The 113553-nt window shown below is 60.3% G+C and carries 117 protein-coding genes, 1 tRNA gene and 1 pseudogene; 45 read left to right on the forward strand and 74 right to left on the reverse strand.

Annotated elements, in window-relative coordinates; all coding sequences use genetic code 11:
* Positions 1-145 precede the first annotated feature (145 nt).
* Positions 146-286 (forward strand): annotated as a pseudogene (locus tag LG31_RS20590) (gamma carbonic anhydrase family protein); the annotation flags it as partial.
* Positions 287-476: 190 nt separating this feature from the next.
* Here LG31_RS20590 and rplQ read toward each other — a convergent pair.
* The 28 genes from rplQ to rpsJ all read right to left on the reverse strand — a co-directional run bounded on the left by rplQ (position 477) and on the right by rpsJ (position 14100).
* Entirely contained in the window at positions 477-860 is a 384-nt protein-coding gene (gene rplQ, locus LG31_RS0116780) for a 50S ribosomal protein L17 (RefSeq protein ID WP_005307999.1), read from the reverse strand.
* A 43-nt stretch (positions 861-903) separates the two neighbouring features.
* Positions 904-1893 carry a DNA-directed RNA polymerase subunit alpha gene (locus tag LG31_RS0116785; protein ID WP_005307997.1) on the reverse strand — a complete coding sequence of 330 codons (990 nt, stop codon included), beginning with the start codon at positions 1891-1893 and terminating at the stop codon, positions 904-906.
* Between the two features lie 25 nt (positions 1894-1918).
* Positions 1919-2539 carry a 30S ribosomal protein S4 gene (rpsD, locus tag LG31_RS0116790; protein ID WP_005342696.1) on the reverse strand — a complete coding sequence of 207 codons (621 nt, stop codon included), beginning with the start codon at positions 2537-2539 and terminating at the stop codon, positions 1919-1921.
* Between the two features lie 40 nt (positions 2540-2579).
* Entirely contained in the window at positions 2580-2969 is a 390-nt protein-coding gene (rpsK, locus tag LG31_RS0116795) for a 30S ribosomal protein S11 (protein ID WP_005307993.1), read from the reverse strand.
* A 14-nt stretch (positions 2970-2983) separates the two neighbouring features.
* Positions 2984-3340: a 30S ribosomal protein S13 gene (gene rpsM / locus LG31_RS0116800; protein ID WP_005307991.1), complete on the reverse strand. Its 357-nt coding sequence runs from the start codon at positions 3338-3340 to the stop codon at positions 2984-2986.
* 139 nt (positions 3341-3479) lie between these two features.
* Positions 3480-3593, reverse strand: coding sequence for a 50S ribosomal protein L36 (rpmJ, locus tag LG31_RS20595; protein WP_005319705.1), 114 nt, complete (start codon positions 3591-3593; stop codon positions 3480-3482).
* A 27-nt stretch (positions 3594-3620) separates the two neighbouring features.
* On the reverse strand, positions 3621-4949 hold the full coding sequence (secY, locus tag LG31_RS0116805) for a preprotein translocase subunit SecY (protein ID WP_005340602.1): 1329 nt from the start codon (positions 4947-4949) through the stop codon (positions 3621-3623).
* A gap of 8 nt (positions 4950-4957) precedes the next feature.
* On the reverse strand, positions 4958-5395 hold the full coding sequence (gene rplO, locus LG31_RS0116810; protein WP_033115582.1) for a 50S ribosomal protein L15: 438 nt from the start codon (positions 5393-5395) through the stop codon (positions 4958-4960).
* Positions 5396-5397: 2 nt separating this feature from the next.
* Positions 5398-5577, reverse strand: a complete 180-nt coding sequence (rpmD, locus tag LG31_RS0116815) for a 50S ribosomal protein L30 (protein WP_005307985.1) — start codon at positions 5575-5577, stop codon at positions 5398-5400.
* Between the two features lie 6 nt (positions 5578-5583).
* Complete coding sequence (rpsE, locus tag LG31_RS0116820; RefSeq protein WP_005342686.1) at positions 5584-6084, reverse strand: 30S ribosomal protein S5; 501 nt, start codon at positions 6082-6084, stop codon at positions 5584-5586.
* 14 nt (positions 6085-6098) lie between these two features.
* Positions 6099-6452, reverse strand: coding sequence for a 50S ribosomal protein L18 (gene rplR / locus LG31_RS0116825; RefSeq protein WP_005340606.1), 354 nt, complete (start codon positions 6450-6452; stop codon positions 6099-6101).
* A gap of 9 nt (positions 6453-6461) precedes the next feature.
* Entirely contained in the window at positions 6462-6995 is a 534-nt protein-coding gene (rplF, locus tag LG31_RS0116830; RefSeq protein WP_033115583.1) for a 50S ribosomal protein L6, read from the reverse strand.
* A gap of 13 nt (positions 6996-7008) precedes the next feature.
* The gene (gene rpsH / locus LG31_RS0116835; protein WP_033115584.1) at positions 7009-7401 is read right to left on the reverse strand and encodes a 30S ribosomal protein S8; all 393 of its coding nucleotides are present in this window, start codon (positions 7399-7401) and stop codon (positions 7009-7011) included.
* Between the two features lie 20 nt (positions 7402-7421).
* On the reverse strand, positions 7422-7727 hold the full coding sequence (gene rpsN / locus LG31_RS0116840; RefSeq protein ID WP_005340609.1) for a 30S ribosomal protein S14: 306 nt from the start codon (positions 7725-7727) through the stop codon (positions 7422-7424).
* 10 nt (positions 7728-7737) lie between these two features.
* Entirely contained in the window at positions 7738-8277 is a 540-nt protein-coding gene (gene rplE / locus LG31_RS0116845) for a 50S ribosomal protein L5 (RefSeq protein WP_033115585.1), read from the reverse strand.
* Between the two features lie 13 nt (positions 8278-8290).
* Positions 8291-8608, reverse strand: coding sequence for a 50S ribosomal protein L24 (gene rplX / locus LG31_RS0116850; protein WP_005307977.1), 318 nt, complete (start codon positions 8606-8608; stop codon positions 8291-8293).
* Positions 8609-8619: 11 nt separating this feature from the next.
* A complete protein-coding gene (gene rplN, locus LG31_RS0116855) occupies positions 8620-8988 on the reverse strand; it encodes a 50S ribosomal protein L14 (RefSeq protein ID WP_005307975.1) in 369 nt (122 codons plus the stop codon).
* A 147-nt stretch (positions 8989-9135) separates the two neighbouring features.
* Positions 9136-9384, reverse strand: coding sequence for a 30S ribosomal protein S17 (rpsQ, locus tag LG31_RS0116860; protein ID WP_005307966.1), 249 nt, complete (start codon positions 9382-9384; stop codon positions 9136-9138).
* Complete coding sequence (rpmC, locus tag LG31_RS0116865; protein WP_005307965.1) at positions 9384-9575, reverse strand: 50S ribosomal protein L29; 192 nt, start codon at positions 9573-9575, stop codon at positions 9384-9386. Before rpmC ends, rpsQ begins: the two co-directional genes overlap by 1 nt.
* Entirely contained in the window at positions 9575-9988 is a 414-nt protein-coding gene (gene rplP, locus LG31_RS0116870) for a 50S ribosomal protein L16 (RefSeq protein ID WP_005340612.1), read from the reverse strand. The genes rpmC and rplP overlap by 1 nt, the downstream gene beginning before the upstream one ends.
* Positions 9989-10001: 13 nt before the next feature.
* Entirely contained in the window at positions 10002-10715 is a 714-nt protein-coding gene (rpsC, locus tag LG31_RS0116875; protein WP_005307962.1) for a 30S ribosomal protein S3, read from the reverse strand.
* Between the two features lie 3 nt (positions 10716-10718).
* On the reverse strand, positions 10719-11063 hold the full coding sequence (gene rplV / locus LG31_RS0116880; protein ID WP_005319741.1) for a 50S ribosomal protein L22: 345 nt from the start codon (positions 11061-11063) through the stop codon (positions 10719-10721).
* Between the two features lie 10 nt (positions 11064-11073).
* On the reverse strand, positions 11074-11352 hold the full coding sequence (rpsS, locus tag LG31_RS0116885; protein WP_005307960.1) for a 30S ribosomal protein S19: 279 nt from the start codon (positions 11350-11352) through the stop codon (positions 11074-11076).
* A gap of 22 nt (positions 11353-11374) precedes the next feature.
* Positions 11375-12196: a 50S ribosomal protein L2 gene (rplB, locus tag LG31_RS0116890; RefSeq protein WP_033115586.1), complete on the reverse strand. Its 822-nt coding sequence runs from the start codon at positions 12194-12196 to the stop codon at positions 11375-11377.
* Positions 12197-12211: 15 nt separating this feature from the next.
* Complete coding sequence (rplW, locus tag LG31_RS0116895) at positions 12212-12514, reverse strand: 50S ribosomal protein L23 (RefSeq protein ID WP_005307955.1); 303 nt, start codon at positions 12512-12514, stop codon at positions 12212-12214.
* Positions 12511-13116: a 50S ribosomal protein L4 gene (gene rplD / locus LG31_RS0116900; RefSeq protein ID WP_005340616.1), complete on the reverse strand. Its 606-nt coding sequence runs from the start codon at positions 13114-13116 to the stop codon at positions 12511-12513. The genes rplW and rplD overlap by 4 nt, the downstream gene beginning before the upstream one ends.
* Before the next feature lie 17 nt (positions 13117-13133).
* Positions 13134-13766, reverse strand: coding sequence for a 50S ribosomal protein L3 (gene rplC, locus LG31_RS0116905; RefSeq protein ID WP_005307947.1), 633 nt, complete (start codon positions 13764-13766; stop codon positions 13134-13136).
* Between the two features lie 22 nt (positions 13767-13788).
* Positions 13789-14100, reverse strand: coding sequence for a 30S ribosomal protein S10 (gene rpsJ, locus LG31_RS0116910; protein WP_005307944.1), 312 nt, complete (start codon positions 14098-14100; stop codon positions 13789-13791).
* 357 nt (positions 14101-14457) lie between these two features.
* On the opposite strand from rpsJ, the gene LG31_RS0116915 reads away from it, so the two are divergent.
* Positions 14458-15372: a DMT family transporter gene (locus LG31_RS0116915; RefSeq protein WP_033115587.1), complete on the forward strand. Its 915-nt coding sequence runs from the start codon at positions 14458-14460 to the stop codon at positions 15370-15372.
* 39 nt (positions 15373-15411) lie between these two features.
* Here the strand turns inward: LG31_RS0116915 and envZ are convergent, their stop codons facing one another.
* Both envZ and ompR read right to left on the reverse strand, forming a co-directional pair.
* Entirely contained in the window at positions 15412-16722 is a 1311-nt protein-coding gene (gene envZ / locus LG31_RS0116920) for a two-component system sensor histidine kinase EnvZ (RefSeq protein WP_033115588.1), read from the reverse strand.
* A complete protein-coding gene (gene ompR, locus LG31_RS0116925) occupies positions 16719-17441 on the reverse strand; it encodes an osmolarity response regulator transcription factor OmpR (RefSeq protein ID WP_033115589.1) in 723 nt (240 codons plus the stop codon). Before ompR ends, envZ begins: the two co-directional genes overlap by 4 nt.
* Positions 17442-17690: 249 nt before the next feature.
* On the opposite strand from ompR, the gene greB reads away from it, so the two are divergent.
* The gene (gene greB, locus LG31_RS0116930; RefSeq protein ID WP_033115590.1) at positions 17691-18164 is read left to right on the forward strand and encodes a transcription elongation factor GreB; all 474 of its coding nucleotides are present in this window, start codon (positions 17691-17693) and stop codon (positions 18162-18164) included.
* A gap of 110 nt (positions 18165-18274) precedes the next feature.
* The gene (locus tag LG31_RS0116935; protein ID WP_033115591.1) at positions 18275-20578 is read left to right on the forward strand and encodes a Tex family protein; all 2304 of its coding nucleotides are present in this window, start codon (positions 18275-18277) and stop codon (positions 20576-20578) included.
* A 57-nt stretch (positions 20579-20635) separates the two neighbouring features.
* On the opposite strand, the gene LG31_RS0116940 is transcribed toward LG31_RS0116935, so the two are convergent.
* The 4 genes from LG31_RS0116940 to bioH all read right to left on the reverse strand — a co-directional run bounded on the left by LG31_RS0116940 (position 20636) and on the right by bioH (position 22844).
* Positions 20636-20914: a hypothetical protein gene (locus LG31_RS0116940; protein WP_033115592.1), complete on the reverse strand. Its 279-nt coding sequence runs from the start codon at positions 20912-20914 to the stop codon at positions 20636-20638.
* 85 nt (positions 20915-20999) lie between these two features.
* Entirely contained in the window at positions 21000-21773 is a 774-nt protein-coding gene (locus LG31_RS0116945) for a putative metalloprotease CJM1_0395 family protein (RefSeq protein ID WP_033115593.1), read from the reverse strand.
* 1 nt (position 21774) lies between these two features.
* Positions 21775-22008 (reverse strand): flagellar hook protein FlgE, encoded by a 234-nt coding sequence (locus LG31_RS0116950; RefSeq protein ID WP_033115594.1) that lies wholly within the window; start codon positions 22006-22008, stop codon positions 21775-21777.
* Between the two features lie 71 nt (positions 22009-22079).
* Entirely contained in the window at positions 22080-22844 is a 765-nt protein-coding gene (gene bioH / locus LG31_RS0116955) for a pimeloyl-ACP methyl ester esterase BioH (RefSeq protein WP_033115595.1), read from the reverse strand.
* 38 nt (positions 22845-22882) lie between these two features.
* Here bioH and LG31_RS0116960 point away from each other — a divergent pair, with 38 nt between their 5' ends.
* Both LG31_RS0116960 and nfuA read left to right on the forward strand, forming a co-directional pair.
* Complete coding sequence (locus tag LG31_RS0116960; RefSeq protein ID WP_033115596.1) at positions 22883-23608, forward strand: ComF family protein; 726 nt, start codon at positions 22883-22885, stop codon at positions 23606-23608.
* Between the two features lie 80 nt (positions 23609-23688).
* Positions 23689-24267 (forward strand): Fe-S biogenesis protein NfuA, encoded by a 579-nt coding sequence (gene nfuA, locus LG31_RS0116965; RefSeq protein WP_033115597.1) that lies wholly within the window; start codon positions 23689-23691, stop codon positions 24265-24267.
* A 71-nt stretch (positions 24268-24338) separates the two neighbouring features.
* Here nfuA and gpsA read toward each other — a convergent pair whose 3' ends face one another.
* From gpsA to LG31_RS0116980, 3 genes are read right to left on the reverse strand one after another with little or no spacing between them, the layout of a single operon-like run.
* A complete protein-coding gene (gene gpsA, locus LG31_RS0116970; RefSeq protein ID WP_033115598.1) occupies positions 24339-25343 on the reverse strand; it encodes an NAD(P)H-dependent glycerol-3-phosphate dehydrogenase in 1005 nt (334 codons plus the stop codon).
* 2 nt (positions 25344-25345) lie between these two features.
* On the reverse strand, positions 25346-25816 hold the full coding sequence (secB, locus tag LG31_RS0116975; RefSeq protein WP_033115599.1) for a protein-export chaperone SecB: 471 nt from the start codon (positions 25814-25816) through the stop codon (positions 25346-25348).
* 59 nt (positions 25817-25875) lie between these two features.
* A complete protein-coding gene (locus LG31_RS0116980; RefSeq protein WP_033115600.1) occupies positions 25876-26307 on the reverse strand; it encodes a rhodanese-like domain-containing protein in 432 nt (143 codons plus the stop codon).
* A gap of 244 nt (positions 26308-26551) precedes the next feature.
* Between LG31_RS0116980 and gpmM the strand changes: the two genes are divergently transcribed.
* Positions 26552-28081, forward strand: a complete 1530-nt coding sequence (gene gpmM, locus LG31_RS0116985; protein ID WP_033115601.1) for a 2,3-bisphosphoglycerate-independent phosphoglycerate mutase — start codon at positions 26552-26554, stop codon at positions 28079-28081.
* 9 nt (positions 28082-28090) lie between these two features.
* Positions 28091-29419 carry a murein hydrolase activator EnvC gene (gene envC / locus LG31_RS0116990; protein ID WP_033115602.1) on the forward strand — a complete coding sequence of 443 codons (1329 nt, stop codon included), beginning with the start codon at positions 28091-28093 and terminating at the stop codon, positions 29417-29419.
* Between the two features lie 118 nt (positions 29420-29537).
* Here the strand turns inward: envC and LG31_RS0116995 are convergent, their stop codons facing one another.
* A complete protein-coding gene (locus tag LG31_RS0116995; protein ID WP_033115603.1) occupies positions 29538-30188 on the reverse strand; it encodes a Qnr family pentapeptide repeat protein in 651 nt (216 codons plus the stop codon).
* An 88-nt stretch (positions 30189-30276) separates the two neighbouring features.
* On the opposite strand from LG31_RS0116995, the gene LG31_RS0117000 reads away from it, so the two are divergent.
* A complete protein-coding gene (locus LG31_RS0117000) occupies positions 30277-31284 on the forward strand; it encodes a substrate-binding domain-containing protein (protein ID WP_033115604.1) in 1008 nt (335 codons plus the stop codon).
* 143 nt (positions 31285-31427) lie between these two features.
* Here LG31_RS0117000 and LG31_RS0117005 read toward each other — a convergent pair whose 3' ends face one another.
* Genes LG31_RS0117005 through LG31_RS0117015 form a run of 3 tightly spaced genes read right to left on the reverse strand, consistent with a single transcriptional unit; the run spans position 31428 to position 34381 of the window.
* Complete coding sequence (locus LG31_RS0117005) at positions 31428-32069, reverse strand: bifunctional 4-hydroxy-2-oxoglutarate aldolase/2-dehydro-3-deoxy-phosphogluconate aldolase (protein ID WP_033115605.1); 642 nt, start codon at positions 32067-32069, stop codon at positions 31428-31430.
* A gap of 9 nt (positions 32070-32078) precedes the next feature.
* Complete coding sequence (edd, locus tag LG31_RS0117010) at positions 32079-33875, reverse strand: phosphogluconate dehydratase (protein WP_033115606.1); 1797 nt, start codon at positions 33873-33875, stop codon at positions 32079-32081.
* Positions 33872-34381, reverse strand: coding sequence for a gluconokinase (locus LG31_RS0117015; RefSeq protein WP_033115607.1), 510 nt, complete (start codon positions 34379-34381; stop codon positions 33872-33874). Before LG31_RS0117015 ends, edd begins: the two co-directional genes overlap by 4 nt.
* 245 nt (positions 34382-34626) lie before the next feature.
* Here LG31_RS0117015 and gntU point away from each other — a divergent pair, with 245 nt between their 5' ends.
* The 4 genes from gntU (at position 34627) to LG31_RS0117035 (ending at position 41831) form a co-directional block, all read left to right on the forward strand.
* Positions 34627-35967 (forward strand): gluconate transporter, encoded by a 1341-nt coding sequence (gntU, locus tag LG31_RS0117020; protein WP_019445052.1) that lies wholly within the window; start codon positions 34627-34629, stop codon positions 35965-35967.
* Positions 35968-36117: 150 nt separating this feature from the next.
* Entirely contained in the window at positions 36118-37467 is a 1350-nt protein-coding gene (pssA, locus tag LG31_RS0117025) for a CDP-diacylglycerol--serine O-phosphatidyltransferase (RefSeq protein WP_033115608.1), read from the forward strand.
* Between the two features lie 188 nt (positions 37468-37655).
* Positions 37656-39725, forward strand: a complete 2070-nt coding sequence (gene recG / locus LG31_RS0117030; protein WP_033115609.1) for an ATP-dependent DNA helicase RecG — start codon at positions 37656-37658, stop codon at positions 39723-39725.
* Between the two features lie 30 nt (positions 39726-39755).
* Positions 39756-41831, forward strand: a complete 2076-nt coding sequence (locus LG31_RS0117035) for an AsmA family protein (RefSeq protein WP_033115610.1) — start codon at positions 39756-39758, stop codon at positions 41829-41831.
* Between the two features lie 63 nt (positions 41832-41894).
* On the opposite strand, the gene LG31_RS0117040 is transcribed toward LG31_RS0117035, so the two are convergent.
* Positions 41895-42803, reverse strand: a complete 909-nt coding sequence (locus LG31_RS0117040) for a bifunctional GNAT family N-acetyltransferase/hotdog fold thioesterase (RefSeq protein ID WP_033115611.1) — start codon at positions 42801-42803, stop codon at positions 41895-41897.
* Positions 42804-42854: 51 nt separating this feature from the next.
* On the opposite strand from LG31_RS0117040, the gene LG31_RS0117045 reads away from it, so the two are divergent.
* Complete coding sequence (locus LG31_RS0117045; protein ID WP_033115612.1) at positions 42855-43535, forward strand: spermidine synthase; 681 nt, start codon at positions 42855-42857, stop codon at positions 43533-43535.
* Here the strand turns inward: LG31_RS0117045 and dtd are convergent.
* The 5 genes from dtd to LG31_RS0117070 form a co-directional block, all read right to left on the reverse strand.
* Positions 43524-43961, reverse strand: coding sequence for a D-aminoacyl-tRNA deacylase (dtd, locus tag LG31_RS0117050; RefSeq protein WP_033115613.1), 438 nt, complete (start codon positions 43959-43961; stop codon positions 43524-43526). The genes LG31_RS0117045 and dtd overlap by 12 nt on opposite strands.
* A gap of 86 nt (positions 43962-44047) precedes the next feature.
* Positions 44048-44920, reverse strand: a complete 873-nt coding sequence (locus tag LG31_RS0117055) for a virulence factor BrkB family protein (protein ID WP_033115614.1) — start codon at positions 44918-44920, stop codon at positions 44048-44050.
* Between the two features lie 176 nt (positions 44921-45096).
* On the reverse strand, positions 45097-46338 hold the full coding sequence (locus LG31_RS0117060; RefSeq protein WP_033115615.1) for a malic enzyme-like NAD(P)-binding protein: 1242 nt from the start codon (positions 46336-46338) through the stop codon (positions 45097-45099).
* Positions 46339-46578: 240 nt separating this feature from the next.
* Positions 46579-47805 carry an aromatic amino acid transporter gene (locus tag LG31_RS0117065; protein ID WP_033115616.1) on the reverse strand — a complete coding sequence of 409 codons (1227 nt, stop codon included), beginning with the start codon at positions 47803-47805 and terminating at the stop codon, positions 46579-46581.
* Between the two features lie 157 nt (positions 47806-47962).
* Positions 47963-49396, reverse strand: a complete 1434-nt coding sequence (locus tag LG31_RS0117070) for a DUF2867 domain-containing protein (protein WP_033115617.1) — start codon at positions 49394-49396, stop codon at positions 47963-47965.
* A gap of 176 nt (positions 49397-49572) precedes the next feature.
* Here LG31_RS0117070 and LG31_RS0117075 point away from each other — a divergent pair, with 176 nt between their 5' ends.
* Positions 49573-50655, forward strand: coding sequence for a hypothetical protein (locus tag LG31_RS0117075; protein WP_033115618.1), 1083 nt, complete (start codon positions 49573-49575; stop codon positions 50653-50655).
* Between the two features lie 79 nt (positions 50656-50734).
* Here the strand turns inward: LG31_RS0117075 and priA are convergent, their stop codons facing one another.
* A complete protein-coding gene (gene priA / locus LG31_RS0117080) occupies positions 50735-52942 on the reverse strand; it encodes a primosomal protein N' (RefSeq protein WP_033115619.1) in 2208 nt (735 codons plus the stop codon).
* 148 nt (positions 52943-53090) lie between these two features.
* Here priA and rpmE point away from each other — a divergent pair, with 148 nt between their 5' ends.
* Positions 53091-53306 (forward strand): 50S ribosomal protein L31, encoded by a 216-nt coding sequence (gene rpmE, locus LG31_RS0117085; protein WP_033115620.1) that lies wholly within the window; start codon positions 53091-53093, stop codon positions 53304-53306.
* Between the two features lie 93 nt (positions 53307-53399).
* Here the strand turns inward: rpmE and LG31_RS0117090 are convergent, their stop codons facing one another.
* Entirely contained in the window at positions 53400-54044 is a 645-nt protein-coding gene (locus tag LG31_RS0117090) for a chromophore lyase CpcT/CpeT (protein WP_033115621.1), read from the reverse strand.
* A 122-nt stretch (positions 54045-54166) separates the two neighbouring features.
* The gene (locus tag LG31_RS0117095) at positions 54167-56020 is read right to left on the reverse strand and encodes a methyl-accepting chemotaxis protein (protein WP_033115678.1); all 1854 of its coding nucleotides are present in this window, start codon (positions 56018-56020) and stop codon (positions 54167-54169) included.
* Positions 56021-56164: 144 nt separating this feature from the next.
* Here LG31_RS0117095 and rraA point away from each other — a divergent pair, with 144 nt between their 5' ends.
* The gene (gene rraA / locus LG31_RS0117100) at positions 56165-56650 is read left to right on the forward strand and encodes a ribonuclease E activity regulator RraA (RefSeq protein WP_021138460.1); all 486 of its coding nucleotides are present in this window, start codon (positions 56165-56167) and stop codon (positions 56648-56650) included.
* Positions 56651-56919: 269 nt separating this feature from the next.
* Here the strand turns inward: rraA and LG31_RS0117105 are convergent, their stop codons facing one another.
* The 3 genes from LG31_RS0117105 to LG31_RS0117115 all read right to left on the reverse strand — a co-directional run bounded on the left by LG31_RS0117105 (position 56920) and on the right by LG31_RS0117115 (position 59414).
* Positions 56920-57594, reverse strand: coding sequence for a 7-cyano-7-deazaguanine/7-aminomethyl-7-deazaguanine transporter (locus LG31_RS0117105; RefSeq protein WP_033115622.1), 675 nt, complete (start codon positions 57592-57594; stop codon positions 56920-56922).
* 94 nt (positions 57595-57688) lie between these two features.
* Positions 57689-57976, reverse strand: coding sequence for a DUF3630 family protein (locus LG31_RS0117110; RefSeq protein ID WP_033115623.1), 288 nt, complete (start codon positions 57974-57976; stop codon positions 57689-57691).
* A 10-nt stretch (positions 57977-57986) separates the two neighbouring features.
* Positions 57987-59414 carry a protein adenylyltransferase SelO gene (locus tag LG31_RS0117115; protein WP_033115679.1) on the reverse strand — a complete coding sequence of 476 codons (1428 nt, stop codon included), beginning with the start codon at positions 59412-59414 and terminating at the stop codon, positions 57987-57989.
* A 106-nt stretch (positions 59415-59520) separates the two neighbouring features.
* On the opposite strand from LG31_RS0117115, the gene LG31_RS0117120 reads away from it, so the two are divergent.
* The gene (locus LG31_RS0117120) at positions 59521-59823 is read left to right on the forward strand and encodes a c-type cytochrome (protein WP_033115624.1); all 303 of its coding nucleotides are present in this window, start codon (positions 59521-59523) and stop codon (positions 59821-59823) included.
* Between the two features lie 72 nt (positions 59824-59895).
* Here the strand turns inward: LG31_RS0117120 and recQ are convergent, their stop codons facing one another.
* Positions 59896-61731 (reverse strand): ATP-dependent DNA helicase RecQ, encoded by a 1836-nt coding sequence (gene recQ / locus LG31_RS0117125; protein ID WP_033115625.1) that lies wholly within the window; start codon positions 61729-61731, stop codon positions 59896-59898.
* A gap of 133 nt (positions 61732-61864) precedes the next feature.
* On the opposite strand from recQ, the gene LG31_RS0117130 reads away from it, so the two are divergent.
* Complete coding sequence (locus tag LG31_RS0117130; protein WP_033115626.1) at positions 61865-62329, forward strand: thioesterase family protein; 465 nt, start codon at positions 61865-61867, stop codon at positions 62327-62329.
* Positions 62330-62453: 124 nt separating this feature from the next.
* Entirely contained in the window at positions 62454-62981 is a 528-nt protein-coding gene (locus tag LG31_RS0117135) for an AbiTii domain-containing protein (RefSeq protein WP_033115627.1), read from the forward strand.
* A 267-nt stretch (positions 62982-63248) separates the two neighbouring features.
* On the opposite strand, the gene LG31_RS0117140 is transcribed toward LG31_RS0117135, so the two are convergent.
* The 9 genes from LG31_RS0117140 to LG31_RS0117180 all read right to left on the reverse strand — a co-directional run bounded on the left by LG31_RS0117140 (position 63249) and on the right by LG31_RS0117180 (position 72552).
* Positions 63249-63325 (reverse strand) — tRNA-Pro (locus LG31_RS0117140).
* 155 nt (positions 63326-63480) lie between these two features.
* Positions 63481-64185, reverse strand: a complete 705-nt coding sequence (locus LG31_RS0117145; RefSeq protein WP_033115628.1) for an MOSC domain-containing protein — start codon at positions 64183-64185, stop codon at positions 63481-63483.
* 45 nt (positions 64186-64230) lie between these two features.
* On the reverse strand, positions 64231-65076 hold the full coding sequence (locus LG31_RS0117150) for an ABC transporter permease subunit (RefSeq protein ID WP_374759803.1): 846 nt from the start codon (positions 65074-65076) through the stop codon (positions 64231-64233).
* Positions 65073-65978 (reverse strand): ABC transporter permease subunit, encoded by a 906-nt coding sequence (locus LG31_RS0117155; protein WP_033115629.1) that lies wholly within the window; start codon positions 65976-65978, stop codon positions 65073-65075. Before LG31_RS0117155 ends, LG31_RS0117150 begins: the two co-directional genes overlap by 4 nt.
* Entirely contained in the window at positions 65975-67129 is a 1155-nt protein-coding gene (gene potA, locus LG31_RS0117160) for a polyamine ABC transporter ATP-binding protein (RefSeq protein ID WP_033115630.1), read from the reverse strand. The genes LG31_RS0117155 and potA overlap by 4 nt, the downstream gene beginning before the upstream one ends.
* A 78-nt stretch (positions 67130-67207) precedes the next feature.
* Positions 67208-68293: a polyamine ABC transporter substrate-binding protein gene (locus tag LG31_RS0117165; RefSeq protein WP_033115631.1), complete on the reverse strand. Its 1086-nt coding sequence runs from the start codon at positions 68291-68293 to the stop codon at positions 67208-67210.
* 120 nt (positions 68294-68413) lie between these two features.
* On the reverse strand, positions 68414-69511 hold the full coding sequence (locus tag LG31_RS0117170) for a polyamine ABC transporter substrate-binding protein (protein WP_081849363.1): 1098 nt from the start codon (positions 69509-69511) through the stop codon (positions 68414-68416).
* Between the two features lie 54 nt (positions 69512-69565).
* Complete coding sequence (locus LG31_RS0117175) at positions 69566-70927, reverse strand: aspartate aminotransferase family protein (RefSeq protein ID WP_033115633.1); 1362 nt, start codon at positions 70925-70927, stop codon at positions 69566-69568.
* Between the two features lie 293 nt (positions 70928-71220).
* On the reverse strand, positions 71221-72552 hold the full coding sequence (locus LG31_RS0117180) for a glutamine synthetase family protein (protein WP_033115634.1): 1332 nt from the start codon (positions 72550-72552) through the stop codon (positions 71221-71223).
* 467 nt (positions 72553-73019) lie between these two features.
* On the opposite strand from LG31_RS0117180, the gene LG31_RS0117185 reads away from it, so the two are divergent.
* From LG31_RS0117185 to malZ, 9 genes are all read left to right on the forward strand, one after another.
* Positions 73020-73406: a TraR/DksA family transcriptional regulator gene (locus LG31_RS0117185; RefSeq protein WP_033115635.1), complete on the forward strand. Its 387-nt coding sequence runs from the start codon at positions 73020-73022 to the stop codon at positions 73404-73406.
* A 150-nt stretch (positions 73407-73556) separates the two neighbouring features.
* Positions 73557-74414, forward strand: a complete 858-nt coding sequence (locus LG31_RS0117190; RefSeq protein WP_033115636.1) for a type 2 periplasmic-binding domain-containing protein — start codon at positions 73557-73559, stop codon at positions 74412-74414.
* Between the two features lie 433 nt (positions 74415-74847).
* Positions 74848-75294 (forward strand): Mpo1 family 2-hydroxy fatty acid dioxygenase, encoded by a 447-nt coding sequence (locus LG31_RS0117195; RefSeq protein ID WP_033115637.1) that lies wholly within the window; start codon positions 74848-74850, stop codon positions 75292-75294.
* A gap of 26 nt (positions 75295-75320) precedes the next feature.
* Positions 75321-75815 carry a CreA family protein gene (locus LG31_RS0117200; RefSeq protein ID WP_033115638.1) on the forward strand — a complete coding sequence of 165 codons (495 nt, stop codon included), beginning with the start codon at positions 75321-75323 and terminating at the stop codon, positions 75813-75815.
* 74 nt (positions 75816-75889) lie between these two features.
* Positions 75890-76879, forward strand: a complete 990-nt coding sequence (locus LG31_RS0117205) for a 2-hydroxyacid dehydrogenase (RefSeq protein WP_033115639.1) — start codon at positions 75890-75892, stop codon at positions 76877-76879.
* Between the two features lie 103 nt (positions 76880-76982).
* On the forward strand, positions 76983-78350 hold the full coding sequence (gene yegD, locus LG31_RS0117210; protein WP_033115640.1) for a molecular chaperone: 1368 nt from the start codon (positions 76983-76985) through the stop codon (positions 78348-78350).
* Positions 78351-78496: 146 nt separating this feature from the next.
* Positions 78497-78913, forward strand: coding sequence for an META domain-containing protein (locus LG31_RS0117215; RefSeq protein ID WP_033115681.1), 417 nt, complete (start codon positions 78497-78499; stop codon positions 78911-78913).
* Positions 78914-78983: 70 nt separating this feature from the next.
* On the forward strand, positions 78984-79832 hold the full coding sequence (locus LG31_RS0117220) for an HDOD domain-containing protein (RefSeq protein ID WP_033115641.1): 849 nt from the start codon (positions 78984-78986) through the stop codon (positions 79830-79832).
* 5 nt (positions 79833-79837) lie between these two features.
* A complete protein-coding gene (gene malZ, locus LG31_RS0117225) occupies positions 79838-81667 on the forward strand; it encodes a maltodextrin glucosidase (RefSeq protein ID WP_033115642.1) in 1830 nt (609 codons plus the stop codon).
* Between the two features lie 109 nt (positions 81668-81776).
* Here malZ and LG31_RS0117230 read toward each other — a convergent pair whose 3' ends face one another.
* Both LG31_RS0117230 and LG31_RS0117235 read right to left on the reverse strand, forming a co-directional pair.
* On the reverse strand, positions 81777-82310 hold the full coding sequence (locus LG31_RS0117230) for an ATP--cob(I)alamin adenosyltransferase (protein WP_033115643.1): 534 nt from the start codon (positions 82308-82310) through the stop codon (positions 81777-81779).
* Between the two features lie 94 nt (positions 82311-82404).
* Complete coding sequence (locus LG31_RS0117235; protein WP_033115644.1) at positions 82405-83553, reverse strand: DUF5610 domain-containing protein; 1149 nt, start codon at positions 83551-83553, stop codon at positions 82405-82407.
* A gap of 170 nt (positions 83554-83723) precedes the next feature.
* On the opposite strand from LG31_RS0117235, the gene trmA reads away from it, so the two are divergent.
* Entirely contained in the window at positions 83724-84857 is a 1134-nt protein-coding gene (gene trmA / locus LG31_RS0117240; RefSeq protein ID WP_033115645.1) for a tRNA (uridine(54)-C5)-methyltransferase TrmA, read from the forward strand.
* Between the two features lie 59 nt (positions 84858-84916).
* Here trmA and LG31_RS0117245 read toward each other — a convergent pair whose 3' ends face one another.
* The 6 genes from LG31_RS0117245 to LG31_RS0117270 all read right to left on the reverse strand — a co-directional run bounded on the left by LG31_RS0117245 (position 84917) and on the right by LG31_RS0117270 (position 94783).
* The gene (locus tag LG31_RS0117245; protein WP_033115646.1) at positions 84917-86650 is read right to left on the reverse strand and encodes a methyl-accepting chemotaxis protein; all 1734 of its coding nucleotides are present in this window, start codon (positions 86648-86650) and stop codon (positions 84917-84919) included.
* A 51-nt stretch (positions 86651-86701) separates the two neighbouring features.
* Positions 86702-87712 (reverse strand): galactose/methyl galactoside ABC transporter permease MglC, encoded by a 1011-nt coding sequence (gene mglC / locus LG31_RS0117250; protein WP_033115647.1) that lies wholly within the window; start codon positions 87710-87712, stop codon positions 86702-86704.
* Between the two features lie 16 nt (positions 87713-87728).
* Positions 87729-89249, reverse strand: a complete 1521-nt coding sequence (gene mglA, locus LG31_RS0117255; protein ID WP_033115648.1) for a galactose/methyl galactoside ABC transporter ATP-binding protein MglA — start codon at positions 89247-89249, stop codon at positions 87729-87731.
* Between the two features lie 53 nt (positions 89250-89302).
* Complete coding sequence (gene mglB, locus LG31_RS0117260) at positions 89303-90292, reverse strand: galactose/glucose ABC transporter substrate-binding protein MglB (protein ID WP_033115649.1); 990 nt, start codon at positions 90290-90292, stop codon at positions 89303-89305.
* 244 nt (positions 90293-90536) lie between these two features.
* Entirely contained in the window at positions 90537-93596 is a 3060-nt protein-coding gene (locus LG31_RS0117265) for a beta-galactosidase (protein ID WP_033115650.1), read from the reverse strand.
* 179 nt (positions 93597-93775) lie between these two features.
* Positions 93776-94783, reverse strand: a complete 1008-nt coding sequence (locus LG31_RS0117270; RefSeq protein WP_033115651.1) for a substrate-binding domain-containing protein — start codon at positions 94781-94783, stop codon at positions 93776-93778.
* Positions 94784-94986: 203 nt separating this feature from the next.
* Between LG31_RS0117270 and galE the strand changes: the two genes are divergently transcribed.
* The 5 genes from galE (at position 94987) to bacA (ending at position 100178) form a co-directional block, all read left to right on the forward strand.
* Positions 94987-96000: a UDP-glucose 4-epimerase GalE gene (galE, locus tag LG31_RS0117275; RefSeq protein ID WP_033115652.1), complete on the forward strand. Its 1014-nt coding sequence runs from the start codon at positions 94987-94989 to the stop codon at positions 95998-96000.
* A 60-nt stretch (positions 96001-96060) separates the two neighbouring features.
* A complete protein-coding gene (locus LG31_RS0117280) occupies positions 96061-97119 on the forward strand; it encodes a UDP-glucose--hexose-1-phosphate uridylyltransferase (RefSeq protein ID WP_033115653.1) in 1059 nt (352 codons plus the stop codon).
* Positions 97116-98264 carry a galactokinase gene (gene galK, locus LG31_RS0117285; RefSeq protein WP_033115654.1) on the forward strand — a complete coding sequence of 383 codons (1149 nt, stop codon included), beginning with the start codon at positions 97116-97118 and terminating at the stop codon, positions 98262-98264. The genes LG31_RS0117280 and galK overlap by 4 nt, the downstream gene beginning before the upstream one ends.
* Positions 98261-99250: a galactose-1-epimerase gene (galM, locus tag LG31_RS0117290; RefSeq protein ID WP_033115655.1), complete on the forward strand. Its 990-nt coding sequence runs from the start codon at positions 98261-98263 to the stop codon at positions 99248-99250. Before galK ends, galM begins: the two co-directional genes overlap by 4 nt.
* A gap of 112 nt (positions 99251-99362) precedes the next feature.
* A complete protein-coding gene (gene bacA, locus LG31_RS0117295) occupies positions 99363-100178 on the forward strand; it encodes an undecaprenyl-diphosphate phosphatase (protein WP_033115656.1) in 816 nt (271 codons plus the stop codon).
* Positions 100179-100241: 63 nt separating this feature from the next.
* Here the strand turns inward: bacA and LG31_RS0117300 are convergent, their stop codons facing one another.
* The 3 genes from LG31_RS0117300 to LG31_RS0117310 form a co-directional block, all read right to left on the reverse strand.
* Positions 100242-100937 carry a ChrR family anti-sigma-E factor gene (locus LG31_RS0117300; RefSeq protein ID WP_033115657.1) on the reverse strand — a complete coding sequence of 232 codons (696 nt, stop codon included), beginning with the start codon at positions 100935-100937 and terminating at the stop codon, positions 100242-100244.
* Complete coding sequence (locus tag LG31_RS0117305) at positions 100930-101499, reverse strand: sigma-70 family RNA polymerase sigma factor (RefSeq protein WP_005355542.1); 570 nt, start codon at positions 101497-101499, stop codon at positions 100930-100932. The genes LG31_RS0117300 and LG31_RS0117305 overlap by 8 nt, the downstream gene beginning before the upstream one ends.
* Positions 101500-101640: 141 nt before the next feature.
* A complete protein-coding gene (locus tag LG31_RS0117310; protein WP_033115658.1) occupies positions 101641-102207 on the reverse strand; it encodes an LON peptidase substrate-binding domain-containing protein in 567 nt (188 codons plus the stop codon).
* A 299-nt stretch (positions 102208-102506) separates the two neighbouring features.
* Here LG31_RS0117310 and argS point away from each other — a divergent pair, with 299 nt between their 5' ends.
* The 10 genes from argS to LG31_RS0117360 all read left to right on the forward strand — a co-directional run bounded on the left by argS (position 102507) and on the right by LG31_RS0117360 (position 113411).
* Positions 102507-104252 carry an arginine--tRNA ligase gene (gene argS / locus LG31_RS0117315; protein ID WP_033115659.1) on the forward strand — a complete coding sequence of 582 codons (1746 nt, stop codon included), beginning with the start codon at positions 102507-102509 and terminating at the stop codon, positions 104250-104252.
* Between the two features lie 3 nt (positions 104253-104255).
* Entirely contained in the window at positions 104256-105101 is an 846-nt protein-coding gene (locus LG31_RS0117320; RefSeq protein WP_033115660.1) for an SPOR domain-containing protein, read from the forward strand.
* Positions 105102-105287: 186 nt separating this feature from the next.
* Positions 105288-105821, forward strand: a complete 534-nt coding sequence (gene hslV, locus LG31_RS0117325; protein ID WP_033115661.1) for an ATP-dependent protease subunit HslV — start codon at positions 105288-105290, stop codon at positions 105819-105821.
* A gap of 67 nt (positions 105822-105888) precedes the next feature.
* A complete protein-coding gene (gene hslU / locus LG31_RS0117330) occupies positions 105889-107217 on the forward strand; it encodes an HslU--HslV peptidase ATPase subunit (protein ID WP_033115662.1) in 1329 nt (442 codons plus the stop codon).
* Positions 107218-107343: 126 nt separating this feature from the next.
* Positions 107344-107691: a hypothetical protein gene (locus tag LG31_RS0117335; protein ID WP_033115663.1), complete on the forward strand. Its 348-nt coding sequence runs from the start codon at positions 107344-107346 to the stop codon at positions 107689-107691.
* A gap of 149 nt (positions 107692-107840) precedes the next feature.
* Positions 107841-108482: a TetR/AcrR family transcriptional regulator gene (locus LG31_RS0117340; RefSeq protein ID WP_033115664.1), complete on the forward strand. Its 642-nt coding sequence runs from the start codon at positions 107841-107843 to the stop codon at positions 108480-108482.
* Entirely contained in the window at positions 108479-109447 is a 969-nt protein-coding gene (gene hlyD / locus LG31_RS0117345; protein WP_033115665.1) for a secretion protein HlyD, read from the forward strand. Before LG31_RS0117340 ends, hlyD begins: the two co-directional genes overlap by 4 nt.
* On the forward strand, positions 109444-111213 hold the full coding sequence (locus tag LG31_RS0117350) for an ATP-binding cassette domain-containing protein (protein WP_033115666.1): 1770 nt from the start codon (positions 109444-109446) through the stop codon (positions 111211-111213). The genes hlyD and LG31_RS0117350 overlap by 4 nt, the downstream gene beginning before the upstream one ends.
* Complete coding sequence (locus tag LG31_RS0117355) at positions 111210-112319, forward strand: ABC transporter permease (RefSeq protein WP_033115667.1); 1110 nt, start codon at positions 111210-111212, stop codon at positions 112317-112319. The genes LG31_RS0117350 and LG31_RS0117355 overlap by 4 nt, the downstream gene beginning before the upstream one ends.
* 3 nt (positions 112320-112322) lie before the next feature.
* Positions 112323-113411 carry an ABC transporter permease gene (locus tag LG31_RS0117360; RefSeq protein ID WP_033115668.1) on the forward strand — a complete coding sequence of 363 codons (1089 nt, stop codon included), beginning with the start codon at positions 112323-112325 and terminating at the stop codon, positions 113409-113411.
* Positions 113412-113553: the final 142 nt, after the last annotated feature.

Below are 113553 nucleotides of genomic sequence, written 5' to 3' on the forward strand. Positions count from 1 at the left end.
TGGAGGCGCATTATAGGGAACAGATTCTTTCTGGCAACCCCTCACCGGCAATAAAATTGCAAAAAACTGCTCTTTTTTAGTTATTCATCTCCAGCCACAGCTTTTATACAAACTTATCCACAGAAATAGCCTTCAGATTGTTAGAATGGCTGAAAACAAGGAGGCCAAGATGGACTTGCGACTGAGACCCTACAAGGGAAAACGCCCGCAATTGGACAAACGGGCATATGTAGATCCCTGCGCAACACTGGTGGGCGATATCGAGCTGGCCGACAATGCTCAAATGAACTGAGCAAGCCATTCACCATTTTGCCAGACTCGGGAACAACTCTTACTCCTTATATAGAAGAAGTTGAATCATGAGATATGGCAGCTGAGGCAGCTGAGGCAGTTGAGGCAGTTGAGGCAGTTGAGGCAGTTGAGGCAGTATCAGATTTATTAAAAGAAAAGCCGGGACAAGCCCGGCTTTTTCTTTATCACTCAGCAGCTGCTTCAGCAGCGGCCGGGCGGTCTACCAGCTCAATATAAGCCATAGGGGCGTTGTCGCCTGCACGGAAACCGCATTTCAGAATGCGAGTATAACCGCCGGCGCGCTCCAGGTAGCGCGGGCCCAGTTCATTGAACAACTTAGCCACGATCGCGTTATCGCGAGTACGGGCAAATGCCAGGCGACGATTAGCAACGCTATCAGTCTTGGCAAGGGTGATCAGCGGTTCAACTACACGACGCAGCTCTTTTGCCTTAGGCAGAGTCGTCTTGATGATCTCATGACGAACCAGGGAGCTGGCCATGTTGCGGAACATTGCCTGACGATGGCTGCTGTTCCGGTTCAGTTGACGACCACTCAAACGATGGCGCATGACCTTATCCTTCTAACTAAATCTGTGAAACCCGTAATCTGGATTACTCGTCAGCGATGCTGGCGGGCGGCCAGTTCTCAAGGCGCATGCCAAGAGACAGACCACGGGAGGCCAACACGTCCTTGATCTCAGTCAGGGACTTCTTACCGAGGTTAGGAGTTTTAAGCAACTCAACTTCGGTACGCTGTACCAGATCACCAATATAGTGGATAGCTTCTGCCTTCAGACAGTTCGCAGAACGAACTGTCAGCTCCAAATCATCGACAGGACGTAGCAGAATCGGATCAAACTCGGGTTTCTCTTCTTTCTTCTCGGGCACGCTGACATCGCGCAGATCCACGAAGGCTTCCAGTTGCTCAGCCAAAATAGTGGCAGAACGACGGATGGCTTCTTCAGGATCCAGAGTACCATTGGTCTCCATGTCGATGACCAGCTTGTCCAAGTCGGTACGCTGTTCCACACGTGCTGCCTCAACATTGTAGGCAATACGAACGATGGGGCTGAACGCGGAGTCCAGCAGCAGGCGACCGATAGGACGCTCTTCATCATCGTTGTGAACACGAGCAGAAGCAGGCACATAACCACGACCGCGCTGAACTTTCAGGCGCATGCTGATTTCAGCATTGGCACCAGTCAGGTGGCAGATTACGTGCTCCGGGTTTACGATCTCGACTTCATCACCGTGAGTGATATCACCTGCGGTAACGGGGCCTGTTCCAGACTTGGTCAGGGACAGAGTTACCTCGTCCTTGCCTTCCAGCTTCACAGCGATACCTTTCAGGTTGAGCAGGATTTCAAGAATGTCTTCCTGTACACCTTCTTTGCTGCTGTACTCATGCAGTACACCGTCAATTTCGACTTCAGTAACTGCACAACCGGGCATAGAAGACAGCAAAATACGACGCAGGGCGTTACCCAGCGTGTGACCAAAGCCACGCTCAAGTGGCTCAAGAGTCACTTTTGCATGAGTCGGGCTAACTTGCTCGATGTCAACTAGCCGCGGTTTAAGAAAATCTGTTACAGAACCCAGCATTGTGTCCTCTCTTTAGAAGCTAGCTTTACTTGGAGTAAAGCTCGACGATCAGCTGTTCGTTAATGTCGGCAGACAGGTCGGAACGCTCCGGCAGGCGCTTGAAGGCACCTTCCATTTTAGCGGCATCAACCTCTACCCAAGTCGGCTTCTCGCGCTGACCAGCAACCTCGAGGGCAGCTTTGATACGCGCTTGCTTCTTAGCCTTCTCACGAACGCAGATCACGTCCTCAGGGGAAACCTGGAAAGAAGGAATGTTCACAACGCGGCCGTTTACCATGATGGCCTTGTGGCTCACCAGCTGACGAGATTCAGCGCGGGTAGCACCGAAGCCCATGCGGTATACGACGTTGTCCAGACGACCTTCCAGCAGCTGCAACAGGTTTTCACCGGTGTTACCCTTTTGACGGGCAGCGTCGCGGTAGTAGTTGCGGAACTGTTTTTCCAATACGCCGTAGATACGACGAACTTTTTGTTTCTCGCGCAGTTGCACACCGTAGTCGGACAGACGCGGCTTACGGGCGCCGTGCTGACCAGGAGCGGTGTCAATCTTGCACTTAGAATCAATCGCGCGAACACCAGACTTCAGGAAGAGGTCTGTGCCCTCACGACGGCTAAGCTTAAGCTTAGGACCGATATATCTTGCCATCTTCTTTCTCCAACAATCCTAGACCAAGTAGCTACCAGCGTTACACGCGGCGCTTCTTGGGAGGACGACAACCGTTGTGCGGGATCGGAGTCACATCAGTAATGTTAGTGATGCGGAAACCAGCCGCGTTCAGGGCGCGGATGGAAGACTCACGACCGGGACCCGGACCTTTGACCATGACTTCCAGGTTCTTGACGCCATATTCTTTGGCCATCTCACCAGCGCGTTCAGCAGCTACCTGAGCAGCGAACGGGGTGGACTTACGAGAACCACGGAAACCGGAACCACCAGAAGTAGCCCAAGACAGAGCATTGCCCTGACGGTCAGTAATGGTCACGATTGTGTTGTTGAAAGATGCATGAACGTGCGCAATACCGTCGCTCACTTGCTTTTTAACGCGCTTGCGAGCACGAGTCGGAGTTTTAGCCATTTTCTACCTTCCCGTTACTTCTTGATAGCCTTGCGCGGACCCTTACGGGTACGAGCGTTGGTCTTGGTACGTTGACCACGAACAGGCAGGCTACGACGGTGACGCAAACCACGGTAGCAACCCAGATCCATCAAACGCTTGATGTTCATGGAAATCTGACGACGCAGGTCACCTTCAACGGTGAATTTACCTACTTGTTCACGCAGACTCTCGATCTGAGCTTCGTCCAGGTCTTTAATTTTCACATTCTCAGCGATACCGGCTGCGGCACAGATGGCCTTGGAGCGGGTACGACCGACGCCATAAATAGCAGTCAAAGCGATGACTGCATGCTTATGGTCAGGAATGTTAATGCCAGCGATACGGGCCACTATTCACTCCTACATAAAGTAGATTACGACCACCACAAAGCCCGTGAGCGGATACGTGGCGGTCAACCAATACACAACAAAAGTTGGCTGGCTATATTAGCCAGCACAACTATTTGTTGCAAGTACTAACCGTAAAAAATTAGCCTTGACGCTGTTTATGCTTAGGCTCGCTGCAAATCACACGCACCACACCGTGACGCTTGATGATTTTGCAGTTACGGCAGATTGCCTTAACGGAAGCACGAACTTTCATTGCTTAACTCCGTAACTACGCCGACCTTTAGCGGCCGTAGCCCTTCAGGTTGGCCTTCCTCAGGACATCACCATATTGATGAGACATCATATGGGTCTGAACCTGAGCCATGAAGTCCATGATAACCACCACGATAATCAGCAGCGAGGTGCCACCGAAGTAGAACTGTACGTTCCAGGCAGTCATCAAGAACTGGGGTACCAGACAGATAAAGGTTATATAGAGTGCACCTGCCAATGTCAGGCGAGTCATAACCTTATCGATATAACGTGCTGTCTGCTCGCCCGGGCGAATCCCCGGGATAAAGGCTCCACTCTTCTTCAGGTTATCTGCTGTCTCGCGGGGGTTGAACACCAGCGCGGTATAGAAGAAGCAGAAGAAGATAATGGCTGCTGCATAGAGCATCTCGTAAAGCGGCTGACCCGGCTGCAGGACCATAGAGACCTGTTGCAGGATATCGGCTACTTTACCCTCGCCCTGACCAAACCAAGAGGTAATGGTCCCCGGGAAAAGGATGATGCTGGATGCGAAAATCGCAGGAATCACACCAGCCATGTTGACTTTCAACGGCAGGTGCGTGCTTTGCGCGGCGAATACCTGGCGGCCTTGTTGACGCTTGGCATAGTTGACGACGATACGACGCTGACCACGCTCCACGAACACCACAAAGTAAGTCACTGCGAAAACAATCAAGCCCAGCAACAACAACAGCAGGATGTGCAATTCCCCTTGACGTGCCTGTTCGGCCGTAGCGCCAATGGCATGCGGCAGACCGGCAACGATACCTGTGAAAATAATCAACGAGATACCATTACCAATCCCACGCTCGGTAATCTGCTCACCCAACCACATCAAGAACATGGTACCGGTGACCAGACTCACAACCGCTGTGAAATAGAAGCCCAGACCCGGATTAGTCACGAGTCCATGCATCATATTCGGCAGACCGGTTGCAATACCAATGGCCTGGAAAGTTCCCAAAACCAGCGTGCCCCAACGGGTATATTGGCTAATCTTGCGACGGCCGGATTCACCCTCTTTCTTGAGTTCAGCAAGAGCGGGATGAACCACAGTCAGCAGCTGGATAATGATCGACGCCGAAATGTACGGCATGATCCCCAACGCAAGAATAGAAGCACGCGAGAGTGCACCACCACTGAACATGTTGAACATCTCAATGATGGTGCCCTTCTGTTGCTGGAACAACTCGGCCAGTACGGCGGCGTCAATACCAGGAATCGGCACATAAGAGCCTGCACGGAAAACGATAATCGCCCCGAGAACGAAGAGCAGACGGCTCTTCAGTTCACTCAGACCACCCTGTGCTTTAACATCCAATCCTGGTTTCTTAGCCATTGTACTGATTATTCCTCGATTTTACCGCCAGCGGCCTCGATGGCTGCGCGTGCACCTTTGGTGACGGACAGACCACGAACGGTCACAGCACGGTCAATGTTGCCAGACAGAACAACTTTAGCGAACACGATGTTTTTAGTAATAACACCGGCTTGCTTCAGAGTGCTCACGTCGACCACATCACCTTCTACCAGGGCGATTTCGTTCAGGCGCACTTCGGCAGAAACCAAAGATTTGCGAGAGAAGAAACCGAACTTCGGCAGACGGATTTTCAAAGGCATCTGGCCGCCTTCGAAACCGTTGCGAACTTTGCCGCCACCGGAACGAGAGGTTTGGCCTTTAACACCACGACCACCAGTCTTGCCCAGGCCGGAGCCGATACCACGGCCACGACGATGTTTTTCAGGCTTGGAACCAGCGGCCGGAGACAGAGTGTTCAGACGCATGCTTAGCCCTCCACCTTAACCATGTAATAAACCTGGTTGATCATACCGCGTACGCAGGGAGTATCTTCCAGCTCAACGGTGTGACCAATGCGACGCAGACCCAGACCACGCAGAGTCGCCTTGTGCTTGGGCAGACGGCCGATAGAGCTGCGAGTTTGAGTTACTTTTACAGTGTTAGCCATGTCGCATTACCCCAGAATTTCTTCAACGCGCAGACCACGCTTGGCAGCGATCTGTTCCGGTGATTGACCGTGAACCAGAGCGTCTACAGTTGCGCGAACAACGTTGATTGGGTTGGTGGAACCGTAGGTCTTAGCCAGCACGTTGTGGATACCAGCAACTTCCAGAACAGCACGCATAGCGCCGCCTGCGATGATACCAGTACCTTGAGAGGCCGGCTTCATGAACACGGTGGAACCGGAGTGAACACCTTTCACCGGGTGGTGCAGGGTGCCGTTGTTCAGCTCAACCTTGTTCAGGTTACGCTTGGCCTGTTCCATTGCTTTTTGAATAGCAGCCGGAACTTCACGGGCTTTACCGTAACCGTAACCTACACGGCCGTTACCATCACCCACCACGGTCAACGCGGTGAAGGACATGATACGACCACCTTTAACAGTTTTCGAAACACGGTTTACTGCAATCAGCTTTTCTTGCAGTTCGCCGGCTTGAGATTCGACTTTAGCCATCTTCGACTCCTAGCTTAGAACTGAAGACCAGCGTCACGTGCAGCAGCTGCCAGAGCAGCGATACGGCCGTGATACTTGAAACCGGAACGATCGAAAGATACGTTCTGAACGCCTTTGGCAATAGCACGCTCAGCGATAGCTTTACCTACAGCGGTAGCAGCATCTGCGTTACCGGTGTATTTCAGAGCTTCACTGATGGCTTTCTCTACTGTGGAAGCAGAGGCCAGAACTTCGGAACCGTTGGCTGCAATAACCTGCGCATAGATATGACGCGGGGTACGGTGAACAACCAGACGGGTAGCTCCCAGTTCCTGCATCTTTTTCCGAGCACGAGTAGCACGACGGAGACGAGCTGCTTTCTTGTCCATAGTGTTACCTTACTTCTTCTTAGCTTCTTTAGTACGCACTTGCTCGTTGGCATAGCGTACACCCTTGCCCTTGTAGGGCTCCGGAGCGCGGTAAGCACGGATATCGGCGGCGACTTGGCCAACCAGCTGCTTGTCAACGCCACGCAGAACGATTTCGGTCTGGGACGGGCACTCAGCGGTTACACCAGCCGGCAGCTCATGCTCTACCGGGTGAGAGAAGCCCAGAGCCAGAGCGACAGCATTGCCCTTGATGGAGGCTTTGTAACCTACACCAACCAGCTGCAGCTTGCGCTCGAAGCCTTGGGTAACACCGATTACCATGTTGTTGACCAATGCACGGGCAGTACCGGCCTGAGCGTCAGCACCAGCGATGCCGTCGCGCGGGGCGAACTTGAGTACATTGTCTTCTTTGGTCACTTCTACACCGGCGTGAATAGAACGAACCAGGGAACCTTTACCACCTTTGATGGACAGTTCCTGACCGTTCAGAGTCACTTCTACGCCAGCAGGAATAGTGACGGGTGCCTTAGCAACGCGAGACATTTCCGACCTCCTATTAAGCGACGTAGCAGATGATCTCACCACCCATGCTTGCTTTGCGAGCAGCACGGTCGGTCATCACACCTTTAGACGTGGACACGATAGCAACACCGAGACCGCCCATAACTTTCGGCAGATCAGTAGTGCGCTTGTAAATACGCAGGCCGGGACGGCTCACGCGTTGGATCAGTTCTACAACCGGCTTGCCCTGGAAATATTTCAGTTCAATTTCCAGTTCCGGCTTCACGTCACCAGCTACGGTGTAGCCAGCGATGTAACCTTCTTCTTTCAGCACTTTGGCAATAGCCACTTTCAGCTTGGAAGAAGGCATGGAAACCGCAACTTTGCTCGCCGCCTGACCGTTACGGATGCGGGTCAGCATATCCGCGATCGGATCTTGCATGCTCATAGTCTAACTCCCGAGATTCTTTACCAAGAGGCCTTTTTCAGGCCCGGAATTTCGCCCTTCATGGCATGCTCACGCACCTTGATGCGAGACAGGCCAAACTTGCGCAGGAAACCGTGCGGACGACCAGTAATGTTGCAACGGTTACGCTGACGGGACGGACTGGAATCACGGGGCAGCTGTTGCAGTTGCAGAACAGCATCCCAACGCGCTTCTTCAGAAGCGTTCATATCAACGATGATAGCTTTGAGCTCGGCACGCTTGGTCGCGTACTTGGCTACCAGCTTGGCACGCTTTGCTTCGCGCGCTTTCATGGATGTTTTAGCCATAACCCTAACCTTACTTGCGGAATGGGAAGTTAAAGGCAGCCAGCAGAGCACGGCCTTCTTCATCGGTATTCGCGGAAGTGGTGATGGTGATATCCAAACCACGGACGCGATCGACTTTGTCATAGTCGATTTCCGGGAAGATGATCTGCTCACGCACGCCCATGGAGTAGTTACCACGACCGTCGAACGCTTTAGCGTTCAGGCCACGGAAGTCACGGATACGCGGTACGGAGATGCAGATCAGCCGTTCCAGGAACTCCCACATACGCTCGCCACGCAGGGTTACTTTACAACCTATCGGGTAGCCTTCACGAATCTTGAAGCCCGCAACAGATTTGCGAGCTTTGGTGATCAGCGGCTTCTGACCGGAAATGGCGGCCATATCGGCAGCAGCATTTTCCAGCAACTTCTTGTCAGAGATCGCTTCACCAACACCCATGTTCAGGGTGATTTTCTCGATCCGAGGGACTTGCATGATAGTCTTGTAACCGAACTGCTTGGTCAGTTCACTTACTACATCGGATTTGTAGTAATCATGCAGTTTCGCCATCGTTAAACTCCAATTACTTCACAAGTTCGCCGGTGGATTTGAAGAAACGAACTTTTTTGCCGTCTTCAATCCGGAAACCAACGCGGTCAGCTTTGCCAGTGGCAGAGTTGAACAGCGCTACGTTAGATACATCGATGGGGGCTTCTTTGGTGACGATACCGCCAGCCTGACCCAGTGCGGGTACCGGCTTCTGGTGTTTCTTCACCTGGTTGATGCCTTCCACGATTACCTTACCTTTAGCAATCAGAACTTGAGTGACTTTGCCACGCTTGCCCTTGTCTTTGCCGGTAAGAACAATCACTTCGTCTTCGCGACGGATTTTAGCTGCCATCGTTCGACTCCTTACAGTACTTCGGGTGCCAGGGACACAATCTTCATGAACTTCTCATTACGCAGTTCACGGGTCACCGGGCCAAAAATACGAGTACCGATCGGCTGTTGGTTGTTGTTAAGCAACACAGCCGCATTGTTGTCGAAACGGATGACTGAGCCGTCCGGACGACGAACGCCTTTACGGGTGCGTACGACCACCGCGTTATACACATCACCTTTCTTCACTTTACCGCGAGGAATAGCTTCCTTGATGGAAACTTTGATGATGTCGCCGATGCCGGCGTAACGGCGGTGCGAACCACCCAGAACCTTAATACACATTACACTGCGAGCGCCGGAGTTGTCGGCAACACCCAGCATACTTTGCATCTGGATCATCTTAGTGCTCCGCTTTGTTTACTTCTTATCCCTTTCGGGATCTGGCTGCCTTCAAAAGGCGCGAAACTATAACACAGGATTTTTAGAAAAGGTAGCCTAAAAAACAAACGGCCCCTGAAAGGGGCCGTTTGGGCTAAAAAGTACCGATTAGGCCTTTTCTACAACGGCAACCAGGGTCCAGGACTTGGTCTTGGACAGCGGGCGGCATTCGCGGATTTCCACGAGGTCACCAGCTTTGCACTCGTTGTTTTCATCATGTACGTGCAGCTTGGTAGTGCGCTTGATGATCTTACCGTAGATCGGGTGCTTTACCTTGCGCTCGATGGCAACAGTGATGGACTTGTCCATCTTGTCGCTGATTACACGACCCTGCAGAGTACGGATTTTGTCAGTCATTACGCACCTGCCTTCTCAGTCAGTACAGTCTTGATACGTGCGACGTCACGACGCACTTGTTTCAGAGTGTGAGTCTGAGCCAGTTGGCCGGTGGAAGCTTGCATGCGCATGTTGAATTGCTCACGCAGCAGGCCCAGCAGCTCCTGGTTCAGTTCTTCGACGCTCTTTTGACGCAGATCTTGGGCTTTCATCACATCACCGTCTTAATTACGAAAGTGGTCTGAACAGACAGCTTGGCTGCGGCCAGGGCGAACGCTTCACGCGCCAGAGCCTCAGGTACACCGTCCATCTCGTACAGAACCTTGCCAGGCTGGATCGGGCAAACCCAGTATTCCACGTTACCCTTACCTTTACCCATACGAACTTCGAGGGGCTTTTCGGTAATCGGCTTGTCCGGGAACACACGGATCCAGATCTTACCCTGACGCTTAACGTGACGGGTCATGGCACGACGGGCTGCTTCGATTTGACGAGCAGTCAGCTGACCACGAGATGTCGCCTTCAGGCCAAAGGTACCGAAGGATACTTCGTTACCAGAGGTGGCCAGACCGCGGTTACGACCTTTGTGGGTCTTGCGGAATTTAGTACGCTTTGGTTGCAACATTTACCGAATCTCCTTACTTGGCAGCGCGGCGCTTGTTGTCACGCTTGGGCTTCGCAGGAGCTTGCTCTTGAGCAGCGGCAGCGTTGACAGCAGCCAGACCGCCCAGAACTTCGCCCTTGAAGATCCAAACTTTAACGCCGATCACACCGTAAGTGGTGTGGGCTTCAGAAGTTGCGTAGTCGATGTCGGCACGCAGGGTGTGCAACGGCACACGACCTTCACGGTACCATTCGGTACGCGCGATTTCAGCGCCGCCCAGACGACCGGAAACTTCCACTTTGATGCCCTTGGCACCCAGGCGCATTGCGTTCTGTACGGCGCGCTTCATAGCACGACGGAACATTACACGACGCTCCAGCTGGGAAGTGATGCTGTCGGCAACCAGTTTGCCATCCAGCTCCGGCTTGCGGACTTCGGAAATGTTGATCTGAGCAGGCACGCCAGCAATAGTGGCTACAGCTTTGCGCAGCTTCTCAACGTCTTCGCCTTTCTTACCGATCACAACACCCGGACGAGCGGTGTGAATGGTCACACGGATGCTCTTGGCCGGACGCTCGATGGTGATCTTGGACAAGGACGCGTTTTTCAGTTCCTTGGTCAGGAACTGGCGTACTTGAAAATCGCTGTACAGGTTGTCAGCGAAGTCTTTGGTGTTCGCGAACCAGGTAGAATTCCAAGGCTTGGTAATACCCAGGCGAATGCCATTAGGATGTACTTTCTGACCCATTGCTTATCTCCCAGCCTTAGCGTCGGATACCACTACGGTGATGTGAGCGGTACGCTTGAGGATACGATCCGCGCGACCTTTGGCACGAGGACGGATGCGCTTCATGGAGGGACCTTCGTCGACCATGATAGTAGCAACACGCAGGGCGTCGATGTCGGCGCCTTCGTTGTGCTCAGCGTTTGCAATGGCAGATTCCAGCACTTTCTTCACCAGAACAGCAGCCTTTTTCGGGCTGAAGGTCAGGATGTTCAGAGCCTTGTCTACGGACAGACCACGTACTTGATCGGCTACCAGACGAGCTTTCTGGGCAGAAGTACGGGCATAACGGTGTTTAGCGATAGCTTCCATCATTTATCCCTTAGCGCTTCTTAGCCTTCTTATCAGCAGCATGGCCGCGATAAGTACGAGTCGGTGCGAATTCACCCAGTTTGTGACCGATCATTTCTTCGGTAACGAAAACCGGAACGTGCTGACGACCATTATGGACAGCGATGGTCAAACCGATCATGTTCGGGATGATCATTGAACGACGGGACCAGGTTTTAACCGGCTTTTTATCCCCGCTTTCCACCGCTTTCTCTACCTTCTTCAGCAAGTGCAGGTCGATAAATGGACCCTTCTTGAGAGAACGTGGCATGGTGATTCCTCTATGTTAACAATTACTTGTTACGACGACGTACGATGTACTTGTCGGTACGCTTGTTCTTACGGGTCTTGAAGCCTTTAGCCTTCTGGCCCCATGGGGACACAGGCTGCATGCCCTTGTTACGACCCTCACCACCACCGTGCGGGTGGTCAACCGGGTTCATCGCCATACCGCGAACGGTCGGACGAATACCACGCCAGCGGTTTGCACCGGCTTTACCCAGTTGACGCAGCATGTGCTCGGAGTTACCGACTTCGCCGATGGTAGCGCGGCACTCGGCCAGAACTTTACGTACTTCGCCGGAACGCAGACGCAGAGTTACATAGTTACCTTCACGAGCCAGGATCTGGATGAAAGTACCAGCGGAACGAGCCAGCTGGGCACCTTTACCAGGCTTCATCTCAACAGCGTGAACGGTAGAACCGACCGGGATGTTGCGCATCGGCAGGGTGTTACCTACCTTGATTGCGGCATCAGCACCAGAAGCGATTGCATCACCAGCTTTCAGGCCTTTCGGAGCCAGGATGTAACGACGCTCACCGTCTGCATACAGCACCAGGGCGATGTTTGCGGTACGGTTCGGATCGTATTCCAGGCGCTCAACTTTAGCCGGGATACCGTCTTTGTCGCGCTTGAAGTCGACCAGACGGTAGTGCTGCTTGTGACCACCGCCGATGTGGCGAGTGGTGATGCGGCCGTTGTTGTTACGACCACCGGTTTTGTCTTTCTTGTCCAGCAGAGCTGCAAAGGGCTTACCCTTGTACAGTTCCTGGTTGACGATCTTGACGACGTGGCGGCGGCCCGGAGAAGTAGGCTTGCACTTAACGATTGCCATTTTTCAGAACTCCTCTTACTCGGCTGCGCCCATGAAGTCGATGTCCTGACCAGCTTTCAGGGTCACATAAGCCTTTTTCCAATCGGAACGACGGCCTACGCGTGCACCTGCGCGCTTGGTCTTACCCTTCATGTTCAGGGTACGGACGGTCTCAACTTCGACCTCGAACAGTTTCGCAACTGCAGCTTTGACTTCCGCCTTGGTGGCATCAACAGCAACTTTGAACACGATAGTGTTCTGCTTTTCTGCAACCATGGTGCTCTTTTCAGAGATGTGCGGAGCCTTCAGAACTTTCAGCAGACGCTCTTCACGGATCATGCCAGCATCTCCTCGATTTGCTTAACTGCGTCAGCAGTCATCAGAACCTTGTCGAAAGCGATCAGGCTGACCGGGTCGATACCGGCAACGTCACGCACGTCAACTTTGTACAGGTTGCGAGCAGCCAGGAACAGGTTCTCATCGACTTCAGCAGTCACGATCAGAACGTCAGTCAGTTCCATTTCTTTCAGCTTGGCGATCAGTTCTTTGGTCTTCGGAGCTTCGATGCCGAACTTCTCAACAACGATCAGGCGCTCTTGACGTACCAGCTCGGACAGGATGCTACGGATAGCGCCGCGGTACATCTTCTTGTTTACTTTCTGGCTGTGATCTTGCGGCTTAGCTGCAAAAGTCACACCACCGGAACGCCAAATGGGCGAACGGATGGAGCCAGCACGGGCACGACCAGTACCCTTCTGACGCCACGGCTTTTTGCCGCCACCAGACACTTCAGAGCGAGTCAGCTGCGCACGAGTACCCTGACGGGCACCAGCGGCATAAGCAACGACAACCTGGTGAACCAGAGCTTCGTTGAATTCGCGCCCGAAGGTAGTCTCGGAAACTTCAAGAGCGCTCTTGGCGTCTTTCATTACCAATTCCATTACTATCTCCTCAGACGTTACGCTTTGACGGCAGGTTTAACGATCACGTTGCCGTTGGTTGCACCCGGTACTGCACCTTTGATGAGCAGCAGGTTGCGTTCAGCGTCAACACGAACCAGTTCCAGGTTCTGAGTCGTTACACGCTCAGCACCCATGTGACCAGCCATCTTTTTGCCCTTGAATACACGGCCCGGGGTCTGGTTTTGACCGATGGAGCCAGGTACACGGTGGGACAGAGAGTTACCGTGGGTCATATCCTGGGTACGGAAGTTCCAGCGCTTAACAGTACCGGCAAAACCTTTACCCTTGGATGTGCCGGTAACGTCTACCAGCTTAACGTCAGCGAGAAGATCTACTTTCAGCTCGCTACCAACAGTGAAAGTTTCACCGTTGTTCAGGCGGAATTCCCACAGACCGCGACCGGCTTCTACACCAGCTTTGGCGAAGTGGCCAGCTTCCGGCTTGGTTACGCGGCTAGCTTTCTTGGAGCCAGTGGTAACCTGAATAGCGTTGTAGCCGTCGGTTTCTACAGATTTGACCTGAGTTACACGGTTAGCTTCAACTTCGATAACAGTCACCGGGATAGAAACGCCATCTTCAGTGAAGATGCGAGTCATACCCACTTTGCGACCTACAAGACCGATTGTCATTGTTATCAACCTCTTTCCGTAATTAACCCAGGCTGATCTGGACGTCTACACCAGCTGCCAGATCCAGACGCATCAGGGCGTCTACGGTCTTGTCAGTCGGCTCGACGATGTCTACCAGACGCTTGTGAGTGCGGATCTCGTACTGATCACGCGCGTCTTTGTTGACGTGCGGGGAGATCAGAACGGTGAAACGCTCTTTGCGAGTCGGCAGCGGGATAGGACCGCGAACCTGCGCGCCAGTGCGCTTAGCAGTTTCAACGATTTCCGCAGTGGACTGATCAATCAGGCGATGATCAAAAGCCTTCAGGCGGATACGGATTCTTTGGTTCTGCATTGACAGAGCTCCAATAGATAAAAGAACATAAATCAACACCGCCCGACCGAGATTTATCCCGCCAGAGGTGTGATTTTTCACGTTTCTCCCCATATCGGGGAGACTGTATGGCTGGTTCCCACAAAGGGGATACTCAGCAAGCAGACATATCGTCTGGCTAGCCTCATGGGCAAGCGGAGGGGATTATACGGATTTTTCAAATTTGCGCAAGTGAAGGCGAACAGATTGTGCGCAATTTTATGTGACAGATGGATCTCGCACTCACCGCCTCTGCTCCCCCTGCCGGCAGCACTGACGACAAGCCGGCAAGCAGACTGGTAGACTGGGCTCCGCCTTCGTCAATGGAACGACTCCCACATGATCAAAGATCAAAAGAAAGCCTATCAATATGGCCTCTGTGCCGTTGCGCTCTGGTCGACGGTCGCCAGTGCCTTCAAGATATCGCTCACCTACTTTGAACCGGTGCAACTGCTACTGGTCGCGGCGTTTACCTCGACGCTGACGCTGACCGCCATCGTGGCCAAACAGGGTAAACTGGGTCTGCTGCGCAACTACCTCAAAGCTCGTCCGCTCTACTATCTGGCGCTGGGCGTGCTCAATCCCTTTCTCTATTACCTGCTGCTGTTCAAGGCCTATGATCTGCTGCCTGCCCAGCAGGCGCAAACCCTCAACTACACCTGGGCCATCACCCTCAGTCTGCTGGCCGTTCCCTTCCTCGGTCAGAAACTGCGTCGCCGCGATGGCGTCGCCATCGTGCTTGGCTACTTTGGCGCGCTGGTGATCGCCACCAAGGGGGATGTATTCGGCCTGCAGTTCGACAGCCCGCTCGGCGTAACGCTGGCGCTGGTGTCGACTCTGATCTGGGCCAGCTACTGGATCCTCAATACCCGCAATCAGGGGGATCCCGTTGTCAGCTTGCTGCTTGGCTTCATCATCAGCCTGCCCTTTATCGTCGTTGCGACCTGGCTGCTTTCCGATTTTGCCATGACCGCCTGGCAGGGATGGGCAGGCGCCATCTATGTAGGGCTGTTCGAGATGGGTTTCGGTTTCGTGCTCTGGTTGATGGCGCTACGCCACGCTACCAACACTGCCCCCATCAGCAACCTTATCTTCATCTCGCCGTTTGCCTCGCTGGTGCTGCTCAACCTGCTCATCGGCGAAACCATTCACCCCGCCACCCCTATCGGGCTGGCCCTGATCGTTGCGGCCCTGCTCATCCAGCAGCTGAAATATGGCAAGCGCTACCGCAATACCGCCAAGCCACAAGCCTGACTAAGCAGAAGGGGCGTATCTCTCGATACGCCCCTTCTCTCAATCCATCCACTCCTGCGGCTGGTTCTTGGGTAACCGCAGCTCGACCAGCAAGCCACCCAGCTCGGATCGCCCCAGCCTGATAGTGCCGTGATGCTGAGCCATGATCTTGGCGACGATGGCCAGTCCCAGCCCACTCCCTCCCACGGTGCGAGCCACATTCCCCTGAGTAAACGGCTTGAGTACCCGGGTGTAGTCCTGCTCGGGGATACCCGGGCCATCATCGGACAAACGCAGGCGAACCCAGTGACCATCGTCTTTCAGCTCGGCATGCAGAGTACCTGCCCCATAGCGTAACGAGTTGCCCGCCAAGTTGGTCAGCACCCGCCGCATGCTGACCGGGTTGCAGATGACTCGCACCGCGTCCTTCGGCAGGGCGAGATCAACCTCCAGTCCCTGCTCGGCATGCATCAGCAAGGTGTCGTGTACCAGCTGGGTCAAATCGGCCGGTGAAAACTGCTGGCCTTCATCGGGACGGATGTAGTCGATGAACTGGTCGATGATAGCGTTGGATTCATCGATATCGGAGTTGATGCTCTCCTTGAGGTACTCGTCCCCCGACGACATCATCTCGGTCGCGAGGCGAATGCGGGTCAGCGGGGTGCGCAGATCGTGGGAAACCCCCGCCATCATCATGTTGCGCTCCTCGATCAGGCTCTTGATGGAGTGCGACATATGGTTGAAGGTGCGGGTCAGACGGCGTACTTCACGGGACCCCTGCTCGCCCAGCGCCTCGGGGAACTCCCCTTTGGCCACCGCAACGGCCCCCTCCTCCAGATCCTCCAGCGGGCGAACCAGCTGACGGGCAAAACGCCAGGCGGCGAAGAGCGTAATGACCAGCAGCACGCTCATATAGAGTATAAGCGGCTCGATATCGTCATCTTCAATCTCGGTCAGCGGGATCCTGACCCAGGTCTTGTTGGCTTGGGGAGGCTGGATCCAGATGATGTAGTGATCCTGGATCTCGACCCGCACCTTGGTCTTGCCGCCAAGCTCGCGGCTGATGTTCTCTTCCAGATAGGCATAGGGCTTGGAGTCGTTGAGTCCATGCTGCTCCGCTTCGCTCTGGGTGTAGATATCGCTGCCGGTCGCCACATAGACCAGCGCCTCGGCGTCATCGCTCAGCGCTAGCTGATTACTCTCGACCGGGAAGATGAGTTTGACCTGATTGGCCAGCAGGTGACTGATCTGCTTGACCGTCGGGGCCAGCAGATAGTTGTAGAAGGTAACGTAGGAGACAGCTTGATAGACGATCAGCACGGCCGCCAAAAACCAGAGCATGCGTGAAAACATGCTCCCGACTTTTTTCATGCTCTTTCACCATCAGGCACAAAGACGTAGCCCAGACCCCAGACAGTCTGCAGATAACGGGGCTGGGTCGGATCCTGCTCCAGCAGGCGGCGCAGGCGCGACACCTGCACGTCGATGCTGCGCTCGGTGGCGGTGTATTCGCGGCCCCGAGCCAGATTCATCAGCTTGTCGCGGGAGAGCGGCTCGCGCGGGTGGCTCACCAGCACCTTGAGCACGGCAAATTCACCGCTGGTCAGCGCCATGGGCTCACCATCGCGGCTCAGCTCGCGGGTCGCGAGATTAAGTTGATAAACCCCGAAGTTGACCACCTTCTCGGCGGCCGAAGGGGCGCCGGGCAACTCGACGGTATGACGGCGCAGCACGGCACGGATCCTGGCCAGCAGCTCGCGCGGATTGAACGGCTTGGGCAGGTAATCATCCGCCCCCATCTCGAGTCCAACGATGCGATCGACATCATCACCCTTGGCAGTCAGCATCAAGACCGGGATCTGGTTGCCTCCCTCGCGCAAACGGCGGCAGATGGAGAGACCATCCTCGCCGGGCAGCATCAGGTCGAGCACCATCAGGCTGAAGTTTTCACGGGTCAGCAGACGATCGGCCTGCTCGCCATTGGCAACGCCACGCACCACGAACCCCTGTTCGGTGAGGTAGCGCTCCAGAAGGGAGCGTAATTTCAGATCGTCGTCCACCACCAGGACCTTGTATTGCTGCTGACTCATTGGATTGCCTCGTCGCCTTAATCTGCCTCCAATACTAGGGCGGGGCACTGCGGGAGCAAAGCATAAATATGTTACCGGTTATTGCTTGATGGTTGCGGAAGCGGAAGTCAATCGAACGAAAATCGTATTGGCCATATCTTGTCGCAGCCACCCGGAGACCATGATTTCACTCGACAGCAGAGGGACAAAAGCTAATATTCCCGTGCAGTTAGCACCACCTCTCTCTATCAGACCAGGTCAGAGATCATCATGAAGACAAAGCTGATCACCCGCGAAGGTTACAACAAACTGAAGGAAGAGCTCGATTTCCTGTGGCGTCAGGAGCGACCCGAGACCACCCGCAAGGTGGCTTGGGCGGCCAGCCTCGGTGATCGCAGCGAGAATGCCGACTACCAGTACAACAAGAAACGGCTGCGGGAGATCGACCGGAGGGTTCGTTACCTGCGCAAGTGTCTGGAAGAGCTGGGGATTGTCGATTACGCCCCCGCTCAGGAGGGCAAGGTCTTCTTCGGTGCCTGGGTCGAGGTGGAGAACGACGAGGGCGAGACCAAGCGCTTTCGCATCGTCGGCTATGACGAGATCTTCGAGCGCAAGGATTACATCTCCATCGACTCCCCCATGGCCCGCGCCCTGCTCAAGAAAGAGGTGGGCGACGAAGCCATCGTGCGTACGCCAGTCGGTGACGTCTGCTGGTATGTCAACGACATCAGCTACCCGCGCTAGCCCGTCCCCGATGCCGGCCATGTGGTTGGCATCCCCTCCTGCGCGCCCTATAGTGCTGGCACTTGGCGCCATTGAGCCAGACCCGACCACAGAGGTTCTTAACAGAAACCATGACACAGACCATCGAACATCTGATCGCCGCCGAGCTCAATGCTCGTCCGCAACAAGTCGAAGCCGCTGTACGCCTGCTGGATGAAGGCGCGACCGTGCCCTTCATCGCCCGTTACCGCAAAGAGGTGACCGGCGGTCTGGACGACAGCCAGCTGCGTACCCTGGAGAGCCGCCTCGGCTACCTGCGCGAACTGGCGGATCGCCGCCAGGTGATCCTGCGCTCCATCGAGGAGCAGGGCAAGCTGACCCCTGAGCTGGCCCGCGAGCTGAACGAAGCCGACAGCAAGACCCGGCTGGAAGACCTCTATCTCCCCTACAAACCCAAACGCCGCACCAAGGGGCAGATGGCCATCGAGGCGGGGCTGGAACCGCTGGCAGACCTGCTGCTGAGCGACCCGATGAAAGAGCCCGAACAGGAGGCGGTTCGCTTCCTCAACGCCGAGCAGGGGATCACCGACAGCAAAACAGCTCTCGATGGCGCCCGCTACATCCTGATGGAGCGCTTTGCCGAGCAGGCCGACCTGCTGGAGAAGCTGCGCGACTACCTGTGGCAAAACGCTACCCTGCGCGCTCGCGTGGTGGCTGGCAAGGAGCAGGAAGGGGCCAAGTTCAAGGACTACTTCGAGCACGATGAACCGCTGCACAAGGCCCCCTCCCACCGGGTGCTGGCCATGCTGCGCGGTCGCAACGAGGGTGTGCTCAATCTGGCGCTGGTAGCGGGTGACGATGAGGATGCCAGCCCTTGCGAGGGGATTATTGCCCATCACCTCAAGCTCAACCTGCAAAATCGCCCGGCCGACAAGTGGCTGCAAGGGGTGGTGAGCTGGACCTGGAAGATCAAGCTGTCGCTTCAAATGGAGACCGAACTGATCGGTCGCATCCGCGAGTCAGCAGAGGACGAGGCGATCAAGGTATTTGCCATGAACCTCAAGGATCTGCTGATGGCGGCTCCGGCCGGCATGCGTTGCACCATGGGGCTGGATCCCGGCATCCGTACCGGCGTCAAGGTGGCCGTGGTCGATGCTACCGGCAAGCTGGTCGATCACGCCACCATCTATCCGTTCGAACCCAAGCGCCAGATTGACCAGAGCCTCAAGACCCTGAGCGAGCTGTGCCAGAAGCACAAGGTCGAACTCATCAGCATTGGCAACGGCACCGCCTCGCGGGAGACCGACCGCCTGGTGAGCGATCTGTTCGAACGCTATCCGGCCGCCAAGGCGCAGAAGATAGTCGTGAGCGAAGCGGGGGCTTCGGTCTACTCCGCCTCCGAGCTCGCCTCTCAGGAGTTCCCGGATCTCGATGTCTCCATCCGGGGGGCCGTCTCCATCGCCCGCCGCCTGCAAGATCCGCTGGCCGAGCTGGTGAAGATCGACCCCAAGAGCATCGGCGTGGGTCAGTATCAGCACGACGTCGGCCAGAGCCAGCTGGCCCGCCGACTGGACGCCGTGGTCGAGGATTGCGTAAACGCGGTCGGGGTGGATGTGAACACCGCTTCGGTCGCCCTGCTCAACCGGGTATCCGGCCTCTCCCAGACCCTGGCCCAGAACATCGTCGCCTACCGCGACGAACACGGCGCCTTTCAGAATCGTCAGCAACTGCTGAAAGTGAGCCGGCTCGGCCCCAAGGCATTCGAGCAGTGTGCCGGTTTCCTGCGCATTCGCGGCGGCAGCAACCCGCTGGACGGCTCGGCGGTACACCCGGAATCCTACCCTGTGGTAGAGCGGATCCTCGCCAGGCTGGAACAGACAGTGGATAGCCTGCTCGGTAACAGCAGCCTGCTGCGTACCCTCAAGCCTGCTGACTACACGGACGAGCAGTTTGGTGTGCCCACCGTCACCGACATCATCGGCGAGCTGGACAAGCCGGGCCGCGACCCGCGCCCCGAGTTCAAAACCGCGACCTTCAAGGAAGGGGTGGAGAAAATCAGCGATCTGGTGCCCGAGATGGTGCTGGAGGGGGTGGTCACCAACGTCACCAACTTTGGCGCTTTCGTCGATATCGGCGTCCATCAGGATGGTTTGGTGCACATCTCCTCTCTCACCGACCGCTTCGTCAAGGATCCCCGCGAGGTGGTCAAGGCGGGTGACATCGTCCGGGTGAAGGTGCTGGAAGTGGACGTGCCGCGCAAGCGGATCAGCCTGACCATGCGTCTTGACGAGAAAGCTGGCCAGCCGGCACGCAAACCGGCCGAGCCGCGCCACTCCGGCAACGCCAAGCCGAAACCGGCACCTCGGCAGAATGCTCCGACCGAGGGCGCCATGGGCAACGCCTTCGCGGCGGCACTCTCCAAGCTAAAGAAATAAGCGCCCCAGAAATGCAAAAAGCCCCGCGAGGGGCTTTTTTGTCACAGTTACTCAGCGTTATTGGGCCAGTGCGGCCAGAATGGCGTCAGCCTCCTGATGGGCTGCCAATACTTCCCGCAGCCGGTTGAAGGCCTTGCAGGCCTCCTGCGGGTATTTGCCGTAGGAGACCACCCCTGTGTGGCTCCAGCCTGCAGCAAGCATCACTTTCTTCTTGAAACTGGTGCCCTCGGTGCCACCACCACCCAGCTGCATCAGAAATTGCTCCATCTGCAGATGGGCCGGCGGTACACGGGAGAAGGTAGTGAAATCTTCCGGTTTGACTTCATCGAAATGCATGACAGCTCCTGTAAAAATAGGATGGGCCTGATCTTCAGGTTAGTTGCAAAAATGGGGTGTGCTGCCGAAAGTTGCTGGCACTGCGTCAGATGCGCAGACTAAGTGACTGGTTTGCAGCCGGGCTCACAGACTGCTGATAGCGGTTGGCGATCACCTGATTGCGCTTGTCCATATAGGCACTCAGCACCCCATCCGCAGCACTATTGCTGCGTTCGGCTATCAGCTCTTTGCGCGCTTTGGCTTCATTAGCAGCGGCACTGCGCGCGACCGATAGGTCCTGCGCTGATGGCTCGGCAGGGGCCAGCGCTGCCGAACGGATTTGCTGCATCTTGGTGATGGTGGCAGCAGGATCACCGGGCACTGCGCTGGTATCTATCTGAACTTCACCACCGGTCGCATAGCGCTTGCCATCCGGCCCCTGTGTAAACTGGTAGGTCGGCATTCCCGCATAGCTACCGCCGGCAGAGTGGTGCGCCTGTTCGTGGGTGCGCACCTCCTGATCCCTATCAGCCAGATCCTGGACCTGCTGCTCGTGCCGCTGTTGCTGCTCCTTATTATTCGGGTCTTGTTGCTTGCGCTGACTATCCTCCCCCGTCGCTTCGACAAAACGATGGTCGAGGGGATTCTGCACGGTGGATTGGTTGCCTTCCCGGCTGCTCTGAGTGGCGGGGTTGGTGTTGGTCGCCTGACCGGCTTTGGATTTCTCTTTCTGCGAACCGACTTCAGATTCGGCAACGGAAGCCTGGCTCGAGCGCGCCTGCGGGATCAGTTCTGCCCGGCGATTATCCGTCCGAGCCGCTTCCACCTGAGGTTGCAGCTGAGTCGGAATAAGGGGTGGCAGACTGACATTGATGTTCATCTCACACCCGGATGTCGATCAGGGTTCCCATCATGTCGCTGGCAGTCTTCATCACCTTGGCGGAGGCTCCGGCTTGCAGCTCGGCAGACTTGAGGTTGATGAGCTCGTCCGGCACTTGCACCTGATCCCCGCTTGGCGCGTTGAGACGGGCAAGCTGGCCGGATGCCCGATCGGCAACCTGCTCGGCTCGCTGGAATCCCTGCAGGCCACTGTTAAAGGCGGATTCAATACGCATGGCGTTACTCCTCTGATCACAGCTTAATTATCCGCCAGACCAGAGGATTAATGAAGCTTTGCGGCTATTTTTTAGCCAACAAAATCTCGAAGGATTTCAATGAATTCGTCAGGGTGGGAAATAAAAGGTGCATGTGAGGCCTTGCTGAAGGTGACGCTTCGACTAGCGGGATAGAGTTCATCCAGCAGAGGAATGGCCGCTTTGGGCACCAGTGAATCCAGCCGACCATAGATGCGCAGCCAGGGCAACGCCAGGGATACCAGGTCATCGCGCAGATCAATATCAGCCAGCAAACCGAGCCCCGCTTCCAGTGCTGCGAACTGGGGAGCAGGTCGTTCCGCAAGCCAGTGGCGCAGCTGGCGGATATCGTCCCGGGCATGCTCGCTGCCCATCGCCTGGATCGCCAGAAAGCGCTCTATGGTCTGGCGAAAATCCCCCGCCAGCATCTGGTTGAAACCGGTCAGCACCTTGGGGACAATTCCGGGCCACTCGTCCCGTGCCATAAAGCAGGGAGAGCTGGCTACAGTGATCAGGGAGTGCAGCCGCTCGGGATGAGTCAGCGCCAGCCGGCTTGCCACCAGACCTCCAAGTGACCACCCCACCAGATGACACTTCTCTGGCAACACGGTGGCGACCTGCTCCGCCAGCCATGGCAGGGTATAGTCGACCCCCTCGGCCAACGGGCTGTTGCCAAAGCCGGGCAGATCCACCAGATGAACCCGGTAATGTACCGCCAGCTGCTGGGCGATGCCGTGCCACACTGCGCCGTTCATACCCCATCCGTGCAACAGCACCAGATCGGGTCCCTGACCAAACTGCTCTACCGATACGCTCATCTAGACTCAAGATCCCTGTTCATGCTCTTGGGGTCAGCATGTTAAAGCGCCTGCTTGCCAAAGCAAGTCCACTGTTCGGCAGCCACGCCGACTGGCAGGGGAGCTGCTTGCTCTGTCGGCAGCCTTGTGATGAGGAACCTTTGCTATGCAGCTGGTGTCGGCAGTCCCTGCATCAGCCACAGCAGCGCTGTCGACTCTGCGCTGCGCCGCTGCCGGAAGAGATACAGACCGAGCTAGTATGCGGCCGCTGCCAGCGCAGGCCACCGCCGTGGGAGCGACTCCAGGTGATCGGTGACTATCAGCCACCCTACCCGGCCCTGATCCCGCGCCTGAAGTATTCGGGGCAAATCCTGCTGGCCCCCCTGTTGGCCCGCTTGCTGGCAGATCATCTCGATTGCGATGACCTGCCGGAGGCGATTATTCCCGTCCCCCTGCACTGGTGGCGTCAGTGGTGGCGCGGCTTCAACCAGGCGGAGGAGCTCGCCTGTCATCTGAGCCAGCTAACCGGAATTCCTTGCGATAACCGGCTGCTGCTCAGGATCAGAGCGACGCCACAGCAGACCAAACTCAGCGCAGGCCAGCGGCGGCGCAATCTGCGCGGCGCATTTCATATCGCGCCACACCACTATCGTCATATCGCTCTGCTCGATGATGTGGTTACTACCGGCGCTACCGCCGGCCAGCTCACCCGCCTGCTTCATGAGAGCGGGGTCACAAAGGTGGAGGTCTGGGCCATCTGCCGCACCCAGAGGCATCTCAAGTAGCCATCGGCATGCTACCCAAGCCTTGCTAACCGCGTTATCATGAATACCCTAGTCGTACACTCAGGTTTATGAGGATAGTGATGATCAGCATTTCCGACGCCGCCCAGGCCCATTTCCGTAAACTGCTGGAAAAACAGCCTGATGGCACCAATATCCGGGTGTTTGTGGTCAATCCGGGAACCCAGAATGCCGAGTGTGGCGTATCGTATTGCCCACCCGATGCCGTGGATCCGGAAGATCAGCACCTGCCTTTCAGCGGTTTCGACTGCATGGTCGATCCCCTGAGCGCCCCCTTCCTGGTGGATGCCACCATCGACTTTGTCACCGATCAGATGGGCTCCCAGCTCACCCTGAAGGCGCCAAACGCCAAGATGCGCAAGGTTGCCGACGATGCTCCGCTGATCGAGCGCATCGAGTACACCCTCATCTCCGAGGTAAACCCCATGCTGGCCGGTCACGGCGGCAAGGTGACCCTGACCGAGCTGACCGAAGATGGCTACGCCATCCTGCAGTTTGGCGGCGGTTGCAACGGCTGCTCCATGGTCGATTACACCCTGAAAGAGGGGATCGAGAAGCAGTTGCTGGAGAAATTCCCGGGCGAGCTCAAGGGTGTCAAAGACGCCACCGAGCACCAGCGCGGCGACCACTCCTACTACTGATTTGTTGCCCTTGCGGCGCAAAGAAAAGGCCCCGCCATCCGGCGGGGCCTTTTGCATGGGCAATCGGCAGATTACTCGTCCTTCTTGTCTCGCGACAGCAGGGCGATGGCGGCCTCTTTCGGGTTTTTCCCCTCGTAGAGCACCTTGAAGATCTGTTCGCAGATGGGCATCTCGACGCCGCAGCGCGCCGCCAGCAGATGCACCTCCTTGGTGTTGCGATACCCTTCAACCACCTGACCGATCTCGGTCATGGCGGTATCGACATCTTTACCGGCGCCGAGCGCTAAGCCGAAGCGACGGTTGCGCGACTGGTTGTCGGTACAGGTGAGCACCAGATCCCCGAGTCCAGCCATCCCCATAAAGGTTTTGGCATCGGCTCCGAGCGCAGCGCCCAAACGCTGCATCTCCACCAGACCCCGGGTGATGAGCGCGGTTCTGGCATTGGCGCCAAAACCCAGCCCGTCGGAGAGACCGGCACCGATGGCGATGACGTTCTTCACCGCACCCCCCAGTTGCAGACCGACAAAGTCCGGATTGGTATAGACCCGGAACGAGCGGCCACAGTGCAACAGATGGGAGAGATCGTCGGCGAAATCATCGTGAGTCGAGGCGACCGAGATGGCGGTCGGCATGCCTGCAGCCAGCTCCCTGGCGAAGGTCGGGCCGGAGATGACCGCCAGCGGCATCTCGTCACCCAGCACCTCGCGGGCCACATCCTGCAGCAGGCGGCCGCTGTCAGGCTCCAGCCCCTTGGTGGCCCAGGCGATACGGGTATCGGGGCGCAGGAAGGGTTTGACCTGAGTCAGCACCTGGCCGAATACGTGGCTCGGCACAACCAGCAGCAGTACGGGGGCAGCCTGTACCGCCCGTTGCAGATCCGCAGTCAGTTGCAGGTCGGCGGGGAAAGGGACATCCGGCAAAAATGCCTTGTTGCAGCGATCCTGTTCCAGCTCGGCGACATGGGCAGGGTCGTGACCCCACAGCAGGGTCGGATGACCGTTGCGCGCCAGAGAAATGGCAAGGGCGGAGCCGTAAGACCCCGCCCCCAGGACCGAGATAGCGATCTGGTCAGCCATTATCAGGCTTCCGCAGTCGCCTGCTGGGCCTGAGCTTGCGCCATGTGCTGGGCAAACAGGGCATCGAAGTTGACCGGTGCCAGGTTCAGCTGCGGGAAGGAACCCTTGCTCACCATGTTGGCCACAGCTTCGCGGGCATACGGGAACAGGATGTTCGGGCAGAAGGCAGCCAGGCAGTGGGCCAGTTGCGGCTCAGGCAGGTTGCCGATGGTGAAGATACCGGCTTGCTGAACTTCGCACAGGAAGGCAGTTTCGGTTTCCAGCTTGCAGGTGACGGTCAGGGTCAGCACCACTTCGTAGACGCTGTCAGCCAGGATGTTGGTCTTGGTGTCCATGTCCAGCTTGACGTCCGGCTGCCACTCTTTCTGGAAGATGTGCGGGGTGTTGGGCGCTTCGAAAGAGACATCCTTGGTGTAGACACGCTGGATGTGGAATTCCGGTTGTACTTCCTGGTTGTTGATCTCGTCAGCCATTTCGTTTGCTTCCTTTTATATGGATAAGTGGGCACAGGCCCTGCTTGAATCAGCGTTAATCAGCGCTTCTTGGTGACCGGCAGATTTTCTGCACGCCACTGGGCCATGCCACCGCCGAGCACATATACCTGCTGGAATCCGGCCTTGCTCAGTTGACGACCTGCGCCGCCCGCAGTCATTCCCGACTCGCACACCACTATGATGGGGGCATCTTTATGCTTTTCAACCGGGCCCAGGTTGTTGCTCTGGATCTGGGTGAGGGGCAGGTGCTGGGCACCTGCCAGATGGCCCTTGGCGTACTCTTCCTGACTGCGAATATCCACCACGGTGGCGTTTTCACGGTTGATCAGCAGGGTCGCGGTGTGGTTGTTGACGGTTTTTACCGGAGAAAAACGGGCACGCACGGTGGTGTAAACCAAGGTGCCTGCCAGGCCGAACCAGGCTGCAGTCAGCAGCGGGTTGCGAGCCGCGAAATCCAAATACTCTTGCATCTTCTACTATCCAGGGATCAAGACAAGGGCCCGAGTATACATGGGGGAATAGCCAAGATCAGCCATCTTGGCGGGAAAGCGCGAGCAGGCTCCCATCACGATTCGGTATGTTGCGCCCCTGAAACGGCGCTGTGCGGAGCCGAGGGGGTCGCCCTTGGCTATCAGGTGACTATTTCGGCAGATGTAGTAATATTACGCTAGTTTCATTTCCCGCGTTTTTTCCAATCCGAGAGGACATAGTCTTATGTCAACAGCTAAGAAACCTTTGGTTCTGGTCATCATGGACGGTTGGGGCTACAGCACCAAGCAGGAGTTCAACGCCGTCGCTGCCGCCAAGACTCCCAACCTCGATCGTCTGGCCCATGATTACACCAGCACCCTGATCTCCGGCTCCGGCCTGGACGTCGGTCTGCCGGATGGCCAGATGGGCAACTCCGAAGTGGGCCACGTCAACATCGGTGCCGGTCGCATCGTCTATCAGGAGCTGACCCGCATCTCCAAAGACATTCAGGACGGCCCCTTCTTCGAGAACGTGGAGATTGCCAAGGCTGTTGACACTGCCGTGAGCAACGGCAAAGCCGTTCACATCATGGGTCTGATGTCTCCGGGTGGCGTACACAGTCACGAAGAGCACATCATGGGCATGATCGAGATGGCCGCCAAGCGTGGCGCCGAGAAGATCTACTTCCACGCCTTCCTGGATGGCCGCGACGTACCGCCGCGCTCCGCCCAGTCCTCCATCGAGCTGTTCGACGCTCTGTTTGCCAAGCTGGGCAAGGGCCGTTTCGCCTCCATGATCGGCCGTTACTACGCCATGGACCGCGACAACCGCTGGGATCGCGTGCAGCAAGCCTATGACCTGATGACCCAGGGCAAGGGCGAGTTCACCGCCGAAAGCGCCACCGAAGCGCTGGCTGCCGCCTATGCTCGCGACGAGAACGACGAGTTCGTCAAGGCAACCCGCATCAGTGAAGCTGCTCCGATGGTTGACGGCGATGCGCTGATTTTCATGAACTTCCGTGCCGACCGTGCCCGTGAAATCACCCGTGCCTTCGTTGACACCGACTTCACCGGTTTCGTCCGTGCTGCCCAGCCGAAGCTGAACTTCGTGATGCTGACCGAATACGCGGCCGACATCAAAACCGCCTGTGCCTACCCGCCGACCGCTCTGGTCAACACCCTGGGTGAGTGGCTGGCCAAGCAGGGCAAGACCCAGCTGCGCATCTCCGAAACCGAGAAGTACGCTCACGTCACCTTCTTCTTCAACGGTGGCGAAGAGGCCTGCTTCACTGGCGAAGATCGCGAAATCGTCGCCAGCCCGAAAGTGGCTACCTATGACCTGCAGCCGGAGATGAGCTCCGAAGAGCTGACCGACAAGCTGGTTGCAGCCATCAAGAGCGGCAAGTACGACGTCATCATCTGTAACTACCCGAATGGCGACATGGTTGGTCACACCGGTGTGTTCGATGCCGCAGTCAAAGCCTGTGAAGCCGTTGACCACTGCATCGGTCGCGTCACCGACGCCCTGGCCGAAGTGGGTGGCGAGTGCCTGATCACTGCCGACCACGGCAACGCCGAGAAGATGATGGACGAAGAGACTGGTCAGGCTCACACCGCCCACACCAATCTGCCGGTTCCGCTCATCTACTTCGGTCGTAAAGCCGAGGTTGCCGAGGGTGGCAAACTGTCCGATCTGGCCCCCACCATGCTGACCCTGATGGGTCTGCCGGTGCCGCCGGAAATGACTGGCAAGCCCCTGATGATTCTGAAATAATCCTTCCCCATGCGGGGATGCGAAGTTATTTCACCAAAAACCAGTCGCGTCGGCCTGTTGGCCGGCGCGCTGTTTTTTTGCCTGTCGTTTGGCGCCAGCAAACCGGTTTTGGCCGCCAATCAGCAGCTGGGCGCCATGCAGTCCCAGATCAAGGAACAACAGCAGACCATCAAGCTCAGCAAGCAGGAGCTGGCCAAGCTCAACGCCCAGCTCAAAGCTGACGAGCAGGCCATCTCGGCCGCTGCCGCCAAGCTCGATGAAACCAGACAGCAACTCAAGCAGAACCAGCAGAAGCTGGCCAATCTGCAAAAAGACAAGCTGGCGCTGGAGCAACAAGCCAAACATCAGAAGCAACTGCTGGCCAAGCAGGCGGAGAGCGCCTTCACCGCCGGCAGTCACGATTACCTCAAACTGCTGCTCAATCAGCAGGATCCGGCCAAACTAAGCCGCTCCCTCGACTACTACGACTACCTCAACAAGGCGCGCATCGAAGCCATCGAGGCGCTGCGTGCCACCCGCGACAAGCTGGCGAAAAACCAGCAAGCCACCAAAGAGACCGAAAGCAAGCTGCAGGCCCTGCTGAGTGAACAGCAGGAGCACCACCAGACCCTGCTGGCCAGCCAGCAGAGCCGGGCCAAGGTGCGCAACCAGCTGCAACAGTCGGTCGAGGATGACGAACAGAAGCTGACCCAGCTGGTCAAGGCGGAGAAAGCACTGAAGGCCCGACTGGAAGAGCTGCGTCGCAAACGGGAAGAGCAGGAGCGCCGCGAACGGGCCGAGCGGGAGCGGCTGGCCAAGCTGAAGGCGGAGCAGGAGCGTCAGCGCCGTCTGGCAGAACAGCGCCGTGCCGAGCAGCAGCGTCAGGATCAGGCGAGCCAGCAGGAGGTCGCCAGCACCAAGCCGGAGCGCGGTTCCGGCATCAGCAGCGCCGGCCACTACACCGGGCTCAAAACCAACGGCAGCCTGCGCTGGCCGGTACAGGGGCCGATCCTCATCGCCTACGGCTCGCCGCGCACCGCCGAACTGAAGTGGAAAGGCACCCTGATCGGCGCCAGCGAAGGAACCCAGGTCAAGGCGGTCGCCCCGGGCCAGGTGGTTTACGCCGACTGGCTCGACGGCTTCGGTATGCTGCTGGTGATCGACCACGGCAGCGGCTACATGAGCCTCTACGGTCACAACCAGTCGCTGCTGCGTCAGGTGGGGCAAAATGTGGAACAGGGCGAACCGGTGGCGCTGGTCGGCGACAGCGGCAGACAGGACAGGCCCGGTCTCTACTTCGAGATCCGCTATCAGGGCGAGGCGATCAACCCGACCAAGTGGCTGGGCAAGCGCTCGTAACGTCGCGCACCAGCCCACATCAGAATCAGACAAAAGCCTGCTCCGCGCAGGCTTTTGTCATTCAAGGGGAAGAGGCTCCTCCCCTCTTTGGTGAAAAATTACATATTTTTCAGTCAGCTCAGGGGAAGACGATCAAACCGACCTGCTCCAGCAGTGTCTGCTGCTGATCCTCGTTAATCATCACCCCCTGCAGATCGATCCGGCGCAGATCCAGCCCCGGCAGATCGCACTGGCGCAGGTCGCAACCCTGCAGGCTGAAGCTGCTCCAGTCGATCTGGCCAAACTCGGAACCACTGAGGTCAGACCCCGCCAGCGAGGCGCCGAACAGGTTGGCCCCCTGCCAGCGGTTGCCACTGAGCTCACACTTCTCCAGCAGGCAGCCTTCGAAGCTGGCATAGCTGAAGTTGTTGCCGGTCAGGTGCGCCTCGCAGAAGTAGCTTTTGGCGGTGATCCGGTTGGCAAAGCTGGCATGGGCAAAGTTGATGCCTACCGCCTGACAGTCGCGCAGCTCCAGCCCCAGACACTGGCTGCGACTGCAATCGACCATGGTGAGATCGCAGCGCAGAAAGCTCGCCTCACGCAGATCGCAGCCCTGCATCAGACAGCTCTGCTCGCTCTCCCGATCGTAGAAGCTGCAATCGACGAAGCGGCTCTCGCCAAGATCGAGCCAGGAGAAGTCACAGCCGATAAAACGGCACTCCGAGAAGTGCTCCCCCTCCACCTCATCCTGTGTGAAACGCTCCTGTGCGAACTGCTTGCCTTTTACCATCGGAAATCTGCCTCTTTACGGTTTCATATGCTGACTTTCGCCGCCAAAAACGGTAATGTTACAAGTAACATTCATCTTGGATACCGTCATGAGCCCCACTCGCAAGCGCCGCCCCACCCTGCAGGATATCGCCGACCTGACCGGGGTCACCAAGATGACCGTCAGCCGCTATCTGCGCGATCCGCAGACCGTGGCCGAGGGCACCCGCGAGCGGATCGCCGCAGCGGTGGAGGAGCTGGGCTATATCCCCAACCGGGCGCCGGACATTCTCTCCAACGCGACCAGCAGGGCGATCGGCATCCTGATCCCCTCTCTCTCCAACCAGGTCTTCTCGGCGGTGATCCACGGCATCGAAGCGGTGACCCGACCGGCCGGCTACCAGACCCTGCTCGCCCACTACGGCTATAGCCCGGAGAGGGAGGAGGAGCAGATCGCCTCGCTGCTCTCCTACAACGTGGATGGCCTGATCCTCTCCGACAGCCGCCACACCGAGCGCACCCGCAAGATGATCGCCACTGCCGGCATTCCGGTGGTGGAGACCATGGATCTCCCCCCCGACCCCATCGACATGGTGGTCGGCATGGATCACAAGGCGGCCGCCCGGGCCATGGTATCAGAGATGCTGCGCCGGGGCCGACGTCAGGTGGTCTATCTCGGCGCCCGTCTCGACGTGCGGACCCAGCTGCGGATGGAGGGCTACTATCAGGCGATGCAGGACTTCGGCCTCACCGGCCAGCACCTGCTGACCGAACAATCCTCCACCTTTACCCTCGGCGGCGAGCTGCTTGATCAGGCGCTGGCGCGCTACCCCGACCTCGACGGCATCTTTTGCACCAACGATGACCTGGCCGTCGGCGCCCTGCTGCAGTGTCAGAGCCGCTGGATCCCGGTGCCGCAGCAGATTGCCATCGCCGGCAGCAACGCCCTCGACATTGGCCACGCCATGACTCCCAAGCTGGCCAGTATCGTCACTCCCCGCGAAGAGATCGGCCGCGAAGCCGCCACCATGCTGCTCGCCCGCCTCGGCGGCAAACCGCCAGCCGAGAGCCGCAAGGATATGGGCTTCACCCTCTATGAGGGGGAAAGCCTCGGCTGATCACCCACAACAACAGATCGGGTAGGGTCGATTAGCGAAGCGTAATCGGCCGCGCGAGCATATTTGACCCCACCGAGGGAGAAACGAAAAAACAAACAGGCCACCCGAGGGTGGCCTGTTCGATTTATCTACACAACTTGCGCTTAGCGTTTAACCAATTCAACCGCTTCGCGGGAGAGGCGAGTCACCTCTTCCCAGTTGCCGCTCTTGACCGCATCGGCTGGCAGCATCCAGGAGCCGCCGACGGTGGCCACGCACTTGAGCGCCAGATAGTCAGCCACGTTTTTTGGGCCGATACCGCCGGTCGGGCAGAACTTCACCTGGGGCAGCGGCGCGGCAATGGCGGAGAGCGCCTTGGTGCCGCCGTTCGCTTCGGCCGGGAAGAACTTCAGATGGTCGTAGCCCGCTTCCAGCGCCTGCATCACTTCAGACGGGGTAGCCACACCCGGGATCAGCGGCGCAGTGCTCTTGGCCGCGTGGGCCAGCAGGGCCGGCGTCATCCCCGGGGAGATGACGAAGCGGGCACCAGCTGCAACGGCGGCGTCAAACTGCGCGCAGTTGAGCACGGTACCGGCACCGACCATGGCATCCGGCATCGCCTTGGCGATGAGGGCGATGGCATCGAGCGCCACCGGAGTGCGCAGGGTGATTTCGAAGACAGAGATGCCGCCATCGAGCAGCGCCTTGGCCATCGGCAGGGCCTGATCCAGCTCGTTGATAACCATCACGGGTACCAGCGGGGAGGCGGCAAACACCTCGGCCGGGGTCACTTTCCAGTTCTGCATAGCTCTTCCTTAGTCAAAGATGGTGGCGCCGCACTCGGCGCTCGATACCGCGCGACGCATCACGCTGAACAGTTCACGGCCCCACCCCTCTTGTTCCGGAGTGAGGTCAATCTCGGCCTGGGTACGGCCACTCAAATCGGTCAGGCAGTCGAGGCTACCGTTTACCGCGTCAACCCGCAGCAGGTCGCCGTCGGCAAGCAGGCCGATGGCCCCGCCGTGCAGCGCTTCCGGGGTGACGTGGATAGCGGCCGGGATCTTGCCGGAGGCGCCGGAGAGACGGCCATCGGTGACCAGCGCCACCTTGTAACCCGCCTTCTGCAAGTTGCCGAGCACCGGCATCAGCTTGTGCAGCTCCGGCATGCCGTTGGCGGCCGGGCCATTGTGGCGCACCACGATCACGGCGTCCTGATTGAGATCGCCCGCCTTGTAGGCCGCTTCCACCGCATGTTGGGAGGAGAAGACCCGCGCCGGTGCTTCAATCACCCGATACTCGGGAGCCACGGCGGAGACCTTGACCACGGCGCGGCCCAGATTGCCTGCCAGCAGCTTGGTGCCGCCGGTGGCCTGGAATACGCTGCCGGAAGGCGACAACACGCTCGCATCGCCGCTCTCACCCACCGGCTGCCATACCAGCTGGCCATCGACCAGTGCCGGACGGCTGAGGTAATCCTGCATCTCGCCAAAGACCGGGGTGGCATCCATGTGGATCAGCCCCTCTTGCGCCAGACGGCGCATCAGGCCGGGTACGCCCCCCGCCTGTTCGAAGGCGTTCACATCGGCCGGGCCGTTCGGGTACATGCGAACCAAGAGCGGCACCACGTCGGAGAGATCGCTGATGTCATCCCAGGTCAGTACCAGACCGGCCGCGCGGGCCAGCGCCACCATGTGGATGCTGTGGTTGGTGCTGCCGCCGGAGGCGAGCAGGGCCACCAGACCGTTGACCAGCGAGCGCTCATCCAGCACCTCGCTCAGCGGGCGATAGGCGGGGGAGCCCGGGATCATGGCGCTGATGCGGCGGGCCGCCTCAATGGTCAGGGCATGGCGCAGCTCGCTGTGCGGGTGGACGAAGGCAGAGCCCGGCAGCATCAGGCCCATGGCCTCGAACACCAGCTGGTTAGTGTTGGCGGTGCCGTAGAAGGTGCAGGTGCCCGCCGCATGGTAGGCGCCGCACTCCATCTCCAGCAGGGTGTCGCGGCCCACTTCACCGGCGGCGTACTGCTGGCGAACCTTCACCTTCTCGTCGTTGCTGATACCGCTCGCCATCGGGCCGGCAGGAACAAATGCCGTCGGCAGATGGGCGTGGGAGAGGGCCCCCATGATCTGGCCCGGAGCGATCTTGTCGCAGATACCGAGCAGCAGGGTAGCGTCAAAGGTGTTGTGAGAGAGCGACAGCGCAGTCGCTTGGGCGATCAGGTCGCGGGAGAAAAGGGACATGTCCATCCCCGGCTGCCCCTGGGTCACGCCGTCGCACATGGCGGGCACGCCGCCAGCAACCTGAGCGCTGTGGCCCAGCTCGGCCAAGGCACCCTTGATGATGTCCGGATAACCCTGATAGGGCTGATGGGCGCTCAGCATGTCGTTGTAGGCGGTGACGATGCCGACGTTGGCACGGGTCATGTCGAGGATGCGCCCCTTCTCGTCACTGCTGCAGGCGGCCACGGCGTGGGCCAGGTTGCCACAGGCCAGTGCGGCACGGGTTTTGCCCTGCTCGGCCTGACGCTGGATGCGGGCCATAAAGGCCTGACGACGGGCGGCACTGCGCTCGCGGATGCGGGCAGTGACGTCGGAAATTACCTTATGAATCATTGGGCTTGCTCCAATGCTGTGACGGCGCGGTCAACCACCTGTTCGAAGGTGCCGTCGATATCGATGTGGAATACACCGGCTTCGCCATCCGGGCGCTCCAGAGTATCGAACTGACTTTGTACCATGCTTTCGCGCATGAAGTGGCCCTTGCGGGCACGCATCCGCTCGAGGATCAGCGGCTGGCTGCCATCGAGGAAGATGAAGCTGACCGACTCGTTGCCTTCGCGGATCTGGTCGCGGTACTGCTTTTTGAGGGCGGAACAGACAATGATGCCGGTCTCGTTCTTCTGCTCGAGACTGTAGGCGGCGTCGCGGATCCGCTCCAGCCAGGGGGCGCGATCCTCATCGTTGAGGGGGTTGCCGCCAGCCATCTTCTGGATGTTGGCCTTGGGGTGGAGATCATCACCATCGATGAACTTGGCGCCCAACGCTTCTGCCACTTTGAGGCCCACGCTGGATTTACCGCTGCCACATACACCCATCACGATAATGCACTTACCCGCCATAATTTGACCTCTGTCCCACTTTTCAAAAAACCAGCTGTTGATGGGTTCTAATCTAGCACGTTACCGGTAACATGTTACCGGTAACGATTAAAAATGTGAAGTCTGCCACAGACTGAGCAAACCCATAGTCACCTGGGCATATGATGTTGAGCCCTTGCCATAAATCTAAATAAATCATAAAGATATGGTTTGTCGACGGATCGACAGGGTGTCACTACCGAACTTGGATTAAGGAACGCATAACAATGTCTGACCTCTCCCTGATCATGACGGCCGCCGGCTCGATCGTGCTGCTGCTCTTCCTGGTGATGAAGGCTCGTCTGCACGCCGTCGTCTCCCTCATTCTGGTCTCCATGGTGGCCGGTCTTGCCGCCGGCATGAACCCGGCCGACATCGCCGCCACCATCCAGAAAGGGATGGGCGGCACCCTCGGCTTCGTTGCCGTGGTGGTGGCGCTGGGTGCCATGTTTGGCAAGGTGATGGAAGTGACCGGTGCCCTCGACCGGGTGGCTCACACCCTGCTCGGCAAGTTCGGCGTCAAGCGCGCCAACTGGGCCATGGCCCTGACCGGCTTTGTCTGCGCCCTGCCGCTCTTCTTCGATGTGGCCGTGGTGCTGCTGATCGGTGTCGCCTTCGCCATCGTCCGTCGCGGCGGCGGCAGTGTGGTGAAGATCGGTATCGCCCTGCTGGCCGGTATCGCCACCTGTCAGGCCTTCCTTATTCCGGCTCCGGGCCCGATCCTCGTGGCTTCCCAGCTGGGTGCCGACTTCGGCTACATGATCCTGTTCGGTCTGATCGCCGCCGTACCGGCACTGATCCTGGCTGGCCCGCTGTTCGGTGACTTCATCAGCAAGATCGTCGATGTGCCGCTGCCTGCCGATGCCCAGAACAGCGTTCACGATGACAGCAAATCCCTGCCCTCCTTCGGGCTGGCGATGGGTCTGATCGGCCTGCCGCTGCTGATGATCGGCCTCAAGACCATCGTCGGCCGCTTCGTCGAGGCGGGCTCTACCCTGCACAACTGGCTGGAGTTCATCGGCCACCCCTTCACCGCCATCATGGTCGCCTGTCTGGCCGCCTTCTATCTGCTGGGTATTCGCCGCGGCATGTCCCGTGACGAGGTGATGAGCGTCTGCAACAGCGCCATCCAGCCGGCGGGCGTCATCATTCTGGTTACCGGTGCCGGTGGCGTATTCAAGCAGGTTCTGGTTGATTCCGGCGTGGGTGCCGCCCTTGGCAACATGCTGGCCGACTCCGGTCTGCCCATCGTCGCGCTGGCCTTCATTCTGGCCGCCGCGGTACGGGTGATTCAGGGTTCAGCCACCGTCGCCATGCTGACCGCCTGTGGTCTGGTACTGCCGATGCTGGAGCCGCTCGGCCTGAACGGTGCCCAGCTGGCTGCCGTCACCATTGCCATCGGCGGCGGTGCCATCGTGCTCTCCCACGTCAACGACTCCGGTTTCTGGCTGGCCAACCGCTACCTCGGCCTCTCCGAGAAGCAGACCCTGCAGACCTGGACCGTGATGGAGACCATCATCGGCACCACCGGCGGCGTGATGGCGATGATCATTTACAGCTTCCTCTGATCACTGCCAACGTGCACAAAAAAGGCCTCACTTGTGAGGCCTTTTTCATCTTTCTGACGATTCTTTCTTTGGCTGAGAGGGCGAGATTGCTAGAATCGCCTATTCATCGCTCCGAGTGGAACGCTTAACCCCGTGATTTCAGGTCTCTCTATGCATTCATCGGCCCATTATCGACAACTGCTGACACGCCTGCCCCAGATCGCCGTCGCGGCAGACCAGTTTGAAGTGCTCTACAGCGCCAAAGATTTCAAGCGCCGCATTCTTGCACTCATCGCCAGTGCTACCCAACGCATCTATCTGGTCGCGCTCTATCTGCAGGATGATGACGCGGGTCGCGAGATCCTCACCGCCCTCTACGAGGCCAAGCAGCGCAATCCGGCTCTCGACGTCAAGCTGTTCGTCGACTTCCACCGTGCCCAGCGCGGCCTGATCGGCAAGGGCAAGCAAGGCGGCAACCACCTGATGTATCAGGAGATGGCCGCCCGCTACGAGCACAAGATCGAAATCTACGGCGTGCCGGTGAAGGGGCGCGAGCTGCTCGGCGTGTTGCACCTCAAGGGCTTCATCTTTGACGATGTGGTACTCTACTCCGGTGCCAGCCTCAACGATATCTACCTGCACCAGCAGGAGCGCTACCGCTTCGACCGCTATCACCAGATCACCAGCCCGGAGCTGGCCCGCAGCATGGTCAACTACGTGGATGACCTGTTCGTGAAGAGCGATGCCGTGCAGCGGCTGGATCGCAGCGACGTGCCCAGCGCCAAACAGCTGAAGGGGCCGATCCGCCGCTTCAAGCTGAGCCTGCGTCAGGGGCAGTACCGCTTCGCCACCATGCCGGTCAACACCCAGGAGGTGGCCATCACCCCGATGGCGGGTCTGGGCAAGCGCAACAACCAGCTCAACCAGATGATCCGCAATCTGGTGCGCTCCACCGAGCGGGAGATCTTCATCTGTACCCCTTATTTCAACCCCCCCAAGGAGTTGAGCAAGGATATCGAGGATCTGCTGCAGCGTGGCTGCAAGGTAACGATCGTGGTGGGCGACAAGACCGCCAACGACTTCTTCATCCCGCCGGAGGAGAAGTTCTCCACCATCGGCGGCCTGCCCTATCTCTACGAGACCAACCTGCGCAAGTTTGCCGAGCGCAACCAGCATCACATCGATGATGGTCGCCTCAACCTGATGCTCTGGTGCTGCGAGCGCAACTCCTACCATCTCAAGGGGATCTTCGTGGATGACGAGTGGGCCCTGCTCACCGGCAACAACCTCAACCCGCGCGCCTGGGCGCTGGATCTGGAGAACGGCCTGCTGGTGCATGATCGTCGCCACCACCTGCGTCCCCAGTTCAATGCCGAGCGGGAGAACATTCTGGCCAACACCAAGCGCATCAGCCACTTCGATCAGGTAGAGCAGATCCACGACTACCCGGAGCAGGTGCGCAAGCTGCTGGGACGGATCCACCGGGTCAAGGCCCATCTGCTACTCAAGCGGATCATCTGACCCCGTGGCGCACCGCGCCCCCCTGCCCAACGACAATCAGACCAAGGCCTCCCGTTTTCGGCAGGCCTTTGTTATATCCTCCGTTTCCCACGCTTTGGCTGCCCTGCCAGCAGCAACTCGGCTTGCATCGGCCCCTCAACAACCCCTATCATCTGGACATATTTACAGTGTTTTCGGGCATCTAATTGATGAAATTGGATAAAATTCCTCTCGATAGCCTCAAGGGTGTCGGCAGCAAGATGCAGGAGAAGCTCGAGCGGCTGGGACTGGCCACGGTACAGGACCTGCTGTTCCACCTCCCCCTGCGCTACGAGGACCGCACCCAGGTGTGGCCCATCGGCGATCTGCCGCCCGGCCTGCACGGCGCCGTCGAGGGGGAGATCCAGGACACTCAGCTGGTGATGGGGCGTCGTCGCATGCTGGTCTGCCGTATCAGCGACGGCACCGGCACCCTCACCCTGCGCTTCTTCAACTTCACCGCCGCCCAGAAGAACAGTCTGGCGACAGGCCGCCTGATCCGCTGCTTTGGCGAGGTGCGCCCCGGCAAATACGGGCTGGAGATGGCCCACCCCGAGTACAAGCTGCTCGGCGAGGAGCAGGCCGGTCAGACCGAGGAGGCGCTCACCCCCGTCTACCCGACTACCGAGGGACTGCGCCAGCTCACCCTGCGCAACCTCACCGATCAGGCGCTGGCCCAGCTCGACCTCTATGGCGTTGAGGAGCTGCTGCCCGCCGGCCTCTATCCCCACCAGATTGAACTGGCCGCCGCCCTGAAATTGCTGCACCGTCCGCCCCCCTCGGTGGCGCTGCCGCTGCTCGAAAGCGGCCAACATCCGGCCCAGCAGCGACTGGTTCTGGAGGAGCTGCTGGCTCACAACCTCTCGGTACTCAAGGTGCGCGCTCAGGCACAAACCCAGCTGGCCCGCGCCCTCAAACCGGCGCCTGCGCTGGTCGAACAGCTGCTCGGCGCCCTGCCGTTCAAGCCGACCGGTGCCCAGAGCCGGGTGGTGGCCGAGATAAGTAAGGATCTGCAACAGAGCCACCCCATGATGCGGCTGGTGCAGGGGGATGTGGGATCCGGCAAGACCCTGGTCGCGGCGCTGGCCGCCCTGCAGGCTATCGGCAACGGCTGTCAGGTGGGCTTGATGGCGCCGACCGAACTGCTGGCGGAACAGCACGCCATCAACTTCGCCAAGTGGCTGGAGCCGCTCGGCATCGGAGTCGGCTGGCTGGCCGGCAAACAGAAAGGCAAGGCGCGGGAAGAGGCGCTGGCCGCCATCGCTGATGGCAGCGTCAAGATGGTGGTGGGTACTCACGCCATCTTTCAGGAGCAGGTGGTGTTCCAGCATCTGGCGCTGGTCATCATCGACGAACAACACCGATTCGGGGTACATCAGCGCCTCGCCCTGCGCGAGAAAGGGGAGCGGGAAGGGGTACATCCTCATCAGCTCATCATGACCGCCACCCCCATCCCCCGCACCCTGGCGATGACCGCCTATGCCGACCTCGATACCTCGGTCATCGACGAACTGCCGCCGGGCCGAACCCCCATCACCACGGTGGCGCTGCCCGACAGCCGTCGTGGCGACGTGATCGAGCGGGTCAAGCTCGCCTGCACCGAAGGCAAGCAGGCCTACTGGGTCTGCACCCTGATCGAGGAGTCGGAGGTGCTGGAGTGTCAGGCCGCCGAGGATACCGCCGCCGAGCTGCAGAACCTGCTGCCGGGGCTGCATATCGGGCTGGTACACGGCCGGATGCGGCCGGTCGAGAAACAGCGGGTGATGGAGGAGTTCAAGGCAGGCATACTGCAACTGCTGGTCGCCACCACCGTCATCGAGGTGGGGGTGGATGTGCCCAACGCCAGCCTGATGATCATCGAGAACCCGGAACGGCTTGGGCTGGCGCAGCTGCACCAGTTGCGCGGTCGGGTCGGACGCGGAGCGGTGGCCTCGCACTGCGTGCTGCTCTATCATGCCCCCTTGTCCAAAACGGCCCAGAGCCGGCTCGGGGTGTTGCGTGAAACCAACGATGGCTTCCTCATCGCCCAGCGCGATCTGGAACTACGCGGCCCGGGGGAACTGCTCGGCACCCGCCAGACCGGTCTGGCCGATCTCAAGATCGCCGATCTGGTGCGAGATCAGCCGCTTATTCCGCAGGTGCAAAAAATGGCGCGCTTCCTTATGGATAGGCACCCTAGCCACGTCGAACCACTGATCCGTCGCTGGCTCGGCCTGCGAGATCACTACTCCAACGCCTGACCACATAACAGAAACAGGAGGAAAGCACTTATGAATTCCTGGCTACGCGGCCTGCTCTACACCTTTGCCTTCCTGCTGCTCTTTGTCTGGGTTGCCCTCGGTCTGTTCGACGCCGAGCGCGCCAAAGGCCCCATCGCCAGCTGGATCAGCCAGCAGACTGGCGTACCGGTCACCATAGGGCGGCTGGTATTCAACCCGCTCCACCCCTACACCCTGCTGGCGGAGCAGGTGCGCTACGGCGATGCGGTCTCCCTCGACAAGATCTATCTGGAGATCGAGAGCATCGACTGGCTGAACCGCGATGCGCGCATCGCCCATCTCGATCTGATCCGCCCCGCCATCAAGCTGCCGCTGCCCAACCAGCTGCCCAGCCTGCCGGTGCACTCCCTCTCCATCGGTGACAGCACCATAGACCGGCTGAGCCTTGAGAGCGATGGGCTGACCCTGCGCGGCCTCAACGCAACCCTGAGCGATTGGGATCTGATCGATCCGAAACGCCAGCCACAGGCCAACCTGACCCTCAACATCGGCCAGCTGGAAACACCACAGTTCACCTTCGCCCGTCTCAGCCTGCAAGGGCGGCTGGAGGGGGAAGTGCTGCGCAGCGACAAGCTGGTGACCAACCTGTTTGACGGCCTGCTGGAGAGCGGCATGGTGCTCGACTGGCCGGCTCGTACCCTCGAACTGCACGATCTCAAGGCGCGCGGCATGCGGGTCGAGCTGGGGGATCTGGCACAGCACCAATTCCCGCTGCGGCAGGTATCGCTGGATCGCGGCCAGTTCGACCAGATGAGCATCAACTCCATCGAGCAGGAGCTCTCCTTCAACAACTTCAGTGGCCAGCTCACCGCCTTCAACTGGCAGGCTGGCAGCCAGCCGAGCGGCTATCTGGCGGGCACGCTGGGCGACATGGGGCGCGGCCTGTTCCAGCTGGAGGGGATCAAGGGCAAGCTCGCCTTCTCGCCACAGCAGCTCGACGGCGAACTGCAGGGCAAAGCCTATGAAGGGGAGTTCAATGTCGAGCTATCCCTCGACACCCAGCAGCAAAAGCTGACCCTTAAAGACCTGGCGCTGAGCGGCATGGATATCAGCCTGCCGCAGGGTTGGTGGCAGGATTGGCAGGGCTGGCGCCCGCAGCAGATCGATATCCGCAAGCTCGCCTTCGATCGGCTCAAGGTGCTCTCCTTCGACGATTCCATCCCTCTGTCGCTGACCGGCTGGCAGCTCTACCTGAGCGATCTCGCCCTGCGTGGCAATCAGCCCGGCCCGCTGCTTGGCCGTGCCCGTATCGAGAGCAAGTGGTTCGAGCTGGTGTGGGATGGCCTCAGCGCCCGCAACGGTGAACTGGATGGCGAGCTGACCCCCAGCTCCTGGCAACTGGGTAAGCTCAACAGCTCGTTGCCGGATGAGGGCAGCCTCAGCATGAGCGGCCAGTGGGCTCGCGAACCGGGCCAGAGCAGCACCCTGCAATTGAAGGCGACCAAGATCGATCTGGAGCAGTGGGGCAAGATGTTCGGCTCTCCCGTCTCCTTCTCCGGCAAGGCAGACCTGAGTGCCGACCTGCAGGCGGAGCACGGCATCGCACCGGGTGAGTGGCGCAGCACCCTGCAGGGCAGCTTCGCCCTCGATGCCAACGAACCCTTCTGGGACAAGGTGAAGATAGACCCGCTGCTGGATCAGTGGTTCAAACAGGCAACGGCGCCGGCGCTCAATCCAGATCAGCTGTGGCAGGCGATGCAGGGTGGCGATACCCCCTTCTACCGCGTCAGGCTGCAGGGCAAGATCGACAAGGGACAGCTGCAGCTCGAACAGGCTGGCGCCTCCACCATCACTCACCTGCTGGGTGCGCAGGGCGGTATCGATCTGGTCAAGGAGCAGTGGCAACTCGATCTGGGAGTGCTCAACGGCAACCGCTGCGCCGAGCTGATCGGCCAGTGGCGCGGCCCGCTCACCGCGCCCACTCTGAACTGGGATTTCAAGCAGAAGCCGGATGGCTGCGGCTGGGAGACCGGGGTGCGCTACCCGCCGCAGGGCAACAGCGCGCCGCTCTGGCGACCGGCTCCTGCGCCAAAAGCCCAAGCCCAGCAGGCTACCAACAGCCAATAAGAGTAAAAACAAACAAGGCCTCATGATGAGGCCTTGTTTGTTTTGTGGCGAAGCGCGCTGCCGTTAATGGCCCGGCCGCTTGACCGGCTGCACCACGTAGTGACCGAGGAACTCCGCCGCCAGCTTGCTGCCGCTGAACAGCTGGATCTTGAGGCTGAAGGTGGCAGGCTCGCCCCGTTTGAGCGGCTGCAGCACGGCGGGCATCCCCTCACGGGCCACCCGCGCCTCCGGCTCCTCATCGACCGGGCCATGATATTTGATGGAGCTCTCGGCCAGCACCGGTTCGCCCACCAGCCCCTCCTCTTTAAGTTGCAGCCAGATCAGCCCCCAACCCGCCAGCACACACTGGCTGTAGACACTGCCGGCAAACATGCTGCCATGCACGTTGAGGTTGGCCGCCAGATTGGCCTTGAGGTGGAAAGTCTGACCATCGTAGTGGCTGATGTGCATCCCCATCTTCTCGCTGATGGGCACCCCGCGCGACCAGCGGGTGGTGAGATCCTGACACCACTCCGGGCGGTACTGGATGGTCTGCAACGGGCTCAGGGATTTGATCATCTGGCGATGGGGAATGCGGCCAAAGGAGACGGGGCCGCCCCCCACTTCGAGAAAACCACACTTGCGATAGAACTCCACCGCCTCCTGACGGGCGTTCATCACTAGCCGTTTCACCTTCTCGCTACGGGCCAGCTGCTCGAGATCCTCCACCATCTTGGCACCCAGCCCCTGGCCGCGATATTCGGGACGCAGCGCCATAAAGCGGATCTGCGCCTCGTCGCCGCCGATAAAGAGGCGCCCCACCGCGATGGGGGTACCATCGGGGGCCAGCATCAGCCGGTGAATGGCAACAGTGTCGTATTCGTCCCGCTCGGAACCGACGGGCAAATTGAAGGGTTTACGCAGAAGTTCCCAGCGCAACTGGTAATAGGCATCCAGCTCGGCGGCTGTCTGAGGGGTGACCACCCGGTACATAGATCGATCCTTGAGTTACACTGGTCGGAAACCATCTTGCCGTGCAAATTCATGGACTTCAATCTGCAAGCGTACCAAGCCGATCACTTGTTGCACCTCAGCGTCAAACCCCAGCGCCGCCTCACCGTACAGGAAAATGACCAGCACCGCTGGCTGGAAATAGACGGCGTGGTGCAATCCGCCATGTCGCTCGCCGACCCCGCTGCCCTCTGTCTGCCCCATCAGCGGGTCATCGCCTGCCTGCTGCCGGAGCAGGCCACCCGAATCCTCGAACTTGGGTTGGGTGGCGGCGATCTCACCCGCCATCTGAGTCAGCGCTGGCCCTCGGCCCGCCACGAGTGCGTTGACCTCGACGAAGAGGTACTGACCGTTTATCAGCAGTTTTTCCAACATCAGGAGAACGATAAACGCGCCGCTCCGGCACTCCATCAGGCCGATGCCCTCGCCTTTCTGGAGCAGAGTGGGCAACAGTACGACCTCATCCTGCTCGATCTCTTCAGTCAGGATGGCAACCCGCTGCTGCTGTTTCAGGAGCGGCTCTACCGGGCGCTGGCACCCCGGCTGAACGGCACCCTGGTCATCAACCTGCTGCCGCGCACCGAGCTGGAGCTAACCCACGCCCTGACACTGATAGAACAGTGGATTGGCCCGGCCACCCCCTATCCGGTCGCGGGGCTCATCAACGTGATCGTCCACGTCATACCGCGGGATCAGGCATCCTCAGACCTGTAGCCAGAAGGTGACCGGGCCGTCATTGACCAGCGCCACCTTCATGTCGGCGGCAAAGCGGCCGGTTTCGGTCGGGATGCCGCTGGCGGCAGCCTTGGCCACAAAGTAGTCATAGAGCCGCTCGGCCTCGCTCGGGTGAGCGCCGCAGGAGAAACTGGGGCGCATCCCGCTCTTGGTATCGGCCGCCAGGGTAAACTGGGAGACCACCAGCAGACTGCCGCCGATCTGGCTGACATTGAGGTTCATCTTGCCATTCTCGTCACTGAAGACCCGGTAGCCGCTCACCTTGTGCAGCAGCTTGTCGGCCTTGGCCTCGTCATCCCCTTGCTCCACCCCGAGCAGCACCAGCAGCCCCTGACCGATGGCACCGGTCACTTCGCCCTCGACGGTCACGCTGGCCTCGCTGACCCGCTGAATCAATGCAATCACATCCCTCTCCTCTGAAAACAGAACGACCGCCCCCTCACAGGGGCGGTCGTCGATGCTACCAATAAACCGGTGGCCAAGGCGATGGCTCAGCCCAGCTCTTCGCTGGTCGGTTTCTCGTACTCACCGAGGCAGGCGGTCGCTTCTGCACCGAACAACACCACCAGCCAGCTGAGATAGACCCAGACAAACAGGATCGGGATAGTGGCCAGCGCGCCATAGATGGCCTGATAGGAGGGGAAGTTGGTGATGTAGATGGCGAAGCCGCGCTTGGCCAGTTCAAACAGGGTGGCCGCCAGCAACGCGCCGATAAAGGCGTGGATCAGCCGCACCTTGCAGTTGGGCACCACGGTATAGACCAGTAGAAAGGTGAGCACCGAGAAGAGGAATGGCAAGCCGCGCAGCAGCAGATAACCGATACCGAACAGGCTCTCGGCGCCAAACAGCCGCAACGAGAAGATGTAGGAGGAGATGGCGATACTGGCCCCGATGAGCACAGGCCCTAGGGTCAGGATCATCCAGTACATGGCGAACGCCTGCGCCAGCGGGCGACTCTGGGTCGAGCGCCAGATGTAGTTGAGGTTCTTGTCGATGGCGGAGATCAGCATCAAGGCCACCACCACCAGCGCCCCGATCCCCACCGCAGTGGTATTGGTGGCGTTGGCGACGAAGCCGTCGATGTACTCCTTGAGCATGTCCCCGGCAGTCGGCACGAAGTTGTGGTAGACGAACTGCTCCATCGCCTGCTTGAGGCTCTGGAACACCGGGAAGGCGGACATCATGCCAAAGACCACGGCGATCATCGGCACCAGCGAAAGCAGGGTGACATAGGCCAGATAACCGGCGGTGACCGTCAATCTGTCCTGCTGGAAACGGCCCCAGACAAACTGGGCAAAGTGGCGACCATCATGGCGCAAAAATGAGAGGGCGTGGGCCAAACGGCCGCTGACTGGCTGCTGCATCTTGATTCTCGTTAGCGTCATAGTGGCAATATTGTGTCAGAGGAGAGCGCTGTTTAGCCACCTTTGAACCCGATTTGCCCCCATATGCCCCAACCTGTCACCCGGCTGGCGTCTCTGGCTATCGCCAGAAACAGAAATAAAAACGGCCCCGCTATGGGGCCGTTTGCAATGCCGGATTACAGCATGTAGTCCGCGGGCAGCTCGATGCGGGCAACGCCGGAGGCCACCGCCGCCAGCGCTACGGCGCGGGCAACCCGCGGCAGTAGACGGGCATCCATCGGCTTGGGAATGACGTAATCCTTGCCGAAGGCGAGATCGCTGACCCCGGCGGCGGTCAGCACCTCGGCCGGCACCGGCTCCTTGGCCAGCGCGCGGATCGCCTCGACCGCGGCAATCTTCATGGCATCGTTGATGCGGCTGGCACGGGCATCGAGGGCGCCGCGGAAGATGAAGGGGAAGCAGAGCACGTTGTTGATCTGGTTCGGGTAATCGGAGCGACCGGTCCCCATGATGAGGTCACTGCGTACCCCGTGGGCCAGTGCCGGTTTGATCTCGGGGTCAGGGTTGGAGCAGGCGAAGATCACCGGATTGGGCGCCATCAGAGCGACCGCTTCGGCGGGCAGCACATCGGGGCCTGAAACACCAACAAACACATCCGCTCCTTCGATGACATCCATCAGGGTGCGCAGCGGGGTCTCGTTGGCGAAACGCTGCTTGTACTTGTTGAGATCGCTGCGGCCGGTATGGATGACACCCTGACGATCCAGCATGAAGATGTTGTGCGCCCTGGCGCCGCACTTGATCAGCAGATCCATGCAGGCAGTAGCCGCAGCCCCCGCCCCCATGCAAACGATGCGGCTGTCGCTGATGAGCTTGCCCTGGATCTCCAGCGCGTTGAGCAGACCGGCGGCGGTGACGATGGCGGTACCGTGCTGGTCATCGTGGAACACCGGAATATCGCAGCGCTCGATCAGCGCCTGCTCGATCTCGAAACACTCCGGTGCCTTGATATCTTCCAGATTGATGCCGCCGAAGGTATCCGCGATGGCGGCGACCGTGTCGATGAACTGCTGGCTGGTCTCGTGCTTCACCTCGATGTCGATGGCGTCGATGCCGGCGAAGCGCTTGAACAGCAGGGCCTTGCCTTCCATCACCGGCTTGGAGGCCAGCGGCCCCAGATTGCCCAGCCCCAGAATGGCGGTGCCGTTGGAGATGACGGCCACCAGATTGCCCTTGCCGGTATAGCGGTAGGCATCGGCCGGGTTGGCGGCGATCTCGCGCACCGGCTCGGCGACACCCGGGCTGTAGGCCAGCGCCAGATCGCGGGCGGTTTCGGCAGGCTTGGTCAGGGCGATGGCAATTTTGCCCGGTACGGGCTGGGCGTGGTAATCGAGTGCTTCTTGACGCAGATCGGACATGGGGGACCCCGATGTGGTTGGTGCAAATGAGGTGCCGGCAGGGGGCACGCAGAAGGGCGGGAATCATAAAAGAAAGCGGTGGGCATGCCCAGCAGATCATGCTGCCATTAGCCAGATCAGACCAGTTTGTTTAGCACCATCCCCCAGCCACAGATACCACTTTAGTTATAGATCCTGCGCTACAGGTGCAAAAAATGGCGGTAAGTTGCCCTGCCGCCATCATTTGACCCTGCGTGACGATTACTGACCCGAGTAGACCGGCAGCAGGTTCGCCATCGCGAGGAAGTGGAACAGTGCGGTCGCCAATCCGAACAGGATCAGCAGCCAGGCCACCAGCTTGCCACCCGGGGTGACAAAATGCGGGGCTGCGCTACCGCCGGCAGCCCGGGCGCGGAACTTCAGCACCAGCAACGCCGGAATGAGACAGGTCCACACTGTGGCTACCGCGCCGGCATAACCGATGGCCAGCAGGAAGCCAAACGGGAAGAGCAGCGAGAGCAGCAGCGGTGGCAGGAAGGTAACAGCCCAGCTCTTGCAGCGACCGGCACGGCTGTTGTCGAACTTGAACAGATCCGCCAGATAGTCGAACACCCCGAGCCCCACCCCGATAAAGGAGGAGAGAATGGCCGCCATGGAGAAGCCGTTGATGGCACTGGCCACCCGCTCCGACTCGATGACGCCGGAGAGCGCCTTCAGCAGCACGTTCACATCGCCGCCCTGGGCAATCACGGGGGCGAACTCCTGACGAGGCAGGTTGCCGAAGATCCCCAGCAGCCAGAGCACATAAAGCGCCAGCGCGATCAGGGTTCCCCCCAGAATGGCCCACTTTGCCTGCCGCTCGTTCTGGTAGTAGGCGCGCAGGGAAGCGACCGAGTGGTGATAGCCAAACGAGGTGAGTGCCACCGGCAGCATCGCCATGGCATAGGGGGCGTAGTGACTCTCGCCACCAGCCAGATCGAGCAGGGTCGGCAGCTTGATATGGCCGAGCAGACCGGTCACGCCGAGGGCGAAGCTGATGATCATGAAGGCGATCAGCACCACAGAGATGCGGTCAACGGCGCGGGTCGAGTGCCAGACCACCAGCGAAAAAACTGCCACGAACAGCACGGAAGCGAGCTTGCTGTCGATCCCCAGAATCCCCTGCAGGATGGCGCCGGAGGAGGTAATGTAGGCGTAGAGCAGAATGCCGCCGACAAAGTAGACCGAGAGATTGTTGAAGAAGTTGAGCCGCTCCCCCAGCAGTTCGCGGGTCACGGTATTGAAGGAGACGCGCATGTCGTGGTGCTGGAAGGCTTCCAGCAGCATCCAGCCGGAGAGGGTCATCATCACCATGGTGACGGTCAGTGCCAGCACCGACCAGAGGGTCCAGGCCCCCGCCCCCGAACTCGGCAGACCGAGCATGCCAGCCCCCACGCAGACGCTGGCGATAATGCAGGCGCCCCCCAAAATTGATGGTTTTTTCTTCATAATCCCTTCTTTTTCTGACTGGTTATCTATCCGCGGTAAACAAGACCGCGGCATGATGCCAGCCTTTGCCCGGGGAAGCACCTCAATATGGGCCAAAGGGAGGGCTGACGGCGCCTGACTGGCCACAGCCAGCGCCATCAGAGCGAAGCCAAGAGGCTCAATCCATTACGGGGATCCCGGCTTCCGCCTCCGCCTCTCTGGCGATCGCCTCGGTCATCCCCTGAAAGATGAAGAGGTGGAACGGCAGCATGGCGAGCCAGTAGGCCAGCCCCCAGGCGCCCTGCGGGTGCCAGTGAGCGGTGACCCGGATGCGGGTCAACCCGGACTCCTCCGGCAGGATGTTGAACTCCAGCCGCCCGACGCCCGGGGCCTTCATGTTGAACAGCAGATCGAGCCTGCGCCCCTCATCGACACCGAGGATCTGCCAGGAGTCGAGCATGTCCCCCTTCACGAAGCGATCGGGATTGGTGCGGCCACGGGTGCGAGCCGGGCCACCGATAAGATGATCCATCCATTCGCGCACCACCCACAGCTGGTTCATGTAGAAGTAGCGCTGCTCGCCCCCCAGCTGCTGCAACACCTGCCACACCACCTCGGGGGAGGCGAGACAGATGGCATCGCCGCTGGCGGTGCGATCGTAGAAACCATATTCGGGATGGCGCCAGCGCAGGCCAAGTGGCGTCTCCTGCCCCTGCTGCTCGGCCCCCAGCTTCTGCTCCAGCGCCAGACTCTCCGCCAGCGCCTCGTCAAAGCTGAGCAGGGTCTGCGGCAGTAGGGCACGCAGCGGGCCGTCATCGGCCGGAATATCGTGCTTGAGGCCGCCCACCAGCGCCTTGGCCACCGGCTGCGGCACCGAGGTGACAAACTGCAGCCACCAGGCGGAGAGACGCGGACTCAGAAACGGGATGGGAATGATGGGGCAACGCTTGCCGATATGGGCGGCGAACGTCTGCAACTGCTGTTGATAGCTGAGCAGTTCTGGGCCGACTGCGTTGAAGATGCGGCCATCCACCTCGTCGGCTTCTACCAGCCCACCCAGATAGTGCAGCAGGTTGGACAGCGCGATGGGCGGCGTGCGCGAGCGCACCCACTTCGGCGTCACCATCATCGGCAGGTTGAACACCAGATCCCGCATCACCTCGAACGCCGCCGAACCGGGCCCGATGATGATGCCGGCACGCAGCTCCACCGTCGGTACGCCGGATTCGCGAAACAGCTCGCCACAGTGGCGGCGGGAGTTGAGATGGCGACTGTTGCACTGCTCGGGCTGGATCGCCCCGAGATAGATGATGCGGCGTATCCCGGCGGCGCGGGCAGCGGCAGCAAAGTTCTTCACACCCTGCTGCTCCAGCCGGTGAAAGTCAGCCCCCGCCCCCATGGCGTGTACCAGATAGAAAACAGTGTCGATACCGGCCAGCGCAGGTAGCAGGGTGATGGGCTTGAGGCTGTCGGCGAGGCGAAACTCCACCCCTTCCGGCAAGCGGCAGGGACGGCGCGCCCCGGCAATCACCCTGTAGCCCAGCGTTTGCAGGTGAGGCACCAGATAGGAGCCTATATAGCCCGCCGCCCCCATCACCAGACAGTTTCTCATCCTCTCTCCCCTTGTCGTCCCGGCTACCGGGCTGGCAACCTGAATGCCCATCATCCAGCCTCACCGTCACTTTGCAACATGGAACTAACAATTCTGCCTGTTAGTCCGATTTGGTGTTAATCCCGGCTCATTTATCGGTCGATAACTGACCAGATGTATAGCCCGAGGGCGAAGATATGCGCATCGATCACTACGACCTCCAAGGGGAGGTGCAATACCGGCAGCAACAGGCGCAGGCCCGCAAGGTGCGCAGACTGGGGCCGGTCGCGCCGCAGGCTAATGGCACCAACGGGACGGCCGCCACACCGCCATCCGGCGAGCAGCGAACCACCCTGATGCAAGCCAGTGCCCTGACGCTGCAAGCCAGCAGCCGGAGCAATGCCCAGACTCCCCCGCAGACGGCCGCCGCGCCAACCAAAGCAGAGGGGAGCAAAAATCAGGAGGAGAACGGCGTTCCCAACGACGGGCTCGACAACCACCAGCGGCTTATCAAGCTGATGATCGAGGCGATGCTGGGCCACGAGATAGAGCTGCCGGATCCGATCAAACCAACCGACCAGAGCGCGGAGGGGGTGAACTCCCCGACGGGCGACAGCAGTCAACCCGCCGCCGAGCCGGATCAACTGGTGGAAGTAACCGACAGCCTGCTGCAAAAGGAGCAGCTCAACGTAGTCGCCTCGGCCAGCATTGAGACTCAGGATGGCCAGAGCCTGCAACTTGATCTGGGTTTTGTGCTGGACTGGCGCCAGCTCGATATCAGCAAGCGCCGCACTACCCTCAATGCCCTCAAGGATCCGCTGGTGCTCAGTCTGGATGGAAAAATTGCCGGCCTGACCGACGCCCAGGTCAAGTTCGACATCGATCAGGATGGCAAAGAGGATAGCCTGCCGGGCTTGAGTGAAGGCAGCGGCTTTGTGGCGCTGGATCGCAACGGCAACGGCACCATAGATGACGGCGGCGAGCTGTTCGGGGCCCGCTCCGGCAACGGTTTTGGCGAGCTGGCAACCCTGGATGAGGATGGCAACGGTGTGCTGGACGAGCGGGATAGCCAGTTCTCGGCGCTGCAGTTCTGGCAGCCGGAACACTCCCCCATCGCCCTGGTGGAGCTGGGGATCGGCGCCATCCTGCTCCATCCCCTCGACACCCCCTTCAACCATCTGGGGGAAAGCGGCAATCAGGGGGTGCTGCGCCAGTCCGGTCTCTATGTGACCGAGCAGGGCAAGGGAGGCTGGGTGCAGCAGGTCGACCTGCGGGTCTGACCCCTGCACCCGCATGGCAAACCCGGTCGCTGACGAAGCGCGCCAGCGACCGCTTCACCATCAGCGACAAGAGCCTGACTCAGTTCAGCTCGGTGGGGTCGATGTCGAGGCTCCAGCGTACCCGCTTGGTCTCGGGCCACCCCTCCAGCTCCTTCACCGCCCAATCGAGCAGCTGGGCCAGTGGAGCCCGGTTCGGCCCCTGCACCAGCAACTGCATGCGGAACTTGCCCGCCTTGCGCTCCATAAAACCGCTGATGGGCCCGAGCACCTGAACATGGGGATAGCGAGCGCTGCGCAGGGTATCGGCGAGGCGGCTGAGGAACAGCTGCACCTCGTCACGGCCGTTGGCCTCGGCCCGAAACAGCCCCTGATAGCTAAACGGCGGCAGCCCCAGCAGGCGGCGCTCTTTCAGCGCAGTGTCGGCGAAGTGGCCATAGCCGTTCTGGGTCAGATCCTGCAGCAGGGCGTGTTCCGGGTGGTGGCTCTGCAGCACCACCAGCCCGGGTTTGCTGGCACGACCGGCACGGCCCGCCACCTGGGTGTAGAGCTGGGCCAGCTTCTCGGCGGCGCGAAAATCAGCGCTGAATAGAGCGCCATCCACATCCAGCAGCCCGACCAGCGTCACATCCGGGAAGTGGTGGCCCTTGGCCAGCATCTGGGTGCCGATCAGGATCTTGTACTTGCCCGCCTTGATGTCGCCGAGATGGGTCTCCAGCTCCCCCTTGCGACGAGTGTTGTCCCGATCGATGCGCACCACCGGATATTGCGGGAAAACGGTACCGAGCAGCTGCTCCAGCTGTTCGGTGCCCACCCCCGAGCCGATCAGCTCGTTGCTGCCACACTCGGGGCAGTGGTGGGGCAGTGGACGCACGCTGTCGCAGTGGTGGCAGTGCAGCCGTCGCCCGGCTTGATGCCAGGTGTACCAGGCATCGCAGCGCTCGCAGGCGGCGCTCCAGCCGCACTGGTGACAGATCAGGGCCGGGGCATAGCCACGGCGGTTGAGAAACAGCATCACCTGATTGCCCGCCGCCAGATGCTCCGCCATCAACTGCTCCAGCTGGGGAGAGAGCCCGGCCTGCAACCGCACGTTCTTGATATCCAGGATCACCTGACGGGCGGTCTGGGCATTGCCGGCGCGGCGGGTCAAGGTGAGGTGGTGATACTTGCCGGTGCGGGCGTTGTGCAGCGTCTCCAGCGACGGGGTAGCAGAGCCAAGCAGGATGGGGATCCCGGCACGATGAGCCCGCATCACCGCCAGATCCCGCGCGTGGTAGCGAAAACCGTCCTGCTGCTTGAAGGAGCCGTCGTGCTCCTCGTCGATGATGATGATGCCGAGGTTGTGAAACGGGGTGAACACCGCGGAGCGGGTGCCGATCAGGATGGCGGCGGCGCCGTCGCGACAGGCGAGCCAGGCATCGAGCCGCTCCCGATCGTTCATGGCCGAGTTCATCGCCACCACCGGCACGTTGAAGCGGCGCCGGAAGCGATTGATGGTCTGCGGGGTGAGGCCGATCTCCGGTACCATCACCAGCGCCTGCTTGCCCGCCTTGAGCAGGGGCTCGAGGATGCTCAGGTAAACCTCGGTCTTGCCGGAGCCAGTGATGCCGTCCAGCAGGAAAGCGCCGAACTTGTCGCTCTGACTGGTAACGGCAGAAACAGCCAGCGCCTGCTCGCCGTTGAGGCGCAGCCCCTCCCCCGGTTCAAAACGGGCGGCCCAGTCACCGTCATGACTCGGCTCCAGCGAGCGCTTCTCCAGTAGCCCTTTCTTCTCCAGCGCAGTGAGGGCTGCGCTCTGGATCTCCTCCTGTTTGAGGGCTGATGGCGTTTGCGGCCCCTTGCGCAGCAGGGCGAGCGCCTGCTGCTGCTTGGCTGCCCGCTTGAGTTCGTTGAGATCGATGGCCATGCCAGCATCGGTAGCAAACCAGAACTCCAGCTCCCGATAGGCGGCGGGCTCCCCCTTGCGTACCAACACTGGCAGGGCGTGCGGCAGCACCTCCCCCAGCGGGTGCTGGTAGTAGCTGGCGCTCCAGTTCATCAGCGCGAGAATGTCGGGCCCCAGCACAGGGGCGCTATCCAGCACCCGCTTGATGAGTTTGAGCTTGTTGCGCGGCACCTGACTGTCGGCCGGGTGATCCACCACCAGCCCGACCAATGTCTGCGGGCCGAAAGGGATCTCGACCCGACAACCGGGAGCAGGTAACGGCAGGGGGGAGAGGTAGTCGAAATGACGGCGTAGCGGCACCGGTACAGCCACACGAACCAGATCCAGCGTTTGGGAAGAATTCACCAGAGGTTGCCTATTTTTTCTGCGAAGCCACTTGCCTGATCTCAGGCATTTCCTATATTATTCGCAGCCTTTGAAACTGTGTTCAACAATCGTGTGGTGTCCGACAAGAGATCGGATGGCGACACGGCCTATTACTTTGAGGTTGTCCATGAAAGCTGGTATCCATCCTGACTACGTAGCCATCACCGCCAAGTGCTCTTGCGGTAACGTCATCAACACTTTCTCTACCATCGGTAAAGATCTGAACCTGGACGTGTGCTCCGAGTGCCACCCGTTCTACACCGGCAAGCAGAAAGAAGTTTCTAGCGGCGGCCGCGTAGACAAGTTCAACAAGCGTTTCGGTGCGATGACTTCCAAGAAGTAATTCTACTTCTGACGAATTCTGAAAAAGACGCCTTATCGGCGTCTTTTTTGTTTCTGTGGTCTTCCAATCATTCACGTTTTCCGCCCGTCAGGCTCAGTGCCCGCGCTCGCGCACCCTGCGCAGATAGACATATCCCTCTCCCGGACTACCCCAGCGCGCCTTGCCCGCCAGATCATAAGCCCGATCCAACAATCTGACGCTGTTGGGGCCAATCCAGACATGCTGCACCAGCGTGCTGGCACCACCGAAATCGGTAGAGCAGTGGCCAACCCGGGTATGACCGGCATATTCACCGGATGGCGTGCGGCTCAACCAAATCTCGCAGCCACGACGCAGTGAAAGTTGCTGGGGGGTGAGGCTATCGAGCAATTCCGGATTGTGCCAGGCGCCGGCAAAGTCGGTGGCCCGCGGCATGGTCAGCTCGGCCATCAAAATGCGTCCGTCAGGACTGGGGGAAAAACGGTAGATCCGCTGGCGGAAGGGGCGCACGGCCCGCAGGGTCAGGTACTGCTCGGCATAGACCCAGCGATAACCCTGATAGCCACGCCAGATCTCCACCAGACGCAGTTCAGCGCTGGTAAAGCGGTCGTCGTATCGCGCCTGCTCCTGGCTCGAAAAATCACCGCTGAACCAGCTAAGCAGCGGCTCCATGCCGGAAACAGTGGCCCGGGACGATACTCCTGCCGATACCAGACAGGAGCAAAATAGCCCGAATACGGCCACCAGCAACTTTGTCATCGAATCCTTCCGAATCATCATAGTGGCGGCGATTATATGAGCGAAGCTGTTCAATAACAGCCATTACGATCAAATCATTGCCACTCTGGTGAAAAAACCTCGCAAGGATGCCCGCCCGATCACTAAACCCGGTATTTCGCGACCGCCTGATTAAGCAGCTTGGCCTGCTCGTTCAGCCCCTGACTGGATCTGGCATTCTCCGCCGCCATGGCGCTCGACTCCTGTGCAATGTCGCGGATGTTGTTGACGTTGCGGTTCACCTCGTTGGCGACCAGGCTCTGCTCCTCGATCGCTGCCGCAATCTGGGTGCTCATATCCATGATGTGGGTAACATCCTGGGTGATCTGCTCCAGCAGCGCCCCCGCCACGTTGGCCTGATCGGAACTGCGACTCCCCTGCTCGCGGCAGGTCGCCATCACCTCGACGATACTGCCGGTCTGCTTCTGCAGCGAGCTGATGATGCCGGCGATCTCCTGAGTCGATTTCTGGGTGCGAATGGCAAGGCTGCGCACCTCATCCGCCACCACCGCAAAACCGCGCCCCTGATCCCCCGCCCGTGCCGCTTCGATCGCCGCGTTGAGGGCCAGCAGGTTGGTCTGCTCGGCAATACCGCGGATCACGTCCAGCACCGAGCCGATGGTCTCGCTCTCTCTTTGCAACTGGCCAACCTCGCGCGATGAGTGCTCGAGATTGTCAGCCAGCAGACGGATCTGGTCGACGGTGTTCTCCACCGCACTGCGCCCCTCCATCGCCTTGTTGTTGGTCGCCTGGGCATTGTTGGCAGCCTGCTCGGTGTTGCGGGCGATCTCCTCTATGGTGGAACCCATCTCGGTCGAGGCGGTGGCCACCATGTCGGTCTCCTGCAGCTGGCGAGCAGCTCCCTCGCTGGTACGTTTCACGTTGTCCGAGAGGTGATCTGCCGCCTCCGTCAGGGTATGCACGCTCTGCTTCACATCGCCGATCAGGTTGCGGAAGCCGCCCAGCATCACATCGAGGTTACCCGCCAGTTGAGCCATTTCATCGGCTCCCTGCAGCTCGATTTTGAGGCGCAGGTCATTATCCTGGCGAATGCGATTGACGGTATCATTTACCCGGCTAATGGGACGATCGATGCTGCGACCCAGCAGCACGCTCATGATACCTATCAGCGCGATGATTACGCCGCCACACATCAACATCAGGGTATTGAGGCGAGCAGTCTGCTGATCCAGCTCACCGGCAATATGCTGGTCGACGGCAGAGAACACCTGCTCGGTCTGATGAACCAGACCCCGCATCTGGTTGCGCAGCCCTTCATCCTCATTCAGCCCCAGCACCTGCATACCCTGCACCAACGCGACAAAGTCCTGCCGGTACTGTTCACTCGCCTGCTCCAGCTTGCCGCGGTCGGCCTCCGGCAAGGCGGCCAGACTCTGCTGAAAACTCTTGTGCAGAGTCTGGAAACGGTCGAGATACTGGACATCGGATCGCAACATGAAGTCTTTCTCCGCCCGTCTCAGCTGCAGCATGGTGATGAGCAACCCTTGCTGGTCCAGCTTTTTGAGGCCATCTTCCACTTCATGCACGGCAGTCCGCAGCTTGCCATAGAGCCCATCCTCAGGCCCCAGACCAATCTTCTGCTGCTGGGCCACCAGCTCCAGAAACGCCTTGCCGTAAGCCGCCATCTGCTGATCCAGCCTGGCCAGGTCGGCATGCACCGCAGCCAGGTTGTCGTCACGGCCCAGGGTCTCGTCCAACTGGTGGAACTGCGTCATGACCTCATTGAAATGGTTAACGAAGCTCAGATCCTTGCGCAGCAGGAAATCCTTCTCGGCCCGCCGCAGATTCAGCATGGCGATCTCCAGCCCGTCCACATTCCGCTGGGCTTGTGTCAGGCTGCGGGTGACCTGGCTCGAATAGATAAAGAGGCCGCTCAGTACCATCATGGCAATGGCAACCAGTACGGTATTCAGAATCAACTTATGACGGATCAGCACGATGCACCTCTCACCAGTACGGATGAACTGCATTGAGCTTATGCGGAAAACGTTATCCCTGTGGCTGTTCAAGGAATATTCATTGAAATGCCGGTCTCACTCCTTATACTGGATCCACCTGTTTCCAGCCGTGGATTTGACACTATGGAATACAACACTTCAGAACTGTGCGACATCTATCAGGACATGGTGGATGTGCTCGAACCCATGCTTTGCTCCTTCGGCGGCCGTGCCTCTTTCGGCGGCGTCATCACCACCGTCAAATGCTTCGAATCGAACGGTCTCATCCGTGAGCTCGTCAAAGAGAACGGCGTTGGCCGGGTGCTGCTGATCGATGGCGGTGGCTCCATGCGCCGTGCCCTGATCGACAGCGAGATAGCCACCACTGCCGCTGAAAACGAGTGGGAAGGGATTGTCTGCTACGGCTGCGTCCGCGAAGTCGATATCCTCGAAGATCTCGACATCGGCATTCAGGCGCTGGCGGCCATTCCGGTCGGCGCCGACAGCAAGGATGTGGGGGAAACGGATCTGCCGGTCAATTTTGGCGGAGTCACCTTCCTGCCTGATGACCATCTCTACGCCGATACCACAGGGGTGATCCTCTCCCCCGAGGCACTCGACATCGAGTAAGCCAACAGCATGATGACGGGAGCAACTGCTCCCGTTTTTTATGCCCGCAATTTGCCGAAACCGGGACAAAAAAAGAGGGCCAGATAAACTGGCCCTTAACTGGAAGCAATGTGAGCAATGTCGTGCCTTCACAAGAAGTCCATCACGTTGGAACGGATGAGGCCTTTCCCGGAAAACAAGTTAACGATAATCATTCTCATTTATTTGAGCAAGCTTTATTTGCCAATCAGGCAAAAAAATTGGCCACCGCTGAAGGGTGGCCAATTGCATCAGGCTTGTCGGGCCGCGGATTGCAACCCGGGCAATCCTTCCTCTCCAACCAGCTTGCGACTGAGATAGCGCAGCAGCACGCCATAGAGCGGCACAAACAGACCCAGGCTAATCAGCAGCTTGAACACATAGTCCACGGTCGCGATCTCGACCCAGTGCTCCGCCATGAAGGGGTCGGTCGTGCGCCAGAAGGCCACGCTGAAGAAGGCGATGGTATCGACCATGTTGCCAAACAGGGTGGAAGCAGCTGGCGCAATCCACCAGTGCTTGAGCAGACGCAGGCGGTTGAATACCACCACGTCCATAAACTGGCCCACCAGATAGGCCATAAAGCTGGCCAGCGCGATGCGTGCCACGAACAGGTTGAATTCGGCCAGATGGCCCACCCCCTGGAAGCTCCCTTCAAAGAAGAGCACTGAGAGCACATAGGAGATGGCCAGTGCCGGCAGCATCACGGTCTGGATTATCTTGCGCGCCAGACCGGCACCGAAGATCCGCACCGTCAGGTCGGTCGCCAGAAAGATAAACGGGAAGCTGAACGCGCCCCAGGTGGTGTGAAAACCGAAGACGGTGATGGGCAGCTGAACCAGATAGTTGCTGCTGGCAATAACGAGGATATGGAACAACGACAGGCGAACGAGCGCCGTTTGGTACTGCTCAGGGGTCAGATTCATCTTGTGACCTTTTTGGTTAATGGGGTTAGGGAACCCATATCGCCACCATTGGCGATAAGCGAAGCGCGAGATTATACGCCCCGCACGCGATAGTTCAATCTTTATGCTGTCCGGCAAGCCAGAGCAGCGCCTCCCGATCTTCAGGACGCACCGCCTCCAACCAGCAGCCGCTGTAGTGCTCAAACTCCAGTCTGAACTGGCTCCCCTCGAACTCCAGCAACCAGCTATGGCGATCGGCACCGACATCCCGCTCCAGTGGATGCAGCTCCCACGCCTGCAGCAGCGCCCCGGCCAAGGCAGGAAAAGTGTCCCAGTCGAGAGCGGGGCACGCCAGCATGACAACTCCGGCATCGCTATCTATCTGCTTGATCTGCCATCTCATTCCAAATCTCTCAACTGCTGCAGGAGAGCTCGCCACCGCAATACCATGCCGGTTGCGGGGTAGCGAGATCCTCATATTCGGGTTGCTCATCATAGGGGTGTTGCAAAGCGGCAAACAAGCGCTCGAACGGCTGCATATCGCCCGCCTCGGCAGCCTCGATCACCTGCTGGGCCAGCGCATTGCGCAGCACATACTTGGGATTGATGGCATCCATCCGCACCTTGCGCACGGCATCTTCGCTTCCTTCGCGCACCAGCCGCGCCCGATAGCGCTCCAGCCACTGCTGCCATGCGGCGGGTTCGGCTAATAACTCCAGCAAGGATGCCGGCCATGCCCCCTCTCCCGTCGCCTCACCGAGACGGCGCAGGAACAGGTGGTAATCTACTTTGTTAGCCGCCAGCAACCGGAACAGCTCGCGGAACAGCGCCGGGTCATCCTCCTCCCACACCGCCAGCCCGAGTTTGGCCCTCATCAGTTCGGAATAGTGCAGCATCAGCTGCTGCTCGTACTGGGCCAACGCCGCAGCCAGCGCATCACCGTCGACATGCCCCGCCAGCGCCTGCGCCAGCTTTTGCAGATTCCAGTAGCCGACCGCTGGCTGCTGATCCAGCGCGTAACGACCCGCCGGATCCGAGTGATTGCAGACAAAATCGGGCACATAGGCATCGATAAAGCCGTAGGGGCCGTAATCCAGCGTCAGGCCGAGCAGCGACATGTTGTCGGTGTTCATCACCCCGTGACAGAAGCCCGCTGCCTGCCATTTGGCGATGAGCCGCGCGGTGCGACGCATTACCTCGGCAAACAGTTCGGCGCCATTCTCCAGCTCGGGGAAGTGGTGGCGCAGCAGATAATCGATAAGCAGCGAAATCTTCTCCCCCTGCCCGCTCCAGGCGAAATACTCGAGATGACCGAAGCGCAGGTGGCTGGGGGCGGTGCGCAGCACGGTCGCCCCGGTCTCGACCTGTTCGCGGTAAACAGGCTCACCGCTCCCCACCAGCACCAGCGCCCGGGTGGTAGGAATGCCGAGGGCATGGAGCGCTTCGGAGGCGAGATATTCGCGAATGCTGGAGCGGAGCACAGCACGGCCGTCACCAAAACGGGAGAAGGGGGTTTTACCCGCCCCCTTCAGGTGCAGATCCCAGCGCTGGCCATCCGGCGCCAGCTGCTCACCCAGCAGCAGCGCCCGGCCATCACCAAGGCGCGGGCTGTAGCCGCCGAACTGATGGCCCGCATACACCTGAGCTACCGGCTGCATGCCGGGCAGCAATTTTCCCTCGCCACAGCAGGCAATCCAGTCAGGCTCGCTGACATCTCCCAATCCCAGCTCTGCCAGCAAAGCGCGGTTGAGATGGAGTAGCCGGGGTTGTTGCAGCGGCTGGGGCGCCACAGGTTCACAGGCCCAGGGCAGTTCGCTTGCAAAAGTGTTGATCAGCTTCATGGTTGTGCCATTCATCCCTGAGTATGCTCGTGTCACTCTTTATACTGCCGTCAGCAGGCTGTCCGCCAACCGGCAATCCTCATTTGTTCAATTCAAGGAGAAGAAGATGCAAAAGTGGCTATATGCCCTGCCCCTGCTGGCTCTGGCCTGGGTTCATCAGGTCAAGGCGGCCGATATCGAAGCGGGCAAGACCAAAGCGGCCGTCTGTGCTGCCTGTCATGGGGTGGAGGGCAAGGCGTTAATACCCAACTACCCACATCTGGCTGGGCAGAATGCCGCCTATCTGGTGAAACAGCTGAAAGCGTTCAAGGATGGCAGCCGCAAAGAGCCCCTGATGGTTCCCTTTATGGCGCCGCTCACCGATGCAGATATGGAGGATCTGGCGGCCTATTACGCCAGCATCAAGTAATCTGCTGCGCCCGACTGTCGGGCGCCTCCCCGTTGGCGAAGCATCCATTCGGCCGTGCTTCGCCAAGCTTGCTTACCGCCGGCAATAGTCGATGATCAGGTTCATAAAGGCTTCACCGAAACGCTCCAGCTTGCGGTGACCGACACCGTTGACTGCCAGCATTTCCTCCTCGGTCATCGGCATCAGCTGTGCCATCTCAACCAGAGTGGCATCGTTGAATACCACGTAAGGCGGCACCTCTTCATCTTCGGCAATCTGCTTGCGCAGAGCGCGCAGCTCCTTGAACAGCCGCTTGTCGTAGTTGGCATTGTCGAGCAGACCGTTGCGCTTCTCCTTGCGGCTGGAGATAGGCTGCAGGCGGGGCACCGCCAGCTCCAGCTTCACCTCACCGCGCAGTACCGGGCGGGCCGCTTCGGTCAGCTGCAGCACCAGATTGCGGGTGATGTTCTGGGTCAGAAGCCCCTTGTGGATCAGCTGGCGGATCACGCTCATCCAGTATTCGTGGCTCTGATCCTTGCCGATGCCGTAGGTCGAGAGCTTGTCGTGACCGTGATCCTTGATGCGCTGATTGAGCGAGCCGCGCAGCACCTCCACCACATAACCCACCCCGAAATTCTGCCCCACCCGCCAGACGCAGGAGAGCGCCTTCTGGGCATCTTCGGTGCCATCATAACTTTTGGGCGGATCGAGGCAGACATCGCAGTTGCCGCACGGCCTGTCGTTGTACTCGCCAAAGTAGTTGAGCAGCACCTGACGGCGGCAGGTCTGCGCCTCGGCAAAGGCCGCCATCACGTTGAGCTTGTACTGCTCCACCTGCAGCTGCTGGGGATTCTCGATGTTGTCGAGCAGGCGGCGCACCCGACCGATATCGGCAGGATCGTAGAGCAGAAGCGCCTCGGCGGGAGTGCCATCACGCCCGGCACGGCCGGTCTCCTGATAGTAGGATTCGATGTTCTTCGGGATGTCGTAGTGCACCACGAAGCGCACATTGGGCTTGTCGATGCCCATACCGAACGCCACCGTCGCCACCACTATCTCGACATCATCCTTGAGGAAAGCATCCTGCGTCTGCTGGCGCTGCTCGAGCGGCAGCCCCGCATGATAGGGCGCGGCCTTGCAACCGTGGCGAGATAACCGCTCGGCCACCTCCTCCACCCGATTGCGGCTGGAGCAGTAGATGATGCCGCAGTTGCCCTTCTGGCTCTGCACGTAGCGCAGCAACTGCTCGGCCGCCTTGAACTTCTCCACCAGGCTGTAGCGGATATTGGGGCGATCGAAGCTGGCAGTGTGGATAAAGGGATCGTTGAGTTCCAACCGGTGCAGCATATCGCTGCGGGTCGCCTCGTCGGCGGTGGCGGTGAGCGCCACCACCGGCACCTGCGGGAACCACTGCTTGAGCCGCCCCAGCGCCGCATACTCTGGTCGAAAATCGTGGCCCCACTGGGAGACGCAGTGCGCCTCGTCGATGGCGAACAGCCCGAGTGGCAGCTCGGCCAGCCGGTCCATAAACTCATGCTGCAACAGTCGCTCGGGGGAAACATAGACCAGCTTGATCTCGCCGCGACGCATAGCGGCAAAGTTCTGGATCATCTCCTCCCGACTTAGGGCCGAGTTGATGTAGACCGCCGCCACGCCGTTGGCGCGCAGGCTGTCGACCTGATCCTTCATCAGCGAAATGAGGGGAGAGACCACCACCCCGAGCCCGGGCCGCAGCAGCGCCGGGATCTGATAGCAGAGCGACTTGCCACCACCGGTGGGTTTGAGCACCAGCGCATCGCGCCCCGCCACGATCTGCTCGATGATCTCGAGCTGGCCCGGCCGAAACTGCTGATAGCCGAAGACCGCCTGCAGCAGGGCAAGCGGACTCTCTGGCTGAGGATCTGGCAGGGTTTCGGCAATCGCGGTCATGGGCTCTCCTTTGGGGTCGCCATTCTAAAGCAGCCGCCGCCCACAATAAACCTGCCATTGCGACTGTTAAAGAACTGTTGCAGACTGGCTGGAGCTTTTACTCGGCTTTGCAAACAGGGATCGGATTCAAGGAATGAAACAGATGCTCAAGAAGATGGCGCTCAGTGGCATTGCCAACCTGTTCGCCGAAAAGATGCCCTTCAACAAGCTGATCGGCATGCAGGTGACCCACTACGACTTCGACCGAGTGGAACTGCGTATCAAGATGGAGGAGAAGCTGATCGGCAACCCTTTCCACAACATCCTGCACGGTGGCGTCACAGCAGCTCTGCTCGACGTGGCGGGCGGCATGATAGTCGCAGCCTCCTGCATCGACGATCTGGAGGATTTCTCCCCCAGTTATCTCAAGGAGCGCTTCTCCCGCCTCGGCACAATAGATCTGCGGGTGGACTATCTACGACCTGGGCGCGGCAGCGAGTTTATCGCCACCGCCCACATCATCCGGGCCGGCAGCAAGGTCGCGGTAGCCCGCATGGAACTGCACAACGAAGAGGGCACCCACATCGCCTTTGGGACCGGCACCTATCTGGTGGGCTAAACGCCATTAATGCATAAAAAGCACTCTGCTAATCCACTTTTAATCATTAGATTCCCTACCTCCTCTGGTTAAAGCAGGTCCATACTCATAGTCGGGATTGTGTGCAGAGGGAGGATTGCAGGCGATGAGTGCGAAACTGGCCATCAAACCATCCAGAGCCTTGTTGACACAGCTCGAGTCCATGCTCGACGAGGTGCAGACACCCGAGTGTCGCCACTGGTTGGAACAGGAGCTTGAGGGGTATTCTCTCTCCTCACCCCTGCCTTGGTATCGCATCGTCCCCTGTCGGCAACGCGGTCACTTTCTGGACCTGAAGACGGGAAAATATTTGACCTGTCACATCAACAGTCAAACGCTAAGCCAACGCGATCTGGCCCAAATTCAGTTCATTTATGCCCGTGAACCCGCCGCCCACTATTTGCTGCAACGCAATTCCGGTATTGAGCCCTGGCCAGAGCAGCTGCTGGAAGATTATCAGGAGCAGTTGATCCCCGGCCACCTATGCCTGCAAGCCTGGCATGAGCCCGTGATTTCATTACGTGAACAACTGATGGAGGGAATCGAACATTTTATTTGTGAGTACCCCAAACACGCGGCCTTGCTGCCCCAACACAGTTTAAAGGCTTTGCGGCATCAGCACTGGCATATCTGAACAAGCGCCTGGCGCGCAAGGAGGGCACCATAGACAAGAACCATAACGAGATTGCCACAATCTAGAGTGCCGGAGTCAGAATAGACTCCACCAACGGGCCACCAAGCGGTGGCCCTTTTAATATCTGTGGTTTTGCTTCGGCCCCGCATACAGCAAGTGAAATCACTTGGCCAATTGGCAGGTCGGCAGGTCGGCAGGTAAAAAGAATCGATGATGCAGGAAAGCGAAATGCAAAAATGCCGCTCTATTGAGCGGCCTTTTCAAATTTGGTCGGTGTGAGAGGATTCGAACCTCCGACCCCTTCGTCCCGAACGAAGTGCGCTACCAAGCTGCGCTACACACCGATGTCTGCGGGACGGGAATTTACCGAAAGGGCCGACCTGACACAAGCCTTTTTTGCATTTAAAGGGAAAAAAAGTGCCGTTCGCTCAACTATTCAGCACTCCTTGTCCCCGTTTACCGAAATGCAGCCGGATGGTGACATTCCGCTAACTCTGCCTCAAGGCAAGCGCAGCGGCTCCGGCCCCAGCAGACGACGTTGCCAGTCAGCGACTGCACCGTGCTCCAGCCAATCCGCCGCATGCTGGCGCCAGTTGGGCGAGAGGGCCGGATTCTCCAGCAGCATCAGCAGATCAGCTTCGTTACGCACCTGATTGAACAGGATATCGGCGGTACGCTTTACCGTCAGTGCGGGATAGGGCCTGTCCACCAGCTCCATGGTCGGCTCCGGCGACACCATCCCCTCCTCCAGCACCCGCAGCAACCAGCCACAGCGGCCACTCAGCTGCATCACCTGCGACATCTGGCCATAGCCGAAACGCTGATTGAGCTTGAAGCAGGGCGATCTTGGCTGACTTATCTGGATAAGCGCCTCGCCGAGTCGATAGACATCGCCAATACAGGCCTGCGCCTCGGTCAGCCCGATACCGGAGAGATTCTCGCCAAAGGCGGCGGGTTGCCATGGAGTGCGGGGAGCAGGAAGACCCAGCGCAGTTTGCCAGACCTGCCACCAGAGATAGTGATCGGCCGGATAGTAGTGGAGCGCCCGATCCGGGCCGCCGTGATGACGTTGATCGCTCTGCTCATCATCTTCCAGACCGGCAAAGGTGCAACGAACCGGCACAGTCACCGCCTGCTTGTGGATGGCAGAGACGAGGCCGGGCACCAGCTCGGTACCACGACCGCTAAAAAGGGAGATCCGCATACTCATCCTCTTGGTTGACGAGAGTCGGCGGATCTTAGCATGACGTCAGACGACGGCCTGCATCTGGGTGGTCATGGCGATCTCGGCGCGACGGCGCTTCTCCGCCCTGGCCATCAGATACCAGCTACCGAAGGTAAACAGCGACACCGACAGCAGGATCAGGCTGGCCACCGCGTTGATCTCGGGTTTCACCCCAAGTCGCACCGCCGAGAAGACCTCCATCGGCAAGGTGGTGGAGCCCGGGCCAGAGACGAAGCTCGCCAGCACCAGATCATCCAGCGACAGAGCGAACGACATCATGCCACCTGCCGCCAGCGAGGGGGCAATCATCGGAATGGTGATCAGGAAGAACACCTTCCACGGCTTGGCGCCAAGATCCATCGCCGCCTCCTCGATGGAAAGATCCAGCTCCCGCAACCGCGCCGACACCACGATCGCCACGTAGGCGGTACAGAAGGTGGTATGCGCGATCCAGATGGTCAGCATGCCCCGCTCGGCGGGCCAGCCCACCAGCTGAGCCATCGCCACAAACAGCAGCAGCAGCGACAGACCAGTGATCACCTCGGGCATCACCAGCGGCGCCGTCACCATGCCGCCGAACAGAGTACGGCCACGGAAGTGGGGAATACGGGTCAGCACAAAGGCCGCCACCGTCCCCAGCGCCACCGCCGCGATCGCGGTGTAGAAGGCGATCTCCAGCGAACGGAACACCGACCCAATCAGCTGCTTGTTGTCGAGCAGGCCGAAGTACCACTTAAGCGACCAGCCACCCCACACCGTCACCAGCTTGGAGGCGTTGAAGGAGTAGATCACCATGATGACCATGGGCAGGTAGATAAACAGCAGCCCCAGCCAGAGCATCAGTTTGGCAAAACCGAAACGTCTCATCATGCCTTGCCCTCCAGCTCTTTGGCCTGGTTACGGTTGAAGAGGATGATCGGAATGATCAGCACCGCCAGCATCACCACCGCCAGCGCAGACGCTACCGGCCAGTCGCGGTTGTTGAAGAACTCCTGCCACAGCACCTTACCGATCATCAGGGTCTCTGGGCCACCCAGCATTTCCGGGATAACGAACTCCCCTACCACCGGAATAAATACCAGCATGCAGCCAGCGATAATGCCGTTCTTCGAAAGGGGCACGGTGATCTGCCAGAAGCGGGTCAGGTTGCGGGCACCAAGGTCGGAGGCGGCCTCCAGCAGGCTCTGGTCATGCTTGACCAGATTGGCGTAGAGCGGCAGCACCATGAACGGCAGGTAGGAGTAAACGATGCCGATATAGACCGCCAGGTTGGTGTTGAGGATCTGCAGCGGCTCGTTGATGAGACCAATGCTCAGCAAGAAGCTGTTGAGCAGACCGTTGTTGCTGAGGATCCCCATCCACGCATAGACCCGGATCAGAATAGCGGTCCAGGTCGGCATCATGATCAGCAGCAGCAGTACGGTCTGGGTCTCCTTGTTGGCCCGCGCGATGGAGTAAGCCATCGGATAGCCAATCAGCAGGCAGAGCAGGGTGCTGATGAACGCCATCTTGAGAGAGCCAAGATAAGCTGCAATATAGAGTTCATCCTCCTGCAGCAGCAGGTAGTTGCCCATGTTGAGCAGGATGGTGAGCTGATTGTCGGCCCAGCTCACCACGTCGGTGTAGGGCGGGATCGCCACATCCGCTTCGGCAAAGCTGATCTTCAACACGATGATGAAGGGCAGCAGGAAGAAGAGGAACAGCCAAAAGAAGGGGATGCCGATCACCAGCCGACGCCCCCCGACCCGCTTCAGTCGTCGCAAGAACTTCATGATTGCAGCACCACGCCGCTGTCATCTTCCCAGTAGAGGAACACCTGGTCATCCCAGGTTGGCCGCTTGCCGTGGCGTTCGGCATTGGCGATGAAAGCCTGAACGATTTTGCCCGAGGGCAGCTGGATGTGATAAACCGAGTGACCGCCCAGATAGGCGATGTCATAAACCTCACCCTTGGTCCAGTTGAAGTCCGGATGCTCGATCTCCTCCGGCTTTTGCAAACTCATCAGCAGTTTTTCAGGCCGCAGGGCGTAGGTCACCTTCTTGTTCTCGGCGCGGGAGCTGATGCCGTGGCCCACATAGATGGGCTGCTCCAGATCGGCGCAAGCGATGATGGCGTGGTCCTGCTCATCCTCCACCAGCAGGCCGTCGAACAGGTTGACGTTGCCGATGAACTCGCACACCAGCCGGCTGGCCGGGGTCTCGTAGATATCCATCGGGCTGCCGATCTGCTCGATGCAGCCGAGGTGCATGATGGCGATCCGCTCTGCCATGGTCATCGCCTCTTCCTGATCGTGGGTCACCATGACACAGGTCACCCCAACCCGCTCGATGATCTCAACCAGCTCCAACTGCATCTTGGAGCGCAACTTCTTGTCGAGCGCCCCCATAGGTTCATCGAGCAGCAGCAATTTGGGACGCTTGGCCAGCGAACGGGCCAGTGCCACCCGCTGACGCTGACCACCGGAGAGCTGGTGCGGTTTACGACGGGCATACTGGGTCATCTGCACCAGCTTGAGCATCTCCTCCACCCGGGCATCGATCTCCGCCTTGGGCAGGCCATCCTGCTTGAGACCAAAGGCGATGTTCTGCGCCACCGTCATATGGGGGAACAGAGCGTAGGACTGGAACATCATGTTGATGGGACGCTCATAGGGCGGCATATCGGTGATGTCGACACCATCGAGATAGAGCCGCCCCTCGGTCGGACGTTCGAAACCGGCCAGCATCCGCAACAGGGTCGACTTGCCGGAGCCGGAGCCACCGAGCAGGGCGAAGATCTCCCCTTTGTTGATGTTGAGCGATACGTTATCGACAGCCAGCGTTTCATCGAACTGCTTGCTTACCCGATCAATCTTGACCAGCACTTCTTTACGCTGCTGGCTGCCCTCGAGGGCTTTCTTGTAGGCACTGGAGGCTATCGCCATTACCAAACTCCCCAACGTGATATCGACCTCGCGGCCGATCCATAAAAGCAATTTGGCGCCCCCGAACGGGCACCAAGGTTAGGTTCCGGACTTGACCTTGCTCCAACTCCGGGTCATCAGCCGCTGGATTGCACGAGGATGTTCCTGAGAGACATAGAGTCGTGCCAGCACCGGCTGAGGTGGATAAACAGATTGATCATCGCGCACCTTCTCATCCATGAACGCCGCCGCCTTGGCATTGGGATTCGCATAGCCCACATAGTTGCTGACCTTGGCGATCACCTCGGGCTGGAGGACGTAGTTGATGAGGGCGTGCGCCTCTTTGACATTGGTGGCATCGGCCGGGATCGCCATCATGTCGAACCAGAGATTGCCCCCCTCCTTCGGGATGCTGTAGGCAATCTTCACCCCCTTGCCGGCCTCGTTGGCCCGCGCGGCGGCCTGCAGAATGTCGCCGGAAAAACCCGCCGCCACGCAGATGTCGCCGTTGGCGAGATCGCCGATGTACTTGGAGGAGTGAAAGTAGGCGACATAGGGGCGCACCTTGAGCAGCTGATCTTCGGCCCGCTTGATGTCCGCCGGCTCGTGGCTGTTGGGGTCGAGCCCCAGATAGTTGAGGGCGGCAGGGATCATCTCGTCGGCGGAGTCGAGGAAGGCGACGCCGCAACGGGAGAGTTTCTCCATGTTTTCCGGTTCGAAAATCACCGCCCAGGAGTCGATCTTGTCGACCCCCAGCACGGCCTTGATCTTGTCGACGTTGTAGCCGATGCCGTTGGTACCCCAGAGATAGGGCACGGCGTATTGGTGGCCCGGATCCACCTTGTCGAGCTGGCTGAGCAGCACGGGATCCAGGTTGGCCATATTGGGTAGCAGGGATTTGTCCAGCTTCTGGAACGCTCCCGCCTTGATCTGTTTGGCCAGAAAGTTGTTGGAGGGCACCACCAGATCATAACCGGTACGCCCCGTCAGCAATTTCCCCTCCAGGGTCTCGTTGGAGTCAAATACGTCATAGACGGTCTTGATCCCGGTCGCCTGCTGGAAATCGCTGAGGGTGGTCTCGCCGATATAATCAGACCAGTTGTAGAAATGGAGTTCAGTTGCTGCCTGAACGCCACTTGCCAACCCCATGGTCAGGGCAATGGTTGCCAATCTGGTTGTATGCACGGTTTCAGTTCTCCTGTGTTTAGTGGTTGACCGTCTGCGCATCCTCTCGCGCGGCCCATCCCGAAAGATGGCATCACTACCCTCCCGGCCGAACTGCGGACCGGGAGGGGCACTCGTCACTTACTTGCCGGACTTGATCTTGGTCCAGCTGCGTGTCATCACACGCTGCACCTTGGCCGGCAGATCCGGGAAGGTGTAAATCTTCTGCATGGTCTCTTCACTCGGATAGATACCCGGGTCGTTGCGGATCTCCGCATTGACCAGCGGGGTCGCCGCCTTGTTGCCGTTCGGGAATTTCACCACGTTGGTGATGTTGGCGATCACCTCAGGCTTCATCAGGTAGTTGATAAAGACGTGGGCGGATTCGACGTTCTGGGCATCGGCCGGGATGGCGATCATGTCAAAGAAGCTGCCCGCCCCCTCTTTCGGGATGGTGTAGGTCAGCGACACGCCGTTGTTGGCCTCCGCCGCCCGCGCCTTCGACTGCTGCAAGTCACCGGAGTAACCAACCGCCACGCAGAGGTTGCCGTTGGCCAGATCCGAGATGTACTTGGAGGAGTGGAAATAGGCGGTATAGGGACGGATGGAGAGGAACAGCGCCTCGGCCTTCTTCAGCTCATCCGGTTTCTGGCTATCCGGTTTGAAGCCTAGATATTGCAGGGCGGCCGGCAACATTTCGGTCGGCGAGTCGAGGAAGGAGACACCGCACTCCTTCAGCTTGGCCATGTTCTCCGGCTTGAACACCAGATCCCAGGAGTTGACCGGCGCATCGGCCCCCAGCACCGCTTTCACCTTCTCGGGGTTGTAGGCATAGCCGATGGTGCCCCACATGTAGGGGATGGAGTACTGGTTGCCCGGATCACTCGGTTCGAGCGCCTTGAGCAGGGCAGGATCCATGTTTTGCCAGTTGGGAAGCTTGGACTTGTCCAGTTTCTGGAACACGCCCGCCTTGATCTGCTTGGCCAGGAAGGGGTTGGACGGCACGACGATGTCATAGCCCGATTTGCCGGCCAGCAACTTGGCCTCCAGCACCTCGTTGCTGTCGAACACGTCATACACCACCTTGATGCCCGTCTCTTTCTGGAAGTTATCCAGCGTATCCGGCGCGATGTAGTCGCTCCAGTTGTAGACGTGCAGCACCTTCTCGTCGGCCATTGCTCCGGCACTTGCCATGACCAGAGCCACAGAGGCAGCGATCACTCCCGTTTTGAAAGACATCATCCTTGTCTCCTAAGCAAATTGTATGCGCATGCCAACCTGCCCGGCCGCACCTCAACCCTTCAGCTTGGCGGCTGTCAGATCCAGACTGAGCCTGGCGAGCTTGACCAATTCATCAACCTGTTCCTCGGTGATGACCAAGGGGGGCGATATGATCATGGTATCGCCTACCGCCCTCATCACCAAGCCATTGTTAAAGCAGAACTCCCGGCAGGTCATCCCCGCATTTGCGTGCGCCGGAAAACGCTGGTTGGTCTGTTTGTCCTGCACTATTTCCAGTGCGGCAACCAGTCCGCGGCCACGGGTTTCCCCTACCAGCGGATGGTCGGCCAGCTCCGCCCAGCGGCGCTGCAAATAGGGGCCGATGGTATCATGGACGCGCTTAACTATGCTCTCCTTTTGCATAAGCTGGATATTGGCAATCGCCACCGCGCAGGAGACCGGGTGACCCGAATAGGTGAAGCCGTGGTTGAACTCGCCCCCCTCCTCGACCAGCACCCTGGCGACCCGGTCGCTCACCATGACGGCGCCGAGCGGCAGGTAGCCGGAGGTAATCCCCTTGGCCAGACACATCAGATCCGGCTTGATGCCAAACCCTTCGCTGGCAAACCAGTGACCGGTACGGCCAAAGCCGCAGATCACCTCGTCGGCGATGAGCAGAATGCCGTATTGATCGCAGATACGCTGGATCTCGGGCCAGTAGCTGTCAGGCGGAATGATGACGCCGCCAGCGCCCTGGATCGGCTCGCCGATAAAGGCGGCCACCTTGTCCACCCCCAGCTCCAGAATCTTCTGCTCCAGCTGGCGAGCCCGCTCCAGTCCGAATTCGTGGGCACTCATCCCCTGCCCTTCACCGAAGTGATAGGGCTGGTCGATATGGACTATGCCGGGAATGGGCAGGTTGCCCTGATGATGCATCCCCTTCATGCCGCCCAGACTCGCCCCCGCCACAGTGGAGCCGTGGTAGGCGTTGTGGCGACTGATGATCACCTGCTTCTCCGGCTGCCCCTTGCTGGCCCAGTAGTGGCACACCATCCGCAGCACGGTGTCGTTGCACTCGGAGCCGGAACCGGTAAAGAAGACGTGGTTGAGATGGGATGGCGTCACTTCGGCCAGCAGGGTGGCCAGCTCGATCACCGGCGGGTGCGCGGTCTGGAAAAAGAGGTTGTAGTAGGGAAGCTGCTCCATCTGTCTGGTCGCGGCATCCACCAGCTCTTGCCGGCCATAACCCATGTTGACGCACCAGAGTCCCGCCATGCCGTCCAGAATGCGCTTGCCTTCGGAGTCTTCCAGATAGACGCCACTGGCCTTGGTGATGATACGGCTGCCCTTCTTGTTCAGGGCCTGAAAGTCGGTAAAGGGGTGCAGGTGGTGGCTGGCATCCTGTTGCTGCCACTCACGGGTAGTCTGTTGCATTGTTAGCTCCTCGGTTCCTTCGATTTAGCTGGATCTGTTCGTCAATCATCAGGAGGGCTGGCACTCCCGCAGACACTGCCACTTTCGGGCGGTCTGCAGCGCGGCTTGCTCCTCGCGTTCTTAATTCGAGCCAAAAACTGTTATCAACCATGCAACCAGAGCGGTGGCGAGCCACTTTTCGCTCACAACCATCCGCGGGCGGAGGCACACCTCCATCCCGTATTACCGGTTACAGGCAGGGGAGGCAGCCTGCTTCCCCGGATCGGACGATGCGTGGCCGGCACGCATCAGGGTCAGACGTTCAGCAGCAGGAACTCGCGCTCCCAGCGGCTGATCACCCCGAAGTAGGTCTCGTACTCTTTGCGTTTGACCGCCACAAAGGCACGGGTGAAGCGCTCGCCCAGCATCTCCTTGATGGGCTCGCACTGCTCCAGATGGCTGAGCGCCTCCTCCAGCGAACGGGGCAGGCTGTAGGGCAGTTCGTAGGCGCTCGATTTCATTTCCGGCAGCGGCTCCAGCTTCTCCATCATGCCGAGATAGCCGCACGCCAGGGTGGCGGCCAGCGCCAGATAGGGGTTGGCATCGGCCCCGGCGAAGCGGTTCTCCACCCTGCGGGCACTGGGGTCGGAGAAGGGCACGCGCAGGCCGCAGGTGCGGTTTTCCACCCCCCACTGGACGTTGCGCGGTGCGCTCTCGCCGAAGGTGAGGCGGCGGTAGGAGTTGACGTTGGGAGCCAGCAGGGCAGTCACCGCCGGGGTGTACTTCTGCAGACCGGCGATGAAGTGCATGAACAGCTCGGAGTTGCCGCCATCCGGGGTACCGAACAGGTTGCGGCCGTTCATATCCTCCAGACTCTGGTGGATGTGCATGGCGGAGCCCGGCTCGTTGCTCATCGGCTTGGCCATGAAGGTGGCATAGATGCCGTGGCGGTGGGCTGCTTCCCGCATGGTGCGCTTGAACAGGAACACCTGATCGGCCAGATCGATGGCATCCCCGTGCAGGAAGTTGATCTCCATCTGGGCAGCGCCGGACTCGTGGATCAGGGTATCCACCTCCAGCTCCTGCGCCTCGCAGTAGTCATACATGTCTTCGAAGATGGGGTCGAATTCGTTGACCGCATCGATACTGAACGACTGGCGGGCGGTCTCCGGGCGACCATTGCGGCCGACCGGCGGCATCAGCGGATAGTCGGGGTCTTCGTTGCGGGTGACCAGATAGAACTCCAGCTCGGGCGCCACCACCGGTTTCCACCCCTGCTTCTCGTAAAATGACAAAACGCGACGCAGCACGGAGCGCGGTGCGATGTCGATCAGCTTGCCGTTGACGTCGAAACAGTCGTGGATCACCTGGGCAGTCGGCTCCAGCGCCCAGGGGACAAAGCGGATGGTATTGGGGTCGGGATAGAGCTGCATGTCCCGCTCCAGCGGGTCGATCATGCTGTCGTCATCCGGATACTCACCTGTCACTGTCTGGGTGAAGATCACCTCGGGCAGTCGCATGCCCCCTTCGCGCAAAAACTTGTTGGCTGGAATGATCTTTCCCCGGGCATTGCCGGTGAAATCCGGGAACAGACACTCCACTTCCGTGATGCGATTGCTCTCCATCCAGCCCTTGATACTGTCCATGTTAAACCCCGACTCTACGGTTGCCATTGGCAAGGGTGTCTAATATATGGAACACCCTTGTTATAAAATTGTAATCAACACCACCATAAAAGCCCGCCATCAAGGGCAATGTCAAGGGTGTGTGTTTAAAAAACTATAAATAACGGCGCATATAATGACCAATGCGGCACCAAATACTAAACACTCGCGGCCTCGCCTCTCGCCATTGCAAAGCCGGTGCCAACCGGCCAGAACCAGATGTCAGATCCCGTCAGATCAGCCGCTAAAGGAGCCATTTTTTTGCAAAGGCGCACAATCCGTATCCTATTTGCTTTGCTTGGCTGCTTTTTTTTGGTACAAGGCCCGCCCTGATTTGCACTCTCTTGCATGAAAACGGTGCAAATCGGGATACAAGGGCTTGGTCTGCAGGCAGACAGCCCCCATAAACAGGGATAATTGGGTTAGTAAACTGACTGGTAGTAAATCGTATGTGTGATTTCATGACTGAAGACCAACTGGCCTTTTACAAGGGACAGATCGAGCGCCAGATCCTCGAACTCGAAGATCGCCTCAACTCCCAGGCCAGCCAGGCCATCGCCACCGACACCAACGAGATGGCCGATGAAATTGACCGTGCCAGCATCGAGGAAGCCCGCCGTCTGGAGCTGAACCGCATCGAGCACGACAAGCTGCACCTGCGCAAACTGCGCGGCGCGCTGAAGCGCATCAGCGAAGGGGATTTCGGTTACTGCGAATCTTGCGGCGACGAGATCTCTCTCAAGCGTCTGCATGCCCGTCCGGAGTCCCGTTTCTGCGTCGAGTGCCAGAGCACCAAGGAATTCAACGATACCCACGTGTTCCGCCGCGTCGCCTGATCCTCTCCGGGAAACCACTCTCCTCTGGCAGCAATAGGCGGTCGGCAAACGAGGGCCCAACGCCCGAATCTTGCACACCGCGCCGCAGCAAGAGGGTGAAAAGTTCTGTTAGACTCCGGGCACGTCCCGGACTCTACAGGAGAACAGAGAGTGAAATGGCTCATCAAACTGTGTTTGTGCCTGCCGCTGCTGGCACAAGCACAGGTTCTGACGGTCAAGGTGCCCAGTCGCCCCGTCAACAATCTCGATCAGGAGTACCAGTACAAGCTGCTGGAACTGGCCCTGACCCACTCCGGCACCCCCTTTCGCATCCAGCCCGTCGAGCTCGATCTCAACCAGTTCACCCTGCAGCAGCAGCTGAGCAAGGGCAAAACCATCAATGTCTTCTGGATGGGCACCTCCAGCGCGCTCGAATCCTCCCTGCTTGCCGTCCCCATTCCGCTGTTTCGCGGGCTGGAAGGGCTGCGCCTCTCCTTCATCCACGCTGATGCCCAGGAGAAGTTCAACCAGATCAATACCCTGGCTGATTTGAGGCAGATGAAAGCGGCGCAAGGGGTCGGTTGGGCCGACAACAAGATTCTGGAAAGCGCCGGCATCCCGACCTACTCCGGCCGCTTTAGCAGCCTGTTTCGGCTGATCAACGACGGCGACAAGGTCGATTTCTTTCCGCGCGCACTGGTGGAGATCTTCGCCGAGCGCAGCGAGCTGGTGGCCCAATATCCCAACCTCGCCATCGAGCAGCATCTGCTGATCCGCTACCCTTTCGCCCAGTTCTTCTTCGTCAGCCCCGAGTACCCAGAGCTGGCCAAGGCGCTCCAGACAGGCCTGGAGCGGGCCTATGCCGACGGCAGCTTCATGCAGTTCTTCCGTGAAAACCCGAAGATCCGCGAAGCGCTGGCCAGCGCCAATCTCGACCAGCGGGTCACCATTCAGCTGCCCAACCCCGATATGACCCCTTTGCTCAAGAGCATTCCGGCGCAATATTGGGAGTATCCCCCGCAGGGATAAGATGCCAGCCGCCCCGTCAGGGGCGGTACTGTCGCCACCTCCTGCCAATCCTGATGTAACTGCGCCCCCCTTCCCCGGATCGGACAACCACCTGTGACAGCCATTGACGGGCGCAGGCTGCCTGCCATGGCGAGATCCGGCTAGCTATAAGTTAAAATTGGGCAATAAAGGGAAAATCCATAAATTAAATTTATAGTGATGCGAAAGCCCGCCGGGCAGGCGATCAGCACGGGTCACAGGCCCATCAGGGCCATCAGCCGATCCACACCATCTCACTTGCCTCACCCCTTGCCGCTATCTGATCAGAATGCTGCATGGGCCGGCGTTGCCATCTGGCATTGGTCGCGCGCTTCCGCCATCATGCTTGCGATGCCGCGCCCGTTTACCGGGGGCGGCCAGAGCAGCGAAGCAGAGTGCGTGCCAGGGAGGTGCCATGAAGGGAATCGAAGAGTGGTTTGAGGAGTACGGCCAGAGCCATCGCCATCCGGTCAACGTCGCCATCCACAAGCTGGCGGTGCCGGGCATCTATCTCTGCTCGCTGGGACTACTCTGGAGCCTGCCCGCCGGGCCGCTGCCAGCGGGGCTCAACTGGGCGGCGGTGGCCGCCATTCCGGTGCTGGCCTTCTACCTGCAGCTATCGTTTGCCCTGTTCGTCGGGATGGCGGGGCTGACCGCGCTCGGGCTGGCCTTCTGCCTCCAGTGGCAGGGGCCGCTGCTGTGGCCCGCGCTGTTTATTTTCGTGCTGCTCTGGATAGCCCAGTTTGTCGGCCACAGGATCGAGGGCAAACGCCCCTCCTTCCTTGCCGACCTGCAATTTCTGCTGATAGGCCCCGCCTGGGTGCTTGCCAGCCTCTATCGTCGCCTGGGTATTCCCTATTGAGGGATGCCGGGCCAACAGGAGAGACCATGTCATACCGCCACACTCTTAATTCACCTCTGCGCCGCGCCCTGCCCCTGCTGCTGGGCGTCCTGTTTGCCGGCCCGGCGCTGGCCGACAAGGCTGATACCGTCGGCGAGGTGAGCACCGCCTTCAAGCTCTTCGGCCCCAACCACAAGATCCTGGTCGAGGCGTTCGACGATCCCCGCATCGACGGCGTCGCCTGCTATCTGGCGCGCCCCAAGACCGGCGGCGTCAAGGGCGGGCTCGGGCTGGCGGAAGATCCCTCCCACGCCTCCCTCTCATGCCACCAGATTGGCCCCATCACCCTGCCCGCCAAGCTGAAAGCGGGGGAAGAGGTGTTCGACGTCAGCACCTCGCTGGTGTTCAAGGAGCAGAAGGTGGTGCGCTTTTACGACCAGAAGCGCAATGCACTGGTCTATCTGACCTACAGCACCAAGCTGGTGGATGGTTCGTACAAGAGTGCAGTCAGCGCCGTACCCATCATGCCGTGGGGGCAATAACCAGCCGGTTTGTCCGGTGATAGTTGACTCGCTTTGTTGTAATTTAACTACAAATCATCTGCGGAGAGCACACCATGAAAGTCGCCGTATTCAGCACCAAGAGCTATGACAAAGAGCATTTCAACCAGGCCAACAGCCGCTTTGGCTTTGAACTGGAGTTCTTCGATGTGCGGCTGGAGGCCAAGACAGCCCGACTGGCCCACGGCTTCCCCGTGGTGTGTCTGTTCGTCAACGACGACGCCGACCGCGAGGTGCTGACCGAGCTGGCGGCCAACGGCACCAAAGTCATCGCCCTGCGCTGCGCCGGTTACAACAACGTGGATCTGGCCGCCGCCGGGGAGCTGGGGCTGAAGGTGGTGCGAGTGCCCGCCTACTCCCCCGAGGCGACCGCCGAGCATGCGGTCGGCATGATGATGTGCCTCAACCGCCGCATCCACAAAGCTTATCAGCGCACCCGCGACGCCAACTTCTCGCTGGAAGGGCTGGTCGGTTTCAACATGTATGGCAAGACGGTCGGGGTCATCGGCACCGGCAAGATCGGTCTGGCAGCCCTGCGCATCCTCAAGGGCTTCGGGGTTCGCCTGCTGGTGAACGACCCTTACCAGAACCCGGCTGCCATCGAGCTGGGGGCCGAGTATGTGGATCTCGACACCCTGTTCCGCCAGTCCGACATCATCAGCCTGCACTGCCCGCTGTTCAAAGAGAACTACCACCTGCTCAATCAGGAGGCGTTCGCCAAGATGAAGGACGGGGTGATGATCATCAACACCAGCCGCGGCGGCCTGCTCGACTCCAACGCCGCCATCGAGGCGCTCAAGACCTCCCGCATCGGCGCACTGGGGCTGGACGTCTACGAAGAGGAGGAGGATCTCTTCTTCTCCGACAAGTCCAACGAGGTGATCACCGATGATGTGTTCCGCCGTTTGTCAGCCTGCCACAACGTACTGTTCACCGGTCATCAGGCCTTCCTGACCCGCGAAGCGCTGCACGCCATCGCCGACACCACCCTCGGCAACATTCAGGCCATCGAGAGTCAGGGCCGCAGCGACAACGAGGTCGAGTAACCCCCCTCGCGCTATTGCAGCGCCTCATCTCTGCACGCCGGGTTGTGAGACCCGGCGCCATCGGGTAGGCTAGCTCCCCTTTTTTCCAAGGAGCTGACTGCCCATGTTTATCGGATTTGATTACGGTACCTCCAACTGTGCCGTGGCCGTGATGGAACAGGGCAGCCCGCGGCTGCTCAATCTCGGCCCCTCCCGCTACCTCCCCTCAACCCTGCACGCGCCGCACCGGGACGCCATCGCCGGCCTGCTGGCCGAAGGGCTGACCGACAGCCAGCAGGCAGCCTATCTCAAGCTGCGCGGCCCCGTGGTGACCCGGGCCCAGGCGGTGCGACGCCAGATGCGCGAAGAGGGACTGATCGACGAGCTCAGTTTTGGCTCCGCGGCGCTGGAGCGCTATCTGGAGGAGCCGGACGAGGGCTACTACATCAAGTCGCCGAAATCCTTCCTCGGCGCCTACGGCCTCAAGGCCCCCCAGATCGCCCTGTTCGAAGATATCGTCTGCGCCATGATGCTCCACGTCCGCCAGCAGGCGGAACAACAGCTCGGCACCCCGATCCGTCAGGCGGTGATCGGTCGTCCGGTCAACTTTCAGGGGCTAGCTGGAGAAGAGAGCAACCGTCAGGCCATCGCCATTCTGAGCGAAGCGGCCCGCATCGCCGGCTTCGAGCAGGTGGAGTTTCTCTACGAACCGGTGGCGGCCGGTTTTGAATTCGAGGCGCGCCTCACCGAAGACGCCGTGGTGCTGGTGGTGGATATCGGCGGCGGTACCACCGACTGCTCCATGCTGCGGATGGGCCCGAGCTACCGTGACCGGCTCGATCGCAGCGACGATCTGCTCGGCCACAGCGGCCAGCGGATCGGCGGCAACGACTTCGACATCCGCCTGACGGTGGAGGGGATGATGCCGCTGCTCGGGATGCACGAGGTGCTCAAAACCGACAAGCCGCTGCCCCACCCGCTGTTCTGGGATGCAGCCGCCATCAACGACGTCAGCGCCCAGAGCCGTTTTTACAGTCTCGATACCGCCCGCCAGCTGCAGGATCTGCAGCTCGACAGCCAGCCCGGCAGCAAGCTGGGGCGGCTTGCCAACCTGCGGGCCCACAAGCTGAGCCACCAGCTGGTCTGGCGCGCCGAGCAGGGCAAGATCGCCCTCTCGGAGCAGGAGAGCAGCCGCCACTCCCTGAGCGAGCTGGAAAAAGGGCTGGAAGCGGAGCTGACCCGCGAGCAGCTGGCCGGTGCCTCCGCCCTGCTGCTGGAGAAGATTGGCGAGCTGATGGATGAGGCGATCGCCGCCGCTGGCGTGCAACCCGACCGCATCTTCGTCACCGGCGGTAGCGCCCGCTCGCCGCTGATCGCCAGCTTTATCCGCCAGAAGCTGCCGACCATCCCGCTCGAGGGTGGCGATGACTTCGGCTCGGTGGCCGCCGGTCTGGCCCGTTATGCCGAGCGGATCTTCGCAACCAAGCCCTGAATGGGACTAAATCGCCAGAGTGTTGCCATTTAACGACACTCTGGCGGCAGAGGGGCGACAGAAGCGGTCGGTCGCCCCAGCTTCCGCCCTGCTACGGGGCAAGCAAACAGGCTATGCTTGCGGCTCCCATCAACCGGAGCCCCGCCATGTCCAGATTGTCACTCCTGCTCATCCCCCTCTTCCTGCTCGCCGGCTGCAGTTCAGCCAGCTTTGTCCGGCAGGATCTGCAACATCACCACTGGGTATTGAGCAAGCTGGATGGCGAACCGGTTGCCGCCTTGCGCGACAATCCGCCCGACTTCGAGATCGGCGAGCACTTCACCGTCAACGGCATCGCCGGCTGCAACCGTTACTTCGGTCAGGGTCATATGAAAGGGGACAGGTTCTGGGTCACCAGTCTGGGCAGCACCGAGATGGCCTGCATGCCCCCGCTCGACACCATAGAACAGGCTGTACTGACCACTCTTACCGAGGGGGCGACCCTGAGCGGCTCCAGCCAAGACCTGGTTCTGCAGGGCAAACAGCACCGTTTGGAATACACCCTGCGCGACTGGGTGCTCTAGGGCTCACAAACCGGCATTACAAACAGGAACATGTTGCCCGGCTGTGGCACAATATGAGGCAGTGTTCGCAATGGAGGCTGCCTCAGCCATGTCGATGGATCGTCTGTTTGACAAGATCAAACAACTCCCCACCATTCCCAAGCTGCTGCACGAGTTGATGCAGAGCTTCAACGACGAGAATGCCCGCATCGACGAGATTGCGGCCAAGATTGCCATGGATCAGGTGATCAGCGTCAAGGTGCTGCGGATGGCCAACTCGGCCGCCCTGCGCCGCGGCAACGAAGTGACCTCCATCGATCAGGCGGTGATCCGCCTCGGCTTCAACCGGTTGCGCTCCATCGTGGTCGCCTCCGGCATCATCGGCAGCTTCAAGGCGCCCCCCAGCTTCGACAAGAACAAGTTCTGGACCGAGACCTTTCAGGTCGCCACCATCGCCAAGACGCTGGCGCAGGAGGCAAAGGTGCTCGACCCCGAGACAGCCTTCACCTGCGCCCTCATCCACAACATCGGCGAACTGCTGATCCAGAGCACCTTGCCGGAAGAGGCGGAGCTCATCAATCTGGCGATCCAGAAGGGGAGCAGCCGGGTCGAGGCCCAGCGCGAAATGCTGGGCTATGACTATGCCCAGCTCGGTGCCGAGCTGGCGCGGCGCTGGAACCTGTCGGAGAGCTTCGTCGACGCCATCTCCCAACAGCTGGATCCACTCTCCCACGATCCGGTCAGCAAGGAGGCGGTACTGATCCGTCTGGCGGTCTTCATCTCCTTCGCCTGGAACGCCGGGGTGCCTGCCCAGGCCATCATCGCCCGCTTCCCCAAACCGCTCGCCGATCAGCTGGGGCTGGATCCCAAGTCGCTGGCCGGCCAGCTCGAAACACTGCATGAACAGGGTAATGCCCTCGCCGATCTTCTGACTCAATAAGCATCATGACCCATCCGTTTCTGTTTCATCCCCAGGTGGCGCCCTGGTTCAAAGAGAGCGCCGATGCCCTGCAACTGACCCTGTTCAGCGAGCTGGATGCCCCCATCCGCGAGGTGTGGCTGCGCCACGAGCCGGACAACGAGGAGTACCTGCTCCCGATGACGGCGATCTCGACCCGCGACCGGCTGCAGGTGTGGCAGGTGAACCTGCCGCTTGGCAAGGGGCAGGATATCCACCTCTACTGCTTCAAGTGCCTGACCGACGAGGAGCAGTGGTGGCTGCATGGCGCCGGCGTCAGTTCCGCCATGCCGCCGCGCGAGCAGCATTTTCGCTTCAACAGCCTGCACCAGCCACCGGCCTGGGTGCAGGATCAGGTGTTCTACCAGATCTTCCCCGACCGTTTCTGCAACGGCGATCCGTCCCTCAGCGTCAAGCATCACGAGTACGAGTACCGCGGCAAGGCGGTCATCAGCAAGGCGTGGGGCGAGCCGGTCAGTCGCCATGAAGAGGGGCACGGCGCCTGCGAATTCTATGGCGGCGATCTGGCAGGGATCGATGCCAAGCTGCACTATCTGCAATCCCTCGGGGTGACGGCGCTCTACCTCAACCCCATCTTCGATTCGCCGAGCAACCACAAGTACGACACCCAGGACTACTTCAAGGTGGATGCCCACCTCGGCAGCAACGAGCAGTTCGCCGAGCTGACCCGCAACCTGCACCAGCGCGGCATGAAGATCATTCTGGATGCGGTGGTCAACCACACCTCGACCCAGCACCCCTGGTTCTGCCCGCCGCTGGGCGCCCAGAGCAACCCGGATTCGCCGTGGCGCAGCTTCTACACCTTTGACAACGAAGGGGATTACGTCAGCTGGAAGGGCATTCGCAGCCTGCCCAAGCTCGACTTCTCCTGCGAAAAGGTGCAGGACGCCGTCTATCGGGCTGACGATGCCATCCTGCGCTACTGGATGCGCGCCCCCTACCAGATCGACGGCTGGCGCTTCGACGTCATCCACATGCTGGGTGAGCGCGGCACCGCCGAGGGTAACAGCGGCCACGTGCGCGCCATTCGCGGCGCGGTGAAGCAGGAGAACCCGGACGCCTACGTGCTCGGCGAGCACTTCTTCGAGGCGAGCCAGTGGCTGCAAGGAGATCAGGAAGACGGCGCCATGAACTACTACGGCTTCGCCCACCCAATCCGCGCTTTCCTGGCGGGGAAAGACATCGCCTACCACCCCATCAAGATCAGCGCAGGGGAGTTGGACAACTGGCTCAAGCTGGCACGGGCCCACATCCCGTTCAAGAACCAGCTGGCCCAGTTCAACCTGCTGGACAGCCACGATACCGCCCGCTTCCTCCACCTGTTGGGCGAGGACAAGCAGCGGATGCGCCTCGCGGCCACCCTGCTGCTCACCTATATCGGCGTGCCCTCCATCTACTACGGCGACGAAGTGGGGCTATCGGGCGGCAACGACCCGGACTGCCGCCGCTGCTTCCCGTGGGAGACCACCGCTTGGGATCACGTGCTGCACGACCACTATCGCCGGCTGATCCAGATCCGCCGTCAGCGCCCCTCCCTGCGCCGTGGCGATATCCAGACCCTCTATGTCGGCCCGCACAGCTATGTGTTTGCCCGCACCCTGCAAAGCGATCAGGTGGTGGTGGCGTGCAACCGTCACCCGAGCGAGCCGCGCACCATCAGCCTGCCCCTGTGGCAGACTGCCAGCCCGGCCAGCCGCTTCACCGACGCCTTCAACGGCGAGAAGTTCGAGGTGGTGCAGGGGGAGCTGCAGCTGACCATCCCGGCCAACTCGGCCCGGGTGCTGCTCTCCAGTTGAGTGGCGCTATCTTGCCAATAAAAAACCGGAGCCTGTGGCTCCGGTTTTTTATATGCCATAACTGGCCGGCAGTAGCCTTGTGCAAACCACCAGCGAGCCGGGCTGTGCGTCAGTAGTTGATGCTGACGTAGGGCACTTCCGGCACCTGCCACAGCTGTTTGAGATAGACGGTCAGCACGAAGAAGAAGTTGGCCAGCAGGTTGGCGAAGCGGTAGAGGATGGGGTCGAAGCTGACCCCGCTCTCCTCGAGGCGCACCAGCAGTCGTACCACCTTCTTGCTGCCACAGCGGCACAGATGCAGGGTCGGGATCGGCTGCGGCCCTTGCGGCAGTACAAAACCGGTGACCCGGCCCCGGCTCGCCTCGTTGTAGTGATCATAACGAGCCTTGAGCCATTCAAGATCTGTATCGAAGATCCCCAGCTTGCCGCGCACCGAGCCGTTGAGGTTGTAGATAAGCCGCTGCAACACCGCGAGATCCGCCAGCATGGGCGCAATATCGGCATCCGGCGCAAGGTGTGACAGCACGGCACCGACCTGGCAGCAGAGCTCGTCGGTGGCGATCTCGAAGTCACACTTGAGCGAGGTTTCGAAGATGAAGGGGTAGCAAAGCTCGCGCTTGTCTCGGGGCTTTTTCGGGTTCATTGGCTGGTCGCATCGGGAAAAAGGCTAGTTTGCCAGCCCCCGCAGGAGCTGGCAAACGGCCGGTCAGGAGTTAATCAATCCCGATGGCAAGCACTCAGGCACTCTTGCCGCTGCTGGCGGGGTCGGTCGCGGGCTGGAACTGGCTCAGCATCCGCAGCGCCTGCAGCATGCGTTCGTTGAAGCTGGTGAAACTGCTGACCTGCGCCGGATCAGTCTGACCACGCGCAGCCAGTACGGCCGGGGTCAGCGCCTGCTGCTGGGACTCCGGCAGCACGGCATCGGCCTGCTTCTGTACTTCATCCAGCTTGGGCAGATAGTCGGCAAACGGCTTGAGCAGATCCTGCAGGGAGCTGGCTCCCTGATAGGTCTGGCTCAGCTTGACGCTCTGTTTGAGCTTGAGTGAATAGGACGCCAGCTGGGTGTCATCCAGCTTCAGGTCGCCCGCCTTCTTCAGCACATCGTCCAGATTGCCGGAGAAGAAGTCGCCGGCCAGACCGTCGATCCCCTTGACCAGCTTGCCGATGGAGTCCATCTCCTCCTTGCTGAGATCACCCTCCAGCGAAAAGCTGAAGCTCTGGCTCGATTTGAGACTGAACTGGCTGCCGCTGTCGCTCTTCTGGGAGCGGGTCTGCCAGTTGTCGTTGAAGCGCAGCACCACCTTGTCGCCATCCTTGGTCTGGATTTCCAGCGAACCCTGCTGGCGGCTGGCCATCTCGGCCTGTCCCATGTCGGTAGTGGATACCTTGCCAAAGAACTCCTTCTCGAACTCGTCGAGCCCCTTCTGGATCAGCTTGTAGCTCTGATCCATACCGGTCTTGATATCGCCGTTGTCAGCCCAGTCACCCAGCTGCTTGCGCGCGTCACCGAACCCCTTGTCCACCCCTTTGCGGGCCTGCTCCATCATGCCGGTCAGGGCATCATCCGACTTGCCGTCGGCGCGGGCCGCACCCAGCCGCCCGGTGACAAACTGCAACACGTTGTCCGCCACCGACTGGAAGTCGAACAGGGTATCCGGGGTAACCTCTTCCGGCTGATCCTGGGTCTTGGGCGCCTGATAGCTTTGCCCGTTGATCTCCAGCGCAAACTGCAGCGCCTGCTGGATCAGCACCTGTGCCCATTTCGGGGGCTTGTGCAAGGAGACCTCATCCTCGCTGTTGAGCTGTTTTGACTCCGCCTGTTGCGGCGATTTGGGAGAAACACCCACTCCCATGGGTTGGGCTGCGCCCACGCCGTCGATCTGCATAATGTGTCCTCCCACCATGCCTGTAGATCAGCTATCGGCCTGACTGAACACTTCTTGACCACAAAATGCTGGACAATCTGCGGCTGGCTTTTAAAATCGGGCCCCTTTGGGTGGCCTGTTGCCATCCCGCGATTTCGACCCGGCCCGGCCGGTGTGCACATGAGGTATCTATGACCCAGTCCCAACAGCCTTCTGCGGATGCTCCGGCGCCAAGAACCCCGGCCGACTATCAGGCCCAGCTCGATGAGAAGAGCGCGCGCCTCACCGGGCTGTTTGCCAGCTTCAACCCTCCCGCGCTGGAGGTGCACAGCTCACCGGCGGAGCACTACCGGATGCGCGCCGAATTTCGCATCTGGCACGAGGGGGACGATCTCTTCCACTGCATGTACGCCCCGGCGACCAAAGAGATTATCCGGGTCGACCACTTCCCCACTGCCAGCCGCCTCATCAACCAGCTGATGCCGGTGCTGCTGGAGGGGCTGCGTCCCCATCAGGTGCTGCGTCGCAAGCTGTTCCAGATCGACTACCTCTCCACCCAGTCCGGCCAGATCATCGTCAGCCTGCTCTACCATCGCAAGCTGGAGAACGAGTGGCAGCAGGCCGCCGAGGCGCTGCAGGCCGATCTGCGCGCCAAGGGGTTTGATCTGCGGCTGATTGGCCGTGCCCACAAGCAGAAGATCTGTCTGGGCGATGACTTTGTCATCGAGCAGCTCAACGTGGCCGGTCGCCAGCTCATCTACAAGCAGGTGGAAAACAGCTTCACCCAGCCCAACGCCGCCATCAACGAGCAGATGCTGGGCTGGGCGCAGGAAGTCACCAAGGGGAGCGAAGGGGATCTGCTGGAGCTCTATTGCGGCAACGGCAACTTCTCCATCGCACTGGCACAGAACTTCCGCAAGGTACTGGCTACCGAGATCGCCAAGCCGAGCGTCGACTCCGCCCAGTTCAACATCGCCGCCAACGGCGTCGACAACCTGATCATCCTGCGCATGTCGGCCGAGGAGTTCACCATGGCGATGCGTGGCGAACGGGAGTTCAACCGCCTCAAGGGGGTCGACCTCGGCGCTTACCAGTGCAACACCATCTTCGTCGACCCGCCCCGCGCCGGTCTCGACGATGCCACCGTCAAGCTGGTGCAGGAGTACGACAACATCCTCTACATCTCCTGCAACCCGGAAACCCTGCAGGCCAACATGGCCGTGCTGGGCGAGACCCACGAGATCGCCCGCTTCGCCCTGTTCGACCAGTTCCCGTGGACCCATCACATGGAAGCCGGGGTCTATCTGCGCCGCAAGGCCGGTTGATTCTAAGGGATAAAAAAACAGGGCCGCTTGGCCCTGTTTTTTTATGGCGCATCCGACCATTACCGCAGCCGGAAGTGGCTCACTATCTCTCTGAGCCGGTCGTAGGTCTGCTGCATCGAACCGGCGCTGGCAACCGTCTCCTCCCCGTTGTGAGTCAGCTGGCGGATCACCTCGGCGATAGCGCTCATGTTGCGGTTGATCTCCTCGGCTACCGCGCTCTGCTGTTCGGCCGCCGTGGCGATATGGCTGATGAGATCGTTGATCTCCACCACCTCCCCCGCCATCAGATCCAGCGACTCGTTGACCCGGGTGGTATTCTCGGCGGCCCCCTGACAACTCTGCTTGGTGTTATCCATCGCCTCCACCACGGTGCGGCTGCCCCGTTGCAGGCTGGCCAGCATGGACTGGATCTCCGCCGTGCTCTGCTGGGTGCGGGCGGCAAGGGAACGCACCTCATCGGCCACCACCGCAAAGCCACGCCCCTGCTCGCCAGCACGAGCCGCCTCGATAGCAGCGTTGAGGGCCAGCAGGTTGGTCTGCTCGGCAATGCTGCCGATCACCCCCAGCACGGAGCCAATCTGCTGCACATCCTGCTGCATCGCCTCGATGGAGCGGGCGGTCTCCTCCACCTCGTCCACCAGCGCCATCACGCTGGCCATCGCCTGATCGACCACCTGCCGGGACTGGCTCGCCAGCTGCTGGCTCTGGCCGGTGAGTTGGGCGGTGCTGGCCGCACTCTCGGAGACAGAGACCGCCGTGCGGCTCATCTCGTTGATGGCGGTCACCACCTGCTCGGTCTCGCGAACATGATCCGCCAGCAGGGACTGGGCGGCACCGGTCTGGTTGGCCAGCCCCTCGATGCCGCTGTTGAGCTGACCGCTCGCCTGTCGCACCTCCCCCATCATCTCCTGCAGCCGCTCGATAAAGCGGTTGATGCCGGCCGAGATCTGGCCCAGATCATCGGTACTGGTCACCGCCAGCCGGCGGGTGAGATCGCCACTGCCGCGAGAGAGCTCCAGCACCAGATCCCGCAGCGAGAGGATGGGGCGATAAGCCACGTTGAGCGCCAGTATGGCGAGCACCATCACCACCACGGCGACGCCGAGCAGCGCCATGATGATCTGGCCATTGAGTGCCCGGGTCATGGCCTGGATGTAGTCGAGGTCGATGTAGCCGGTCAGCGTCCAGCTGTTGCCGCGAATATCCAGCTGGTTGGGGCGCGCTTCGCTCTCCCCCTGCGGTTTGCTGCTGTAGAGCTCATTGCCCTGCCCGTCGGCCAGCGAGAAGTAGCGCCCCTCGCCGCTCATCTTCTCCAGCAGGCTTTTGAACTCGCTCATATCGAGGTAGTAGAGATAGGCAGAATCGGCACCGCGCGGTACCAGTATGGTAATGACCGGCTTGCCATCCACCTGTTGCAGCGGACTGACGGTAATCTGGTTGTTGGCTGCGGGGATGAGCTTGCGCAGGGCATCGACCTTGGCCGTATCGTTGATGATCCCGCTCACGTCGAACGCCATGTCGCCGATCACCTTGACGATATTGTGAAAGCCGGTCTCTTGCAGGGTCTTCTTGACGTTGGTCACCCCGAAGTTGAGGTTGGCGGCCAGCAGGATCTTTTGATTGATGTCGCTGGCCAGCTTCTCTTTGACCAAGGTGATCTGTTCGTTGATGTTCTTGGTCGCCTGGGTGCGGATGTAGGCGCTGATGAAGTGATTGACGCTGAACCAAGCGGTACCGATGGTGACCAGAATGGCCAGCAGCAACAGGACGTAAATCTTGACCTTGAATGGCATGGGATCCCTCCAGAAGAGAGGGCTGGCACTGCCAACCCTCACTGCCAATCGTTATTTCTTCTTGGCGTACTTCATGGAGTCCAATGCCACCGCCAGAATGATGATGCCGCCCTTGATGATGAACTGCCAGTAAGGGCTGACGCCGATGTAGGTCAGACCATAGTTGATCAGGGTGAAGATTAGTACGCCGGTGATCACACCCGCGACCGTTCCCACCCCGCCGGCAAATGACACGCCGCCCACCACGCACGCCGCGATGGCATCCAGCTCGTACATGAAGCCGAGGTTGTTGGTGGCGCTACCGATGCGGCCCGCTTCCAGCATGCCGCCGAAGGCGTAGAAGACCCCCGCCAGCGCATAGATCATCACCAGATTGACCGCCACATTGACGCCGGAAACCTTGGCCGCCTCGGGGTTGCCACCGATAGCGAAGATGTTCTTGCCAAAGCGGGTCTTGTTCCACAGCACCCAGACAAAGATGCTGGCGATGGCCGCATAGAAGGTGAGATACGAGAGCTTGAAGCCGCCGATCCGGATAAACCCCTGAGCGAAGCTGGAGAAGCGGGGGTCAAAACCGGCTACCGGCGAAGCACCTACCGAGTCGAAGTAGAGGGAGTTGATGCCGTAAACGATGATCATGGTGCCCAGTGTGGTAATGAACGGAGTGACGTTCAGATAGGCGACGATCAGACCGTTGACCAGACCGATCAGGGCACCCACGGCACACACCAGCAGGATCACCACCGGAATGGGCACCTCCCCCAGCGTCGGGAAGACCTTGTTGACGTTGGTCAGCGCCTGCAGCATGGTCGCCGCAATCAGCGCCGCCAGACCGACCTGACGACCGGCCGAGAGATCCGTCCCCTGGGTGATGATGATGCCCGCCACCCCCAGCGCGATGATGACCCGCACCGAGGACTGGGTCAGGATGTTGCTGAAGTTGGTGAGGCTCAGGAAGGAGGGTTCCTTGATCACGATGATCATGAGCAGCACCAGCAGCACCAAGTAGATGGCGTTCTCCTTGAGTGCCTGCATCAGATTGAAATTTTTAGCCGACTCCATAAATGTCTTCCTGTCTCTAGAGGTACAGAGATGCCAGGCGCAAAATCTCGCTCTGGTCAGTTTCTTTGGTATTGACGATCCCGGCGACCCGGCCATTGCTCATCACCATGATGCGATCGGTGATACCGAGCAGTTCGGGCATTTCGGAGGAGATGATGATGATCCCCTTCTCCTTCTTCGCCAGCTCCAGGATGAGCTGATAGATCTCGAACTTGGCCCCCACGTCGATGCCGCGGGTCGGCTCGTCGAGCATCAGGATCTCCGGCTGGGTCAGCAGCCAGCGGCCGATGATCACCTTCTGCTGGTTGCCCCCTGAGAGGGAGCCGATCTGGGTCTGCTGGGTCGGCGTCTTGACCCGCATGGAATCGATAACCCACTGGGTATCACTCTTCATCTTGTTGTCGCTGAGCAGCCCCATGGACCCCTTGTAGCTGTCCATGTTGGCGATCAGGGAGTTGAAGGCGATATCGAGCCGGGAGTAGATACCGGTGGAGCGGCGCTCTTCCGTCACCAGCGCAAAGCCGTTGCGAATCGCTTCGTGGGCGTTGTGGTTGGCCACCTCTTTGCCGTGCAGCTTGATGGTGCCCTGGCTGCGATCGCGAATACCGAACAGGGTCTCGACGATATCGGTGCGCTTGGCCCCCACCAGCCCGGCGATGCCGAGGATCTCCCCCTTGTGCAGGTTGAAGGTCACATCCTGAATGGAGGGCTGGTTCTTCGCCGTCAGGTGTTCGATCTCGAGGATCACCTCTTTCGGCTGGTTGGTTTTTTCCGGGAAGCGCTGGGTCAGTTCACGGCCGACCATCATCCCGATGATCTGATCCATGGTCATACCCTTGAGCGGCTGGGTTGCCACCCACTGGCCATCCCGCAATATGGTGATCTCGTCACAGAGCTGGAAGATCTCCTCCATCTTGTGAGAGATGTAGACGATGCCGCACCCCTTATCCTTCAACTTGTTGATGATCTTGAAGAGGTGGTTCACCTCTTTCTCGGTCAGGGAGGAGGTGGGCTCGTCCATGATGACGATCTTGGCATCGTAGGAGAACGCCTTGGCGATCTCGATCATCTGCATCTGGGAGACCGACAGGGTCGCTACCTTCACCTTGGGATCGATGTCGATATCCAGCTCGTCGAAGATGCGCTTGGTGTCGTCATACATCTTGCCGTGGTCGATAAACCACCCCTTGGTGGGGTAGCGGCCGAGCCACATGTTGTCCATCACGGTACGCTGCAGCACCAGGTTGAGCTCCTGATGCACCATGGAGACGCCATTTTCCAGCGCCTCTTTCGAGGAGGTGAAGTTGATCTCCTGCCCCTTGAAGAAGATCTTGCCCTGATCCTTCTCGTAAATGCCGAACAGGCACTTGAGCAGTGTGGATTTTCCCGCTCCGTTCTCGCCCATCAACGCATGCACAGAATGAGGACGGACCCGTAAATTGACATTATCGAGTGCCTTGACGCCGGGAAAGCTCTTACTGACGTCAATCATCTCCAACAGCCATTCTGATTGTTGCTGTGTTGTCATATCAGCCATCACATCTGGTTGAAAAAAGGGCAAGGGGATCTCCCTTGCCCTGGAGGAGGGAATTACTCGAATTGGGACAGGTTGTCTTTATCCACACCGACGTAGGCAACACGTACTACCTTGTCGACGATATTCCATTTGGTGCCTTCACCGGCCGGTTTGCCTTCAGCCAGGTTCTTGGTCAGCTCGAAGGTGGCTTTGGCCTGGTTGGCCGCATCGTTCAGCACGGTACCCGCCATGGCACCGCTCTTCACCAGCGCCAGCGCTTCAGGCAGCGCATCGACGCCGAACACCGGAATAGCAGTCTTGCCCTGTGCTTTCAGCGACTCGACAGCGCCCATCGCCATGCCGTCGTTGTTGGCGATGACCACTTCGATCTTGTTGGCGTTGGGGCCGGAGATCCAGGCGTCCATCTTGTCCTTGGCCATGGCGGTATCCCACATACCGGTATCCATGTGCAGCTGCTGGGTCTTGATGCCGCCGTCATTCAGGGTCTTGATGACATAGGTGGTGCGCGCTTCGGCATCCGGGTGGCCCGGCTCCCCTTTCAGCAGCACATACTGGATAACGCCATCCTTGTTCAGATCCCAGGCCGGATTGGCTTTCCAGTGTTTGGCAATCAGGTGGCCCTGGATGATGCCTGACTCCTTGGAGTCGGTACCTACGTAGTAGGCCTTGTCGTAGCTGGCCAGATCGGCAGCACTCGGCTCCTTGTTGTAGAAGACCACCGGGATATCTTCGCCACGGGCCTTCTCAATCACCACTGGAGCGGCAGCCGGGTCAACCAGGTTGATGGCCAGCGCCTTCACGCCCTTGGCCAGCAGCACGTCGATCTGGTCGTTCTGCTTGGACTGGTCGTTCTGGGAGTCGTTCATCAGCAGCTCAACCCCGGGGTTGGCAGCCGCTTCCTTCTCGATCGCCTTGCGTACCACCGCCATGAAGTTGTCGTCATATTTGTAGACGGTCACCCCGATGCGAGTTTCAGCGTGGGCAGCAGTGGCACCAGCCATCAGGCCCAGCAGCAGGGCAGCAACGGTCGTCATTTTTTTCATTGTGTGTGCTCCGATGTATCTATCCATGAGTTGTAGGGTGGCGAGCTATTGAGCAATCGCCATTCAATGTAATCAATTTGTTGTCATTTCTTCTGTGATCATGACGACAAAATGAAAACGATTACACTCTGTTACATTGAATCTTTTTCTTATTTTTCAAAAACATAAATTCGAGTGTTAATTTTTGGACTCAATCTATTCCGCAGCATTGAGGCTAGTCGCTAACAGGCTGTTGTCAAAAAGCTCAACCAAGGGTGCAGTGCCAGCGATAGCGACGGGCAGTCAGCTGATACTCGGGGCGCACGCTCTGGCTCCAGGAGTCATCGCCGCCCACCCCCATGTGAGCACCATCTAGACAGACCCACAGCCCCTCCTCTGCCACCAGATCGCTCTGGTGACGGGCGGCCGCAAGCTGCTGCTGACTGAAGCAGCTGACGCTGAAATGGAAGGCACCGCTCACACGCAGCCCGCCTAGCTGCAACTGGCGAGTATCGCAGCGCAAACCGTTGTCGGTCGGGAAGACATAAGGGGTGTGCATGGCCTCCAGCGGCAGGCTCCAGCGACCCAGATCGGCGCCCAGCAGGCGATCCGGATAGTTTTCGTGGGGGCCGCGTCCCAGCCACTGCACCTGCTCAACCGGGTCAGCCAGATGGATCAGCAGACCGATCCGCGGCAGCGAGGGCAGCGCTGCCGCCAGCTCGCACTCGATGTCGAGACTCATGGTGCCGTCGTCAGCAAAACGGTGGCACCAATGGCTCAGCAGTTGCAATTGACCCTGATGGAAATAGCCGTGAGTCACCCGCAGCTCACTGCCGCCAACCACCACGCCCAGACAGCGGTGCTGCCACTGCCCGAGGCCACAGGCCTGCCAGCGGGCAATCCAGGAGTTGGGGTCGGCGTGATCCGCCTCGCTGGTGCCGATATCGTTGTCGAGCGGCGCACGGTAAAAGTGATCCATGATCGGCGCCAGCAACTGCTCCTGCCCCGATTTTTGCCAACTGGTGATCCGGCCGCTCTGCTTGTCGAGCCGCCACTGACTGTTTGCGGTTGTGGCCAGCCAGCCGTCGGCCTGCTCAACCATAACCGCAGGCCTGACTGGTGCAGGTAATGCCAGCGGTGACGGCAGCATGAATTGCTGGCGCGCCACCTCGTGCCCGGCCTCAGACCAAGGGGTGGCATTCGGCTGGAAGATGGCCAGATCGAGCCAGGCCAGCGAGCCCGCCGCAAAGGCAGGCAGCATCTCGGTCAGAGTCAACTCGACCACCCCCTGCGGCGCCAGCTCAAGGGAGAATTCCCCCTGCTGCTGCACATGACCGTTCTCGCACAGCTGCCAGCAGAGCCGTTCGTTATCAGTGGTACGAAACAGGTATTCACTCTCGATCCGCACTCGCAGCGGGGTGTGCTCAAGCAGAGTGAAGCGGAACGGCTGCTGGGCACGTTTTGCCTCGAACAGGGCGGGATGCGGAGTGCGATCCGGGAACAGCAGGCCATTGCAGCAGAACTGACGATCGTTTTGCAGATCGCCGAAGTCACCGCCATAGCCCCAGTAGTGGCGGCCATCAGCAGTGTGTTTGTCGAGCCCCTGATCGACCCAATCCCAGACGAACCCGCCTTGCAGGCGTGGATGGTCGCGAAACGCCTGCCAGTAGTGGCCGTAGCCCCCCAGGCTGTTGCCCATGGCGTGGGCATACTCGCAGAGGATCAGCGGCCGGTGCTCGCCGGGCAGGCCTATCCACTTGGCCAGCGCCCACTTGGGCACCGCCGGGAAGGGTTGATCCTGATGGGTTCTGGCATACATGGGGCAGATGATGTCGGTCGCCGGGGTATCGGCCCCGCCCCCCTCATACTGCACCGGACGGCTCGGGTCGCTGCGCTTGATCCAGCCATACATGGCATCATGGGCCGGGCCGTAACCCGACTCGTTGCCGAGCGACCAGATGATGATGGAGGGGTGATTGAAGTCCCGTGCCACCATGCGGGTCGCCCGCTCCAGAAAGGCGTTGCTCCAGGCGGGATCCCGCGCCAGCCGCCCCATGGGGGTCATACCGTGAGTCTCCAGATTCGCCTCGTCCACCACATAGAGGCCGAGCCGATCGCAGAGGCGATAGAAGTCGGGGTGGTTGGGATAGTGGGAGCAGCGCACCGCGTTGAAGTTGTGTCGCTTCATCAACAGCAGATCCCGCTCCATGGTGGCGAGATCGATGGCATAGCCTTTGGCGGAATGGTGTTCATGGCGGTTGGCACCGCGAATCAGCAGTGGCTGGCCGTTGACCCGAAGCAGGCCGCTACGGATCTCCACCACCCGAAAGCCCACATCGCACGCCTCGCTCTCGATGGCTTGGCCCTGCTCATCGAGCAGGGTCAGGGTCAGGCGATAGAGGTGGGGCGTCTCGGCGCTCCACTGGTGCGGCGCAGCCACATCGAGCCTCAGCTCGGCGCGATCACCATATTCCCCTTTTTCATCAATTGGTTGGGTACCGATCGGCTGGCGCAGGGTCGCAACCCGCTCGCCACTGTCATAGAGATTGGCCTCCACCGACAAACCGGCCGCATTGGCGACTTGCAGGGCAATCTTGAGGCGGCCATCCCGATAGCAGGCATCCAGCTCGGGGGTGACCCGGATATCCATCAGATGACGGGCCGGTTTGTGCAACAGGCTGACGGAGCGGAAGATCCCCGACAACCACCACATATCCTGATCTTCCAGATAGGAGCCATCGGACCAGCGCAGTACCAGCACCGCCAGCCGGTTGCGACCGGCCTGCAGGCAAGGGGTCAGATCGAATTCGGCGGGCAGGCGGCTGTCCTGGGAGTAACCCACCCAGCGGCCGTTGCAGAACAGGTGGAAGGCGCTGCTCACCCCGTCGAAAATGATCCGGCTCTGGCCACTGGCCAGCCAGTCAGCAGGGAGTTCGAACTCGCGGGAGTAGCAACCGGTGGGGTTCTCTGCCGGCACCCGGGGCGGGTCGCAGGGAAAGGGGTACTTGATGTTGGTGTAGATGGGGCCGTCTGTAAGCGGCCGCGCTGCCGGATAGGCGGCATCCAGCTGCCAGTTGCCCGGCACCGTAATGAGGCAGGCATCCACCAAATCCTGCGCCAGCCAGCACTCGGGCACCAGCTCGGGAGCGGCAAAGAAGGAGAAGCACCACTCGCCATCCAGTGAACGGCGTGAGGGTGAAAGGAGATCGTCTCTGGCATCCGCTTCACTGCGCCAGCTGAACATGGGGGTATGGGCTGCCAGGCGGTTTACCGAAGTAATCGCCTGAGTCTGCCAATCCTGACGCGCCACTATCTCCCTGAGCATTCCCCTTCTCCCTGATGACTGGAAAACGTATGCCAGTCTAGAGCAGTGTGGCCAGGGGATCGGCGATCTCGCTCACACAGATGTAAACGATTACACTGATTTTGTTAAGTAAAGCGGAGTAAAAACCATTAAAAACAGGTAAAACAATAAAAGCTCGAGAAATGAGCCGCAAACGACTCCTATCCAGCGCGAACCGGCGCTACCGAGTGACGATTGATCAAGGTCGGGGTATAGATACGATTCTGCTGTGCCTCGCTCTCCCCTGCCGCCAGCTGCAACGCCAGCTTGGCTGCCTGACTCGCCATCAACTCGATAGGGTAACGCATGGTGGAGAGCTTGGGCCTCAGGTATCTGGCGTAGATGATGTCATCGAAGCCCACCACCGAGACCTCCTCCGGCACCCGCAGGCCGTTGTCCGCCAGCACCGAGATGGCACCGGCCGCCATGGCATCGTTGTAGGCCACCACGGCAGTCACCTTGAGCCCCTTGGCCAACAGGTTGAGCATGGCGCGCTCGCCCCCCTCCTCGTTCGGCGTACCGCTCTCGATAAGCTCCGGATCGGCGGCCAGACCGGCTTCAGCCAACCCGTCCTGATACCCCTGCAGCCGCAAGGTGGCATCTTCGATGGCGTGATCCGAGCTGATAAAGGCGATGTGGCGGTGGCCCAGCTCGATCAGATGACGGGTTGCCGTGGCCGCCCCCAGCCGGTTGTTGAGGGCGATGCAGCGCCCCTTGATAGCAGGAATATCGCGATTGATAAGCACCATGCCGGGCACCCGCATGGCGTAATCGCAAAGCTCTTCGTCGCTCAGCGCCTTGCTGTGCACCACCAGTGCCTCGCAGCGCTTGCCGATCAGCAGCTCGATCGCTTCACGCTCCTGACGTGCCTTGTGAAAACCGTTACCCATCAACAGGTGGAGATTCTGCTCGACGGCCACGCCGGAGACCCCCTTCACCAGAGCTCCGAAGAAGGGATCGGCCACGTCACCCACCACGACGCCCATGGTATCGCAGGTCTGGCTGACCAGTGCCCGCGCGTTGGCGTTGGGGGTATAGCCCAGCTCCGCCATCGCCTGCTGGACGGCGGCGCGGGAGGCGGCACTGGCCTTGGGCGAGTTGTTCATCACCCGTGAAACCGTTGCCACCGACACATTGGCCAAACGGGCGACATCCTTGATGGTACTCATGCTGTTTTCACTTATTTCACTCTGCGACAGATTGACCATTATACCCACCAACCCCATTGAAAACAGGGGATAACGCACGTTCTGCCAGAGAACCGATCACAAGAACAGTGTAATCGTTTACACTGTTTTGCAAGCAAGTTCACAGTTTGCAAGCCAACCCCTCGGCTAGACTGCTTGCAGCGTCATTTTCAGTGGAGAGCAAGATGAAGGTTCTGGTCACCGGCGGCTGCGGATATATCGGCAGCCACACCTCTCTGGCCCTGCAAGCCGCAGGCATGACCCCGGTCGTGGTGGACAACCTCTGCAACAGCAAGCGCAGCGTGTTGACACGAGTCGCGGCTATCAGCGGCCAGCAACCCGTGTTCTATGAGGGAGATATTCGCGATGCCGCCCTGCTGGACCGGATCTTCGCCGAGCAGCAGATCGACGCGGTGATCCACTTTGCCGCACTGAAAGCAGTTGGCGAGTCGACCCGCATTCCACTGGATTACTACGAGAACAACCTGAGCGGCACCCTCACCCTGCTGCAGGCGATGAAGCGGGCTGGCGTGCACAACATGGTGTTCAGCTCCTCGGCTACCGTCTACGGCGATCCGGCCAGTCTGCCGATCCGCGAGGATTTCCCCCGCAGCGCCACCAACCCCTACGGTCGCTCCAAGCTGATCATCGAGGAGATCCTCGAGGATCTGCAGCTGGCTGAGCCGCACTGGAGCGTGACCCTGCTGCGCTACTTCAACCCGGTCGGCGCCCACGAGTCGGGCACCATGGGGGAAGATCCCCAAGGCATTCCCAACAACCTGATGCCCTATATCACCCAGGTCGCCATCGGCCGTCGCGACTACCTGTCGGTCTTTGGAAACGATTACCCAACTGTGGATGGCACAGGCGTGCGCGACTACATCCACGTGATGGATCTCGCCGAGGGGCACGTCAAGGCACTGCAACACTGCGCCGGCAAGGGTGGCGTGCACACCTACAACCTGGGCACCGGTCAGGGCCAGAGTGTGTTGCAGCTGGTTGCCGCCTTCTCCAATGCCTGCGGCAAGCCGCTGCCATTTCGCATCGAACCGCGCCGTCCCGGCGATATCGCCGCCTGCTGGGCCGATCCGGCCAAGGCCGAGCGCGAGCTGGGCTGGCGGGCGACCCGCAACATCGACGCCATGTGCGCCGACAGCTGGCGCTGGCAATCCGCCAATCCAAACGGTTACGAGGAGTAGGCCTGCCTGCTCCCTGTTAATAGACGACCTTATTTTTCAATACCTTATTCAGGAGAGATGATGTTCAACCCCGTCGATCATCCCCATCGCCGCTTCAACCCGCTGACCGGTCAGTATGTGCTGGTCTCCCCCCACCGGGCCAAACGCCCCTGGCAGGGACAGGTGGAGAAGGTGAGTCAGGCCCCCAAACAGGCCCACGACCCCGACTGCTTCCTCTGCGCCGGCAACACCCGGGTCACTGGCGACATCAACCCCGACTACAAGGGCACCTTCGTCTTTACCAACGACTTCGCCGCTCTGATGCAGGATACCCCGGCCGCCGACAACGCAGGCGATCCCCTGCTCAAGCTGGAAGCCGCCCGCGGCACCAGCCGGGTCATCTGCTTCTCGCCGGATCACGGCAAGACCCTGCCCGAGCTGCCGCTGCCCGCTATCGAGGGGGTGATCACCACCTGGATGGATCAGGTCGCCGAGCTGTCGGCCCAGTGGGAGTGGGTGCAGGTATTTGAAAACAAAGGGGCTGTCATGGGCTGCTCCAACCCGCACCCCCACGGCCAGATCTGGGGCAGCGACTTCCTGCCCAACGAGATCGCCCGCGAAGAGCAGCACCAGCGCGACTGGCTGGCCGAGCATGGCCGCCCCATGCTGCTGGAGTATGTCGAGCGGGAGCTGGCGGATCGCTCGCGCATCGTAGTAGAGACCGAACACTGGCTTGCCGTGGTCCCCTTCTGGGCCGCTTGGCCGTTCGAAACCCTGCTGCTGCCCAAAGCGCACGTCCCCTCCATGCTCAACCTGACCAAGGCCCAGCAACAGGATCTGGCAGTGGCGCTCAAGGAGCTCACCAGCCGCTACGACAACCTGTTCGAGTGCAGCTTCCCCTACTCCATGGGCTGGCACTTTGCACCGCCCAAATCGGATTGCCCCGAGGCGTGGCAGCTGCATGCCCACTTTTATCCGCCGCTGCTGCGCTCCGCCACCGTGCGCAAATTCATGGTCGGCTTCGAGATGCTGGCCGAAACCCAGCGCGACCTTACCCCCGAGCAGGCCGCCGAACGGCTGCGCGCTCTGAGCCCCATTCACTACAACCAGACCAGCCACACCAATGAGGAGACCCTATGACCCCCAGCCAACGCGTCAGCACCGTTTTTGCCGAGCAATTTGCCAAAGCGCCCGATCTGCTGGTGCGCGCCCCCGGCCGCGTCAACCTCATCGGTGAACATACCGACTACAACGACGGCTTCGTGCTGCCCTGCGCCATCGACTACGAGACCTGCGTTGCCATCGGTCTGCGCGATGACCAGCAAGTGCAGGTGATCGCCGCCGACTATGATAACCAGCGCGACCAGTTCGACCTCGACCAGCCCATCGAGCACCACCCCAGCCAGCGCTGGAGCGACTACATCCGCGGCGTGGTGAAATATCTGCAGGAGCGCGGTTATGCCCTGCGCGGCCTCGATCTGGTGGTCTCCGGCAACGTGCCGCAGGGGGCGGGACTCTCCTCCTCCGCCTCGCTGGAAGTGGCCATCGGTCAGGCCTTCAAGGAGGCGCTGGGGCTCGCCATCACTCAGGCGGAGATCGCCCTCAACGGCCAGCAGGCGGAGAACAAGTTCGTCGGCTGCAACTGCGGCATCATGGATCAGATGATCTCCGCCAGCGGCAAGATCGACCACGCCCTGCTGCTCGACTGCCGCTCGCTGGAGACCCGCCTCATCCCCATGCCGGCAGATCTGGCGGTGCTGATCGTCAACTCCAATGTGCGCCGCGGTCTGGTAGACAGCGAATACAACACCCGTCGTCAGCAGTGCGAAGCGGCCGCCCACCACTACGGAGTCAAGGCGCTGCGCGATCTCGATCTGGCGGCTCTGGAAGCGGGCAAGGCCGGACTGGATGAGGTCTGCTACCGCCGTGCCCGCCACGTGGTAGGCGACAACAGCCGCACCCTGGCCGCCGCCGATGCGCTGGCGCAAGGGGATCTGGTACGTCTCGGCGAGCTGATGGCCGATTCACACGCCGCCATGCGCGATGACTTCGAAATCACAGTGCCCGCCATCGACGGCCTGGTGGAGATCATCAAGGCCAAGATCGGCACCGAAGGCGGCGTGCGGATGACTGGCGGCGGCTTCGGCGGCTGCGTGGTCGCCCTGCTGCGCCCCGATAAGGTGGCCGAGGTGATCGCTGCGGTTGAAGCCGAGTATCCGACCCGCTTTGGCCTCAAGGCAGACTGCTACGTCTGCTCTGCCAGCGCCGGTGCAGGCAAGTTATGAGCAGCGCCATGACCCCATTCGAGCTGGAAAACGAGGAGGGGCTGCGCCTGCGCGGCCTCGATTTTGGCGCCACCCTCACCTCCCTCACCTTGCCGGTGGCGGGCAAACGGCGCGAAGTGCTGCTGGGCTGCGCCGATGAGGCTTATCCCACCCAGCAGGTGTGGCTGGGTGCGGTGGCAGGCCGCTTTGCCAACCGCATTGGCGGCGCCGAGCTGGTACGCGATGGCGAGCACTGGCCGCTGGATGCCAATCAGGCACCCAACTGCCTGCACGGCGGGCAGGCAGGCTTTCATCGCCAGCGCTGGCAAATTAAGGAGCTGGAGGCAGATCGGGTCAAGCTGGCGTTGCTCTCCCGGGCGGGGGATCAGGGCTTTCCCGGCAATCTGCGGGTGACGCTGGAGTACCGGCTGGAGCAGAGCGATCTGGTGGTCGATTTTGTCGCCAACACAGATGCTGCAACGCCGGTCAGCCTCACCAGCCACGCCTACTTCAATCTCGACGAGAACCCGGACGGTAACGATGTGCGTGACCACCTCATCAGCCTCAATGCCGATCACTTCCTGCCGACCGACCCGAGCGGTTTGCCGATCGCCATCACCCCGGTGGAGGGGCCATTCGATCTGCGCCAAGAGCGCCTTGTCGGGCTGGATTGGCTCAGCCATCCCCAGCAACAACAGGCCAAGGGATACGACCACGCCTTTGTGCTCAACGGCCCGGTGCAGGAGTGGGCTGCTCGCGTGGTATCGGGTGACAAACAGTTGGCGATGGAGGTCTACACCAACCAGCCCTCGCTGCAGTTCTACACCGGCAACTGGCTGGCCAATACCCCGAATCGCCAGGGTTTGGCGCACCGGGATCACGACGGCTTCTGTCTGGAGGCACAACAGCTGCCGGACAGCCCCAATCGCCCCGAGCTGGGCGACCCCTGGCTGTTGCAGGGCGAGCGCTATCACCACCAGACTCGCTACCGTTTTATCCGCGACTGACTTAAAGGTTTCACAATTTTTCCGTAGCAGCGCCCGTCACATTCCAGCAAGATAAGCCGCCCCGAGACCCTTCCGGGGCGTTTTTGCATCAACGTAGCAAGGATTCTGTTCGATGACTGACACCTATAGCCTGCTGGTCGCCTTTATTCTGGGCGTCGTCGAGGGGCTGACCGAGTTCCTCCCCGTCTCTTCAACCGGCCACATGATCATCGTCGGCCATCTGCTGGGCTTTGAAGGGCCCAAGGCTGCCACCTTCGAAGTAGTGATCCAGCTTGGCTCGATTCTCGCGGTGGTTGCCGTCTTCTGGCGCCGCCTGTTTGGTTTGATTGGCATCCACTTCGGCCAGAAGCCGGAACCGGGCCACGCCACCCTGTCGTTGGTGCACGTCATTCTCGGCATGATGCCCGCCATCGTGGTCGGTCTGGCCATCCACAGCTGGATCAAGGCCAACCTGTTTGGCCCGCAGACCGTGATGTATGCGCTGGTTGCGGGCGGTATCCTGCTGATCATCGCCGAGAAGTTCCGCCCGGCAGTTCGCTCCGAAACCCTGGATGACATCAGCTACAAGCAGGCGTTCGGCATCGGTCTGTTCCAGTGTCTGGCCCTATGGCCCGGTTTCTCCCGCTCCGGCGCTACCATCAGTGGTGGCATGCTGATGGGGATCAGCCGTCACGCAGCCGCCGAGTTCTCCTTCATCATGGCGGTGCCCATGATGGTGGCAGCCAGCGGGCTGGATCTCTACAAGAGCCGCGACTTTCTCTCGATGGCAGACTTCCCGATGTTTGCAGTGGGCTTTATCACCGCCTTCGTGGTGGCGATGTTTGCGATCAAGACCTTCCTGGCATTGATCCGCCGCATCGACTTTATCCCGTTCGCCATCTACCGCTTTATCGTGGCGTTCGCCGTCTACCTGCTGTTTGTCGCCTGACCCGCAGCCAGCAATCAAATGACAAAAGGGACCGCAAGGTCCCTTTTTTATTGTCCAAGCCCCTCAGTAGAGGTGCTGACTGATGCCGTTAAGCAGCCGCGACAGCCCCTTAGTGAACTGCACCGGCGCATCCTGCACCGTGTAGCAGAGGCAGCCATCCGGCGTATGCGGGCTGTGGGCATGGTTGGCATCGCGCCAGATAAAATCCCCGGCCTGATAGAGGGTGTCGCCATCCTGAATATTGCCCGCCAGCAGCAGGGTCAGTTCATAACCCTGATGGGTGTGCTCGGGGATGCGACCACCCGCCTCGATATGGAGCAGGCTGGCGCGCGCCCCCATCTCGTCCAGCGGCAGACTCTGCTGACTAATGGCCCCGATATGGCGCCACTTGGGCGAGCGGTAACGGGCCAGCACCCGCGGCAAACGGTAGGCATGACCGGCCACCTCCAGCCCGGCGGGCTGGGCACGGGGCTGCTCGCTCACAGGCTCGGACCGGGGCTCTACCAGCGGCTGCGCCAGAATACCCGCCAGCATGGCGTCAAATCCGGCATCCAGCGCCACGTCATCGCGGGGGGCCAGCTCGGGCTCTGCTGGCGAGGCAAGATATTGCTGCGCCAACTCCTCTTCAAATGTCTTCAGTCGGGCAGCGCAATCAGGGCAGAGCTCGCAGTGAGCGGAGAGCCCGACCGCCAGCGGCAGAGGGAGCTCGTCGGCGGCGAAGGCACGCAGCATAGGGTCGGTCGGATGGGCTTTAATCATGGCCTTGCTCCACTTGCTCTTTCAGTTTCTGTAGCGCCAGTCTGAGGCGGGACTTGATGGTACCGAGCGGCACGCCGAGTCGCTCCGCCAGCTCCTGCTGGGAGAACTCCTGCAGATAGATGCCGCGCACCACCTGCTGTTGCGGCTCCGGCAGGGTGCCCAGATAGTGGGCCATCTGACGGGTCAGCACCGCATCTTCACCGCCGCTCAGGTGCTCCTCTTCGGCCTGAAACTCCAGCACCGGCCAAAGCTCCTCGGCACAGAGATCCTCCTTGCTGGCACGGCGCCGGCGCAGCATGTCGAAGCACTGGTTGCGCATCACGGTATAGATCCAGGTGGTCGGCGCCCCCTTCTCGGGGTGGTAGAGGCGCGCCTTCTGCCACACCAGCAGCATGGTCTCCTGCACCAGCTCCATAGCGTTGGCCTCGCTGCCGAGATGGCGCAGCCCGTAGCTGCGAATGCGCGGCGCAAAGTGTTGGAACAGACGGGCAAAAGCAGCCTTGTCGGCCTGCTCTGCCACCCTGATCAGCAGAGATTTGAGGTCGCCATCCGGGTTATCCATCACGGGCGAGGTCCTGCGTATGGTCGAGTGTGGTTGGCCAGTATATGCCATTGCGCCATCCCTTTGGTGTGCTGTCGAACGTGCTGTGGTAATGACTGTTACGGCCCTGCGGCGCTGGCGGATCAGCGGGTCAGAAAAAAATCAGTGGCTGGCCACCAGTACCCCTTTGAGCAGGGCGATGGCGGGCTGATTGTCGGCAGCGGCCAGCAGCAGCTGCTTCTGTTCTGGCGGGATCGGCAGCACCTCCAGCCAGCGCTGCGCCACCCAGTTGCCATCGTCCCAGCGGGGCGCGGGATAGAGGGCGGCATAGTCGGGATAGTCGGCAAACACCTCCCTAAGCGCATCTGCCAGTGGCAGCTGATCGGGATGGAGCCGTCGGGGCGGCCATGCCGGCAGCGAGGTTACCTCGCCGATGCGCAGGCCATCCTGCTCCTGCCACAGATCCTCTATCTGCACCCGCTCCATACCCTGCACCGTGATCCCCAGCATGCCGTCCGGCAGCCGGTCGAAGTCGATGACGTTGACCCGGGTGGCGATGGGCAGCATGTTGCGCAAGGCGTCAGGCTGGCGCGGATCCACCATGCAGAGGGCAAAGCCTGCCTCCCCCGCTTCGGCCACCATCCGCAGGTATCTGGGCTCAAAGATCCGCAGCGGCATGATGCCGCCGGGCAGCAGGTGGGAGGATAGGGGAAACAGTGCCAGTCGCATCACAAACTCCTTGCTGGGTTACGACTCTAGGTACGTGCAACAGCCAGCGGGAGATCAGTGTCGGGAAAAACCCTTAACAATCAGGGGAAATAGCCTGGACAAGGCGCTTCGATATGCAGTAGAAATGGATAAGCACCGTAATTTCCGTCCAATATTCTGGAATATGGCGCCAAACGCAGTGAAATATCCGCCCGACAGCGAGCGGCGGGTCATCCCTATAGTTTTCTCGAGCCGATGCGGGTAAAATTCACGCCCTTATATATCAGTCATTTTTCGACGCGCAACCTTGGTGGTCAGTTATGAAAGAGCATATTCATCATCTACTTGAACAAACGGTAGCCAATCTCAAGTCAGCAGGCGTCCTGCCGGCGGACCTGGAAGCCCGCGTGCAAGTAGACCGATGCAAGGAAAAAGCTCACGGCGACCTGGCCACCAACCTGGCCATGCTGCTGGCCAAGCCGGCCCGCAAGAATCCCCGTGAGCTGGCGGCTGCCATCATCGAGCACCTGCCTGCCTCCGACCTGATCGCCAAGGTCGAGATCGCCGGCCCCGGCTTCATCAACTTCTTCTTCGACCAGCGCTGGCTGGCCGGTCAGGTCGAGGCCATGGTGACCTCTGCCAACGCCAACGTGAAGTTGCCGACCCCGCAGACCGTGGTGGTGGACTACTCCGCCCCCAACGTGGCCAAAGAGATGGCAGTGCACCACATCCGCTCCACCGTACTCGGTGACGTAGCCGCTCGTGCACTGGAGTTCCTCGGCCACAAGGTGGTGCGTGCCAACCACATCGGTGACTGGGGTACCCAGTTTGGCATGCTGATCGCCTATCTGGAGAAGATGGCCAACGAGAGCGCTTCCGACATGGAGCTGCGCGATCTGGAAGCCTTCTACACCCAGGCCAAGCGTTGCTACGACGAAGACGAAGCCTTCGCCGAGCGCGCCCGTAACTACGTGGTGAAACTGCAGGGTGGCGACGAGTACTGCCGTACCATGTGGAAGAAGCTGGTCGACATGACCATGGAGCAGAACCAGCGCAACTACGACCGCCTGAATGTCTCCCTGACCAACAAGGACATCATGGGCGAGTCCATGTACAACGACATGCTGCCGGAGATCGTTGCCGACCTGAAAGCCAAGGGGCTGGCGGTCGAGAGCGAAGGCGCCACCGTTGTCTTCCTGGACGAGTTCAAGAACAAGGATGGCGAGGCCATGGGCGTAATCATCCAGAAGAGCGATGGTGGTTTCCTCTACACCACCACCGACATCGCCTGTGCCAAATACCGTTACGAGACCCTGGGCGCCGACCGGGTCATGTACTTCATCGACTCCCGTCAGCACCAGCACCTGATGCAGGCCTGGACCATCACCCGCAAGGCAGGTTATGTGCCGGAGTCCGTTCCGCTCGAGCACCACGCCTTCGGCATGATGCTGGGCAAGGATGGTCGTCCCTACAAGACCCGCTCCGGTGGCACCGTCAAGCTGGTTGACCTGCTGAACGAAGCGGAAGAGCGCGCCGCCGCCCTGCTGGAGAGCCGCAACAGCGACCTCTCCGCTGAAGAGAAGGCCGAAGTGGTGCACGCCATCGCCATGGGTGCGGTCAAGTATGCGGATCTCTCCAAGAACCGCACTACCGACTACATCTTCGACTGGGATCTGATGCTCTCCTTTGAAGGCAACACCGCTCCTTACCTGCAATACGCCTACACCCGTATTCAGTCCATCTTCCGCAAGGCCGGCGTCGATGCCGCTACCCTGACCGGCAATGTGACCCTGAACGAGGAAGCGGAAGAGACCCTGGCCCAGAAGCTGATCCAGTTCTCCGACGCGGTCAACGGCGTGGCGGACAAGGGGATGCCGCACTTGCTCTGTACCTATCTGTACGAGCTCTCCGGCAACTTCATGACCTTCTACGAAGCCTGCCCGATCAACAAGGATGGCGTGGACGAAGCGACTCGTCAGAGCCGTCTGCTGCTGTGTGCTGCCACCGCCAAGGTGCTCAAGCTGGGCCTCGGCGTACTGGGTATCTACACCCTGGAGCGCATGTAATAGATGGCGACCCGGGATTATGTCGGCAACCGTCCGCGACGTCGCGCGGGCGGTCGCAACACCAAGAAAGCGGCTCCGCGCCGCTTTCCTGTTATCCCGGCCCTGCTGGCCGGGGCGCTGCTGGCAGGCTTTGGCGGCTTCCTCTACATGATCAATGGCAAGGGCCACGATGCCCCGACTATCGAAGAGCAGGTCAAAGCCAACAAGCCAAAACCACAGAACAACGGGTTGCCTCAGGAGAAGTGGAGCTACATCGAACGGCTTGAGAACAAGCAGGTCGATATCATAGAGCCGCCGACCCAGCCGGGCGTTCTGCCGCCGCCTCCTGCCGATACCATGACCCTGCAACCGGAGAAGCTGCCGCAGCCGGTACCGACCGACATTCCCCAGCCGGGAACACCGATCGGCCAGCCCAAGCCCTATCTGCCCAATCCGGCGACCACCCCCTCCACCTCCGGTGCGCCGGTTGCCAGCGCCCAGGAGCAGGTGATCGACCGCAAGGCCGAGCGTGAGCGGATGGAGCGGGAGATCCGTGCCGAGCTGGAGCGTGAGCGAGCCGCAGCAGCCAAAGCCCAACCGGCAGCCCAGCCTGCCCAGACCGCAGCAGCCGACAGCGGCCGCTATATGATGCAGTGTGCCGCTCTGCGCTCGCAGGATTCTGCGGAGTCGCTCAAGGCGCGCATCGCCTTCACCGCCGGCCTCTCCTCCAGCCTGCAGGTGATCAATGGCGCCAACGGCACCGTCTACAAGGTGATGGTCGGCCCCTTCAACGGCAAGGCCGCCGCCGACGCGGCCAACCGCAAGCTGCAGAGCTCGGGCATCAGCGGCTGCATTCCCAAGAAAGGGTAAGTGCCCGTTTTACCATGAGGGGCCGGGTGGCAACACCCGGCCCCTCTTCTTTGGGCTCCCTTCGCACCCATCGCCCCATCTCGTCCTTATCCCGACCGATTGCAGGCTTGAAAAGCCGTTTTGCCATCCCCATCTTTTCTCCCATGCACAGTCAGGCCGTCATTCGGCTCAAGCGAGGTAAGTAAAGTGACTACCATAGTTTCAGTTCGCCGCAACGGTCAGGTCGTCATCGGTGGCGATGGCCAGGTTTCTCTTGGCAACACCGTCATGAAGGGCAACGCCCGCAAAGTTCATCGCCTCTACAACGGCAAGGTGCTGGCCGGTTTTGCCGGTGGCACCGCCGACGCCTTCACCCTGCTCGAACGCTTCGAAGCCAAACTGCAGGCCCATCAGGGTAATCTGGAGCGCGCCGCCGTGGCGCTGGCCAAAGATTGGCGCACCGATCGCGCCCTGCGCCGCCTCGAAGCACTGCTGGCCGTCGCCGACGAGCAAAAATCCTTCATCATCACCGGCAACGGTGACGTGGTGCAGCCGGAGCACGATCTCATCGCCATCGGCAGCGGCGGCAACTTCGCCCAGTCTGCGGCTATCGCCCTGCTGGAAAACACCGATCTGGATGCCAAGAGCATCGTCGAGAAGGCGCTCAAGATCGCCGGCGACATCTGCGTCTTCACCAACCAGCACCACACCGTCGAAGTGCTGGACTATTCGGCCAAGTAAGCCGGCTATATAGCAACCAATTCTCCAAGGGGTGGGCACTGCCCGCCCCTGATACAGGAACTCCATCATGTCCGAGATGACCCCGAGAGAAATCGTCCACGAACTGGATCGTCACATCATTGGTCAGGCCGATGCCAAGCGCGCGGTGGCCGTCGCCCTGCGCAACCGCTGGCGCCGGATGCAGCTCAACGAAGAGATGCGCCATGAAGTGACCCCGAAGAACATCCTGATGATCGGCCCGACCGGTGTCGGCAAAACCGAGATCGCCCGTCGTCTGGCCAAACTGGCCAACGCCCCCTTCATCAAGGTGGAAGCGACCAAGTTCACCGAAGTGGGCTATGTCGGCAAGGAAGTGGACAGCATCATTCGCGATCTGACCGATGTCGCCATCAAGCTGGTGCGCGAGACCGAGATGGAGAAGATGAAATACCGCGCCGAGGAAGCCGCCGAAGAGCGCATTCTCGATGCGCTGCTGCCCAACCCGCGCAACACCTGGGGTGAGGAAGAGAAAGCCGACAACTCCAACACCCGCCAGATCTTCCGCAAGAAACTGCGCGAAGGTCAGCTGGATGACAAGGAGATCGAGCTGGATCTGGCCGCCTCCCCGATGGGCGTCGAAATCATGACCCCGCCGGGCATGGAAGAGATGGCCAACCAGCTGCAGGGGCTGTTCCAGAATCTGGGCCAGAACCAAAAGAAGAAGCGCAAGATCAAGGTCAAAGAGGCCATGAAGGCGCTGATCGAAGAGGAAGCGGCCAAGCTGGTCAACCCGGAAGAGCTGAAGCAGAAAGCCATCGCTGCGGTCGAGAACAACGGCATCGTCTTCCTCGACGAGATCGACAAGATCTGCAAGCGCGGCGAGAGCTCCGGCCCCGATGTCTCCCGTGAAGGGGTTCAGCGCGACCTGCTGCCGCTGGTCGAGGGCTGCACCGTCAACACCAAGCACGGCATGGTCAAGACCGACCATATCCTGTTTGTCGCCTCCGGCGCCTTCCAGATCGCCAAGCCGTCCGATCTCATCCCCGAGCTGCAGGGCCGTCTGCCGATCCGGGTCGAGCTGACCGCGCTAACCACTGAAGATTTCGAGCGGATCCTGACCGAGCCGAACGCCTCCCTGACCGATCAGTACAAGGCGCTGATGGCCACCGAAGGGGTCAACATCGAGTTCACTCAGGATGGTATCCGCCGTCTGGCCGAAGCGGCGTGGCAGGTCAACGAGCGTACCGAGAACATCGGTGCCCGCCGTCTGCACACCGTGATGGAACGCCTGATGGAAGATATCTCCTACGACGCATCCGAGAAATCCGGCGAGACCTTTGTCATCAACACCGACTACGTCAACGCCCACCTCGGCAAGCTGATTGAAGACGAGGATCTGAGCCGCTTTATTCTGTAAGCGCGATTGATCTGAAAACGCCTCCCTTGTGGAGGCGTTTTTTATGCCAGACTATTTGCCTAACCTGACGAGCCTGTCACGTAAGCAATTGATATTATTGAATCTCACCTCAGACGGAGAGAATCAATGATGAGTCCCAATCTAGAAGTCGTGATGCTCAATGGACGTCAACTGCATGAAATAATCGATATTCATGCGCTGGGCCCCTTGGGACAGCAGCACCTGAGGAGAGGAATCGGGGGCACTGCTATCTTGATGGGCAGCCTCCGCGGCCAGAGAGTCCATCTGGAAGTCAGTCCTGATAGTGATGCTGAGAATTGGCTTTATTCATTATCCCAGCAACCAAAGCAGTCCCTTGACCTAGAGTGGACCAGCATAGGGTCCATGCAGAACAGAATCGGCAAGCGCGGACACATCTCCGAATACAATAACGGCATTTGGACATTCGAGTTTCCTGACTGGGAAACCGGCTAATAAGAGACCTATGAGCGCCTCCCTCTGCGGAGGCGTCATTTTTTCATCCCCGCTGAAATTTGCTCAAAAAAAGATCTTTCCTATTCTCGGTGGCTGATTTATACATACGTATAAATCAGATCAAAATCTGTGCAGCAGGAACCAGAACGATGAATCCAACCCGGCAGAAACTGCTCGATACCGGCCTCGCCATCGCCACCGAGAAGGGGCTGCGCGGCCTGACGGTGCGCGAGCTGGCGGCGGCGGCCGAGGTGAACCTCGGCTCCTTCGTCTACCACTTCGGCAACCGCGACGCCTTTATCGACGAGCTGGTCGAGCTCTGGTACGCCCCCCTCTATGACGAGCTCAAGGCGGTGGCAGCCAAAGGCTCCTACCCCTCTGCCATCGCCATGTTCGAAGCCACCATGGAGGCGCTGATCGGGCTGGTGGCGCGCCAGCGCGGCTTTATCAACCACCTGTTTGGCGATGCGCTGGCGGGTGAAGGGGCGGCCCAGCGCTTTCTGCTCAGCCTGCCGCGCCGTCATCCCCTGCTGCTGATCGAGCAGGTACGGATGGCACAGGCGGAAGGGTCGCTGGTCGCGGGTCACCCGCTCCAGCTGATGATCTTCATCATGGGGTCGGTCGGCCTACCGCTGGTCATCGCCGGCAGCGGTCGCCAGCTCGGCTGGCTGCCCGAACAGGCAGCCCCCTTTCTCAGCCAGATAGACAACCCCGAGGCCGCCAGACAGCGGCTGGTATGGGCCCTGCGCGGCCTGCGCTCCACCGACATGAAAGAAGGAGAAGCGGCATGAAACAACGCATTGCAATCGTGGCCCTGCTGCTAACCGTTATCGGTGGCTACCTCTGGTGGCAGGGGCGCCCGGCTGACGGCTCCATCCTCTACGGCAACGTCGATATTCGCGACGTCAATCTGGCCTTTCGGGTCGGCGGCCGCGTCGATCAGGTGCTGGTTGATGAGGGGGATAGGGTAAAAGCCGGTCAACTGCTGGCCCGCCTCGATCCGGTTCCCCTCACCCACAGCCGCGACAGCGCCCGCGCCAATCTGGCCGCGCTCACTGCCGCCAACACCTTGATCCACAAAGGCTATCGCAGCGAAGAGACCGACCGAGCCCGGGCCGCACTGGCCGCCGCCGAAGCCGCTGCACTGGAAGCCGACCAGCAGTGGCGCCGCCAGAGCGCACTGGCGGCCACCGGCGCCATCTCCCGCGGTCAGCTCGATACCGCTCGCTCCCAGCGGGATCAGACCCAGGCGCAGGTACGCTCGGCACGCGAACAGCTCGCCCAGCTCGAAACCGGCTACCGCCCGGAGGAAATCGCCCAGTCCGATGCCCAGCTGGAAGGGGCCAAAGCGGCGCTCGCCAGTGCCGAACTGGCGCTGGCAGATGCCAGCCTGACCGCCCCCAGCGACGGCATCATCATCAGTCGCGCCATCGAGAACGGCAGCATGGTGCAGAGCGGAGCGACCGCCTTCAACCTCTCCCTGACTGCGCCGGTCTGGGTGCGCGCCTATGTGGAGGAGCCCTGGCTCGGTCACTTCCCGAGCGGCGCCAAAGTGACCCTCACCACCGACTCGCGGCCGGATCAGCCCTATCACGGGGTGGTGGGCTTTGTCTCGCCGACCGCCGAGTTCACCCCGAAATCGGTGGAGACGCCGGACCTGCGCACTCACCTCGTCTACCGGCTGCGCATCGTGGTGCAGGATCCCGACCCGGCTCTGCGCCAAGGTATGCCGGTCACCGTCAGGCTGGCGCCATGAGCTGCGCCATCTCCCTTGAGGGGCTCACCAAACGCTTTGGCGAGCGGGTCGCCCTCAATGCCATCTCGGCCACCATTCCGACTGGCGGCATCACCGGACTGGTGGGCCCCGACGGCGCGGGCAAAAGCACTTTGCTGCGCCTGCTGGCCGGCCTGCTGATCCCCGAAGCGGGCACCATACGAGTGCTGGGGCTGGATCCGGTGAGCGAGGGGGATCTGCTGCGTCAGCACCTCGGCTACATGCCCCAGCAGTTCGGCCTCTACGAGGATCTCAGCGTGCTGGAGAACCTCACCCTCTACGCTGACTTGCGCGGCGTACTGGAGCCCGAACGCACGCCCACCTTCGCGCGGCTGCTCGCCTTCACCGATCTTGCCCGCTTCACCGCGCGGCCTGCAGGCAAGCTCTCTGGCGGGATGAAACAGAAGCTCGGGCTGGCCTGCGCCCTGCTCGGCACCCCGGATGTGCTGCTGCTCGACGAACCGGGGGTCGGGGTCGATCCCATCTCCCGCCGCGCCCTCTGGCAGATGGTGCGCGAGCTGGCCAAGGGGGGGATGACGGTGCTCTGGAGTACCGCCTATCTCGATGAGGCGGAGCTGTGCGACCACGTGCTGCTGATGGCAGATGGCGAGGTGCGCACCAGCGGCACGCCAGCCGATCTGATGGGGGCCATGGCCAGCCGCTGCTGGCTGCTGGAGGCGGGGCAGCTGGATGGCCGCGAGCGGCGCGCCCTGCTGCGCCGGGCACTGGCGCACCCCGCGGTGATGGATGGCGCGGTGGCAGGGGAGCGGGTTCGCCTGCTGCTGCACCCGGGCATGACGCCCCCACCGCTGGCGGAGCTGCATCTCGCCAACGGCGCCTTTCAACCGGCCCAGCCCCGGCTGGAAGATGCCTTTATCGACCTGCTCGGCGGCGGCCCCGGCGGGGAGTCGAGTCTGGCGGCCGGGATGCGGGAAGCGGAACTGCCGCAGGGGGTCTCCCCCGAGGCGGTGATCGAGGCGCGCCACCTCACCAAGCGCTTCGGCGATTTTGCCGCCACCGATGATGTCAGCTTTGCGGTGCGCCGCGGCGAGATCTTCGGCCTGCTCGGCCCCAACGGGGCGGGCAAGTCCACCACCTTCAAGATGGAGTGCGGCCTGCTGCGCCCGAGTGAGGGACAGGCACTGGTGACCGGCATCGATCTGGCCCACAGCCCGTCGGCGGCGCGCCAGCGCCTCGGCTACATGGCGCAGAAGTTCTCCCTCTACAAGCAGCTCACCGTGGCGCAGAACCTCTCCTTCTTCGCCGGTATCTACGGCCTGTTCGGCCGCCACCAGCAGACGCGGAGCGACGCCATGGTGACTGCCTTTGCCCTCGCCCCCTGGCTCGATCAGAAGGCGGAATCCCTGCCGCTCGGTCTGCGCCAGCGCTTATCGCTAGCCTGCGCCCTGCTGCACGAGCCGCCGCTGCTGTTTCTCGATGAGCCCACCTCCGGGGTTGATCCGGTGACCCGGCGCGAGTTCTGGTCCCACATCAACGCGCTGGCCGACCACGGCGTCACCGTGCTGGTTACCACCCACTTTATGGACGAGGCGGAGTATTGCGACCGCATCGCCCTCATCTATCGCGGCAAGCTGCTGGCCCTCGGCACCCCGGACGATCTCAAGGGGCTGGCCGCCAAAGAGGCGGCGACCTCTTTGCCAACCGGCTCCTTGCCGACCTGTTCTTTGCCAACAATGGAAGAGGCCTTTATCACCCTGGTCGAGCGGGCCAGCGAGGAGGAAGCATGAGCATCAACCGTCGGCGACTGCTGGCCCTCTGCCGCAAGGAGACGCTGCAAATCGTCCGTGACCCGAGCAGCATCCTCATCGCCTTCATCATGCCGGTGGTACTGCTGGTGGTAATGGGTTACGCCATCAATCTGGACGTTGACCACCTGCGCCTCGGCATATGGCGTACCGACAGCGGTGCCCCGGCGGTGCGGCTGGAGCAGGCCCTGCGCGGCTCTACCGCGCTAGAGATCCACAGCGGCCCGAGCAAGGAGTCCCTGCTCGCCAGTCTGGCACGTGGCGAGATCCGCGGCCTGCTGGTGATCGATGACGGCTTCTCCCGCGCGCTGGCCGGTCAGGGCAATGGCACGCCACAGGCGCTGCTGCTGACCGACGGCTCCGAGCCCAACACCGCCAACTTCGTCACCAACTATGTGCAGGGGATCTGGCAGGGGTGGCTCGCTGGCGAGGGGGTCGCCATGCCGGTGTCGATAGAGAGTCGCGCCTGGTTCAACCCGGCGCTGGTGAGCCGCAACTTTCTGGTGCCGGGCTCCGTTGCGGTGGTGATGACCATCATAGGGGCCCTGCTCACCTCGCTGGTGGTGGCGCGGGAGTGGGAGCGCGGCACCATGGAGGCGCTGCTCGCCACCCCGGTTACCAAGGGGGAGCTGCTGCTCTCCAAGCTGCTGCCCTACTATGGCCTTGGCATCATCGCCATGCTGCTCTGCCTGCTCTTCTCGGTGGCGGTGATGGCGGTGCCGTGGCGCGGCTCCCTGCTGCTGCTCTTTCTGGTCACCAGCGTCTTTCTCGGCAGCGCCCTCGGGCTCGGGCTGTTCCTCTCCACCGTGATGCGCAGCCAGTTCAATGCCGCGCAGGCAGCGCTGATCGCCGCCTTTCTGCCCGCCGTGATGCTGTCGGGCTTCGTGTTCGAGATCGCCAGCATGCCACCGCTGCTGCGGGCCATCACCCACCTCATTCCAGCCCGTTACTTCGCAAGCTCGCTGCAGACCCTCTATCAGGCGGGTAGCGTCTTCTCGATCCTGCTGGTCAACGGTTTCTGTCTGCTGCTGCTGGCCGGTTTCTGGCTGGCCCTGACCGCCCGCAAGACGCGGCGCACTCTGGAGTAACCCATGCTGATCCGACTCTGGTGGCTGATCCGAAAAGAGCTGCAGGCCCTGATGGGCAATACTCAGGGGCGCTTTCTGCTCATCATGCCGGTGCTGCTGCAAACCGCCCTCTTCCCGTTCGCCGCCACTCTGGAGGTGACCGGCAACACGCTGGCCATCTACAACCAGGATGGCGGCGCCCAGAGCCGCGAGCTGCTGGAGCGCCTCACCCATATGCCCGCCTTCACCACCATCATTCCGGTGCAAGGCGAGGCGGGCATGACCGAGGCCATCACCGGGCAGCAGGCGCTGCTCGGGCTGATTATTCCGAGCGATTTCTCCCGCCGGCTGGCGCGGGGCGAACCGGCCAAGGTGCAGCTGATTATCGATGGCCGCCGCTCCAACGGTGGTCAGGTAGCGGCGGGCTACATCAGTCAGGTGATCGCCCGCTGGCAAAGTGAGGGCAAGGGGCAACCCGAGCTGGCGGTACGCAACCTCTACAACCCCAACGTCGAGTTCCACTGGCATATCCTGCCGGCGCTGGTGGCCATCATCACCACCACGGGGTGTCTTATCGTCACCGCCCTCTCGGTCGCACGGGAGCGGGAGGAGGGCACCTTCGACCAGCTGCTGGTCTCCCCCCTCACCGCAGGCTGGATCATGGCGGGCAAGGCGGTGCCCGGCATCATGGTGGCGGTGGGGCAAGGGTGCATAGTCGCGCTGGCCGCCCGTTTTATCTTTCACCTCCCCTTTGCCGGCAGCCTCAGCCTGCTGATGGCGGGCATGGTCTGCTACGGGCTGGCACTGGCCGGGATCGGGCTCTTTATCTCGTCGTTCTGCTCGACCCAGCAGCAGGCGTTTCTCGGGGTATTCTCCTTCACCGTCCCGGCGGTGATCCTCTCGGGCTACATCTCGCCGGTGGAGAACATGCCGCAAGTGTTCCAGTGGCTGGCGGCCATCGACCCCCTCACCCACTTTATCGTGCTGCTCAAGGGGGTCTTCCTCAAAGGGTTTGACTGGTCAGCCGCCTGGCCCCTGCTCTGGCCGCTGCTCGCCATCGCAGGGGTCACCCTGTCGCTGGCGCTCGCCATGTTCCGCCGCCATATCGCCTGACGCGCCGCCTTGCTCAGCTGATGTCCATTGATGCCGGTCTTGCCCAGTGCGAGGCCGGCCTTTTCCGCCAGAAGTTTTCACTCCCCGGCTGTGGGTAAACCGGGCTTTCCCTCCACCATCCCTCACTCCAAGCCAGCTCATA

Source organism: Aeromonas lacus (assembly GCF_000764665.1).
Lineage (GTDB): Bacteria > Pseudomonadota > Gammaproteobacteria > Enterobacterales > Aeromonadaceae > Aeromonas > Aeromonas lacus.

Coding starts and splice junctions, on each gene's coding strand:
- rplQ (WP_005307999.1), bottom strand. CDS start 860: ATGCGCCATCGTTTGAGTGGTCGTCAACTGAACCGGAACAGCAGCCAT.
- LG31_RS0116785 (WP_005307997.1), bottom strand. CDS start 1,893: ATGCTGGGTTCTGTAACAGATTTTCTTAAACCGCGGCTAGTTGACATC.
- rpsD (WP_005342696.1), bottom strand. CDS start 2,539: ATGGCAAGATATATCGGTCCTAAGCTTAAGCTTAGCCGTCGTGAGGGC.
- rpsK (WP_005307993.1), bottom strand. CDS start 2,969: ATGGCTAAAACTCCGACTCGTGCTCGCAAGCGCGTTAAAAAGCAAGTG.
- rpmJ (WP_005319705.1), bottom strand. CDS start 3,593: ATGAAAGTTCGTGCTTCCGTTAAGGCAATCTGCCGTAACTGCAAAATC.
- secY (WP_005340602.1), bottom strand. CDS start 4,949: ATGGCTAAGAAACCAGGATTGGATGTTAAAGCACAGGGTGGTCTGAGT.
- rplO (WP_033115582.1), bottom strand. CDS start 5,395: ATGCGTCTGAACACTCTGTCTCCGGCCGCTGGTTCCAAGCCTGAAAAA.
- rpmD (WP_005307985.1), bottom strand. CDS start 5,577: ATGGCTAACACTGTAAAAGTAACTCAAACTCGCAGCTCTATCGGCCGT.
- rpsE (WP_005342686.1), bottom strand. CDS start 6,084: ATGGCTAAAGTCGAATCTCAAGCCGGCGAACTGCAAGAAAAGCTGATT.
- rplR (WP_005340606.1), bottom strand. CDS start 6,452: ATGGACAAGAAAGCAGCTCGTCTCCGTCGTGCTACTCGTGCTCGGAAA.
- rplF (WP_033115583.1), bottom strand. CDS start 6,995: ATGTCTCGCGTTGCTAAGGCACCCGTCACTATTCCTGCTGGCGTAGAA.
- rpsH (WP_033115584.1), bottom strand. CDS start 7,401: ATGAGCATGCAAGATCCGATCGCGGATATGCTGACCCGCATCCGTAAC.
- rpsN (WP_005340609.1), bottom strand. CDS start 7,727: ATGGCTAAAACATCCATGAAAGCGCGCGAAGCAAAGCGTGCCAAGCTG.
- rplE (WP_033115585.1), bottom strand. CDS start 8,277: ATGGCGAAACTGCATGATTACTACAAATCCGATGTAGTAAGTGAACTG.
- rplX (WP_005307977.1), bottom strand. CDS start 8,608: ATGGCAGCTAAAATCCGTCGCGAAGACGAAGTGATTGTTCTTACCGGC.
- rplN (WP_005307975.1), bottom strand. CDS start 8,988: ATGATCCAGATGCAAAGTATGCTGGGTGTTGCCGACAACTCCGGCGCT.
- rpsQ (WP_005307966.1), bottom strand. CDS start 9,384: ATGACTGACAAAATCCGTACTCTGCAGGGTCGTGTAATCAGCGACAAG.
- rpmC (WP_005307965.1), bottom strand. CDS start 9,575: ATGAAAGCCCAAGATCTGCGTCAAAAGAGCGTCGAAGAACTGAACCAG.
- rplP (WP_005340612.1), bottom strand. CDS start 9,988: ATGTTGCAACCAAAGCGTACTAAATTCCGCAAGACCCACAAAGGTCGT.
- rpsC (WP_005307962.1), bottom strand. CDS start 10,715: ATGGGTCAGAAAGTACATCCTAATGGCATTCGCCTGGGTATTACCAAG.
- rplV (WP_005319741.1), bottom strand. CDS start 11,063: ATGGAAGCTATCGCTAAACACCGTTATGCCCGTACTTCTGCCCAGAAA.
- rpsS (WP_005307960.1), bottom strand. CDS start 11,352: ATGCCACGTTCTCTCAAGAAGGGTCCATTTATCGACCTGCACTTGCTG.
- rplB (WP_033115586.1), bottom strand. CDS start 12,196: ATGGCAATCGTTAAGTGCAAGCCTACTTCTCCGGGCCGCCGCCACGTC.
- rplW (WP_005307955.1), bottom strand. CDS start 12,514: ATGATCCGTGAAGAGCGTCTGCTGAAAGTTCTGAAGGCTCCGCACATC.
- rplD (WP_005340616.1), bottom strand. CDS start 13,116: ATGGAATTGGTAATGAAAGACGCCAAGAGCGCTCTTGAAGTTTCCGAG.
- rplC (WP_005307947.1), bottom strand. CDS start 13,766: ATGACAATCGGTCTTGTAGGTCGCAAAGTGGGTATGACTCGCATCTTC.
- rpsJ (WP_005307944.1), bottom strand. CDS start 14,100: ATGCAGAACCAAAGAATCCGTATCCGCCTGAAGGCTTTTGATCATCGC.
- LG31_RS0116915 (WP_033115587.1), top strand. CDS start 14,458: ATGATCAAAGATCAAAAGAAAGCCTATCAATATGGCCTCTGTGCCGTT.
- envZ (WP_033115588.1), bottom strand. CDS start 16,722: ATGAAAAAAGTCGGGAGCATGTTTTCACGCATGCTCTGGTTTTTGGCG.
- ompR (WP_033115589.1), bottom strand. CDS start 17,441: ATGAGTCAGCAGCAATACAAGGTCCTGGTGGTGGACGACGATCTGAAA.
- greB (WP_033115590.1), top strand. CDS start 17,691: ATGAAGACAAAGCTGATCACCCGCGAAGGTTACAACAAACTGAAGGAA.
- LG31_RS0116935 (WP_033115591.1), top strand. CDS start 18,275: ATGACACAGACCATCGAACATCTGATCGCCGCCGAGCTCAATGCTCGT.
- LG31_RS0116940 (WP_033115592.1), bottom strand. CDS start 20,914: ATGCATTTCGATGAAGTCAAACCGGAAGATTTCACTACCTTCTCCCGT.
- LG31_RS0116945 (WP_033115593.1), bottom strand. CDS start 21,773: ATGAACATCAATGTCAGTCTGCCACCCCTTATTCCGACTCAGCTGCAA.
- LG31_RS0116950 (WP_033115594.1), bottom strand. CDS start 22,008: ATGCGTATTGAATCCGCCTTTAACAGTGGCCTGCAGGGATTCCAGCGA.
- bioH (WP_033115595.1), bottom strand. CDS start 22,844: ATGAGCGTATCGGTAGAGCAGTTTGGTCAGGGACCCGATCTGGTGCTG.
- LG31_RS0116960 (WP_033115596.1), top strand. CDS start 22,883: ATGTTAAAGCGCCTGCTTGCCAAAGCAAGTCCACTGTTCGGCAGCCAC.
- nfuA (WP_033115597.1), top strand. CDS start 23,689: ATGATCAGCATTTCCGACGCCGCCCAGGCCCATTTCCGTAAACTGCTG.
- gpsA (WP_033115598.1), bottom strand. CDS start 25,343: ATGGCTGACCAGATCGCTATCTCGGTCCTGGGGGCGGGGTCTTACGGC.
- secB (WP_033115599.1), bottom strand. CDS start 25,816: ATGGCTGACGAGATCAACAACCAGGAAGTACAACCGGAATTCCACATC.
- LG31_RS0116980 (WP_033115600.1), bottom strand. CDS start 26,307: ATGCAAGAGTATTTGGATTTCGCGGCTCGCAACCCGCTGCTGACTGCA.
- gpmM (WP_033115601.1), top strand. CDS start 26,552: ATGTCAACAGCTAAGAAACCTTTGGTTCTGGTCATCATGGACGGTTGG.
- envC (WP_033115602.1), top strand. CDS start 28,091: ATGCGGGGATGCGAAGTTATTTCACCAAAAACCAGTCGCGTCGGCCTG.
- LG31_RS0116995 (WP_033115603.1), bottom strand. CDS start 30,188: ATGGTAAAAGGCAAGCAGTTCGCACAGGAGCGTTTCACACAGGATGAG.
- LG31_RS0117000 (WP_033115604.1), top strand. CDS start 30,277: ATGAGCCCCACTCGCAAGCGCCGCCCCACCCTGCAGGATATCGCCGAC.
- LG31_RS0117005 (WP_033115605.1), bottom strand. CDS start 32,069: ATGCAGAACTGGAAAGTGACCCCGGCCGAGGTGTTTGCCGCCTCCCCG.
- edd (WP_033115606.1), bottom strand. CDS start 33,875: ATGATTCATAAGGTAATTTCCGACGTCACTGCCCGCATCCGCGAGCGC.
- LG31_RS0117015 (WP_033115607.1), bottom strand. CDS start 34,381: ATGGCGGGTAAGTGCATTATCGTGATGGGTGTATGTGGCAGCGGTAAA.
- gntU (WP_019445052.1), top strand. CDS start 34,627: ATGTCTGACCTCTCCCTGATCATGACGGCCGCCGGCTCGATCGTGCTG.
- pssA (WP_033115608.1), top strand. CDS start 36,118: ATGCATTCATCGGCCCATTATCGACAACTGCTGACACGCCTGCCCCAG.
- recG (WP_033115609.1), top strand. CDS start 37,656: ATGAAATTGGATAAAATTCCTCTCGATAGCCTCAAGGGTGTCGGCAGC.
- LG31_RS0117035 (WP_033115610.1), top strand. CDS start 39,756: ATGAATTCCTGGCTACGCGGCCTGCTCTACACCTTTGCCTTCCTGCTG.
- LG31_RS0117040 (WP_033115611.1), bottom strand. CDS start 42,803: ATGTACCGGGTGGTCACCCCTCAGACAGCCGCCGAGCTGGATGCCTAT.
- LG31_RS0117045 (WP_033115612.1), top strand. CDS start 42,855: ATGGACTTCAATCTGCAAGCGTACCAAGCCGATCACTTGTTGCACCTC.
- LG31_RS0117055 (WP_033115614.1), bottom strand. CDS start 44,920: ATGCAGCAGCCAGTCAGCGGCCGTTTGGCCCACGCCCTCTCATTTTTG.
- LG31_RS0117060 (WP_033115615.1), bottom strand. CDS start 46,338: ATGTCCGATCTGCGTCAAGAAGCACTCGATTACCACGCCCAGCCCGTA.
- LG31_RS0117065 (WP_033115616.1), bottom strand. CDS start 47,805: ATGAAGAAAAAACCATCAATTTTGGGGGGCGCCTGCATTATCGCCAGC.
- LG31_RS0117070 (WP_033115617.1), bottom strand. CDS start 49,396: ATGAGAAACTGTCTGGTGATGGGGGCGGCGGGCTATATAGGCTCCTAT.
- LG31_RS0117075 (WP_033115618.1), top strand. CDS start 49,573: ATGCGCATCGATCACTACGACCTCCAAGGGGAGGTGCAATACCGGCAG.
- rpmE (WP_033115620.1), top strand. CDS start 53,091: ATGAAAGCTGGTATCCATCCTGACTACGTAGCCATCACCGCCAAGTGC.
- LG31_RS0117090 (WP_033115621.1), bottom strand. CDS start 54,044: ATGACAAAGTTGCTGGTGGCCGTATTCGGGCTATTTTGCTCCTGTCTG.
- rraA (WP_021138460.1), top strand. CDS start 56,165: ATGGAATACAACACTTCAGAACTGTGCGACATCTATCAGGACATGGTG.
- LG31_RS0117105 (WP_033115622.1), bottom strand. CDS start 57,594: ATGAATCTGACCCCTGAGCAGTACCAAACGGCGCTCGTTCGCCTGTCG.
- LG31_RS0117110 (WP_033115623.1), bottom strand. CDS start 57,976: ATGAGATGGCAGATCAAGCAGATAGATAGCGATGCCGGAGTTGTCATG.
- LG31_RS0117115 (WP_033115679.1), bottom strand. CDS start 59,414: ATGAAGCTGATCAACACTTTTGCAAGCGAACTGCCCTGGGCCTGTGAA.
- LG31_RS0117120 (WP_033115624.1), top strand. CDS start 59,521: ATGCAAAAGTGGCTATATGCCCTGCCCCTGCTGGCTCTGGCCTGGGTT.
- recQ (WP_033115625.1), bottom strand. CDS start 61,731: ATGACCGCGATTGCCGAAACCCTGCCAGATCCTCAGCCAGAGAGTCCG.
- LG31_RS0117130 (WP_033115626.1), top strand. CDS start 61,865: ATGAAACAGATGCTCAAGAAGATGGCGCTCAGTGGCATTGCCAACCTG.
- LG31_RS0117135 (WP_033115627.1), top strand. CDS start 62,454: ATGAGTGCGAAACTGGCCATCAAACCATCCAGAGCCTTGTTGACACAG.
- LG31_RS0117145 (WP_033115628.1), bottom strand. CDS start 64,185: ATGCGGATCTCCCTTTTTAGCGGTCGTGGTACCGAGCTGGTGCCCGGC.
- LG31_RS0117150 (WP_374759803.1), bottom strand. CDS start 65,076: ATGATGAGACGTTTCGGTTTTGCCAAACTGATGCTCTGGCTGGGGCTG.
- LG31_RS0117155 (WP_033115629.1), bottom strand. CDS start 65,978: ATGAAGTTCTTGCGACGACTGAAGCGGGTCGGGGGGCGTCGGCTGGTG.
- potA (WP_033115630.1), bottom strand. CDS start 67,129: ATGGCGATAGCCTCCAGTGCCTACAAGAAAGCCCTCGAGGGCAGCCAG.
- LG31_RS0117170 (WP_081849363.1), bottom strand. CDS start 69,511: ATGTCTTTCAAAACGGGAGTGATCGCTGCCTCTGTGGCTCTGGTCATG.
- LG31_RS0117175 (WP_033115633.1), bottom strand. CDS start 70,927: ATGCAACAGACTACCCGTGAGTGGCAGCAACAGGATGCCAGCCACCAC.
- LG31_RS0117180 (WP_033115634.1), bottom strand. CDS start 72,552: ATGGACAGTATCAAGGGCTGGATGGAGAGCAATCGCATCACGGAAGTG.
- LG31_RS0117185 (WP_033115635.1), top strand. CDS start 73,020: ATGTGTGATTTCATGACTGAAGACCAACTGGCCTTTTACAAGGGACAG.
- LG31_RS0117195 (WP_033115637.1), top strand. CDS start 74,848: ATGAAGGGAATCGAAGAGTGGTTTGAGGAGTACGGCCAGAGCCATCGC.
- LG31_RS0117200 (WP_033115638.1), top strand. CDS start 75,321: ATGTCATACCGCCACACTCTTAATTCACCTCTGCGCCGCGCCCTGCCC.
- LG31_RS0117205 (WP_033115639.1), top strand. CDS start 75,890: ATGAAAGTCGCCGTATTCAGCACCAAGAGCTATGACAAAGAGCATTTC.
- yegD (WP_033115640.1), top strand. CDS start 76,983: ATGTTTATCGGATTTGATTACGGTACCTCCAACTGTGCCGTGGCCGTG.
- LG31_RS0117215 (WP_033115681.1), top strand. CDS start 78,497: ATGTCCAGATTGTCACTCCTGCTCATCCCCCTCTTCCTGCTCGCCGGC.
- LG31_RS0117220 (WP_033115641.1), top strand. CDS start 78,984: ATGGAGGCTGCCTCAGCCATGTCGATGGATCGTCTGTTTGACAAGATC.
- malZ (WP_033115642.1), top strand. CDS start 79,838: ATGACCCATCCGTTTCTGTTTCATCCCCAGGTGGCGCCCTGGTTCAAA.
- LG31_RS0117230 (WP_033115643.1), bottom strand. CDS start 82,310: ATGAACCCGAAAAAGCCCCGAGACAAGCGCGAGCTTTGCTACCCCTTC.
- LG31_RS0117235 (WP_033115644.1), bottom strand. CDS start 83,553: ATGCAGATCGACGGCGTGGGCGCAGCCCAACCCATGGGAGTGGGTGTT.
- trmA (WP_033115645.1), top strand. CDS start 83,724: ATGACCCAGTCCCAACAGCCTTCTGCGGATGCTCCGGCGCCAAGAACC.
- LG31_RS0117245 (WP_033115646.1), bottom strand. CDS start 86,650: ATGCCATTCAAGGTCAAGATTTACGTCCTGTTGCTGCTGGCCATTCTG.
- mglC (WP_033115647.1), bottom strand. CDS start 87,712: ATGGAGTCGGCTAAAAATTTCAATCTGATGCAGGCACTCAAGGAGAAC.
- mglA (WP_033115648.1), bottom strand. CDS start 89,249: ATGGCTGATATGACAACACAGCAACAATCAGAATGGCTGTTGGAGATG.
- mglB (WP_033115649.1), bottom strand. CDS start 90,292: ATGAAAAAAATGACGACCGTTGCTGCCCTGCTGCTGGGCCTGATGGCT.
- LG31_RS0117265 (WP_033115650.1), bottom strand. CDS start 93,596: ATGCTCAGGGAGATAGTGGCGCGTCAGGATTGGCAGACTCAGGCGATT.
- LG31_RS0117270 (WP_033115651.1), bottom strand. CDS start 94,783: ATGAGTACCATCAAGGATGTCGCCCGTTTGGCCAATGTGTCGGTGGCA.
- galE (WP_033115652.1), top strand. CDS start 94,987: ATGAAGGTTCTGGTCACCGGCGGCTGCGGATATATCGGCAGCCACACC.
- LG31_RS0117280 (WP_033115653.1), top strand. CDS start 96,061: ATGTTCAACCCCGTCGATCATCCCCATCGCCGCTTCAACCCGCTGACC.
- galK (WP_033115654.1), top strand. CDS start 97,116: ATGACCCCCAGCCAACGCGTCAGCACCGTTTTTGCCGAGCAATTTGCC.
- galM (WP_033115655.1), top strand. CDS start 98,261: ATGAGCAGCGCCATGACCCCATTCGAGCTGGAAAACGAGGAGGGGCTG.
- bacA (WP_033115656.1), top strand. CDS start 99,363: ATGACTGACACCTATAGCCTGCTGGTCGCCTTTATTCTGGGCGTCGTC.
- LG31_RS0117300 (WP_033115657.1), bottom strand. CDS start 100,937: ATGATTAAAGCCCATCCGACCGACCCTATGCTGCGTGCCTTCGCCGCC.
- LG31_RS0117305 (WP_005355542.1), bottom strand. CDS start 101,499: ATGGATAACCCGGATGGCGACCTCAAATCTCTGCTGATCAGGGTGGCA.
- LG31_RS0117310 (WP_033115658.1), bottom strand. CDS start 102,207: ATGCGACTGGCACTGTTTCCCCTATCCTCCCACCTGCTGCCCGGCGGC.
- argS (WP_033115659.1), top strand. CDS start 102,507: ATGAAAGAGCATATTCATCATCTACTTGAACAAACGGTAGCCAATCTC.
- LG31_RS0117320 (WP_033115660.1), top strand. CDS start 104,256: ATGGCGACCCGGGATTATGTCGGCAACCGTCCGCGACGTCGCGCGGGC.
- hslU (WP_033115662.1), top strand. CDS start 105,889: ATGTCCGAGATGACCCCGAGAGAAATCGTCCACGAACTGGATCGTCAC.
- LG31_RS0117335 (WP_033115663.1), top strand. CDS start 107,344: ATGATGAGTCCCAATCTAGAAGTCGTGATGCTCAATGGACGTCAACTG.
- LG31_RS0117340 (WP_033115664.1), top strand. CDS start 107,841: ATGAATCCAACCCGGCAGAAACTGCTCGATACCGGCCTCGCCATCGCC.
- hlyD (WP_033115665.1), top strand. CDS start 108,479: ATGAAACAACGCATTGCAATCGTGGCCCTGCTGCTAACCGTTATCGGT.
- LG31_RS0117350 (WP_033115666.1), top strand. CDS start 109,444: ATGAGCTGCGCCATCTCCCTTGAGGGGCTCACCAAACGCTTTGGCGAG.
- LG31_RS0117355 (WP_033115667.1), top strand. CDS start 111,210: ATGAGCATCAACCGTCGGCGACTGCTGGCCCTCTGCCGCAAGGAGACG.
- LG31_RS0117360 (WP_033115668.1), top strand. CDS start 112,323: ATGCTGATCCGACTCTGGTGGCTGATCCGAAAAGAGCTGCAGGCCCTG.